Below are 115,343 nucleotides of genomic sequence, written 5' to 3' on the forward strand. Positions count from 1 at the left end.
TCGGTGTGCCGTTCGTCCACGCGGTCAAGGTATCGGGTGACTTCTCGGTCGCGCTGGACGGCGTCTCGGCGCTGCGCGGCGGCGAGGTGGCGGCCGGTTACCTGGTCGGCTGCGCGGTGGACGTCTCCGACGGCATCTCGGTCGCCATCGCGCCCGAAGTGGGGATGAGCGCGTCGATTTCGCCGTCCATCGGCGCCGATTTCGGCGTCGACCTCGGACTCTCGGTGGACGCGCCGCCCGAGGTCGGCATCGGATTCGGTGTCGGTGTCGGGCTGGAGCCCAGCATCGGTGTCGAGGGCGCGGTGGCCGGTGAGCTCTCGCTCAGCCTCGCGCCGGGCACGGTGACCGCGGTGCCGATCGGGGTGGCCGAACTCGACGAGGAGTCGACCTTCCCGTTCACCTTCGCCCACGCCAACACTCCCCTGCATGTCAACGGCTGCCTCTCCCCCGCCTCGGCGATGCCCTTCATCACCGTCCGCGCCGATACGCCGGGCAGCACCCTCCAGACGACCGGGTACGGCGACCCGTTCACGTTCTGAGTCGGGCCGAACGAGTGCCGGGCGGGGCCGCCCTACTGCGGCCCCGCCCGAATCATCACGACACGAACCGTCAGGATGCGACGGCAGCCTCCTCGGGGGTACGGCCGGTCAACGCCCGGGTGCGCAACTCCAGGAACTCCCGTTCGGCCTGCGCGGCGGCCGTACCGCGCGGTGCCGTGCACAGTGCCACCAGGATCGACACCGCGAAGGAGATCGGCGCGACCGCCAGGGCCGGGTTCGAGAACGGCAGCAGCGAGTCCGCGCCCTGCACGACGGGGCTGAGCAGGATCACCGCGGTGGAGAGCACCAGGCCGCTGACGATGCCGGCCAGCACGGCACGGGCGGTCATGTGCCGCCAGTACAGCGTCAACAGGAGAGCGGGCAGGTTGGCGCAGGCCGCGATGGACATGCCGAGCGAGGCGAGGAAGGCCACGTTCTGGCGTTGTGCGGCGAACGCGATGCCGACACCGACCAGGCAGGTCGCCACCGTCGCGATCCGCGCGGCCCGGTGCTGGGCGGCCGCCGAGACCGCACCGTTGCGCAGCACCTGGGCGTAGAGGTCGTGGGCGATGGCGCCGGAGGTGGCGATGACCAGACCCGACAGGGCGGCCAGGATGGTCACGAAGGCCACCGCGGCGACGAACGCCAACAGGATTCCGCCGCCGAGGGTTTCGGCCAGCTGGGCGACGGCGAGGTTGCCGCCCTTGTTCTCGGCCGCGATGGCGCCGGGGCCCACGAGGATCGCCGCGCCGTAGCCGAGCACCGGGATCATCAGGTAGAAGCCGAAGAAGATCCACAGCGAGGTGTAGGCCGAGGTGCGGGCCTGCTGGGCGTCGGGGACGGTGAGGAAGCGGATCATCACGTGCGGCAGGCCCAGCACACCGAGCACCAGGCCGACCGTCTGGGACAGCTGGTCGAAGGAGGCGGCGCCGTCGCCGCGCCGCGGCGCGACGAAATGCTGACCGAACTCGGCCAGCGCGGCGCTGAACGGCCCGAACGGGTTGAAGTCGAAGCGCACCAGCACCAGCAGGAACAACGCGACCGCGCACACCAGCAGCAGGCCGGTCTTGACGATCTGGATCCAGCTGGTGGCCAACATGCCGCCGACGAGGGTGTAGGCAGTGGTGAGCGCGCCGATCACCAGCACCGCGACCACGTAGTCGAGGTCGAACAGCAGGGACACCAGCAGCGCCGCGCCCACCAGCTGCGAGACCAGGTAGACGACGCTGATGACCACCGTGCTGATCGCCATCAGCGACCGGACGTCCTTGCCGGGGAACCGGGTGGCGAGCACGTCGGCGAGGGTGAAGCGGCCCAGGTTGCGCAGCGGCTCGGCGATGAGCAGCAGCGCCAGTACGAACGCGACGGGCACGAACACCGCGAGGTAGAAGCCGTTGAACCCGGTCAGCGCGATCGCGCCGGTGACGCCGAGAAACGAGGCGGCGGAGATGAAGTCACCGGCGATGGCGACGCCGTTCTGCCTGCCGGTGAGGGCGCCGCCGGCGACGTAGTGGTCGGCGGCGGACTTGTTCTGCCGGGCGGCCCACGCGGTGATCGCCAGGGTGACCGCGACCAGCGCGGCGAACAGGGTGGCGGAGACGACGTTCATGCGCGGGCCCCTTCCCCTGCGGTCCGGCTCTCCAGGGCGGCGGCGCGGCTCATGTAGTAGCGGGCGACCACGACGGCGACGACGAATTGCGCCGCGGCATAGATCCACGCGAGGGTGACACCGCTGAAGACCACCGTGTCCAGCAGCGAGGTGAAGCCGCCGAGGACCGGCAACGGGAAGAACAGGACCAGTACGATTGCGCTGAGGCGCAGGATGAGCGCGGCCCGTTCCCGGGCGGCGGCGTCGAGGTCGCTCGGCGGGGCGAGGGCGGGAGTATCTTGCATGGATATCGTCTTCCCTTATCCGGTCAGAACAGTTCGATCACGAGTTTGGGAGTGCGCGCGCGTGATACGCACAGGGCGATCTGATCGCCCGCGGCCTTGTCGGCTACCGACAGGCAATTGTCGCGGTGTTCCGGCTCTCCCTCGAGCACCCCGGAGACACACGACCCGCAGATGCCTTCCTCGCAGGACTTGAAGACCTCGATCCCGTTCTCCTCGAGCACCGACAGGATCGAGCGGTCGGCGGGTATCTCGAAGCTCTCCCCGGTGTCGAGTTCGACGGTGAAGGCGGTGTCGCCGGAGGTGTCGACCGCGGCGGCCTCGAAATGCTCGATGTGCAGGTTCGGCGCGCCGACGACCGGCGTCACCACCTCGGCGACGGTATCCATGAAGCCGGCCGGACCGCAGGTGTAGACCGCGGTGCCGGGAGTGAGGGTGGCCGCCAGGTCGTCGAGTGTGCGGCGTTGATCGGCGCGCGACAGCCCAGTGTGCAGCCGCACCCGGTCACGGAATTCCGCGCGATTCTCCAGCAGGTCGGCGAACGCGGTCTCGGTGCGGGATCGCGTGAAGTACCGCAACTCGAATTCCGCGCCGTTTCCGTGCAATTCGTAGGCCATGCTCAGCAACGGAGTCACACCGATGCCCGCGGCGACGAGCACGTGCCGGGTGGCGCCGGGGTCCACGGCGAGAATGTTGCGTGGTTCCCCGATTTCGATGATGTCGCCCTCGCACACCTCGTGCAGTGCCGCCGAGCCCCCGCGCGAGTCCGGTTCGCGCTTGACCGCGATGGTGAGCGACTGCGCCTCGCTCGGCGGCCCGCACAGCGAGTACTGCCGCAGGATGCCGGTCGGCCCGGTCACGTCGATGTGCGCACCGGCGCGGTAGGGGCCGAGCGGGCGCCCGTCCTCGCGCACGAGGCGCAGCGAGCGGATGCTCGGCGTCTCCGAGACGATCTGCGCCACAGTCACTTTCATAGTCGGCACGGGACTCCTAACGCATGTAGAGGCCGCCGTTGGCGTCCCAGCACGCGCCCGTCACCGAGGCGGCGCCCGGTGTGGCGAGCAGGGCGACCATCTCGGCGATGAACGCCGGGTCGCCCAGGCGCCCGACGGGAATGGTCCGGGCGAAGCCGTCGAGGTTGTCGGCCCCGACGATGCTGCGCACCACGGGTGAGTCCTGCGGCCCGGGCGAGACCGCGTTCACGGTCACCCCGGCGGCGGCGAACTCGCGGGCGAACACCTTGGTCAGCGACAACACCGCACCCTTGGCCGAGGCGTAGTGCCCGCCGGTGGCGGTGCCGCCGTTCTGCCCGGCCAGCGAGGCCATGTTGACGATGCGCCCGTAGCCGTGTTCGGCCATGTGCGCGCCGAACACCTGGCAGGCCAGGAATGTCCCGCGGAAGCCGACCGCCAGCACGGCGTCGAGTTCCTCCGGGGTGATCTCCAGCAGCGGGCGGGCCTGCGTGCGTGCGGCGTTGTTGACCAGCACCTGTACCCCGCCGAAATCCCCGGTCACGGCCGTCAGCAGCCGCTGCAGCGACGCCTTGTCGGCGACGTCGACCTGGTAGCCGCGCACCGGGAGGTCGTCGTTCAGTTCGGCCGCCAGCGCGGTCGCTCCCGGGCCGTCCAGGTCGGCGATCGCGACGCGGTGGCCGCCGGCGTGCAGGCGCCGCACGATGTGTTCGCCCAGGCCGTGCGCGCCGCCGGTGACGACCGCGACCGGCGCGCTCACAGCAGGAACCCCGCGGCGGGCACGGCGTCCTCGCTGTCGACCAGCCGGACCACCTTGCGCGCGATCCGGTCGGCGGCCGCGTCGGCGCCGAGCCGGATCCGGTATTCGACGTCACCGGCCCAGATGTCGTGGCGGCCACGCTTGTAGGCGATGAGGATCTGGGCGGCGCGCAGCACCACCTCGGTGTCGGTGACCGACTCGGGCACGAACCGCGACACGGTGCGGGTCGTCGTCGCCGCGTCGACGGCGGCGATGGCGTACCCCTCGGTCATGCGGACCACGCGCATGCCGCGCATGCGGGCGTCGTCGTAGATCATGTTGAGGGTGTTGTCGAAGTCGTCGGTCGTGCGGTCGATCGGCACCACGTAGTGAGCGTCGTCGGTGTAGAGCTCCTGCCAGGCGTGGTAGTCCTTGCGGTCGAGCAGGTCGGCCTCGCGCCAGATCAGCTCGATCGCGCGGAGCACGCGGGCGTCGGTGAGAGTGGCCGGGGCGGTGAGGGTGTCAGTCATCACTCATCATCTGCTTCCACTGGGCGTAGGCGGCACGCATGCCGGTCTCGTCGGTGACGTGGGCGGTGGGCCAGCCCTCCGGGCTCGGCTTCTCCCTGGCCAGGCCGCGATTGACCAGGATCGGCATGTCCGGGTCGCCCTGGGCGCCGCGCTGGACGCGATCCCAGCCCTCGGCGTCGTCGGGGGTGCCGAACCCGAAGGGGCCCTGGAAGTGCTCGTGCACCCGCAGCCTGGCCCGGTTGACGGGATTCACGATCTCGGCCGGGCCGTCCGGGCCGATGGCGATGTGCTCGATGGTGGTCTCGTCCACCGAGATCGGGCGCAGCACCCGGAAGAACGCCGCCGACATCGACACGTTGGGGAACAGGTTGAGGTTGAACCCGGTGCCGTGCATGGCGCGCACCAGCTTGCGGACCGCGGCGTCGTCGAGGCCGGTGGCCTTCAGCTCGGCGACCAGGTCGTCGAAGCGGGCCTGCAGGGGTTCGCTGCCGTCGTCGGCGTCGAGATCGGAGTGCTCGGGCACCATCTGCATCACCGAATGCCCGTGGCCGAGATCGTGGGTCACCGCCTCGGGGTCGGTCATGAACGACATCATGTCCGCGGTCTCGGCGTCCACCGAGGCCATCCACGAGCGGTGCACGATCGGGAAGTGGTAGCCGTCGGTGGTGTTCTCCAGCTGGATCTTCCAGTTGCCGTGGAAGGTGAACCGGTGGGTGCCCAGCACCTTGATCGGGTAGCCGCCGCCCTGCTTCATGAACCGGTCGATCCAGAGCTTGGCGTCGCCGAGATGGTCGGCCAGCGGCTCGATGTCGGTGGCGAAGGTGGCGAACACCATGCCGCCGTAGGACTCGGTGCGCAGCTTGCGCAGCGACAGATCGCCCTTGGACACGACGCCCTCGTACCCGTCCGGGTAGGGGATGCCGCGCAGTTGCCCGTCCAGGCTGTAGGACCAGGCGTGGTAGGGGCAGGTGAAGCCGTTGGCGACACCGCTGCGCTGCTCGCAGATGCTGGCGCCCCGATGCCGGCAGCGGTTGAGCAGGGTGTTGATCTCGCCCTTGCGGTTACGGGTGACGATCACCGGCTGGCGGCCGACGTAGGTGGATTTGAAGCTGCCCGGCCGGGCGATCTCGGATTCGTGGGCGACCCAGATCCAGGTGCTTTCGAAGATCTTCGTCATCTCCAGCTCGAAGATCTCCGGGTCGGTGTAGATCCGGGCCGCCACCCGGTCGCCGTCGACCAGATCGGCGGGCGCCCGATGCGGCGCTGCGCTGTGCGCGGTCATGATGCCTCCTGGCGTGAAAGGGTCAGGCGTGCAGAGTCAGTACTGTCGAGGGGTCAGCGCGCGACCGATCCGCGCCTCGATCTTCAGGAACTTCCACAGCTTCCAGTCGCTGCTGCCGACCGGGATGGTGCGGACCAGGTTGCAGGCGGCCTTGACGGTGTCGTGGCTGTCGGCGTCGGCGAGCAGATAGCAGGTCCACGGCCATCCGTCCGACGGTCCGACCATGGTCGAGTCGTCGTCCATGTCGCCGAGGAAGTCGATGCCGTCGAGCGCCTTGATGCCGTCGCTGAGAGCGACGAAGCCGGTCCACACGTCCGCGGGGGTGACGCCGCCCTCGGGCAGGTCGAAGAAGTTCTGGTTGATGCCGATGCAGAAGAGCACCCGCAACGGGCTGTCGGTCATGATCGGTTCCTCACGTGTTCGATTGCTGCTCAGTGGAATCCGGGCACCGCCTCAGTGGAATCCGGGCACCGTCGGCGGCTGTCCCATGAGGACGGCGCCCGCGGCGTCCACCAGGCCGGGCCCCAGGAAGGCGTGTTGCTGCGGTACGAGCGCGTCGCCGACCCACTGCTGCAGCGGGTGGTCTTCGAAGATGGCCGCGGTGCCGGAGATCTCGACGATGCGCTGCACGGCCGCGCCCGCCGTGGTGGCGAGGTGGCTGGCCGCCAGGCGCAGGTGCGCGTTCTGTGCGGGGCTCGCCGGGTCGCCGCGCAGCACCGTCTGCCACACCTCGTCGGTGATCTCGTAGAAGTAGGCGCGCGCCGACCGCAGGGCGGCCTCGGTCTCGGCCACGGCGGTCCGGTAGTACGGCCGGTCGGCCAGTTTCGGCGCACCCGTGATACCCGCCCGGCCCGCGCCGGTCTCGATGGCGTAGTCCAGCGCGGCCCGCGCCACCCCGGCGCCGACGACGGCCAGCACCTGCGCTGCGTAGGCGATGGTCGGATACCGGTAGAGCGGCTCGTCGACGGTGGGTTCGCCGCCGCGGATGAACGTCCACTCCCGCGGCACCACCGCGTCGGCGACCACCAGGTCGAACGAACCGGTGCCGCGCATGCCGACGACGTCCCAGTCCTGCTCGATCCGCACCTGGTCGGGGCGCAGCAGGGCGGTGCGTGGCTTGCCGCCGGTGCTCGAATCGCCGGGGATGCCGACGCCGAGCACGTCGGCGGCCATGCAGCCGCTGGCGAACTTCCACCGGCCGGTGACGCGGAACGCGCCGTCGACCTCCTCGGCGGGCTGCACCGGGAACAGTCCGCCGGCGAACACCACGTCGGGCCCGTCGGCGTAGAGCTTGGCCTGCGTCTCCAGCGGCAGCGCCGCCAGGTAGACCAGCGCCGAACCGAAGCTGGCCACCCAGCCGGTGGAGCCGTCCACGGTGGCGATGCGCTCGATGGTGCGCAGGAAATCGGCGGGCGCCTGGGGCTCGCCGCCGAATCGCCGCGGGGTGGCGGCCCGGTAGATCCCGGCCTCTTTCAAGCGCGCGACGAAATCGCGTGGCACGTATTTCCGGTCGCGGAATTCCCGGCGGCGCTCGGCGAGTTCGGCGAGCACGTCGTCGAGGATCGCCGGGCCGGCCGTGCGCGGCACCGTTGCTTCCGGGGTGGACACGATCACCTGCTCCTGTCGTCGAGGGGATGTTCTTCGACGGTAAAGAGATCGGCGCCACACCGACATCGGTAAAGACCGCGCCCGAGACGGTGTCAACCACCATGCGTGTAAGGGATTTCTTCAGTGCCCGCCCGTGCCGGTAACCGCGTGGTCCGGGCGGCGTTACCCTGGCCCGATGTCCGTCGATCCGCGTGCTCCCGAATTGGTCGTCTCGGATTTCGTCACGATGATGAACGCCACCGAGGTCTGTGTGCTCGTCCACGACGCCGAGACCAAGAACATTCTCTGGGCCAACCCGGCCGCGTGCGCGATGCTCGGTTTCGATCTCGACGAGATCCGTCCGCTCAAGGCCAACGACATGAGCAGTTCGGCCCAGCAGTACGACCGGGTGATCGGCCGCGCCTGGCTCCAGGACGCGGTGGAGCACGGCAGCAGCCGCATCGAATGGCACTACCGCGCCAAATCCGGGCGGGTCATTCCCACCGACGCCGTCGCCACCCGCATCGATCTCGCGCAGGGGCCCGCGGTGATGGTGCAGTTCCGCGACATCGAGCGCGAGCAGCGCACCGAACACGCCCTGCGCCTGACCACGACCTACGTCGACGCGCTGGCCAGGCACACCGCGACGATGGCGTTCGTCCTCGACGAGGACGGGGAGATCCGCTTCGCCACCGACACCGCCCTGACCCGCCTCGGCCTGGACCCCGGCACCGAACTACCGGCCGGGCCGCGGCTCACCTCCTACGCCTACCTGCACCGGGCCGGCAGGCGCACCGGATGGGCCGAGGTCGCCGCCGACGCCGACCCGGTGGCCGCGGTGCGGCTCGAGGTCGCCCAGCCCGACGGCACCACCTCCTGGCTCGACGGCAGCCTGGAGCGACTCGACGACACCGACGTGCCCGCCTTCCTCATGCTGGTCCACGACGTGTCCGATCGGGTGCGGGACGAGCGCAAACGCGGACTGGAACTCCAGCGCGAGAACTACCTCGCCCGCTACACCGCGATGGGCGACATGGCGATGGCGATCGCCCACGAGCTGGGCCAGCCGCTGGCGGCCGCGGGCAACTACATCGCGGGCATCCGCTCGCACCTGCCCGGCGGGGAGCAGCTGGACCGCCGGGTCGGCATCGGCCTCGACGCGGCCCGCAAGCAGATCGACCGGGCCGCGACCATCGTGGCCACACTGCGCGCGTTCGTCGGGCACCTGGAACAGGTCGACCAGGTCGCCGACCTCAACGACGTGGTCACCGAATGCCTCTACTTCGTGCGGTTGCGCGCCGAACAGCACGGGGTGGTGATCGAGCTCGACCTGTCCCCCACCCCCGTGGACGTGCGCTGCGAACGGGTGCTGACCGGGCAGGTGATCGTGAACCTGTGCTTCAACGCCATCGACGAGATGGCGCAGTGTCCGCCCGGAGCGCGGCGCATCCTGCTGGCCACCGAGCTGCGGGCGGAGGGCGGCTGTTTCACGGTGCGCGATCACGGGCGCGGTGTGCAGCGTGATCCGTTCCTGGAATCGTTCACCTCGAAATCGCACGGCAGCGGGATCGGATTGGCGTTGAGTTATCGCATCATCACCCGCCAGCACGGCACCATCTGGTGCCGTGCCGCCGAGGGCGGCGGCTCGATCTTCGGATTCGCGCTGCCCACACCCTGAATCGGATAGGGGAAACCTTCAGCGCGAGCGGGGGAACTCTCGATTTCTCGAGGCGTGGATCACTCGTAGCGTCGAGATCATGACCAAGCAATTGACCGCCGAACAGCGTGACTTCCGGGCGGCGATGTCGAATCTCTCGGCCGCAGTCAACGTGGTCACCACCAACGGGCCGGGTGGTCGCGCGGGCATCACCGTCAGTGCCGTGTGTTCGGTCACCGATTCACCGCCCACGGTTCTGGTGTGCGTCAATCAGTCCAGTTACACGCACGCGATCTTCCGCCGGAACGAGCGGTTGTGCGTCAACGTTCTCAGTGCCCGCGACGAGGAATTGGCCGGGCATTTCGCGGGGGCGACCGGGGTGCCGATGGCCGAACGGTTCGAGTGGGCGATGTGGGATCACGACACCGAGGACATCCCGATGCTGCGCACCGCCGCCGCCCGGGTGGTCGGCCGGATCATCAGCGACCACACCCAGGGCTCGCATTCGATCTTCCTGGTGAGTGTGGAGCGAGTCGACGTCCGGGAGAACGCCGACGCCCTCGTCTACTTCCAGCGCCGTTTCCACCACGTCGGCACCGAGCAGGAGAGCACCGCATGGACGACTCGCAGGCCCGCCTGACCCTGATGTGTTACAACGACACCCACGGCTACGGGTGGCGGCACGTCGATCTGTTCCTGCACGACGCGTCCGGCCGGGAGCTGAACTGGGTGCACTGGCAGGCCGACGCCGACGGGCCGGAGGCCGCCGACCGGGTGACCGCCGCGGCCGAGCCCAGCCTGCGCCGCACCTCCGAGTGGCGGCACGGAGTGAGCGCGAGCGGCATGGACTACTGGTGGGCCGATGCGGCTTGGAGCGACCGATGACGCGGTACGCGCCGTGGTCGCTGCGCGAGCTGGTCGACGATCTCGCCGCCGACCGGGTCGGCCTCGAACAGGTGTGGCAGCGTTCGCGGCGCCGGATCGCCGAGACCGAGCAGCGCCTGCACGCCTGGGTGGTTCGCGATCCGCAGCCCTCGCCCGCCGGAATCCCGTTGGGCGTCAAGGACATCATCGACGTGTCCGGCTACCCGACCCGGTGCGGTTCCCGCGTGCGGGCCGACAGCGCCGCGGCGACCACGGACGCCGAGATCGTGCGGCGGTGGCGAGCGGCCGGGTTCGTCCCGGCGGGCAAGACCGTCACCACGGAGTTCGCCTACTTCTCCCCCGGCCCCACCGGCAATCCGGCGGCGCCCGGGCACACACCCGGCGGATCGTCGAGCGGGTCGGCGGCCGCCGTGGCCGCCGGTCAGGTGCCGCTGGCGCTGGGCTCGCAGACCGCGGGCTCGGTCACCCGACCGGCCGCCTACTGCGGGGTGGCGGCGCTGGTGCTCACCCGCGGCCTGCTGCCCACCGACGGGGTCACCGGGCTCGCGCCCAGTCTGGACAGTCACGGGTTCTTCACCGCGGAGGTGGCTGATCTCGCCTGCGCGTGGTCGATGCTGACGGGAGCGCCCGACCCGCTGGACGCGCCGGTCGCCGCACCGCGGGTGGCGGTGTGGGACGGTGGTCCGCCGGTCGAGCCGTCGATGCGCGATGCCGTTGCGGCGCTGCGGGATCGGATGGTCGCCGAGGGCGCCGACGTGGTGGATTTCGCCCACGAGGTCGTCGCACCCGCCGTCGAGGCCCACCGGATGGTCATGGCCTACGAGGCAGCCCGCGAGCGCGCCGCCGAACTCGCCCGGGCCGAGGAACTCAGCCGCCCGCTGGCCGACCTGCTCCGCACCGGTGCCGCGATCAGCGACTCCGACTACACCGCGGCCCGGCGGGCGATCGAGCGCACGCGCGGTGCGGTGTCGGCCGTGCTCGGCGACTACGACGTCGTGCTCGGCCCCGCCGCGCCCGGACCGGCGCCGCACGGACTGCACGCCACCGGCGACCCGGTGCTCAGCCGGCCCTGGCAGGCGCTGGGGCTCCCGGTGGTCACGGTCCCCGGGCTGCGCGACCCGCACGGGCTGCCGCTGGGCATCCAGGTGATCGGCGCCCCGCACTCGGAGGCTGCCCTGCTGCGCGCGGCGGCGTGGATTCACGACATCACCGACACGAGGAGGTCACGGTGACCGAGGCCGACACGATCGCGCGGCTCGTCCGCCGCATCGAGACATTGGAGGGCGAGGCGGAGGTGCGCCGGCTGCAGGCCCGCTACATGTTCCTCTGCGACACGCCGTGCCCGGAGTTCGGCGTGGCCGACGACGCCCGGCGCATCGACCTGATCATGGACCTCTACAGCGAGGACGCGGTCTGGGAGGGCGTCGGTGAGTACTACGACAACCAGTTCGGCCGCCTGGTCGGGCACGCGGCGATCCGTGCGCATTTCGAGCGGTTCTGGAGCCCCGACCGGGAGCCGCGGCTGGTGCTCAACGCCCACTATCCGACCGCCGAGCAGATCCACGTCGACGGCGACACGGCGCAGGGCCAGTGGATCCACATGCAGCCGTGGCTGTTCGCCGACGGCACCGCGCTGCTGCGCTCGAGCCGCCTGAACAACGCCTTCCGCCGCATCGACGGCGTCTGGAAGATCACCCGGACACGCACCGAGAACGTCTTCGTCGCGCCGCTGCCCGCGAACTTCGCCGAGCACTTCCCCACCCGATCGGTGCTGATGACGCCATGACCACCGGGATCGCCGCAGGATTAGGATTGTCCGCCATGAACGCCGAGTCCGCCCCCGTGGTGCACGTCGTCGACGACGACGAAGACCTGCGGCAGTCGCTGGCGTTCCTGCTCCAGAGCGTCGGCATCGAAGCACTCACCTACGCCACGGCCACCTCGTTCCTGGAGGAGGTCGATTTCGACGAGGCGGGCGTCGTCATCGTCGACGTGCGGATGCCCGGGTTGAGCGGATTCCAGTTGCAGGAACAGCTCAACCAGCGCGACTATCCCGCGCCGATCATCTTCTGCTCCGCCCACGGCGACATCCCGATGTCGGTGCGTGCCCTGCGCGCGGGCGCCGTCGATTTCCTGGAGAAGCCGTACGAGCCGCAGCGGATGCTGGAAGTGGTGCAGGAGCAGCTGCCGGTGGCGACGCGGTTGTTCGCCGAGCGGGCCGACCGGTTGCGGGTGCGGGCCCGCCTGGACGGCCTCACCCCGCGCGAACGCGATGTGCTGCGCCTGGTCATCGAGGGCCGCTCCAGTCAACAGATCGCCAGCAGGCTCGGCACCAGCGTGAAAACCGTCGACGTGCACCGGGCCCGGATCAAGGCGAAAACCGAATCGGAGAGCCTCGGCACCCTCGTCCGCGACATCCTCGCCTACCGCGTCGCGGTCTGACCCGGGCCCCCGGTGGCGGTGCGGCAGACTGGGGTGATGGTATCGGCCGCGTATCGACCCACGCCCGCGGATCTGGCGGCCGCCGCCGGGACGACGATTCCCGACGTGGTGGGGCCGGATCTGCGGGTGTTGTTCTGCGGGATCAATCCGGGGCTGTGGTCGGGGGCGACCGGGCATCACTTCGCGCGGCCGGGAAACCGGTTCTGGCCCGCGCTGTTCCGTTCCGGATTCACCCCGCGCCTGTTCCGGCCGGACGAGCAGGCGGAATTGCTCGCCTTGGGGTTGGGCATCACGAACGTGGTGCCGCGGACGACGGCCAAGGCGGACGAGCTGACCACCGCGGAGTTGCGCGAGGGCGGTCGGGCGCTGACCGAACGGGTCCGGCGATACCGCCCGAAGGCGCTGGCCGTGCTCGGGATCGGCGCCTACCGGACCGCGTTCGGCCGTCCGCGCACCACCGTCGGCCGCCAGGACGAGACGATCGCCGACACCGAGATCTGGGTGCTACCCAACCCCAGCGGACTCAACGCGCACTACACCCTCGACGCCCTGGCCGCGGAGTTCCGCGCCCTCCGAGAGGCGACGCGCTAGCGCCTACTTCATCGCGGCGAGTTGGATCAGGTTGCCGCAGGTGTCGTCGAAGACGGCGGTGACGACGGGCCCGAGATCGGTTGCCTCCTGGGTGAATTCGACGCCGAGGCCCTTGAGCCGGTCGACCTCGGCGTACACGTCGTCGACGGCGAACTGGGTGAACGGGATGCCGTCGGCGACCAGCGCGTCCTTGTAGGTGCGGGCCGCCGGGTGCCCGTCGGGTTCCAGCAGCAGTTCGACACCGTCGGGGTCGGCGGGTGAGACGACCGTGAGCCAGCGCGCACCGCCGGCGGGTTCGTCGGTCTTCTTCACGAAACCCAGTTTCCCGGTGTAGAAGTCCAGCGCCTTGGCCTGGTCGTCGACGTAGACGCTGGTGATGTTGATGCGGATCACGGCTTCGGTTCCTCTCGGTCGATGGGCCACCGCTCGACGATCGCGCGCAGCGGGCGGGTGTCGATGTGGTGGAACTTGTACCGGCCCTGCCGGCGGGTGCGCACCAGGCCCGCCTGTTCGAGCACGGCCAGATGCTGGGAGATGGCCTGTCGCGAGGAGGTGAGGCCGTGCTTCATCGTCAGCCGGCCGCACAGCTCGAACAGCGTCTGACCGTCTCGGTCGATCAGTTCGTCCAGGATGGTGCGTCGCGTCGCGTCGCCGATCGCCTTGAACAGGTCGGGGTCTGCGTCCACGACCGCCACGATAGGCAAGCGTGGACTTGCCTGTCAAGGTTCACCAGGAACGGCACAGCCCGATGCGGGTCGCGTAGACGGCCGCGGCGGTCCGGTTGGGCGATCCTGTGCGGCGCAGGATCGCCTCCACGTGGGTGGCGACCGTCGAGGCCCCGATCCGCAGGGTGCGGGCGATCTCGGTGTTGGCCGCACCGTGCGCGAGCAGTTCCAGCACCTCGAGCTCACGCAGGGTCAATCCCGCGGGCGGCGGCACCGGGCGGTGCCGGAGCAGGGTGCCGCCGCGCACCTCGTCGACGCGGACTTCGTGCACCTGCGAGCGGTGGATCACCGTCGCCGACGGCGCCGGAAGCCGACCGACGAGGGCCGCGGCCAGGTCGGTGCACGCGCCCGCCGTCATCGGGCGTGGCGTGCCGTCGCGATCGATGAGCAGGGCCTCCTCCCCCGCGCCGAGGGCGATGGCGGCACCGTTGACCGGGCGCAGCGGGTCGACCGCGGCGGCGAGCGCGTCGGAGACCAGGGTGGTCAGTGCCAGGGTGTGCTCGTCGAGCGGAGTGTAGGTGCTCAGGTTCAGCATGCCGAGGTAGCGGCCGTGCGGCGAGTAGAGGCAGTGGCTGAGCCCGTCGCGGAAGCCGTTGCGTCGGATGGTGTCGAACACGACGCCGCGCCGTCGCCGCCGGTCCACGTCGTGCAACAGCACCGGGAGCCGGGTCTCGCGGAGTTCGTCGTACAACTCCATGTCCGGCATGGCGTCGTTGATCAGGTCCAGCGTCGGGGTGCTGTAGCCGAAGTTGGTGTAGGTGGTGTGCTCGCCGGTCACCGGATCCGGGATCGACAGCGCGGCGTGGTCGTAGGGCACCACCCGGCGCAGGGCGAACAGTAGGCGGGCGGCCTGCTGTCGGAGGGGTTCGCCCACCGGGGACCCGGCCGCCGCGTCCCGGAGTTCCAGCGCGGCGGCGAGACGTGCACGCACCGCCGACTCGCTCATGGGGTCATGGTAAGTGCGCGGCTAGCAACCCGCCCGCGATTGCGCCTCCGTCATTCTGCCGATACGCGCCGTGATGTTCGCTCCTACCCTTCGCCCATCCCGCCCGCGAAGCACGAGGAGAGAATCACATGGATGTCGCCGAATACGCCGCGCACGACGCCACCGGTTTGGCGGAGCTGATCCGCGAGGGCCAGGTCAGCGCGGCCGAGGTCTGGACGGCGGCCGCGACCGCCCTGGACGCGGTCGAGCCCGAACTGGCCGCCGTGGCGGGCGAGCGGTTCGACAAACCGCTCGACTACGACGAGTCCGGCCCGTTCGCCGGGGTGCCGTTCGCGCTGAAGGACCTCATCGCGCACGCGGGCGGGGTGCTCAGCCGCAGCGGCAGCCGGCTGTTCGGCGCCGGTGTCGCCCACCCGGAGGACACCCACCTGGTCGCGCGGTTCCGTCGCGCCGGCCTGGCCATCGGCGCGATCACCCGCAGCCCGGAATTCGGGTTCAACGCCACCACCGAGGCCATCGCCTACGGCGGACCCAGCCGCAACCCGTGGGCCACCGACCGCAGCCCCGGCGGTTCCAGCGGCGCCTCGGCGGCGCTGGTCGCCAGCGGCGCACTGCCGATGGCGCACGCCAACGACGGCGGCGGCTCGATCCGCATCCCCGCCGCGGCCTGCGGTGCGGTCGGCCTCAAGCCGAGCCGTGGCCGGACCACCCCCGGCCCCGACTTCGCCGACCCGCTGCTCGGCCTCGGCATCGAATTCGCCGTCACCCGCACCGTGCGCGACTGCGCGCGGCTGCTCGACGCGGTGCACGGTGCCGAGCCCGGCGACCGTTACCTGCTGCCCGGCCCGGTGCGCAGCTACGCCGAGCACGCCGCCGCGGGTTCCCGGCCGCTGCGGATCGCCGTCACCACCACCCCGATGGACGCCGGTCGCGCGGTCGACCCGGAGTGTGTGGCCGCGGTGAACCGGGTGGCCGAGCGACTGGCGGAGCTGGGGCACGTCGTCGAGGAGGCCGCGCCCGAACTCGATGTGGCGGCCTTCGACAAGGCCAACCTCGACGCGTGGTGCAGCTTCCTCGCCGACGCCGTCCTCGGCGCCTCGGCACAACTGGCCGTGCAGCCCAGCCGGGAGTACCTGGAGGCGACCACGCTGGCGTGTGTCGAATACGGCAAGACCCTGTCGGCGTTCGACATCTTCGCCGCCGACCGCGTGTTCAACCAGACGACCCGCGCGGTCGCGGGCTTCCTCACCCGCTACGACGTGCTGCTGACCCCCACCACCAGCGCACCGCCGATCCCGCTGGGGCATCTCGACGCGGACGACGCCTCGCTGAGCGCGCGCGAATGGTATGACCGGATCTTCGACTACGGCAGCTTCACCGCGCTGTTCAACGTCACCGGCATGCCCGCCATCTCCCTGCCGCTGGCCGAATCCACCGCGGGCCTGCCGATCGGCATCCAGTTCGCCGGCCGCTACGGCGACGAAGCCACGCTGCTGGCGCTGGCCGGCGATCTCGAGCGCGCCATGCCGTGGGCGGACCGTCGCCCGGCCGTGCACGTGGGCCGGTAGCGCACCGTGCGGGTCCGCGCCACGTGCCGGACCCGCACACCGGGGTCTTCGGTAGCCCACACCGGGCAGGCCGTCTTCTCCTGTGGGCTGTCGGCATCCCGCGCACGGGAGTAAACTTCGAGGTCGCGCGTGGTTTCGAGTGGGGGGTCAACGCCAGCACCGGGATTCGATCATGCAAACCCACACCGACGAGATCGCCGACGGCATCTATCGCATCTCCACCTACATCCCCGAGGTCGGACCGACCGGGTTCACCTTCAACCAGTTCTTCCTCGACGCGGAGGAACCGCTGCTGTTCCACACCGGCATGCGGGCCTTGTTCCCGGCGGTGACCGCCGAGATCGCGCGGATCAGACCGGTCGAGGAGCTGCGCTGGATCACCTTCGGCCACGTGGAGGCCGACGAGTGCGGTTCGATGAATCTCTTCCTGGCCGCCGCCCCGCACGCGCAGGTGGCACACGGCGCACTCGGCTGTGCGGTCTCCCTCGACGACATGGCCGACCGGCCGCCGCGACCGCTCGCCGACGGCCAGGTGATCGACCTCGGCGACCGCCGCGTCCAGCACATCGACACCCCGCACGCCCCGCACAACTGGGAGGCGCGCGTGCTCTACGAGCAGACCACCGGGGTGCTGTTCTGTGGCGACCTGATGACCCAGCTCGGCGACGGTCCCGCGCTCACCGACACCGACCTCGTCGAACCGGCGGCGGCCGCCGAAGACGTCTTCCACGCGACATCGATCGGCCCCGCCGTCCCCGCCACCCTGCGCCGCCTGGCCCAACTGGCCCCGACCACCCTGGCGATCATGCACGGCTCCAGCTTCCAGGGCGACGGCGGGACGGCCCTGCGCGATCTGGCGAGCGTCTACGACGACCGGCTGACCGCGTGAATTCGGTTGCGGACGACCGGATCATGGAGACATGACCGCGCCCGGCATCGAGCTGCGCCTGTACGCCGAACTCAACGACTTCCTGCCGCCGCAGGACCGCCAGGACGCACTGTGGCGCCCGGTCCGGCCGCACCAGACCGTCAAGGACATCGTCGAAGCCGCCGGCGTCCCGCACACCGAGATCGACCTGCTGCTGGTGAACGGTGAATCGGTCGGCTTCGAGCATCATCCGCGCCCCGGCGATCGTCTCGCCGCCTATCCGATGTTCGAAAGCCTCGACATCTCCGGGCTGACCCGGGTGCGCCCGCATCCGCTGCGCGAGCCGCGCATGCTGGTCGACGTCAATCTCGGCGGCCTCGCCCGCCTGCTGCGGTTGATGGGCCAGGACGTGCGCTGCGACTTCGACGCCACCGACGCGCGGCTGGCCGAGATCTCGGCCGAGGACCACCGCATCCTGCTCACCCGCGACCGCGGGCTGCTCGCCCGTCGCATCGTCAGCCACGGCGTGTACGTGCGCGCGGACCGTCCGTTCGAACAGATCGTCGAGGTGATCGGCCGCCTCGATCTCGCCGACCAGCTGGCCCCGTTCACCCGCTGTCTGCGCTGCGGCGCGGTGTTGGCCGATGTCGCCAAAGACGAGATAGTCCACGAACTCTCACCCGGCACCCGGGAGAACTACGACACCTTCCGCCGCTGCACCGGATGCGGGCGGATCTACTGGGCGGGCGCGCACCAGCGCAGGCTGGACGATCTCGTCACGCAGATTCTCGCCGCGGTACGGCGTTGACCGGCACCGTCGGCATCGTTGGGCGGAATATCGTGGTGAGGAGCGCCGTTGGCATCGGTGCTCGGCATTTCACCGCCGTCGGCACGGCATCGATACGCATGAATGTCGAGGTACCGGACGAGCGGGTCGACGTGCTCGACGGTCTGGCCGCCCGCGCCCGTGCGGTGAGCAGGGAGTGAGCGGCGGCCGACGCTACTTCCGCGCCGAGCCGACGACCAACGGCACGATCGTGGGCAGGCGGGTCGGCATCCGCATGGCGGTGAGTTCCACCGTCGCGAATCCGCCTGCCCGGACCAGGGATTCGAAATCGCGGTTGGCGTGGCAGCCGTCGGCGAGGCGGCGTTGCAGCGGCGTGAGCGCGTCCTGGAAGACCGCGCGCACGCCGCTGCCGCGCACGTGTTCGTGGAACAGGAACACTCCCCCGGGCCGCAGCACGCGGTGCACCTCGGCGAGGGCACGGGCCGGATCGCGCAGCGAGCAGAAGACCAGCGAGGCGGTCACGGTGTCGAAGGCGGCGTCGAGGAAGTCGAGTGCGTGCGCGTCGCCGTCGATCACGCGCACCGGCACGTCGGGGGTGTCGGTGCGGGCGGCGAGCTGGGCCCGCAGGTCGGGGTTGGGTTCGAGCAGCACCAGCTCCTCGAGCTGGTCGGGATAGTGCGGCACGGACAGGCCGCTGCCCGCGCCGATCTCCAAGGTTCGGCCGCGGGCATGGGCGAGCTGGTCGCGGCGGATGTCCGCCTGCCCGGCGCGCTCGACGCGGTCCATGAAACGGGGATACCAGCGGGCGAAGGAACGCCGGCCGAAGGTCGTTGTGGTCATGGTGGCAGTCTGGCCCGCGCCCGCCCCGCTCGGCATGGCCGGTTCCGGCCATTTCCGAAGGCGGAAACGGGTGATCCGGGCGCGGGGGTCGGCGCGGTTGGCTGGCTGCCATGACGAATTCGACGACAACCACCCTCACCCTGTCCGCCGCCGAGAACGCCCTGCCCGGCATGTCCAACGGCGGCTTCGCCTGCGGCGCCTTCGCCGGTCTGGTCGGCGGCACCGCCACCGTCGTCCTCCGCCACGGGGTGCCGCTCGCGGTGCCGCTCACGGCGACCGGCGACGGCACGAAAGCCGCTGTCACCCACGGCGACACCCTGCTGGCCACAGCGGCGGCGGTCGAGCCGTTCGTGCTGGAACCGCCCGTGCGGGCGAGCATAGACCAGGCCGAGCACGCCCGGCGGTCGCATCCGATGCGCGGGATCGAGCACCCGCTGTCGGACTGTGTGGTCTGTGGACCCGACCGCGACGACGGGCTGCGGGTGACCTCCGGTCCCCTGCCCGGCCACCCGGACGTGCTGGCCAGCCCGTTCGTGCCGACCGAACGCTTCGCCGTGGCAGGCGTCGTGCGCGCGGCCGCGGTGTGGGGTGCGCTCGACTGCCCCAGCTACCCCGCCGCGGCCATGCGGGAGCGGCGGTTCTGCCTGCTCGGGAGTCTCACCGCGCATCAGCGCCGTCCGATCGAGGTCGGCGAGGAACTGATCTGCCTCGGCTGGACCCTCGACGCCGGGAACCGGTCGATACGCACCGCATCCGCCATCATCGATGGGTCGGGCGCGGTCGTCGCCTCCGCGCGGGCGGTGTGGGTGGAACTGCGGCGGCAGCCGTGACGATCGGGAAAGGTGGCATCATGCTGCGCGTCGAGGATCAACTCGTGCGCCACCTGAAGACCTCGGGCGGCGACATCGCGTACTCGGCGGTGGGCAGCGGCCCACCGCTGCTGGTCGGCGGCTGGTGGTGCAGCCACCTCACGCTCAACTGGGAGGATCCGCTGTTCCGGGCGTACCTGTCCCGGCTCGCCGAACGGTTCACCGTGATCCGCTACGACCAGCCGGGCCGCGGCGCCTCCGGCACCGGCGGGAACACCCTCGACCTGGACGGCGAGATCGCGGTCACCACCGAGCTCATCGAGGCACTGGGGTTGGACCGGCTCGCGCTCGTCGGCGCCTCCTCCGGTGCCGCCGTCGCCGCGGGACTGGCCGCCCGGATGCCGGGCCGGGTGCACCGTCTCGTGCTCTACGGCGCGTTCGCCCGCGGCGCCGACATCGCGCCCGAAGCGGCCCGCCGGGCCATGGTCGATGCCATCTCCGCGCACTGGGGTCTGGGTTCGCGGCTGCTCGCCGACATCTTCATCCCCGGCGCCGGCAATGCCGAGCGGGAACGATTCGCCCAGTTCCAGCGGTTGTCCGCGACCGCGGAGCAGGCGGCCCGGTCCCTGGCGGGCGCCTACGCACTCGACGCCACCGACTACCTGGCCGCCCTGACGGTCCCGACCACCGTGCTGCATCGCCGCGACGACCGCGCCGTGCCGTTCGCCCTCGGCGTCGACGTGGCGCGGCGGGTGCGCCGGGCCACGTTCGTGGAACTGCCCGGTGAGGACCACTTCCCGTGGCGCGGGGACGCCGGTGGGGTCGCCGACGCCACCTTGCGCGGTCTCGGGCACCCGATCCGCTCGCACCCCACCCCGCCCGGGCCCGCGGCCGTCACCGAGCGGGAGCGCGAGATCCTGCGGCTGGTCGCCGACGGCCTCACCGACGCCCAGATCGGCGAACGGCTGACGCTGAGCCCGCACACCGTCCACCGGCACATCGCCAACGCCCGCATCAAGCTCGGCGTCCGCTCCCGCGCGGCCGCCGCGGCCGCCATCCGGGATCGGTGACCCACGGTCAGGGACGACGGGGTGCGAGCAGATCGTCCGAGGCCGGGTACGGACGTTCCCGGGGCAGCGGCGTCCAGGCCGCCGTCGCCGACTCGGACAAACGGGATTAATTGGGTTGCCTTATTCTGGGTGGGGTAGGTTGCCATTCGATTGCAGAGAGAGCTGATGAGACGCGCCAAGCGCAAACCTCGAAGACCCTCCCCGCCCCCGTGTGACGCTCCCGCCGTCACCATTTCCCGGAGCCGACCGTGCTGACCGTTCTCGGTATCGCACTCGGCATCCTCGTCGTTCTGGCCATCACCGCCCTCACCGGCTACTTCGTGGCGCAGGAATTCGCGTACATGGCCGTGGACCGGTCTCGGCTCCGGGCTCGGGCCGAGGCCGGTGACGCGGCGGCGGCCCGCGCACTCACCGTCACCCGCCGCACGTCGTTCATGCTCTCCGGTGCCCAGCTGGGGATCACGGTGACCGGCCTGCTGGTCGGCTATGTCGCCGAACCGCTGATCGGCAGCGGGTTCGGGGATCTGCTGGGCGGCGTCGGCGTCCCCACCGCGGTGGGCGTGGCCGTCGGCACGGTGCTCGCGGTGGCGTTCTCCACCGTGGTGCAGATGGTGTTCGGCGAGCTGTTTCCCAAGAACCTCGCCATCGCCCGGCCGGAACCGGTGGCGCGTTGGCTGGCCAGGTCCACCACCCTGTACCTGAGGCTGTTCGGCTGGCTGATCACCCTGTTCGACGCCTCGTCGAACCTGCTGCTGCGCCTGGCGCGGATCGAGCCGGTGCACGACGTCGAGCATTCGGCCACCCCGCGCGATCTGGTGCACATCGTCGCCGAGTCCCGCGACACCGGCGAGTTGCCCGCGGAACTGTCGGCGCTGCTGGACCGGATCCTCGACTTCCCCACCCGCACCGCCGAACACGCGATGATCCCGCGCTCGCGGGTGGACTACGTGGGCGCCGGCGAGCCGGTCGCGCGGGTCCTGGCGAGGATGAGTGCCGGGCACACCCGCTATCCGGTGGTCGGTGACAGCGCCGACGACCTGCGCGGTGTGGTGCACCTGCACGACCTGCTCGACGACCGCGAGACCGGCACGGCGGGATCGCGGTGCCGGCCCGCGGTGTTGGTGCCCACCACGCTGCCGTTGCCGGACGTGCTCGCCCGCCTGGGGTCCGCGGGCGAGGAGATGGCGCTGGTCATCGACGAGTACGGCGGATTCGCCGGGGTCGTCACCATCGAGGACATGGCCGAGGAACTCGTGGGCGAGATCGCCGACGAGCACGACACCGCGATCGAGACCGAGGTCGTCACCGTCGACGGCGACGGCTGGCTGATCCGCGGGGACGTCCACCTCGACGAGGTGCGCCGCACCCTCGGCCACGCGCTGCCCGACGGCGACTACGAGACCCTGGCCGGACTGGTCATCACCGAGTACGGCGGCCTGCCCGAGGTCGGCACCACCGTCGCGATCACGCTCCCGCCGGACCCGGCCGAACTGATCATGGCCGACCCGCCACCGCGGCGGACCCTCCTGGCTGAGGTGCGTGCGGTGGACAAGCACGTGCCCGCGTCGGTGCGAGTGAGCGTCCGCGTCGAGGCTGCCGCGGGGCAGCCGGAAGGGGAGAACCGCGATGGATGACCCGTGGATCGTGCTGGCGGCCACGGTCGGATTGATCGCGGCGAGCGCCTTTTTCGTGGCCGTGGAGTTCGCCCTCATCGCCGCCCGCCGGCACCGCCTGGAAGACGCCGCGCCGCGCAGCCGCTCGGCGCGGGCGGCGCTGCGCAGCGCCTCGGAATTGTCGGTGCTGTTGGCCGGTTCACAGCTCGGTATCACGGTGTGCACGTTGGCATTGGGTGCAATCACCAAGCCCGCGGTGCACCACTGGCTCACCCCGGCCTTCGAGAACTGGGGCGCGCCGCTGTGGCTCGCCGATGTCGCCGGGTTCGTGCTCGCGCTGGTGATCGTGACGTTCCTGCACCTGGTCGTCGGCGAGATGGCGCCCAAATCGTGGGCGATCGCGCATCCGGAGAAATCGGCGACCCTGCTGGCGATTCCGATGCGCGCGTTCATGTGGCTGACCCGGCCGCTCATCGTCCGGCTGAACCAGGTGGCCAACTGGTGCCTGCGCAAGGTCGGCGTGGACCCGGTCGACCAGGTCGGCAGTGGTCAGGACCCGGATGCGTTGCGGCACCTGGTCGAACATTCGGCCACCGTCGGCACCCTCGACGAGCGATACCACGGACACCTGGTGAGCGCGCTGGAGTTGTCCGCGCTCACCGTGGGCGACATCGTGCCGTCCGGCGCCGACCCCAGCGGGGTCTCCCCCGACGCCGACGCCGAGCAGATCGCCGAGACCGCCCGCCGCACGGGGCATCTGCGTCTGCTCGTCGGCGCGGCCGGGCAGGTGGACGGCGTCGTGCACGTGCGCGACGCGTTGCGCGCCGAGCCGGGTGTCATCGCGGCGCGGTTGATGCGCCCGGCGCTGACCCTCGACACCGCGACCGCGGTCTACGAGGCGTTGCGGATCATGCGCGAGACCCGCAACCACCTGGCCGTCGTCACCGACGGCGACCGGGTGGTCGGCCTGATCACCCTGGCCGACCTGCTCGCCCGCCTGCTGCCCACCGCCGACACCGCGGCGTGAATGCCACCGGTGGCCGGTGCGCCGGCCACCGGATCACGCCAGCAGACCGCGGCACAGGAGGGTGAGTTGGGTGGCGGCGGCTGCGCGGTCGCGGCCGTCGGTGGCGGCCACCCGCATGCCCGCTTCGTTGATCGCGCCGAGCAGCAGCTGGGCGGTGAGATGCGGGTCGACGCCCTCGGCGAGCTGTCCGCGTTCGCGCAGCTCGGTGAGCAGGCCCGCGATCAGTGCCAGCGATCGCCCTTCGTCGATTGCCCGCCACCGGGTCCAGCCCAGGGCGGCGGGTGCTTCGAGGAAGACGATGCGCTGTGTGGTCGGATCCTCGGCCAGCACCCGCAACAGCGACGGGCCGAGGGCCAGGAACTTCGCGCCCGGTTCCGGGTGCTCGTCCAGCGCGTGCGCCACGCGCTCGACGAGCGCTCGCTCGGACCGTGCCAGCACCGCCGCCATGACCTCGCCCATGTTGGCGAAGTGGTGATAGAGCGCGCCCCGGGTCATGCCCGCGGCCTCGCTCAAGGTGGTGGTGGTGACGGCCGCGTAGCCGTCCGCCGCGAACAGCCGCGTCGCCACCTCGATCAACCGTTCCCGCGTGGCCTGCGCCTGCGCCTGTCGCAACGTCGTCACGACCGCGATCCTACCCTTGACATACAGAGTGCAGCTCACATTCACTGTGTAGGTGAACAAGGAACAGCTTCAGCAGATGGCGTCCGGTGGCACCGAGCTCATGCGGCTCTTCGTGCCGCAATCCCCTTTCGTGCGCCTGCTCGGCGTCCGGATCGAAGAACTGACCGACGACGAGGCGGCGCTGCGCCTGCCCTGGCGCCCCGAACTGGCCACCGTCGAGGACATGGTGCACGGCGGCGCCATCGCGGCACTCGCCGACATGACCGTGATGGCCGCGGCGTGGTGCGGGCGGGAACTACCCGGCGAATTGCGCGGGGTGACCGCCTCGTTGGCCATGGAATTCCTCCAGCCCGCCCGCGCCGAGGACCTGATCGGCCGCGGCCGGCCCCTGCGCCGCGGCGCGACACTCACCGCCTGCGAGGTCGACATCGTCACCGCGTCCGGCACCCACGTCGCCAAGGCGCTGGCCAACTACAAGGTGGGCTGACCCGTGCTGCGGATGAAGTCACGCTGCGAACTCTGCGGCGCCACGCTGCGACCGGACGGTGAGGCGTGGATCTGCTCCTACGAGTGCACCTACTGCCCCACCTGCCACACGGGCCTGGACAGCTGCCCAAACTGCGCGGGCGAACTCGTGCCCCGGCCGCGCCGGACCACCGGCGCCGCCCAGATCGCGACCCGCCTGCCGGCACGCCTCGCCCGCCGGATCGGTCTCGGGACCACGCGCCCCAGCCCGTGACCCGGTCCGAGTCGGCCCGGATGAGGTCGGGTTGAAATCGTGCGGGCCGGGTAGACCGGGAGTCGAACACCTGTTCTGTCGACTGTGAGGAGTGACCGATGGTGCAGCCGAATCCGGAGAAGGATCCGCAGGAGTGGACCACCGGCGACGAGCCGATGACCGGTCCGCAGGAGTCCTACCTACACACGCTGGCGCAGGAGGCGGGCGAGCAGGTGCCCGAGGGCCTCACGAAGGCACAGGCCTCCCGATTGATCGACGAGTTGCAGCAGCGCACCGGGCGCGGTGAATGAGCCGCACCACCGCGGGAATCCGTGGGCGGTAACGGAAATCGGCTATCCTGGAGCCGGATCAGGGAGGCTGCACATGCCCATCAAGTACCGTCAGCGCAAGTCGTTCGGGCCGTTGAAGCTCAACTTCACCCAATCGGGTCTCTCGTCGTGGAGCATCAAAATCGGTCCGTGGTCGTGGAATTCGCGCACCCGCAGGAACAGCGTGGACCTGCCCGGCCCACTGAGCTGGCGCCAGCGCTGACCCGATCCTCGCCTCACCGCCGGACCCCGGCGATGTCGGGTTCGTCGGACTGAAAACTCAGTGGGGCGGCGATGCTCTCGAGCGACCGCTGCTCGGCCCGCACCCCGAGGACGAGTTCGACCAACCCGGCGAGGATCATCATCGTCGCGCCGATGGCGAAGGCCAGGGCGGTGCGGCCGGGATCGCCGTCACCGGTGAGTTCGGCGAACACCAACGGACCGGCGATCCCGCCGGCCGCGGTGCCGATGGCGTAGAAGAACGCGATCGCCATCGCCCTGGTCTCCATCGGAAAGATCTCGCTCACCGTGAGATAGGCGGAGCTGGCGCCGCAGGAGGCGACGAACAGCACGATCGCCCAGCAGGCGGTGAGGGTGACAGCGGTCAGGTCGCCGCGCACCAGCAGCACCGCGGTCAGCAGCAACAGCAGACCGGACCCGAGGTAGGAGGCGGTGATCATCGGCTTGCGGCCGACGGTGTCGAAGTAGCGGCCCAGCAGCAGCGGGCCGAAGAAGCTGCCCAGGCACATCACCGCGTAGTAGTAGCCGGCCCGGTCGGCGGGCACGTCGAACGAGCGTCCGAGGATCACCGCGAAATTGAAGGTGACGGCGTTGTAGAGGAACGCCTGGCCGATGAACAGGGACAGCCCGAGAGCGCTGCGCCGCGGGTAACGGCGGAACATCACCGAGGCGATTTCCCCGAACCCGGTCGAGCGGCGCTGACGCACCTGCACGATCTCCTCGACCTCCGGCAGCTCCGCGCCGGTGTCGCGGCGCACCTGTTCCTCGATCCCGTCGACGAGTTCCTCGGCCTGCCGGTCGCGGCCGTGGATGAACATCCAGCGCGGGCTTTCCGGTACATGCCTGCGCACCACCAGCACCAACAGCCCGAACACCACTCCGATGCCGAACATCAGACGCCAGCCGATGTTCGGCGCGAACAGTTCCGGGTTCAGCGCCGCCACCGACAGCAACGCGCCGCCGGACGCGCCCAGCCAGTAGGTTCCGTTGATCACGATGTCGACGCGACCGCGGTATTTGCTCGGAATCAACTCGTCCACCGCGGAATTGATGGCCGCGTACTCGCCGCCGATGCCGAGCCCGGTGAAAAACCGGCACAACACGAACCACCAGACCGAGAACGACAGCGCGGTGAGCGCCGTCGCCGCCAGGTATACCGCCAGTGTGATGATGAACAGCCTCTTGCGCCCGTAGCGGTCGGTCAACCAGCCGAACAACAGCGCGCCCACGCACGCACCGGCCACATACATCGCCGCCGCGAGCCCGGACACCTGCGCCGCCGAGATCGGCAGGCCGCTGCCCGGCTCCGACAACCGCCCGGCCACACTGCCGACGACGGTGACCTCGAGCCCGTCGATGATCCAGACCGACCCCAGCCCCACCACGATCATCCAGTGCCATCGCGACCACGGCAGCCGGTCGAGGCGGGCGGGGATCCGGGTGCGCACCGTGGTCATGATGGTGATCTTCCCCGTCGCGGCCGCCGGAAACCGAACCACGCTCGGCCGCAGCCGATATCCGTCCCGCCGCGGTCAGCGGCCCGGGGTGTGGACGATTTCCCAGGTGCGCGAGGTGGTTTCGCCCGGTTCGAGCCAGTGCAGGCCGCGGCCGGAGTTGAGCGCGTCCGGCGGCGCCGTCATCGGTTCGACCGCGATCGCCAGGCCAGGGCCGCCGGGGCGCGGGAACGTGCGCGGGGTGAAGACCTGGAGGTAGCCCCAGTCCCCGCCGTACCGCAGGTCGACGGTGGCGCCGCCGGGGGCGGTGAGCCGGGCGGCCACGCCGTCGCGCGGGGTGACCGCCCCGAACGCGGTGTCGAGGTCGAGGGCATCGACGCGCACGCCTTCGCGCAGGTCGCGGTCGGTGCCGTCGACGGGATGCTCGCCGATCGGGTTCATCCGCTCGTCGACGTCGAACCAGGTGTCGGCGTGGACGGTGAGTACGAGCTCGCCGACGGGCGTGTCGCCCACCCGGAGGTAGGGGTGGGCGCCGACCGCCCACGGCGCGGGCCGGTCGCCGTGGTTGGTGGCGGTGTGGACGACGGTGAGGCCGTCGGATCGCAGCGTGTAGTCGACCGTGGTGTCGAGCAGGAAGGGCCAGCCGTGCTGGGGCGGGATCAACGCCGCCAGGGTGACACTGTCGCCGGTACGCTCGCGCACGCTGTACTCGGTGTTGCGCAGCAGCCCGTGGATCGCGTTGCCGCGGGCGGGTTCGGTGATGTCGAGGTGCTGTGGTGCGCCGTCCAGCGTCCAGCGCGCGTCGCGAACCCGGTTCGGCCACGGCACGAGCACGATGCCGCACCCCAGCGGCGGCGGCGCGGTCGCGGAGATGGGCTCGGTGAGGGCGGTCCCGGCGACGGTCAACGAGCGCAACACGGCCGCGACGGTGCCGATCTCGGCGCGCACGCCGTGCGCGTCCAGCACGATCGACCGGCCGGTGGCGGTGGGGGCGGTGTCTGGCACGCTGTGAGCTTAGGGCGCGCGGGCGCCGGGACCGATCGTCCTAAGGGAGTGTTAGGAAACGTCCGCGAGCCTTCCGTCACCCTTGTGACTGCCGACACACTCCTTTTCCGACAGACGCGACGCTGCGTCCGGAAAAGGAGATTCAGTGACTACGACACAGCCTGGGAGCGAGCGGCGGGTCGTCGCGAACGTGCTGCGGGGATCGATCGGCAACCTCGTCGAGTGGTACGACTGGTACGTCTACGCGGCGTTCAGCGTGTATTTCGCCAAGGCGTTCTTCCCCGAGGGCGATGCGACCGCCCAGTTGTTGTCCACCGCGGCGGTGTTCGCCGTCGGCTTCCTGATGCGTCCGCTCGGCGGCTGGGCGTTGGGCCGCTACGCCGACCGGTTCGGCCGCCGCTCCGCGCTCACCCTGTCGGTGACCGTGATGGCGGCCGGTTCGCTGCTGATCGCGGTGACGCCCGGCTATGCGACGATCGGCATCGCCGCCCCGGTGATCCTGCTGCTGGCGCGGCTGCTGCAGGGTCTGTCGGTGGGTGGCGAGTACGCGACCAGCGCGACCTACCTGTCGGAGGTCGCCTCCAAGGGCAGGCGCGGGTTCTACTCCAGTTTCCAGTACGTCACGCTGGTGGCCGGCCAGCTGACCGCGCTCGGGGTGCAGATCCTGCTGCTGCAGGTGCTCACCGACGACCAGATGCACAGCTGGGGCTGGCGCATCCCGTTCGTGATCGGCGCGACCGGCGCCCTGGTGGTGATGTGGCTGCGGCGCGGCATGGACGAATCCGAGCAGTTCCGCGCCGTCGAGGCCGACGAGTCCGGCGCGGCGCCCGCGGCAGCCCGCGGTTCGCTGCGGATGCTGCTGCGGTATCCGCGGGAGTGCCTGCTGGTGGTGGGCCTGACGCTGGGCGGCACGGTGGCGTTCTACACCTACACGACCTACATGCAGAAGTTCATGATCAACACCTCCGGGCTGGAGAAGGGCACGGTCGCGTGGATCAACTTCGTCGCGCTGCTGGTGTTCGTGGTGCTGCAACCGCTGGCGGGCGGATTGTCCGACCGGATCGGCCGGCGCAAGCTGCTGATCTTCTTCGGCGTGGGCGGCACCGTGCTGACCGTGCCGATCATGATGGTGCTCGCGCAGACCAGCAATCCGCTGGCCGCGTTCGGCCTGATGATGCTGGCGCTGGTGATCGTGACCGGGTACACCTCGATCAACTCGATCGTCAAGGCCGAACTCTTCCCGACCAAGATCCGCGCGCTCGGCGTCGGCCTGCCCTACGCGCTGACCGTCGCCATCTTCGGCGGCACCGCCGAGATGATCGCGCTGGCGTTGAAGAAGGCGGACCTGGAGGCGGTGTACTTCTTCTACGTCGCCGGCTGCGTCGCGATCTCGCTGGTCACCTACTACTTCATGCGGGAGACCTCGGCCGAGTCCACCATCGACGGCGACACCGCGCAGCCGGTGGACGGCGGGCCCGAGCGGGATCTGACCGGCGCGCGCGCCTGAGCGGCCGGCGACCCGGACGGAACTGCTCGGTGTGAAAGGATCGGCACGTGCGACTGGCGGTGGTCGAGGACGACGACGGTGTGGGTGATGCGCTGGTGGAGGCGCTCACCGCCCGCGGCTTCCGTGCCGACCGCAAGCGCCGCGGCGCCGAACTCCTGCTCGATCATCGCGGCTACGACGCGGTGATCCTGGACCTCGGCCTGCCCGACGGCGACGGGCTCCAGGTGCTGCGGCAGCTGCGCGAGGTGAGTTCGGTGCCGGTGCTGATCCTGACCGCGCGCAGCGACGAGCGCTCGGTCGTGCGGGGCCTGCGCGGCGGCGCGGACGACTACCTGGTGAAGCCACCGCGGATCGCGGAGCTGATGGCGCGCCTGGAAACCGTCACCCGGCGTGCCGCGGTGGCCGCGCAACCGCCGCGTCGGGAGGTGGTCACCGGGGACGTGCGGGTGGACCTGGTGGCGCGGGTCGTCGAGGTGGCCGGGTCACCGGTGCCGTTGACGCAGAAGGAGTTCGAGCTGGTCGAGGCGCTGGTGGAGCGGCCGGGCGCGGCGGTGAGCCGCCAGCAGCTGATGGACCGGATCTGGGGCGATGCCTTCGTCGCGGTGTCCCGGTCGCTGGATGTGCACATGACCGGGCTGCGGGCCAAGTTGAACCGGCCGGGGCTGATCACGACGATCCGCGGCTACGGCTACCGGTGGGGGCAGTGAGCCGATGCGGCGCAGGCTGCTGGTCGCGCTGACGGTGTTCGCGGCGATCGCGGTGCTCGCGTTCGCCGTGCCGCTCTCGCTCACCTACGCCACCAGCCGCACCCAGCAGCTGGTGCTCGGCCGCTCCGGCGACGCCGACCGGTTCGCCTCGCTCGCCGACGCGGTGGCCACCGCCGAGGGCGACACCGCCGCGCTGGTCGAGGAGGTCACCGGCTACCACGCCCTCTACGGCGAGAACGTGCTGGTCGTCGACGCGCGCGGCGCGACGACCGTCAACGCCGGGATCGATACCGCCGACCCGGACGTCGCCGCCGCGGTGGCTGCCGCCCGCCGCAATCAACAGCCGCAACCGGCGGTGCGGCTGCTGCCGTGGAGCGCGGCCACGATGCTCATCGCCCGGCCGGTCGGCACCGGCGTGCAGGTCAACGGGGCGGTGGTGATCCAGGCGTCCACCACCGCGGCCCGCGCCGACATCACCCGGGCCTGGACGGTGATCGTGCTGGGCGCGGTGCTGGCCATGCTGGTGTTCATGCTGTTGGCGGTGACGTTGAGCCGGTGGGTGCTGCGGCCGCTGGCGGCACTCTCGGACGCCGTGGCCGAACTCACCGCGACACTGCCGACCCCGCCGCCGGGCACGCCCGACCCGGCCGCACCCACCTCGCTCACCCGCCGCCACGGCGGCCCGCCGGAGATGCGCGCGGTCGCGCAGTCCTTCGACGCGATGGCGCGGGCGGTCGCCGATTCGGCGCACGCGCAACGTCAGCTGGTCGCCGACACCGCGCACGCCATGCGGAATCCGCTGGCCGCGTTGACGATCCGGCTGGATTCCCTCGAACCCGCCGTCCCCGAGAGCGCCGCGCCGACCTTCCGCAAGGCGAGCGCGGAGGTCGAACGACTGACCACGCTGCTCGACGGGCTGCTGACGCTCGCCGTCGCCGAGACACCGGCCGCCTTCCCGGCCGAGGCGGACCGCGACCGCTGCGACGCGGTGCAGGTGGTCGCCGACCGGGTGGACGCCTGGCATTCGGCGTTCCACGCCGCCGAGCAGACCCTGGAGGCCGCGGACGCGATGGGCAGTACCGAGGTGGCCGTGCCCGCCGACACCCTCGCCCAGATCCTCGATGTGCTGCTCAGCAACGCGAACCGGTACGCGGGGGCGGGCACGCGCACCGTGATCGCGGTGACGCGCGAGCCGGACGGTGTGACGGTGACGGTGCGCGACGACGGCGCCGGGGTGCCCGCGCCCGAACTCGACCGGCTCACCACGCGGTTCTATCGCGGCTCGACGGCTCCGGCCGGCGGGTCCGGGCTCGGCCTGCCGATCGCCGCGGCGCTGGCGCAGGCCAGGGGCGGGCGGCTCACCGTCGCCGCGGCCGACCCGCACGGGCTCGCGGTCTCGGTGCACCTGCCCGCGGCGGTGCCGGCATGAGTGTCTCCCCGGTGCGCGGATTATCGCGTCGCGGCTTGCTGATGCTGGCGGGGCTCGCGGCGGCGAGCGCCTGCGCGGGCGGTGATCCGCCCGCGGTGCGGTTGGCGTCGGGCGAGGTCGGCGGCTTCTATTACGCCTTCGCCCGCCTGCTCGCCGAGGCCGCGGCGCGGGCGGGCACGGTCCGGATCGAGACCGTGGTGACCGCGGGGTCGCAGGAGAATCTGGCCCTGCTCGCCGAGGGCCGGGTGGATGCCGCACTGGCACTGGCGGATTCGGCGCGGGAGGCCGGGCCCGGGCTGCTCGCGCTCGGCCGCGTCTACGAGAACTACCTCCAACTGGCCGTGCGCACCGACAGTCCCGTCCACACCGTCGCCGAGCTGCGCGGCGCCCGCGTCAACCTCGGGGCCACCGGCTCGGGGGCGGCCATGACCGGCGAGCGCCTGCTGCTCGCGGCCGGACTGGACCCGGCGACCGACGTCCTCGTCACGCATCAACCGTTGCGCGAGGCGGTGGCCGCCCTGTCGGGCGGCGCGCTCGACGCGTTGCTGTGGGCGGGTGGCGTGCCCACCGCGGCGCTGGCGGTGCCGTCGCGGATGCGGCTGCTGGAGCTGGGGCAACTCGCCGCCCCGCTGCGGGCCCGCTACGGCCCGGTCTACGACCGCGTGCAGATCCCCGCCGACGCCTATCCGGGCGGGCCGACCGTGCACACCGTGGGCGTGGCCAACCTGTTGCTGGCCGCGCCCGCGATGAGCGCGGAGGCAGCCGCCGCGATCGTGGACCTGCTGCTCACCCGCACCGACGAGCTCGTGCCCGCCGAGGCCGCGGGTACCCAATTCCTCGACGCGCGGCCGCTGATCGGCACCGGGACGGTGCCGCTGCACCCGGGTGCGGCCGAGGAGTACCGGCGCCGACACGGGTGAGACCGCACCCCCGGCCCGCCGGGGTGGAAGAGCGGCGGTGATTGAATGCCTAGTCGGCGCGATTCGCGCGATGGTTGCCCGTGGCCCTCCGGGTCCGGGGTGAAGCACGAAGACGGTACGAGGAGAGTATGGACGCGTTCCTGAGCGAAGCCAGCGACTTCATCTGGGGTCCGTGGCTGCTGATCCCGCTGTTGCTGCTGACCGGGCTCTACCTGACCGTGTTGTTGCGCGGTGTGCAGTTCCGCCACTTCGGCCTGGCGTTCTGGCTGGCGTTCGTCAAGCGCCGCGACCACGACGCCGAGGGCGACATCTCGCACTACCAGGCGCTGTCGACGGCGCTGGCCGCGACGGTGGGCGTGGGCAACATCGCCGGTGTCGCGACCGCGATCGCGCTCGGCGGGCCGGGCGCGGTGTTCTGGATGTGGTGCACCGGCCTGGTCGGCATGGCGACCAAGTACTCCGAGGCGTTCCTCGGGGTGCGGTTCCGGCGCACCGACGCCGCCGGTGAACAAGCCGGTGGTCCGATGCACTACCTGCGGCAGGGCATCAAGGGGCCGCTGGGCGTGTTCCTCGGCGGGTTCTTCGCCGTCGCCGGAGTGTTCGCCTCCTTCGGCATCGGCAACATGACCCAGGCGAACACGGTGGCGGCCAACGTCGAATCCGAGTGGGGCCTGCCGACCTGGGCGACCGGCGTGATCATCACCGCACTCACCGCCGCGGTGATCCTCGGCGGCATCAAGAGCATCGGGCGCGTGACCAGCCTGTTCGTGCCGTTCATGATCATCGTCTACATCCTCGGCGCCGCCGCGGTGCTGGCGTTCAACATCGCCGAGGTGCCCGCCGCGATCGGGCTGATCGTCACCGACGCCTTCACCGGCACCGCGGCGACCGGCGGCTTCGTCGGCGCCGGCGTGGCCGCGGCGATCCGATACGGCGTCGCCCGCGGCATCTTCTCCAACGAATCCGGCCTCGGCACCGGCGGCATCGCGGCGGCCGCGGCGCAGACCACCCACCCGGTGCGGCAGGCGCTGGTGTCGATGACCCAGACCTTCATCGACACCCTCGTCGTGGTCAGCTTCACCGCGCTCACCATCGTCGTGACCGGGGTGTGGAAGGGCGAGGGATCGCCCGCGACCTTCACCGCCGAGGCGTTCCGCCAGGGCCTGCCCGGCGACTGGGGCAGCGTCATCGTGACCGTGGGCGTCATCCTGTTCGCGTTCTCGACCGTGCTCGGCTGGTCCTACTACGGCGACCGCTGCGTCGAATACCTCTTCGGCCGCCGGCTGGTGCTGCCCTACCGGATCGTGTTCATCGCCGTGGTCTACGTCGGCGCGACCCGCGAACTGGCCACGGTGTGGACCTTCTCCGATGTCGCCAACGGCCTGATGGCCCTGCCCAACCTCGTCGGCCTGCTGATCCTGTCCCCGCTGGTGTATCGGGAGACCAAGGCCTACTTCGACGGCAGGCAACCCGAAGACGAGCGGACGAAAGTCACCGTCGACTGACCGACCACCACCGTCGAGTAATCTGCATCACACTGTGTCAGGTTTCTCGGGTTCCCGGTGTCTTGTGCTCGAACCCTCGCAACGAAGGAGAGACAGCATGAGCGGGAACATCCAGGTGGTCGTCGTCGGCGGCGGGTACGCCGGGGTGATGGCGGCCGACCGGCTGACCCAGCGCGCGGACGTGCGGGTGACCGTGGTGAATCCGCGACCGCGGTTCGTGCCGCGGCTGCGGTTGCACCAGCTGGTCGGCGGGACGCACGACGCGGTCGTCGACTACACCGACGTGCTCGCCGATGGCGTCGAGTTGGTAGCGGACACCGTCACGCGGATCGACGCGCAGGCCAGCACGGTGGAGCTGGCCGGCGGCGGCACGCTCGGCTACGACTACCTGGTCTACGCGGTGGGCAGCCTCGCCGCGACACCCCCGGTGCCCGGCGTCGCCGAATTCGCCTACCCCCTGGCCACCTTCGAGGCGGCGCAGCGGCTGCGCTCGGCGCTGCTGGATACCCCGCAGTCGGCGGCGGTGACGGTGGTCGGGGGCGGCCCGACCGGCATCGAGACCGCCGCCGAACTGGCCGAGCAGGGCCGCGCGGTGACCCTGGTGTGCGGCGGGACGCTCGCGCCGTACCTGCACGCCAAGGCGCGGCGCACCGCCCGCCGATACCTCACCCGCCTGGGCGTGGAGGTGCTCGAAGGCCCCGAGGCAACGGTCACCGCGGTCACCCGCGACACCGTCGAACTCGGCGGCGGACACGCGGTGCGCAGCGCGATCACCATCTGGGCCGCGGGCTTCGGTGTCCCCGATCTTGCCGCGCGCAGCGGCCTGCGCACCGACGCCGCGGGCCGGTTGCTCACCGACGAGACGCTCACCAGCGTCGACGACGAACGCATCGTCGCGGCGGGCGACTCCTCGGCGCCTTCGGGGCTGCCGTTCCGGATGAGCGCCTACGCCGCGGGTTGCCTCGGTGCCCACGCCGCCGACACCCTGCTGAGCCGGATGGCCGGACGGCAGCCCGCGCCGATCGACCTGTCCTTCTCGGCGATGTGCATCAGCTTCGGCCGCACCGCGGGCATCTTCCAGCTGGCCCACAAGGACGACACCGCGATGCCGATCTACTTCCCCGGTCCGGTCGGCAAGAAGCTGAAGGAAGTGTCGTGCGAGTTCAGCGTCAAGCATCTGGTGACCGAGGCGCGCAAGCCCGGCTCGCACAAGTGGATGAAGGACGGCAAGCACCGGCCCGCCCAGCTGGCGGCCCGGCAGCAGGACGCGGCGACCCCGGTCGCATGAGTACGTCGGCCGCGGCGACGGAAACCTTTCTCGCCCATCGCAATCTGCTGTTCACCGTCGCCTACGAGATGCTCGGCTCGGCGGCCGACGCCGACGACGTCCTGCAGGAGACATGGCTGCGCTGGACCGCCGTCGACACCGCCGAGGTGCGCGAACCGCGCGCCTACCTGGTGCGCATCACCACCCGCCAGGCCCTCAACCGCCTGCGCTCGGTGAAACGCCGCCGCGAGTCCTATGTGGGCTCCTGGCTGCCGGAGCCGCTGCTGACCACCCCCGACGTCGCCGCGGACGCCGAACTGGCCGACAGCGTCTCGATGGCGCTGATGCTCGTGCTCGAGACGCTGTCCCCGACCGAACGCGCGGTGTTCGTGCTGCGCGAGGCGTTCGGATTCGGCTACGACGAGATCGCCGCCGCGGTCGACAAGACCCCGGCCGCCGTGCATCAGATCGCGCACCGCGCCCGCCGCCACGTCGAGGCGCGCCGCCCACGCCGGTCGGTGCCGCCCGGGCAGGCGCAGGCCGCGCTGGCAGCGTTCCAGCGGGCCCTGGAGGACCGCGACATCCAGGGCCTGTTGGACGTGCTCGCCCCCGACGTGGTCGCGATCAGCGACGGCGGCGGGATCAAGCAGGCCAACCCGCGACCGGTGGTCGGCGCCGACAAGGTGGCCCGGTTCGTCGTCGGCGGCCTCGCCAGGCACCGGGTCGCGCTCACCGCCGAGCCGACGCTGGTCAACGCCGCTCCCGCACTGGCACTGCACATCGACGGCGAGCTCGACGGCGTGCTCGCGATGCAGCTCGCGGACGACCGGATCACCGGTCTGTACTACGTGCGCAACCCACAGAAACTGACCCACCTCGACACCGAGGCACCGCTCACCCTCCGATGAAGGCCCGACAGTTCAGGAGCCGACATGAACACCTCGGCATGGCCTGCCACCGCGGCGCGCCGGTGGCAGGTCGTCACATCTGCCGGACATCGCCCGATCCCACAGCTGCCTGCTCACTCGGATCGGCTGCTGCATCCGGAAAGCCGCCCAGCTCGTGACGTTGGATGCGGCCAAGCGACCTCCCGAGACAACGAAGCTTCCGGCAGCAAACCACCGAGGGCTTCGGAACCAAAAGGCCCCAGCCGGTAGAGGCCCCGAAGGGTGCGGCCCACCGGCTTGTCCTTCGGCGCGCACCGCAGCCACGCAAGCCCGGCTGCACCGGAGATCTCGAGATGCCCAGGTGGAACAGCACGATCGGGCCTGTGATGAGGTTGCGGACGAGTCGGCTTCCCGCTCATGCCGACGGCTGGGCGGGTGGAACCGACTGCTGGGCGAGGACGTCTATACTCGTGATCGTTCTGAAAGGGGGGTGGTTCTGTGGCGTTCGAGGTCGATCCAGATTCCTTGCGTCAGGCGGCAGCCGCGTTGGCGTTGTTGCCGCATGAGATCGAGAAGGCCAAGCGGTTGGATGCGGGCGCTGCTGCCCGGGCGTTGCCTGGTTCGGCGGTGGGGGTATCGCTGAGTGCGTCCGATGGGCACAGCACTACGGCGAAGAATGTGCTGAAGGCGCGGTTCAATCACTGGTCGGGGTTGATGGTGGTTGCCGCAGTGGGCGAACGCCACCGCTTATGACGATCTGGCCGTAGCGTGCGTAGGAGCCTACAACGCGATGAACCAGCCGCTGGCGGAGCTGAAGTCGATCTATCGCACCTCCATCACCGGCAGGGTGACGGAAGCCGCGGACAAGGGGTGCTGAAGTGGGTCGAAACCTGGGCTACCTCCAAGGACGGGCAATGGTCGACCGGCTTCAGCAGGCTGGGCATCGTCGGTAACGTGATCGGTACCGTGCCCGCGATCGCCAACGACATCAACGGCGGCATGGATCCCACGAAGGCGATCGTGAGCGAGGGCGCTGGAACGGCCGCGGGAATGGGTTTGGTCTCCAAGAGCATTCAGTGGATCTGGTCATGAGACCGCCGAACTCCGCACCGGTCCTGTCCATTCCGCGGCAGTGGGATGGGCGCCATTCCCGTGCCGCGGCGTGGCTCTCGGCTGCGGCGGCGGTCTTCTTCGCGCTCATCATGCTGTTGTGGTTGGTGATGGCGGCGCGTGGCGTTGGCAACGGTCTCGCGGTCCCGCTCGGCCGTCTCGGTGTGGCGATGCTCAGCGCCGGCGCGGTCGGGCTCTTCGCCGCCCGGGCGTTGTCATTGTTCCCGCGCGCGAGCGCGCGGCTAGGCCCCCCGGTCACAACGCATACGGACCCCGACTGGGGTCTGGGAGTCCGGCTCGAACAGAACTCCCAGGTCCTGCCGCTGATCTTGATCCTGGCCGGCTGCGCCCTCTACGGGGCGATGGCGTGGTGGTCGTGGCAGTCCGGCGCCGGAGCGGAGCTGCTCCCGTTCTCCCGCGACAACAGCGGTGGAGCCGGCGTCGCGCTGGTGATGGCCATCGCCGCCGCCATCTGCGTGCTGTTGATGGTGTTCGTCCGCGTCACCCGCATCTCGTATGAGATGTATCCAGCGGGAATCGTCTGCCGAACCCCCCTGCGCGCCACCACACGCATCGGCTGGGAGGAGATCACAGAGATCCGAGGCCGAGAACGCAGGCTCTCGGCCTACAACACCGAAGCCCCCGTCGTAACCGCGGTACTGGCCGACCGGTCCATGCGGCCGCGGCACCCTCTCTTCGACGACGTCGGAGAATTCGGCATTCCGGCCTGCATCCTCCGCTGCGACTCCAACCTGCTGCTGGGATTGGTGGCCCACCTGCACATCACCCCACCCGACCGCGCGCTGCTGGCCTCGCCGTCTGTGCTGCCTTGGTTCACCGTGCACTACCACCAGCAACCCGCTCGGTGATCCTCACACCTGTCGGCCCCACACCGGAGAACTGCCCCATCAGCGTCTGGAAGCGAGACCCCGTGAGCGAAAGTATCGCCGAATATCTATACAACCGATCCGTGCGATGCGTCCCCGTGCATCCTGACACCATCGGCGCACCCCAGGTTTGGGTCGATCTCCCGGCCGCCTGGGTTCCGATCGGACGAGAAGTCGCCCCGGGGGCGTACCTGGCATGGGCTCACGCACCCACCGGAATCGACAACGCCGAATGGGTCGACAATATCGTCATCATGGTCGGCCGGCTCACCGCCCGCGTGGACACTTGGGAGTTGATGGACCGCGCGTTCGTGGACTCCCGCCGTCTCCCATCCTGGACCGAGACCTCGCACGGATACGACGATTGCTGCGGCTACCGATCAGCCGTCATCACCGGCAGCTACGTCGGCGGAGACCGACAAGTTCACGCCACCACCCGCTACCTACTCGTACGTGGCGACGAATTCGATTTCCTCGTGCAGTACACCGTGACCGTCGAGTCGCACTCACCCCAACACCACCTCATCGACACCCCGCCACCACTCAAAATCGACCCGCCTCTGCACATCACGACAGCCCTCTAGAACCGGTCCACCCGCGAGGACCGTCACGCAGACATCCAGTTCCCGACAGCAGGCTTTGGTCCCGGTGGGGTCACCTGGGTTCGGAAGCCACATGGACCGGGGCGAGGCAGGCAGTCGGAAGTGGCAGCAGAGTCCGGACTCGCCGCGCCGGGCAGGGCCGGGTTTCAGCCACCGGCGGGGCACCGAATGTGGCAGCGACCTCTGGTGCTTCAGTACCGGCGGGGCCGAGGGTTCTGGAATGCACAACGCCGCAGGTCCGTGGACCTGCGGCGTTCCCGCGAACGGGGGTCGGCACCAGGCAAGCGCCTCTCGGCGAGTGGTCGCTCGTAGCGACGAAGGGTGCGGCCCGGGGCTGCCCGAGGCGCCGACAGCATCTACAACGGCGGCCCGCGCGGAGATCTTCCACCCGTCGGGGTGACGTGCGGCACACCGCGTGGCGCGGAGGTGGCGGGGTACGGGTGGTCTGGTCCGGCCCCGGTCAGCTCGGTGCGACGGCGAAGGCGGCCAGCTGGGTCGAGACCGTCTCCGGGCGACCGTCGTTCTGCTCGGCAGCGGCGGTCACCACGTCGAGATGGTTGTAGCCGGGCAGGTCGACGACGCGACCGGGCGTTTCCGGCGGGGGCCGCACGCCCACGCCGTCGGCGGCGACGAAGGTGATCGTCGGCGCGCCGGTGGCGGCGTCGGGGTAGCGGCGGTGTCGATCGATGCCGGGGCCGCCGGGAGTGGCGGTGTCGAGGGTGAGGCGCGTGGGGAAATACCACTCCGTGAAGTCCAGGGGTGGTTCGCACAGATCGCGGGCGAGTTCGTGGACGGAGGTGATCTCGCTGTCCGGTGTGGTGGCGTCGAAGCGGGCCGGGTCGACGGCGTCGTAGTCGCTCCAGCGGTAGACGGTGCCGGGGTCGAACCCGGTGGGGGCGAACTTCTTCGCGGTGCCGAACAGCGCCGGGCCGAGTGGGAGTGCGGCGGCTGCCGCGGTGGGCAGCGGGAAGGACTTCGGGCCCACAGGGGTGCCGGGGGCGAGGAAACCCGTGCTGGCTTGCAGGAAGGCGAACGGTTGGGAGTTGTCGTCGAGGATCGCGCCGAGCACGGCGGTGTTGGTGGCATGCAGAGTGCGGATGTCGGGATGGCCGGTGAACACCGCGCGGTGGTCCTGGGCGAGTAGAACCCGCAGCGTCGCATCGACATTCGGATTGCGCGGCAGGCGCGCGACGATCTGGTCGACCCCCTCGGGCTCGAGATGCGCCGCCAGGCCGGCCAGCGCGAGCAGGTTCATCGTCTCCGGGTTGATCACCGCCGGGGCGGCCAACACCGGTAGCGCGGTGCCCACCCGTCCGGTCCCGGCGGCGAGCACCGCGGCCACGGCGGGCGGCAGATCGGGCAGTTCGGCCTGCGGCATCAGCGCCGCCGGGTCGGCGCTGACGGCGGTGTCGAGGGCGAAGTACCCGGCGCACTGCCGGTGGCCGGCGTCGTCGGTGGTGGCCGGGTCGCCGTCGAAATCCCATTCGGCGAAGTTGCCGGTGATCAGTCCACCGAGGGAGTGCCCGCCGCACAGCACCTTTCGCGCGCGGACCGCCGGGTCGGGCAGCTCGGCGCGCAGCAGGTCGTACTGGTCGCGCAGTGTCTGTGCCAGACCTTGATTCGCCAGCCAGGCCACCGCGGGTCCGTCGACGGGAAATCCGGCGAAGCGCCTGCCATCGATCTCCGCGCCGCCGAAGTAGTAGGCGGTGGCGACGTCGAGCGAGCCCGTCCGCAGGCCCGTGAGGCGTCCGGTGTGGTCTTCGAGGCAGTTGGAACGGCGGTCCAGCGCCCAGAATTCGAGGTGCGCGCCCTGCCGCGCGGCGGCCGCGACGGTGTTGCGGGCCAGGCTCTCGAAAGCGCTCGCCCCCTCGAAGATGCCGGGCTGGGCGACGAGGATGCGATCGGCGCGGGCTGCCTCGTCGGGGCCCGCGGCCGAGCGGAACCGCAGGTAGGACAGTTGATCACACTCGGGGGGACGGGGCCCGGCCGAGGCGGGCAGCGGCAGGTGCCTGCGTACCACCGACGAGATCACCGACGGCACCGACGAAGTGGACGGATAGACCCACTCGATCCGCTCGCTGACGTCCGGGTCCGCCGCCGACAGTGCCGATACCGATACCGCGATCAGGGTGATGCTGCAGGACATGCTCGCGATCCGCGAGAGCAGACGCCAGGGGACACGGATCACGCTGCACTCCTCACCGACCGCGCACGTCCCCGGGTGGTCGCGGGAGTGCGCGACTGTCCGGCGAAGATAGCAGGATCACCCGGGCCCGTACGGCGGTTTCGTCGCGGCTCGGTCTTCGTCCGCCAGCCGCTGGTGCAGTGCGGCCGCGCGGAGGGTGAGGTGGTTGCGCTCGGCCAGATTGTCCGCCTGTTCGGCGGCTTCGACGTAACGGCGGGCCGCGGTGGCGAGTTCGCCTGCCTTCTCGTGGAGGTAGGCGTCCGCGGCGGTGTACCGCGGGAGTCCGGGGTCGAGATCGGCGAGCGCGGCCAATCCGGCGCGCGGGCCGTCCGCTTCGCCGAGGGCGACGGCGCGGTTGAGTCGCACGATCGGGCTGTCGGTGAGCCGCACCAGCTCGTCGTACCACTCGACGATCTGCACCCAGTCGGTCTCGGCCGCGGTCGGCGCGTCCGCGTGCAGGGCGGCGATGGCGGCCTGGGCCTGGTACTCCCCCAGCCGGTCGCGCGCCAGTGCGGTCTGCAACACCGCGATCCCCTGCGCGATCAGGTCGCGCCGCCACCGGGTGCGGTCCTGTTCGGCCAGCGGTACCAGGCTGCCGTCGTCGCGGGTGCGGGCCGGACGGCGGGCATGGTGCAGCAGGAACAGGGCGAGCAGCCCGGCCACCTCCGGATCGTCGGTGGCGGCGGCGAGTTGCCCGGCGAGCCGGATCGCTTCGGCGGCCAGGTCGACATCGCCGCTGTATCCCTCGTTGAACACCAGGTAGAGCGTGCGCAGCACGGTGCGCAGGTCACCCGGCGTATCCAGCCGGATCTCGCTCACGGTGCGCTTGGCGCGGCTGATGCGTTGCGCCATGGTCGCTTCGGGCACCAGGTAGGCCCGCGCGATCTGGCGGGTGGTGAGCCCGCCGACCGCCCGCAGCGTCAACGCGACGGCCGAGGCCGGGGTGAGGCTCGGATGCGCGCACAGGAAATACAGCTGCAGCGTTTCGTCGACCGAGGCGGCCGGCCCGGGCGGCGGTTCGTCGAGCATCCGTTCCTCGCGCCGCCGCCGGGCGGTGTCGGAGCGGGCCAGGTCGAGGAAGCAGCGCCAAGCCGTGGTGATCAGCCAACCCTTCTCGTCGGCGGGGTGCTGCCGCGGCCAGGTCTCGACCGCCCGCACCAGCGCCTCCTGCACCGCGTCCTCGGCCGTCGCGAAATCCGCCCCGCGGTGGACGAGGGCCGCCAGCACCCCGGGGATCAAGGCGCGCAGCCGCGCCGCGTCCATCGCGTCGGCGGCCATCACTCGGTGACGGTCGGCGGGGCGGTGAGGAACGGGCGCACCTCGAGCCACTCGTGGATCGGTGCGCCGCCCGCACCGGGCGCGGCCGACAGCTCGCCCGCGAGCTCGACGGCGCGGTCCTGGGAGTCCACGTCGATGATCATCCAGCCCGCGATCAGATCCTTGGTCTCGGCGAACGGGCCGTCGGTGACGGGTGGCTTACCCTCGCCGTCCGAGCGCACCCACATGCCCTCCGGAGCGAGGGCCTGCCCGTCGACGAATTCGCCGCTGGCCTCCAGCCGCGCCGCGAAGTCGTTCATGTACTGGACGTGCGCGTGGATCTCCTCGGGCGTCCACCGATCCATCGGCACGTCGTTGACCGCCGCCGGAGCGCCGCGGTAGTGCTTGAGAAGCAGGTACTTGGCCATGACGTTCTCCCTTCGGGAATTGCGACCCTAGTTGGTCTCGTACCCCTGGGACGGAACCGCGGACGCGTTCTCGACATCTCCCGGGAAGAATTTTCTCGCCGGTGCCGGCAAGCGGTGTACCGAGTCGGGCGGAATCGACGTAAGTGGGTGTTCCTTCTCAGGATGACCATCCGAGTGCCGATGATGCCGACCGGGTGCGCGCGCGATCGCGATCAGCGCGCGAACCCGCCAGCCGCTCATCGCTACGCCGACATTTCCGCAGTTGGATGCCCGGTCGGCCATCCGTCTTCCCTGCGACCGCGCGACCCGTAGCGGACGCCGATCTCCTCGATTCGCCGCACCATCGGGCCCCTTCGCCCCTACTATGTTAATGACAATTCACGACCAAAGGAGCGCAATGATGCGTACCCCCCTTCGTCTCGCCACCGCTTCGGTGGCCGCGGCGTCCCTCGTCGCCGCCGCCGCGAGCGCCGCGGCCGCGCCTGCCGAGCCGGGCCCGGCCCACGCCATCCCCGTCGCCGTGAGCACCGGTTCGTCGATGGTGGACAGTGGCGCGGCCGCGCTGGAGTCTGCCGGGTACCACCTCGGGCGTGGTGACTTCCTCGGGTTGCTGGTCCTCGTCGGCGTCACCCCGTTCCAGATGCTGACCGGCGCCGTCTGCGATCTGGGCACCGGCTCGGGGCTGCCGGTCCCGTGCACCCGGCCGAAGTACTAGCGGCCACGGTCGGACCCTCCGGTTGCCGTCGGTCGGCGACCGGAGCCGCCTCTACCCCACCGACGACCGCATCGCGGTCGATTCCGCGCTTCCCGCGCGCCGCCGATACGGCAGCGCGAACATGTACAGCCCCGAGACCAGCAGCGCCAGCAGCGGGATCAAGGGCAGATACGACACCCAGACGATCGGCTCCGGCAGCGACAGCGCGACGAAGGTCGCGAGCACCGTCACCGTGAAGGCGACGGCGGACCAGCGGTGCAGCCGCCGCACACCCGCCGCCCGCGCCGGCGGTCCGCCCGCGTCCGCGCTCCGCCGCCCGCGCCACCACAGCGCGTACAGGCCCGCACCGGAGAAGAACAACAGCGCCAGTGGCGGCAGTGGCAGATACGCCAGCCACGCCGGCCCCTGCGCCGCCATCGCCACCACGGTGACGACGACGCTGAGGGTGAAGACGATCGCCAGCACCCGGTGCGTCTGCCGGATTCCCTTGTTCCCGTTCATTGCGCCCTCCTCGAGCGGCGGATCCCTGCGATCCGCCCGTGCCTGCCGATGTCGATCGACGACGATGAGGACGACGCTATGGCGTCCGCGCCGACCTGCGCTTCTCGATTCCTGACCGGTTGCCGGTCCGGGTGATCGGCCGTTGTGATCTGCATCGGCTTCGGGCCGCCGGATTTGCCGCCCGCCGCCGCGAACGTCCAGAATCATCCGATGATTTGCGTGTCCGGTCGGGTGGCGGCCCGTTGAGCGTTCTCACCCTGAGCCTGGTGGCCCTGGCCGGGTTCTTCGCCGGCGTGATCGGGTACGTCACCGGGATCGCCTCGCTGATCTCCTATCCGGCGCTGCTGGCAGCGGGACTGCCCCCGGTCGCGGCCAATGTCACCAACACGGTGGCGATGGTCGCGGTCGGTGTCGGGTCCACCGCCAAGGCGGGTGCCGGGCACGCGGTCGAAGGCCGCACGCTCGCCCGGTACGCGGCGTACTCGGCGCTCGGCGGCACCGCGGGCGCGGCGCTGCTGCTGCTCACCCCCGCCGACGCCTTCGAGGTGGCGGTGCCGTTCCTGCTCGCGGCGGCCTCGCTGAGCCTGCTGGCGCAGCCGAAGCTGCGGGAGCTGGCCGGCGACCGGGAGTTTCCGCGGCTCTACCCGCTCGGCATATTCGCCGTCGCCGTGTACGGCGGCTATTTCGGGGCGGGCGTCGGGGTGATGTTCCTGGCGCTGATCCTGGTCTGCACCTCGGCCACCATGTGGCGGGCCGGGGTGCTCAAGAGCTTCCTCACCGGCATCGCGAATTTCGTGGCCGCCATCGGATTCGCCGTGTTCGGGCCGGTGCACTGGCTCGCGGCGGCGGCCATGGCGGTCGGCGCCTTCGCCGGCGGGTGGTGCGGACCGCCCTTGGTCGCGCGGCTGCCGCCGACGGCGGTCCGCATCGCGGTCGCCGTCTGCGGCACCGGCCTGGCTGCCTATCTGGCCCTGAGCTGACCCCGGGTCAGCTCACCACGAGTCGACATGCACGATCCGCGCCATGTCGACCCGGGCGGCGGGCTTGAAGTCGGTGCCCTTGGTGTAGGCGACGGGGATCAACGCCCCCTGCGACACCTTCTCGAAGGGGATGCCGAGCACCTCGGCCGCCTCCCGCTCGTACTTCAGATGCAGGGTGGTCCACGCCGTGCCGAGCCCACGGGCGCGGGCCGCCAGGCAGAAGCTCCACACCGCCGGGAACAACGACCCCCAGTGCGAGGCGCTGGCCGCACCGGAGACGTTGTCGACGCGCCCCCACAGGCACGGCACCAGCAGCACCGGCACCTCCCCCATCTTCTCGGCCAGGTACTCCGCCGAATCGGCGACCCGGCGACGCGTGGCATCCACCGCCGGATCGCCGGTGGCCTTGGTGCCCAGGTACTCCGGTGCGTCCCGGTATTCGGCGAACCCGCGCCGGTACAGCTCCCCCAACCGCCTGCGCTTCTCGGCATCGGTGACCACCACCCAGTGCCAGCCCTGCCGGTTGGACCCCGACGGCGCCTGCACCGCGAGCTCGAGACATTCGCGCACGACCGCGAGCGGCACCTCGCGCTCCAGGTCCAGCCGCTTGCGCACGGTGCGGGTGGTCGACAACAGCTCGTCGGGGTTCAGGTCCAGCTCGATCGGCATGGTTCCGACCGTACGACAGGGCCGCGATCACGTGTGCGCCGGACTGGCTGCCGCGCGCCAGAAGTCGGCGTACCGACCGCCGCGGGCGAGCAGCTCGTCGTGGGTGCCCGCCTCGACGACGTGCCCGCCGTCGAGGAAGACGATGCGGTCGGCGGTGCGGACCGTGCGCAGCCGGTGCGCCACCATGACGACCGTGCGCCCGGCCATCAGCCGGGTGATGCCCGCGTGCACGGCGGCCTCGTTCACCGGGTCCAGGGCCGAGGTCACCTCGTCGAGCAGCACGATCGGGGCGTCCTTCAGCAGCGCCCGGGCGATCGAGACCCGTTGCCGCTCACCGCCGGACAGCAGGGCCCCGCCCTCGCCGACGTGGCTCGCCCAGCCGTCGGGCAGCCGCTCGATCACCTCGTCCAGGCGGGCGGCCGCCGCCGCGGCCCTGACCTCGGCGTCGGTGGCGTCGGGCCGGCCGAGGCGGACGTTGTCCTCGATGGTTCCGTCGAAGAGGTGCACGTCCTGGAAGACCACCGCGATGCGCGACATGAGCGTGTCGGTGTCGATGGCGCGCACGTCCACCCCGCCGATGCGCACCGCGCCCGCGTCGACGTCGGAGAAGCGCGCGAGCAGGTGCAGCAGGGTGCTCTTGCCCGCACCCGACGGGCCGACGACGGCGAGCCGTTGCCCTTCCGGCACCGTCAGGGTGACCCCGTCGAGCACGGGCCGATCGCCGTGGGCGAAGGTCACCGCGTCGAAGGCGAGGTCGTGCCGCTGCGGCCGGATCGGTTCGGCGGGTTCCGGCAGCGGTTCGTTGCGCAGGACCGCGTCGAGTCGATGCAGTTCGGCGCGGGCGCCGCGCACCTGACTGCCGATGTCGGCCAGCGCGAGCAGCGGATCGGCGCAGCGGGCGGCCAACACCAGAATCGCCAGGACCTCGGCCACGTCGACGGTGCCGCCCAGGGCGAGGTAGGCGGCCAGCGCCAGCAGTGCGGTGAACATCGCCTGCACGGTGAGGGTCGCGCCGACCGCGCCGGTCAGCGCGGTCGCGATCTGCTTGCGGGAGGTGCGTTCGACAGCGCGCAGGGCGTCGTCGAGCAGGGCGAAGCGCTCGGCGGTTCGCCCGCCCGCGCGCAGTACCGGCTGCGCCTGCAAATACTCGACGACGCGGTTCGCGGCCTCGGTGTCGCGCTCGTGGCGTTCGGCGTCGCCCGCGGTGGCGGCCCGCGCGGTGACGGCCTGGGTGGCGGCGACGATCGGCACCGCGACCAGCGCGGCCAGCCCGAGCCGCCACTCGTAGGCGAGCATGACGGCGAGGATGGTCAGGGGCGTGACGGTCGCCGAGACCAGCGGGGCCAGCAGGTGGGCCAGCACGCTCAGCGCGGCGAGGACACCGCGTCCGGCCAGCACCGACACCTCCCCCACCCGCCCTGGGGTGTACCAGCCGACCGGCAACCGGGCCAGATGATCGCCGAGCCGGTGGTAGACCCCGCGCAACAGGGTGGTGCCGACGGTGAAACCGGACAGGTCGCTGCGGTAACGCAGCAGCGCGTACCCCGCCACGGCGGCCCCGAACGCGATCAGCCAGGGCTCGGCCTCGGCCGGGTTGTCGCCGAGCAGCGCCCGCAGCACCGGCACCACCAGGGCGTAGGACAGGCCCTCGGCCACGGCGGTGAGGGTCATCAGGGCGATGGTGCGGCGCACCGGGGGCGCGTAGTCGGGGCCGAGTACGCGCAACAGCGTGCGGATCATCGGGGTGCCTCTTCTCGCGAGGGGCGGTCGGCGACCGCGGTGCGGTGGGTTTCCCAGAGGGCGGCGAAGCGGCCGCCGCGGGCCAGCAGCTCACGGGGGCTGCCGCGTTCGACGATGGTGCCGTTGTCGAGTACCGCGACGGTGTCGGCGTCGGCGATGGTCTCGAGACGGTGCGCGATCACCAGGAGCGTGCGGTCGCCGCCGAGGGCGGACAGGGTCCGGCGCACCGCCTGTTCGGTCTGCGGATCGGCGAAGGCGGTCGCCTCGTCGAGTACCAGCACCGGCGTGGCGGCCAGCAGCGCGCGGGCGAGCGAAAGACGTTGCGCCTCACCGCCGGACAGGACCACATCGACGCCGACCACCGAGTCGTACCCGTTCGGCAGTTCCAGGATGCGGTCGTGGATGGCGGCGCCTCGCGCCGCCTGTTCGATGGCGTCGCGGTCGGCCTGCGGCACCGCGAGCGCGATGTTGTCCGCGATCGAGGCGCGCAGCAGCCGCACATCCTGGAAGACGAACGACACCGTCCGGTACAGCTGCGCGGGGGCGAGGTCACGCAGGTCGACGCCGCCGAGCCGGACCGATCCGTGGGTCGGGTCGAAGAATCGCGGAAGCAGTTGCACCAGGGTCGATTTGCCGCTGCCTGACGGGCCGACCAGGGCCGTGACGGTGCCGGGTTCGAGCACCAGGTCGATGCCGCGCAGCACGTCGCGGCCGGTGTCGTAGCCGAAACGCACGTCGCGCAGTTCGATCCGGTGCCCCCGCGGAACGGCGGGCCGCGCGGGCTCGGGCAGCGGCGGCTCGGCCAGCACCTCCCGGATCCGGCCGATCGCGCGGCGGGCGGCCTGGAGGTCGTCGAAGCCGTGCCCCAGTGCCGCGACGGGCGCGGTGAGTCCGAGGCCGAGCAGCAGGAACGGCAGCAGATCCGCCGGGGGCATGTCGCCGGCGCGGATCAGGACCGTGCCGCCGATCAGCACGGCCAGCAGGACGAACGGCGGCGACAGCGCCACCTGCATCGCGGCCGCCGGTCCGGCCAGGCCACGCACCATCCGCAAGAAGATGTCGGCGAATTCGTCGGCGGCGCGGTGGAACCGGCGATTGGCGCGACCGGCACCGCCGAACGTCTTGACCACCGCGATGCCCTGCACGAACTCCACCACCGAGTCCGCGATCCGGCACATCGCCGCGTCGAACTCCGCTTGTTCGCGTTGCCGCGCGGACGTCGTCATCAGCGGCACCACCGCCACGGCCAGCAGCACCGGAACGAGGGTGAGCAACGTCAGCCGCCAGTCCACGGTGAACAGATAGATCAGCGAGGCCGACGGCACCACGAAGGCGGAGACGAGTTCGCCCGGTGTGTGCGCGATGAACGGGTGCACAGCGCTGACGTCCTCGCCGACCACCTTCGCCAGCTCCCCGGTGCGCCGCCGGGAGAACCAGCCGATCGGCACCGTGCCCAGCCGGGCCGCGAGCTGCCGCCGGAACGCGAGTTGCACCCGGCTGTCGAGCAGATGCGCGAGCCCCGACGCCGCGGCGCCGCACACCAGCCGCACGAACAACCCGGCCGCGCCCGCGAGCACCACCGACCAGACCCGCCCCTCCTGGATCGGTGTCGGCGACAGGAGGATCCGGCCCAGCTCCACCACGGCCAGCAGCGGCACCAGACCCGCCAGCGCGCCGACGACCTGCAGCACGACCACGGCGGCGAAGCCCGGCAGATGCGGGCGCAGCAACCTCATCGCGGTCCGTTCGGGTGCGACCGCGGTGACCGGCCCGTCCTGCTCGCGTGCCTCGGCGAGATCGGTGGCCGTCATGATGCCCGTACCCGGATACCCGGCGTGACGCGCTCGGCGCCGTCGTCCCTGCCCATGCTCACTCCTCGCCGCTCGATGGCGGTACCGCTGTGTCCGATACCGCGCCCAGGTGAAACCGCCAGTTTCGATACCTGACGTATCGAAACCAAGAGTAGCGTAATGCACTAGGGTGTGGGCATGACGCGAGTGAGCAGCGAATCCGCTCGGCCACCGGGGCGGCCACGGTCCGGTCTGCACTCCGTGGTCTTCGCCGCCACCTTGCAGACGGTGCACGAGCTGGGTTATGCGCGCGCGACGGTCGATCGCATCGCGGCCGCGGCGGGCGTGGCGAAGACGACCGTCTACCGCCGCTGGCCGTCCAAGGGCGCGCTGATCATCGATTGCCTGCTCGACGCCTTCGGCCCGGTACCACTGGAGGGCGCGGACCGGGCCGAGATCATGACGGGTGCGATCCGTTGGATCGCGGGGAAGATCGCCGAGCCCGGCGTGGGCGACGCCTTCGCGGGTGTCTTCAGCGACGCGGTCAGCGATCCGGAGCTGCGCACCCTGTTGTCGACCCGCTTCCAGGATCCGTATCGGATCGCCGTTCAGGACGCGCTCGGCGAGTCCGAGCAACGGGTGCTGTTCTACATCGACGTCGTCGTCGGCACCCTGCTGCACCGGATGGGGATGACCGGTGCGCCGATGGTCGAGTCCGATGTCGAGGCATTGATCGAGATGACGCTGCGGTACTTCGGCACCGGCGACGAGGGTAACGGGCGCTAGGCCGACTCGCGGACGGGCGCCCGCCGCACCTGGAGGCACCGGTCCACGCGGAACAGCCGCAGCGTCAGGCGGGTTCCGGGCGAGAGGTGGGCGGCCACGGCGGCGGTCGGCACGAGCGCGGGCTGATCGACCGGCACGGTGGCACCGTCGGTGACCACCGTGGCCGAGCCCGCAGCGAGCACGTTGCGCAGCCAGTCGGCGCGGGTGCCGTAGGGCAGGGCGACGACATAGCCGGTGTCGGTGGGGATCACGTCGACGGGAGTGTCGTAGGTCCGGCCGGAGCGGCGGCCGACGTGCCGGATCAGCGCGCGGGGCGAGCCGGCCGTGCCGGCGTCCCGCAGGACGCGCCGGTTGGTGACCTTCTTGTTGAAGCGGCGCACGGTGTCGACGATCGGCGCGATCCGGTACCGCAGGCCGATCAGCAGGGTCGCCAACGCGAGCAGCGGAATCGCCACGATCAGCACGGCGAGAACAATCAGCACTTTCATCAGGACAACCGCCTTCGGGACCGCCTCGGCACGCCGCGGCTCACTTACGTTGTAAGTACCGTAGACTTACCGTGTAAGTACCGTCAATCCCCGTCCTGCCCACCCCCGGAGCCCCATGCCGCACCGCAACCCCGCTCGGCCACCCCTGACCCGGGATCGGATCCTCTCGGCCGCGGTCGATTTCGCCGACGCCAACGGCATCGATTCGCTCACCATGCGCCGTCTGGGCACCCTGCTCGGCGTGGAGGCGATGTCGCTCTACAACCACGTGCGCGGCAAGGCCGAGCTGCTCGACGGCATGGTCGACCTGGTCTTCGCCGAGATCGAGCTGCCCGATCCCGGCCTCGACTGGCGTGCGGCGATGGGCGCGCGGGCACGCTCGGTGCGCGCGGCGCTGGCACGGCACCGCTGGGCGATCGGACTCATGGAATCGCGCAAGGCGCCCGGTCCGGCCACTCTGCGCCACCACGAGGCGGTGCTCGGCTGCCTGCGCGGCGCCGGCTTCTCGCTGGCACTCACCGCGCACGCCTATGCCCTGATCGACAGCTACATCTACGGATTCGCCCTGCAGGAAGCCACGCTGCCGTTCGCCGCGCCCGCCGAGTCCGAGGAGGTCGCCCGCGAGATCATGGCCGGACTGCCCGCCACGGAGTTCCCGCACTTCACCGAACTGGCCGTCGGGCACGTCCTGCGACCCGGCTACGACTTCCGCGACGAATTCGACTACGGGCTCGACCTCATCCTGGACACCCTCGAGCAGCGCCGCACCGCCCCCTAGGCCAGAACCCGGATATCCGCTAAATTCCAGCCATGACGATCGTGGCGGTCCTCGCCTCCGAAGGCGCGGTGGGTTTCGAGGTGATGCTCCCGGGCGTGGTGTTCGGCGCGGCGAACACGGTCTGCGCGGACGATCGGTACGAGATCCGCATCGTGACGCCCGAGGAGGGGGCCACCACCGGCGCGGTCCACGGGCGGGTCCGGCTCCAGAGCGATTGGGGCATCGACACTCTCGCGACGGCCGACATCGTCGTCGTGCCCGGCCGCGACGACTACCGCACCGAGCCGTCCGCGGCGGTCTGCCAGGCGCTGCGCGCGGCCCTGGCCCGTGGCGCGCGGGTGGCCTCGGTGTGCGTCGGGGCGTTCACCCTCGCCGCGGCCGGGTTGCTGGACGGGCTGCGCGCGACCACCCACTGGGCGCACGCCGCGGAGCTGGCCCGCCGGTACCCACAGGTCGAGGTGGACCCGTCGGTGCTGTTCATCGACAACGGGCAGGTGCTCACCTCGGCGGGTATCGCCGCGGGGCTCGACGTCTGCCTGCACCTGGTGCGCCAGGATCTCGGCGCGCAGGTGGCCGCCGACACCGCCCGCCGGATCGTCATGCCACCGCAGCGCGACGGCGGCCAGGCCCAGTTCATCGCGCACGCCGACCCCGCCGACCCCGACACCTCGCTGCAACCGGTCCTGGATTGGATGCAGGCCAACCTGCACCGCCCGCTCACCCTCGACGACATCGCCGCGCACGGCGCGATGAGTGTGCGCAGCCTCAACCGCCGCTTCCGCGCCGAGATCGGGACCACCCCGTTGCAGTGGCTGCTGCGCGCCCGCGTGCACCGCGCGCAACAACTGCTCGAGACCACCGGCCTGTCGGTCGATCGGGTGGCCGAGGAGTCCGGCTTCGGCTCGGCCACCACCCTGCGCTATCACTTCACCCGGCTGACCCGGACTTCACCGCAGGCCTACCGCACCACCTTCCAGCACGGCGACGCCGGCGACCGAGAGCCGGCGTTGGCCAGATCTTCGCGATAGGTGTCCATCTGGCCACTGGGCGGGCCGATCTTCCGAAAGCACACTGGTGAGCGCACATTTCGGAAGGGAACACCATGACTGTTCGAGAAGCCGACCGCACCGGGTTCGCATTCCCCACTTCGGAGCTCGCCGTCGCCGCCGACGCGCTGGTCGCCGAGGTCTCGTCGCCGCTGGTCTACAACCACGTGGTCCGCGCCTACCTCTACGCCCGCGAGATGGCCGCGGCCACCGGCCTGCGGGCGGGTACCGACTACGACGACGAACTGCTCTATCTCGGCTGCATCCTGCACGATCTCGGCGCCACCGACTACGCCCAGGGCGACCAGCGGTTCGAGGTCGACGGGGCGGACGCGGCCGCGGAGTTCCTGCGCGCCAGGGACGTCGCCGAGGACCGGATCCAGGTGGTGTGGAACGCGATCGCGTTGCACTCCACCGACGGTATCGCCCACCGCTTCGGCACCGAAGTGGCGCTCACGCAGATGGGCACCGGCGCCGACATCATCGGCCGGGGCCGGGAACTGCTGCCCGCGGGCTTCGCCGAGCGTGTGCACGCCGCGTGGCCGCGCCTGGACGTCGGCTACGCCTTCGGCGAGGTGCTCGCCAGGCAGGTGCGCGACAACCCCGCCAAGGGCAGTCCGTTGACCTTCCCCGGCCAGCTCTGCCAGCTCTACTACCCCGATCAACCCGCGGTCACCTGGTTCGACGTGGTCGATGCGGCGGGCTGGCACGACCGGCCGGTGCCGATCGGGGACCGGCCGGTCGGCGCGGCGACGCCCGAGGAACTGGCGACGCTGTTCACCCGCTACTTCAACGCCGGTGATCTCGGCGGTCTGCTGTCGCTGTACGAGCCGGGCGCGGTGCTGTTCCCGATGCCCGGCGAGCGGCGCACCGGCCTCGACGCCATCCGCGAGTCCCTGCGCGGCATGCTCGATTCCGGCGCACGGATCGAGCTGACGGTGCGCGGCGTGCACGTCGCCGGTGAGCTGGCGCTCATCGCCAACGACTCGGTCCTCACCGGGGCCGGACCGGACGGCACGCTGGTGTCCACCACCACCGAGATCGCCCGGCGCGGCAGCGACGGCTCCTGGCGATACGTCCTCGACGACCCGTACTTCACCGCCTGAGCGGCCCGGGTCCCGGCGCGAGCCGTTCGTCGAGCACCCGGGCGATCCGGGCCAGCACGGACGGCTCGGTCATCGCCAGGTGCGCGGCGTCGACGTCGACATTGGTGATCTCACCGGCCACGACCGGCGCCCAGCCCCGGTGACCGCGGGCATCCGGTCGTCGGTCCCGTAGCGCGGTGAAGTACAACAGGTCGCTGTCGAGCACCCCCGGCTCCCAGTCCCCCGCGGCGCGGATCGACCGGTTGTAGGTGTCGGTGAGCCGTTCGATGGCGGCGGCGTCGATGGCGAGGCCGTCGCCGAGCCTGCGGCGGATCAGGGCGGCCGCCTCCTCGGGGGTGGCGTCGGTGGGCACGAAGTCGATACCGATCACGGGGCCGAGGTTGGCGATCAGCTCGCCCGCGGTCACGGTCGTCACGGTCGAGGCGTCGATGCCGTCCACCTCCGCGTCGAGCATCGCCAACAGCGCGACGTCCTCACCGGCGGCACGTATTTCGGCGGCGACCGCGTGGGCGATGAGACCGCCGAGCGACCAGCCGAGCAGGTGGTACGGCCCGCGTGGCTGCACGCCGCGGATCTCGGCGACGTAGCGGCGCGCGGTCTCGACGATGGAGTCGGGGCCCGGCTCCTCGCCGCCGAGCTGTGGCGCCTGCAAGCCGTAGATCGGCCGGTCGCCGGTGAGGAATTCGGCCAGCGGCCGGTAGCACCAGGCCAGACCGGACGCGGGGTGGATGCAGAACAGCGGTGGCTGCTCGCCGCCGGTGCGGATCGGCAGCAGCACGTCGAAGAGCGCGGCGGCTGGTTCGGGGGCGGGCCGGCCCGAGCGCATCCCGGTTTCGATGCGCTTGGCGAGGTCGGCCGGGCGCGGATCGGACAGGAACCAGCTGACCGGTACCTCGTAGTGCAGATCCCGGGACAGCTCGCCGGCCACCTGCACCGAGCGCAGCGAATTGCCGCCCAGGGCGTAGAAGTCGTCGTCGGCGCCGACCCGCTCGACACCGAGCACGTGCTCGAAGACTTCCGCGACCTCGCGTTCCAGCCAGGTCGCCGGTTCCCGGTATGCGCCGTGCGCGACGTCGGGTTCCGGCAGGCGGTTGCGGTCCAGCTTGCCCGACGGGGTGAGCGGCACGCTGTCGAGCACGACCACGGCACCGGGCACCATGTAGTCGGGCAGCTCCGCCGCGGCGTGCGCCAGCACGGCGTCGACATCGAGGGTCGCGCCGGGGGCGGGCACGAGGTAGCCGACCAGCCGGGCCGCCGCGCCGGTGGACCGCACCGCCGCCAGGGCGCGGGCGACGCCGGCATGCTCGGCGAGCACGGCCTCGACTTCGCCGAGTTCGATGCGCAACCCGCGCAGTTTCACCTGGAAGTCGGTGCGGCCCAGATATTCCAGGTCACCGGTGCGGTTGCGGCGCACCAGATCACCGGTTCGGTACAGCCGCTCACCGTGCCCGTAGGGGTCGGGCACGAACCGCTCGGCGGTCAATCCGGGCCGGGCGTGGTATCCGCGCGCCACCTGGGCACCGGCGAGATACAGCTCCCCCACCACGCCGGGCGGGACCGGCCGCAGCCGGGCGTCGAGCACGTAGGCGCGGGCGTTCCACACCGGCGTACCCATCGGGACGGCGCCGGTGTCGCCGGCACGGACCGGGCGCGCGGTCGCGTGCACGGTGAACTCGGTCGGTCCGTAGAGGTTGTGCAGTTCCACCTCGGGCAGCACCCGTCGCACGGCGGCCACCACGTCCGCGCCGAACGCCTCACCGGCCACCAGCAGCGCCCGCAGCGAGCGCAGCGCCGATGCCGGTGCCGACTGCGCGAACGCCGCGAGCATCGACGGCACGAACGAGGTGATCGTCACGCCGTGCGCGGCGATGACCTCCGCGAGGTAGGCCGGGTCGGTGTGGCCGCCGGGGCGGGCGATCACCAGCCGCGCGCCCACCGCCAGACTGCCGAACAGCTCCCACACCGACACGTCGAAGGTGGCGGGTGTCTTCTGCAACACCACATCGCCGGGGCCGAGCGCGTAGGCGTCGGTGAGCCAGCGCACCTGGTTCACCACCGCGCGGTGCGGGATCGCCACCCCCTTCGGCCGGCCGGTGGATCCGGAGGTGAACAGGATGTAGGCCAGGTGGTCGGGCCGTAGCGGGGCGAGCCGCTCGGCGTCGGTGACCTCCGTGGCGTCCAGACCCGCCAGATCGAGGTCGTCGAGCGCGGTGAGCACCACCACGGGAGCGGCGGTGGCCAGCATGTAGTCGATACGGTCGGCGGGCAGATCCGGATCGATCGGCACGTACGCTCCGCCCGCGGCGTGCACGGCGTACATGGCGGTCACCTGGTCCAGGGAGCGGCGCATCCGCAACCCCACCGCCGTCTCCGGGCCGATGCCGCGGGCGATCAGCCAGCGGGCCAGCCGGTTCACCCGCGCCGCGAACTCGGCGTAGGTCAGCGACCGGCCCTCGAACTCCACCGCGGGCTCGTCGGCGTGGGCGCGCACGGCGCGGCCGAACAGCGAGACCAGCGTGTCGCCGGCGGGCAGCGCGTGATCGGTGGCGTTCCACCCCACCAGCACGGCATCGCGTTCGGCGGCGGTCAGCAACTCCACCTCGTGCACGGGCCGGTCCGGATCGGTGACCAGCGCCGCGAGCATCCGCTGCAAGCGGTCGACGAAACCGATCACCGTGGTGGCGTCGAACAGGTCGGTCGCGTAGGAGATTCCGCCGGTGATGCCCGCGGGCGTGCCGTCGGCGTCGTAGCTGTCGGAGACGGTGACGTGCAGGTCGAACAGCGACGTGCCGGTGTCGGCGTCGGCGACCGTGGCCGACAGGCCCGGCAAGGCGAAGTCGGTGGCACCCAGGTTCTGGAACGCCAGCATCACCTGGAACAGCGGGTGGTGCGCGTGCGAGCGGACGGGGTTGAGTTCCTGCACCAGGCGCTCGAACGGCACGTCGGCGTGGCCGAAGGCGGCGAGATCGGTGGCGCGGACGTGCGCGAGCAGCTCGGTGAAAGTCGTGCCCGGCCGCATCCGGGTGCGCAGGACCAGGGTGTTGACGAACATGCCGACCAGATCGTCGAGCTGGGGTTCGCCGCGTCCGGCGTAGGGGGTGCCGACGGCGACGTCGTCGGTGCCCGCCAGCCTGCCGAGCGTGGCCGCGAGCGCCGCGTGGAACACCATGAACAGGGTCGTGTTGTGTTCGCGGGCCACATGTTCCAGGTCGGCGTGCAACTCGGCGCCGATCCGGATCGGCACGCTCGCCCCGGCATAGGACTGCACGGGCGGGCGGGGGCGGTCGGTCGGCAGCTCCAGCCGCGGGGGCAGATCGGCCAGGTGGGTGGTCCAGTAGTCGATCTGCGCGTGCAGCAGTGACGCGGGATCCTCCTCCGCGCCGAGCACCGCGCGCTGCCAGATCGCGTAGTCGGCGTACTGCACCGGCAGCGGCGTCCAGGCCGGCGCCTGACCGAGCAACCGCGCCTCGTAGGCGAGCATCATGTCGCGGGCCAGCGGTGCCAGCGAGGCGCCGTCACCGCCGATGTGGTGCATGGCGGCGGCCAGCACCCACTCGTCCCCACCGAGGTCGAACAGGCGGACCCGGAAGGGCGGCTGGGTGGTCACATCGAACACGCTGGCCAGGAACGCCCGCACCGCCTCGGCCACGTCGTCCCGGTCGACCCGGACGACCTCGGGCGCCGCGGCCGCCTCCGCCACGGGCAGCACGACCTGCACCGGCTCGCCCGCCACCAGCGGGTAGACGGTGCGCAGGATCTCGTGGCGGCCGACCACGTCGTCGAGCGCGGCGCGCAGGGCGTCGCGATCGAGACTGCCGGACAACCGGATCACGACGGGAATGCTGTAGGCGGCCGACTCGGGTTCGAAGCGGTTGAGGAACCACATGCGCTGCTGGGCGTACGACAGCGGCACACGCTCGGGCCGCGGCTGCGCGGTCAGCGCCACCCGGCCGGTGTCGGCGTGCGATTCCGCCCGGGCGGCCAGAGTCGCGACGGTCGGCGCCTCGAAGATCAGCTGTACCGGCACACTCGCGTCGATCGCGGCACCCAGGCGCGCCGCGACCCGGGTCGCGACCAGGCTGTTGCCGCCGAGGGCGAAGAAGTCGTCGTCGGCGCCGACCGGTCCGGTCAGCCCCAGCGTCTCGGCGAACACCCCGGCCACGATCTCCTCGATCGGCGTGGACGGCGCCCGGAATCGCTTGGGCTGCAACACCGGAGCCGGCAACGCGCGGCGATCCAGTTTGCCGTTGGGCGAGAGCGGGATCCGGTCGAGGATCAGCACCGCGGCGGGCACCATGTAGGACGGCAGCACCGCGGTCAGGGCAGCGCGCAGATCGGCTTCGGCCAGCAGCGCCCCGGCCTCGGGCACCACGTACGAGACCAGCATGACGGGTCCGGCGCCGTCGCGGCGCGGGACGGTCACGGCGTACCGGACGTCGGGACGCGCGGTGAGCGCGGCGTCGATCTCACCCAGTTCGACCCGGAAGCCGCGCACCTTGACCTGGAAGTCGTTGCGTCCCATGAACTCCAACGCCCCGGCCCGGTTCCAGCGCACCAGGTCGCCGGTGCGGTACATGCGCTCGCCGGGCCCGGCGTACGGGCAGGCCACGAACCGGCCCGCGCTGGTGCCGGGGCGATCCAGGTAGCCGCGTGCCAGCCCCGGGCCCGCCAGGTACAGCTCGCCCGCCACCCCGACCGGCACCGGCTGCAGGCGGGCGTCGAGCACCAGTGTCCGCATCCCCGGCACCGGCGTGCCGATGCAGGACCGGGCGGTCGGCTGCCCGCGGTCGACCGCGGTCGCGACGATGGTGGCCTCGGTCGGGCCGTAGAGCACCCGGAACTCCCGGACGCCCGCGTCGTCGGTGCCGGTCCAGCGGCGCACCAGGTCCGCGGGCACCTCGTCGCCGCCGGACAGCACCACCCGCAGGTCGTCGAGACCGGCCGGGTCGACGGAGGCCAGTGCCGCCGGGGTCACGAAGGCGTGCGTCACCCGCTGCGCCCGCAGGAACTCGCCCAGTTCCGTACCCCCGTACAGCTCGGTGGGCGCGATCACCAGCGCCGCCGCGCCCCCGACCGCCAACAGGATCTCGAGCAGCGAGGCGTCGAAGGACGGGGAGGCGAAGTGCAGTACCCGCGAATCGGGGCCGACGCCGTATCCGCGCTGCCCGGCCAGGAAATCGGCGATGCCCGCGTGGGTGACCGCGACACCTTTCGGCACGCCGGTGGAGCCGGAGGTGAAGACGACGTACGCGGTGTTCGCCGGCCGCAGCGGGCGCAGCCGTTCGGCGTCGCCGATCCGGCCGCCCGGCAGCGCCGCGAGCCGCGCGGCGGTGTCGTCGGCACGGGCGTCGGCATCGAGCACGACCCACTCGACGACAGCGGGCAACCGGTCGCGCACCGCGGCCACGGTCAGCCCCAGCGTCGCGCCGGAATCCGTCACCATCTGCTCGATCCTGCCCGCGGGATACCCGGGGTCGACCGGGACATAGGCCGCGCCGGTCTTCACCACGGCCCACCACGCCACCACCGACTCCACCGAGCGCGCCACCGCCACCAACACGGTGCGCTCGGGTCCGGCGCCGCGCCGGATCAGGTGGCGCGCCAGCCGATTCGACCGTTCGTCGAGTTCGGCGTAGGTCAGCCGCGTCTGCCCGGACACGACGGCGACACCCGCGCCGGCGCTGCGCGCCGCGGCGTCGAACACCTCCGGCAGCAGCACCGTCGGCGCGGGTGTTCCGCCGGTGCGCGCGAGCAGGTGCGAGCGCTCGTCCGCGTCCAGCCAGTCGATTTCCCCGACCGAGACCGACGGATCGTCGGCGACCGCTTCCAGCACTCGCACCAGCCGTCGTCCGAATCCCGCCACCGTTGCCGGGTCGAACAGCTCACGCGCATACATGAGCATTCCGGAAATGCCCTCTGCCACACCTCCTTTCCCATAGGAATCCGATACGACCCATTGCAGGTCGAACTGGGAGATCCCGGTGTCGGCCTCGGCCAGGGACACCTGCACATCCGGCAGGGTCACCTGCGTGTCGGCCAGGTTCTGCCAGGCCAGCATCACCTGGAACACCGGATGGTGCGGGGCCGAGCGGTCCGGGTTCAGATCCTCGACGACGCGTTCGAACGGCACGTCCGCGTGCTCGAAGGCGCGCAGATCCGTCTCGCGGGTGCGGGCGAGCAGGTCCGCGAACGGCTCACCGCCGTCGAGCGGCGTGCGCAGCGCCAGGGTGTTGACGAACATGCCGACCAGCTCGTCGAGGCCCGGTTCGCCGCGGCCCGCGACCGGGGTGCCGATCACGACGTCGTCGCTGCCGCTGGAGCGTCCGAGCACCACCGCCAGTGCCGCGTGCAGCACCATGAACAGCGAGGTGCCGTGCGATCGGGCCAGTTCCAGCAGGCGGGCGTGCAGGTCGGGGCCGATCTCGACCGGCATCCGCGCGCCCGACAGCGACGCCACCGGCGGGCGGGGCCGGTCGGTGGGCAGCTCGAGACGGTCGGGCGCGCCCGCGAGGGTGGTGCGCCAGAACGCCAGTTGCGCCGACATCAGCGACCCGGGATCCTCGGCCGTGCCGAGCACCGCGCGCTGCCACAGGGCGTAGTCGGCGTACTGCACCGGCAGCGGCGCCCAGGCCGGCGCCTGTCCGGCCGTCCGGGCGGCGTAGGCGGTCATGACGTCGCGGGCCAGCGGGCCCATCGACCGGCCGTCCCCCGCGATGTGGTGCACCACCAGCGCCAGCAGGAACTCTTCGGTCGTGCCCGCGAGTTCGAAGAGGCCGACCCGCAGCGGTACCCGCGTGGTCACGTCGAAGCCGCGGCGCACGAACTCGCCGATCGTGTCATCGACGGCGGCCGGATCGACGCGCACCGATTCCAGGGCGATCTCCGGTTCGTCGAGGATCACCTGCCGCGGTTCCCCGTCGGTCTCGGGATAGACGGTGCGCAACACCTCGTGCCGAGCCATCACATCGCGCAAGGCGGCCGCCAGCGCGGCGGGATCCAATCGGCCCGACAGCCGCAGCAGCACCGGGACGTTGTAGGCCGCCGAGTCCGGCTCGAACCGGTTCAGGAACCACATCCGCTGTTGGGCCAGCGACAACGGCAGCCGCTCCGGGCGGGCCACCGCGGTCAGCGCGACCCGCTGCCCGCCGCCCAGCGACGCGGTATGCGCGGCCAGGGCGGCCACGGTCGGGAAGTCGAACACCGCCCGTACCGGCACGGTCGTGTTCATCGCCGCGCCGATGCGCGCCGCCACCGACGCGGCACTCAGGGAGTCACCGCCGAGGGCGAAGAAGTCGTCGTCGGCGCCCACCCGGTCGAGGCCGAGCACCTCCGCGAACGCGGCCGCGACCGCCGCTTCCGACCACGTCGACGGCGCCCGGTATTCCCGTGCGGCGAAGGCGGGTTCGGGCAGCGCGTCCCGGTCGAGCTTGCCGTTGGCCGTCAGCGGCACCTCGTCGAGCACCACGACCGCCGCCGGGACCATGTAGGCGGGGAGCTCGTCGGCCAGCGCCCCGCGCAGCTGCGTCCCGGAGACGGCGGCACCCGCCGCGGGCACCACGTACGACACCGGCACCACCGCTCCCCCGCCGATCCGGCGCGGGACCGTCACCGCGAACGCCACCGCGTCCTGCGCCGCCAGGGCCGCATCGATCTCGCCCAGCTCCACGCGGGTGCCGCGGATCTTCACCTGGAAATCGTTGCGCCCCACGAATTCGAGGGCGCCGTCCCGGTTGCGCCGGACCAGGTCGCCGGTGCGGTACATGCGGCCGCCGTCGAACGGGCAGGCCACGAATCGGGCCGCGGTCAGCCCGCGCCTGCCCGCGTAGCCGGCCGCGACCCCGGCGCCGAACAGGTACAGCTCACCCACGACACCGATCGGGGCAGGCCGCAGCCAGGTGTCGAGCACGACCGCCGCCACCGGTCCGACCGGGCCGCCGATCGTGATCGGCGCGCCGGGGCGCAGGTCGCCTGCGGTGGCCCAGATGGTGGATTCGCTGGGACCGTAGAGATTGACCATCCTGCGGCCGGGCGCCCACCGCTCGACCAGTTCCACCCCGACCGCCTCCCCGGCCGTCGCCAGCACCCGCAGTTCGTCGAGCCCGTCGGCCGGGACGGTCGCCAGCGCCGAGGGGGTCACCACCGCGTGCGTCACGTGCTCGCCGCGGATCAGATCGGCCAGTTGCGGCCCGCCGTACACCTGCGGCGGTGCGACGATCAGCCGTGCGCCCGCCCCGTGCGCCAGCAGCAGCTCGAAGACCGAGGCGTCGAAACTCGGCGCGGCGACCTGCAACACCGCCGCGTTCCGGTCCACGCCGAGCAGGCGATGTTGCGCGGCGACCAGATCCGCGAGTCCACGGTGCGTGACGAGCACGCCCTTCGGCGTCCCCGTGGAGCCGGAGGTGTAGATCAGGTACGCGACGTCGTCGAGATGCACCGGACCGCCGCGCTCGGCGTCGGTGACCCGCTCCGCGGGCACGGATTCGACGGCGCGGCGGGTGTTCTCGTCGTCGAGCACCAGCGTCGCGACCGCCGCGGGCACCGCGGCACCGGCGGCGCTGTCGGTGACGGCGAGCGCGGCGCCGGAATCGGACAGCAGGAACGCGATTCGCTCGGCGGGCAGGCTGGGGTCGATCGGCAGGAACGCCGCTCCGGCCTTGGCCGCCGCCCACACGGCGGTGACGGCGGCGAGCGAACGCGGCAGCGCGATCGCGACGACACGATCGTGTCCGGCCGTGTGCGCCAGCAGGAGCCGGGCCAGCCGGTCGGACCGCTCGTCGAGTTCCCGGTAGGTCAACGCCTTGTCGGCACAGCGCACGGCGATCGCGTCGGGCGCTGCCGCGGCGGAGGCGGCGAGGATGCCGGGCAGTGTGCGTGGTTCCGCGCCAGGGCCGCTGTTCTCCGGCCGCATCGGCCCGTCCTCGCCGCCCCCGACGGCCGCCGTGGCGGCCTGCGGGTCGGCCGCGATCCGGTGCAGCACCGCGGTGTAGCGGTCGAGGATCTGCCGCGCGGCGGCGGCGTCGAACTCGCCGACCCGGTAGCGCAGGGTGATCCGCAGCGCCGACGTGCCGTCCGCCGCGGGCCGGGTCGGGGCGACGACCAGGCTCAGCGGGTACGGGGTGGCGTCGACACCGGCGAGTTCCTCGACTCGCAGCCCGGCCGAGTCGACCAGTTCCTGCAGGGCCGTCCGGTCGATCGGGAAGGACTGGAAGGCCAGCGCGGTGTCGAAGAGTTCCGGCAGTCCCGCGGCCCGGTGGATCTCGGGCAGGCCGATGTGGTGGTGGTCGAGCATGCGGGCCTGCTGGGCCTGGAGCTCGGCCAGCAGCCGCGCGATCGGCGCCGCCGGATCCAGCTGCGCCCGTACGGGGATGGTGTTGAGGTACATGCCCAGCGCCCGGTCCACGTCCGGCAGCTCGGGCGGTCGGCCCGACACCGCGGTGCCGAACAGCACATCGGTCTCCCCGGCCTGGACGCGCAGGGTCATCGCCCAGGCCGCGGCGAGGGCGGTGTTGACGGTGACCGCGGTGTCGGCGGCGACGCGGCGCAGCGCGTCGACCTCGGTCGCGGTCAGCTCGGCCACTTCCTCGGCGGTCGCGGCGGCGGGCACGCCGCGCGACACCCGGGTCGGTGCGGTGACATCGGAGAGCTCGCGCGCCCAGGCGGTTTTCGCCGCGTCGGCGTCCTGCCGGCGCAGCCACGCCAGGTAGTCGCGATACGACGGGGCGGCACCGGCGGAGTCGATGTGTGCCGGTCGGCCGTAGAAGTCGAGTAGCTCGCGCAACAGCAACGGCATCGACCAGCCGTCGAGGACCACGTGGTGGTTGGTGACGAGCAACCGGAACCGGTCCGGGGCCAGGCGGATCAGGGTGAATCGGATCAGCGGCGGTACCGACAGGTCGAATCCCGCCGCCGCGTCGGCCGCCGCGATCTCGTCGGCGGCCCGCCGCGGCTCGCTCCGGTCCGTCAGGTCGAGGGTGCGGAACGGCACGTCGGCGCGCGCGAGGACGATCTGGCACGGCCCGTTCGCGGTCTCGGCGAAGGCCGCCCGCAGGATGTCGTGCCGAGCCACCACGGCCTGGGCGGCGGCGCGCAGGCGCTCGCCGTCGACCGTCCCGGCGAACCCGATCATCGTCTGCACCGTGTAGTCGTCGCGGTCGCCGCCCAGGCCGGCGTGGAAGTGGATGCCGGCCTGGATCGGCGACAACGGCCACACGTCGGCCAACGCCGGGTAGCGCTGCCGCAACCGGTCGAGGTCGGCCTCGGCGAGCCGTACGAGCGGCGCGCCCGCGTCCGGCGCCTCGGTCGCGCCCTCGGCGCGGGCCAGCGCGGCCAGCGCGGCGACGGTCTTTCCCTCGAACACGTCGCGTGGTGTGAATCGCAGCCCGGCGGACCGGGCCAGCGCCACCAGTCGCAGCGACACGATGCTGTCGCCGCCGAGGGTGAAGAAGTTGCTGTCGGCCGTGACGGTGTCGAGCTGGAGCACCTCGGCGAACAGCCGCGCCACGGTCTGTTCGGCCGGCGTGGCGGGCGGCCGGCCCGACTCCTGCCGGGCTCGGACCGGCCTGGCGCACAACGCTTTCCGATCGACCTTGCCGACCGGAGTGAGCGGCAGGTCGTCGAGTACCACGATCGCGGCGGGGATCATGTAGTGCGCGAGCGCACGTTCCAGATCCGCGCGCAGCGCCGTCACGTCCAGTTCGGCGCCGGCCGCCGGGACGACGTAGGACACCAGCACCGGTTCCCCGGCGGGACCGCGCTGATCCACGGTGGCGACCCGCGCGACGGCGGGTCGGCGGGCCAGGTGGGCGTCGATCTCGCCCGGCTCGATCCGCAGACCGTGGATCTTGACCTGCTGGTCGTTGCGGCCCAGGTAGGCCAGTTCCAGGCCGTCGCGGCCGCGTACCCAGCGGACCGCGTCGCCGGTGCGGTAGAGCCGTTCGCCGGGCCGGTCCGGGTCGGCGACGAAACGTGTCGCGGTCAGGCCCGGCCGCTCGTGGTAGCCGCGGGCCAGGCCCGGCCCGCCGACGTAGAGTTCACCGGTGACGCCTACCGGCACGGGCCGCAGCCAGGCGTCGAGTACCCGCACCGACGTGCCGGGGATCGGCGCGCCGATGGTGACCTGGTCGCCGGGCCGCAGTTCGGTCGAGCCGGTCGCCCAGATCGTGGTCTCGGTGGGTCCGTAGTGGTTCAGCAGGCGACGACCCGCTCCCCAGCGCCGCACGAGGTCGGCGCCGGTCGCCTCGCCCACGACCGCGACCGTGGCCAGCGAGGGCACCCGATCGGGTGCCATCGTGCCGAGTACGGACGGCGTGATGATCGCGTGGGTGATGTGCTCGCGGCCGATCAGGTCCTCGAGCTCCGACCCGCCGTAGACCTGCGGCGGTGCGATCGACAGGCACGCACCGCGGCTGTGCGCCAGCAGCAGCTCCGACACGCACGCGTCGAAACCCGGTGACGCCACTTGCAGCACGACCGACGCGGTGTCCACCGCGAAGGCATCGGCCTGGGCCGCGACGAGATTCGCCAGGCCACGGTGGGAGACCTGCACGGCCTTCGGCGTTCCGGTCGAACCGGAGGTGTAGATCACGTACGCGGTGGTGCCCGGCAACACCGGGCCCGCCGGGCTGGGGACGGTGGCGACGGTTTCCTCGTCGGCGCGCAGCCACTCGACCGTTGTCGGAAGCTGGTGTGCGACAGCGTCGATGGTCACGCCGAGGGCGCAGTGCGCGTCCGCCAGCAGACCGGCGATCCGCTCGGGCGGATTCGCCGGGTCGATGGGCACGAAGGCGGCGCCGGTCATCGCCACCGCCCAGATCGCCACGGGTAGTTCCGCCGATCGCGGCGCCACCACGGCGACGAACGATTCGGGGCGAGCGCCCCGGGCGATGAGCCTGCGTGCGAGGTCGGCCGCCCGCTCGGCCAACGCCCGATAGGTGAGCGAGGTGGTCCCCGCGCGCACGGCGGTGGCATCGGGATGCGCTGCGGCGGTGGCGGTCAGGATGTCGCGCAGGGTGCGCGCCGGCAGTTGCTCGTCGGAGCGTGAAACATCTTCGGGCACACCTGGTTCCGCGGTGATCGCGGCGACACGGCGCTCCGGGTCGGTGACGATCTGGGCGAGGATGCGCTCGAACCGCGCGAGCAACGTACGCGCCTGCTCCCCGTCGAACCGATCGGTGGCGTACCGCAGGATCACGGTGTGGGTTCCGGTCTCGCCCGGCGCCGCCTGCCCGTCCCGCGCGGGACGCGGCGGTGTCACCTGCAGGCTCAGCGGATACGGGGTGGCGTCGTGTGCGTCGACGTCGACCAGGCGCAGACCCGCGTCGTCGAGGTCGCGGGCCAGCTCGTCCCGGCCCAGCGGGTAGGACTCGAGCACGGTCACCGTGTCGAACAGGTCGGCCACACCGGTGGCGCGCTGCAACTCCGCCAGACCGATGTGCCGGTGGTCGAGCATGGCCGCCTGTTCGGATTGCACGCGCACCAGCAGCTCGGCCACCCGCTCGTGCGGATCGAGCCGCACCCGCACCGGCACCGTGTTGATGAACAGTCCGATCATCCGCTCGACACCGGCCACCTGCGGCGGGCGGTGCGACACCGTGTTGCCGAACACCACGTCCGAGCGCCCGGTCAGGACGGTGAGCAGCAGAGCCCACGCGACCTGTACCGAGGTGTTCGCGGTGACGCCGTGCGAGCGGCCCAGATCCAGGATCGCCGCGGACGTGGCGGCGGACAGCTCCACGCCGACCTCGCCGCTGTCGGCGGTCACCGTGCGCTCACCACCGGTGACACGGGTGGGACTCTCGATCCCGGCCAGCATCCGCTGCCAGGCGGCGATCGCGGCGTCGTCGTCCTGCGCGTGCAGCCACTGCAGGTAGTCGCGGTAGGAGTGCGCGGGCGGGAGGTCCGCGCCGGTCTCGTCGGCGTAGCGCGCCAGCAGTTCGTGGATCAGCAGCGGCATCGACCAGCCGTCGAGCACGATGTGGTGGTTGGTGACGATCAGGCGGAACTCGGCGGCCCCGGTGCGCACCAGGTGGAACCGGACCAGGGGCGGGCGGGCCGGATCGAACGGGGCGGCCTCGGCGGCGGCGTGTATACGCAGACCCTCGTCCGGATCGGCCGAATCCGTCAGGTCGCTGGTGCGCCAGGCTGTTTCGGCCTCGCCGAGCACGATCTGCCGCGGCCCGTCCGCGCTCTCCACGAACGCGGTGCGCAGGCTGTCGTGCCGGTCGACGAGTGCCTGGGCGGCGCTGCGCATCCGGTCCGCCAGCACCGGGCCCGCGAGGGTGAGGGTGGCCTGCACGGTGTAGCCGTCCTGACCGTCGGTGTCGTAGACGGCATGGAACAGCAACCCGGCCTGGAGCGCGGTCAACGGCCACACGTCGGTCATCGCCGGATACTCGCGCCGCCACCGGTCGAGGTCGTCCTGCGTCACCGGGACCAGCGGGAAGTCCGACGGGGTGAATCCGCCCGCGTCGGCGGACCGCGCGTGCGCGGCCAGTCCGCGCAGCGCCGCCTCCCACAACCCGGCCAGCTCCGCGACCTCGGCCCGGTCGAGCACCTCGGCGGCGTAGTCCCAGGTGACCTCGAGTTCGTACCCGTCGGGCCCGTGCTCGGCGATCGCGTTCACATCGAGCACGGCAGGCAGCGCCATCCGGGGGTCGACCGTGGCGGTGAGGGCGGTGAATTCGGTGGTGGGCGTCCACGGCCCGGTGTGTTCGCCCGCGCCGACCCGGCCCAGGTAGTTGAAACTGATCTGCGGCTCCGGCGCACCACCCAGCACCGCGGCGCCGAGCGAGTCCAGGTGGCGCAGCATCCCGTAGCCGATGCCGTTGTCCGGCACCGCCCGCAGCTGTTCCTTGACCCGCCGCACGGCCAGACCGGCGGCGTCCCCGCCGGCGAACGCGTCGTCCAGATCGAGGTCGCCCAGATCGAGTCGCAGCGGGAACCGGGTGGTGAACCATCCGACCGTGGCCGCCAGATCGGCGCCGGGCACCGCCTGTTCCTCGCGACCGTGCCCCTCCAGCGCGATCAGCTCCGCGCCGCCGGACCGGCCCCGCGCCCGCCGCCACGCGCGCAACGCCAGGCCAAGGGCGGCCAGCAGGGGGTCGTTCGCGCCGCCGTGGAACCTGGCGGGCACGGTGGTCAGCACGGTCTCGGTGACCTCGGCGGGCACCCGCAGGCGCACCTGCTCCGCCGCGGCCGCGACATCGCGGTCGGGGTCGAGCCTGCGCGCACCGAGCAGGTCGTCCCCGCACTCGAGCTCGTCGCTCCACAGCGCGAGTTCGCCCGCCCGCCGGCGGGGCGCCTGCTCGACCAGACCGTGCACCCACCGCCGCACCGAGGTGGTCGGCGCGTCGAACCGCGGGTCGCCGCCCTCGGCCACCTGCGCCCATGCCTGCGCGAGATCGCCGAGCAGGATCCGCCACGACACCGCGTCGACGGCGAGGTGATGCACCACCAGCCACAGCAGATCCGCGCCCGCGTCGCCGCCGTCGAGCCACACGGCCTGCACGAGCACGCCGTCGTGGGGATTCAGCCGGTCGGCGGCGGCCTGCAGATGCCGGTCGACCTCGGCGGCGTCGCGCCGCGCCAACCGGACGCGGGTGAGCACCGCCGCGGCGTCGATCGTGCCGCGCTCGAGCACGTCGACGAAACGGTCCGCCGAGCCGGCGGCGCGCAGCACCGCGCGCAGCATGTCGTGCCGGTCGAGCACGGCCTGGATCGCCCGAACCAGGTCGTCGCGGCGCAGGTCCGCGGGCAACTGGACCAGCGCCGCCTGGGCGAACCGGTCGTAGTGCCCGCGCGCGAGCATGGCGTGCATGATCGGCGACAGCGGCATCGATCCGATGCCGCCACCGGGAAGTTCGGGCAACCGCTCGGCGCCCGCGTCGGCGGCGATCAGCGCGAGCCCGGCGACGGTCTTGTGGTCGAACACGTCCTGGGTGGAGAAGTTCAGGCCCTTCGCCTTGGCCCGTGCCACCAGCCGGATCGACAGGATGCTGTCGCCACCCAGCGCGAAGAAGCTGTCGTCCGCGCCGACCTCGGGCACGCCGAGCACCTCCGAGAACAGCTCCGCCACGATCCGTTCCCGCGGCGTCTCCGGTCGACGCCCGACCGGCACGGCACCGAAGTCCGGTTCCGGCAGCGCCCGGCGGTCCACCTTGCCGAAGGCGTTGACCGGCAGGCTCTCCAGCGGCATCAGCACCGTCGGCACCATGTGCGGCGGCAGCGTCGCGCGGGCGAACCGCTGGAGTTCGGCGACATCGAGGCGGTAACCGCGCACCGGCACCACGTAGGAGGCCAGTACGGTCGTGCCCGCCTTGTTCGGCACCGGCACGGTCACCGACAGCTCGACGTGCTCGTGCCCGGTCAGTGCGGCGTCGATCTCGCCCGGCTCGATCCGGTACCCGCGGATCTTGACCTGGAAGTCGCTGCGGCCCAACAGTTCCAGCTCGGGCTCGGCGCTGTCGGTGCGCCACCGCGCGAGATCACCGGTGCGGTACATCCGCTCCCCCGGCGCGCCGTACGGGTCGGCGACGAATCGGGCCGCGGTCTCGCCGACCCGGTGTCGGTAGCCGCGCGCCAGGCCCGGCCCGGCCAGATACAGCTCCCCCGGCGTGCCCGGCGGCACCGGTTGCAGGGTCCGGTCGAGCACCATCGCCGCGACCCCGCGGATCGGTCCGCCCACGGTGCGGTCGTGGCCGGGCCGCAGGCGCGCGCACGCGGCGGTCACGGTCGCCTCGGTGGGCCCGTATTCGTTCAACAACGCCCACGGCCCGGTCCAGCGTTCCACGACGTTCGGCGGGCAGACGTCGCCCCCGACCACGACCGCGCACAGTTCCGTCAGCGGTTCGGGATCGACCGTGGCCAGCATGGCGGGGGTGAGGGTCAGGTGGGTGACGCGCGCCTGGGCGAGCAGCCGGGTGAGCCCTTCGCCGCCGATGATCTCCGGGGGCACCACGACCAGCGCGGCGCCGCTGGCGAAGCAGGTCAGGAACTGTTCCAGCGAGGCGTCGAAGCTGGGCGAGAGCGCATAGGACACCCGCGAATCCGCGGCCATGCCGAAGGCGGCGACGCGGTCGGCGATCAGCCCGGCCAGCCCGGCATGGGTCACCTGCACACCCTTCGGCGTCCCGGTGGAGCCGGAGGTGTAGGTCAGATACGCCGTGTCGGCCGGACGCAGCGGGCGGGTCCGCTCGTCGTCGCCGACGGGCCCGTCGGCGGTGCCCGCGAGCGCCGCGCGGGTGGCCGGGTCGTCCAGCACCAGCGCGGCCACGCCGTCGGGCACCCGATCCCGGTGCTCGGCCACCGTGAGCACGGTCCGCGCGCCGCTGTCGGCGATCATGTGCTCGATGCGCGCGGCCGGATACGCCGGGTCGATCTGCACGATCGCCGCCCCGCATCGCGCGACCGCCCACGCCGCGAGGACCGATTCCACCGACCGGCGCAGCACGATCCCCACGGCCGTCTCCGGCCCGCACCCGAGTGCGACGAGCCGCCGGGCCAATCGGGCGGACTCGCGGTCGAGCTCGCCGTAGGTCACCGTCGCGTCGGGGGTGATGATCGCGGTGGCGGCGGGGTCGCGGCGCGCGGCCTCGCCCAGGATGTCGGGTAGCAGCCGCGGCGGCGCGGGGTTCGGTCCGCGCACGGGCAGCAGCGCCGCCCGCTCCGCCGGTTCCAGCAGCGGCAGCGCCGCCACCGGGCAGTCGGCGCCGCGGGCGAGGAAGGCGTGCAGGAAGCGCAGGAACCGCCGGTGATGCCCGGCCAGTTCGGCGCGGGTGTAGATGTTCGGGTTGCCCTGGAAATCGATGTGGGTGCTCTCGCGGCCCGCGCCCGGGTAGATGTTGACGAACAGGTCGGCGGTCGGCCCCGAGGTGAGCACATGCAGCCGCCCGGTCGTCTCCCCGAAGACGACCTCGTTCTCGATCATCATCAGGTTCACCGCCGGACCGAAGGACGCGGCCTCGTCACGGGCGATGCCCATGTCGGCGAAGATGTCCTCCTGGCGGTAGCGCTGGCGGCGCAGCGCACTGGTCAGCTCGCCCTGGGTGGCCTCGATCAACTCACCGACCGCGCGTCCGGCGACCCGCACCCGCAACGGCACCACGTTGGCGACCATGCCACCGGACCGCCGCAGCACCGCCGAGTGCCTGCCCGAGACCGGCAGGCTCAGCAGCACCTCGTCGCTGCCGGTCATCCGTGCCAGATACGCCGCGAAGGCCGCGACCGCGATGGGCGTGACGCTCGTGCCGCGCGCCGCGATCACCTCGTCCAGCAGGCGCGCGGTGTCGTCGGGCAGCGGGGCGCTGATCAGCGTCGGATGGATGGTGGGCTTGCCGACCCGGCCGGCCAGGCTCACCACCGGGGGCGCCCCGGCCAGGTGTTCGGTCCAGTACTTGCGGTCGTTGTCGAAGCGGGTGGAATCCCGGTAGGCCAGGTCCTGTTCTACGATGTCGGCGAGATTCTGGGCGGCGGGCAACGGGGCGTCCTCGCCGCGGACCCACGCGTTGTACAGCTCGGTGATCCGGCGCAACATCGTGACCGCCGCGAACCCGTCCAGCGCGATGTGGTGAGCACGCTGATACCACAGGTAGTGCTGCGGACCCACCTGGTACACATAGCTTTTCATCAACCGGTCGGTGAGCAGGTCGAGCGGGGCCGAATAGTCCTCCACCATCAACCGGTGCGCGGTCGCCACCGGGTCGGTGTGCCCGCGCAGATCCACCACCGACACCGGCGCGTCGAGGCTGAGGTCGACGAACTGGCACGGCTCCCCGTCCACCTCGATCAGACGCACGTGCCCCGACCCGAACTCGCGGCTGGCGGTCCGGCACGCCTCCACCAGCAGATCCGCCCGCAGCTCCCCGACGATCTCCACGTACTGCGCCACGGAGATCGGCGACCCGCCCGCCAGGTGCTGAGCGAACCAGATGCCCCGCTGGGCGGCGGTCAGCCGGAGGACCTCGGGGGGCGAGCTCGCCGCGCTCGCGGAGTCGGCTCGGGAATCGCCGCCGGACACCAGGTGCCGGGTCGCGTCGGGCGAGTGGCGGCGCGGATCACCCGACCACTCGGGGGTGCTGTCGAGGTTGCGCTTGGACTGGGTCACCGGACCTCCATTGATCCGTTGTTGCCGTCCGGCGGGCAGCGTCGGGTGCGCAGGGCTGTGCGCACCATTCGCGACGCATCGAAATGGTGTCTGTGCCCTCGGACGAGGAATTGCTCGTGACGGCACCGAAAAGCACGCCGACACGGGCGCAAGGAACCGTGGCGAACACGACCGGGTGAAATTCCGCCGGACTGCCGACGAATCACATTGTTCGAATTATCGACCGGTGTTTGCCGACGTGACCGTTGCGAGAATTCGCGATTCGGTCATTTCTGGCGATCCTCGCGTTTTCGCGGTCGCCCGGGTGGACCGTGCCGGTGGGGTTCCCAGCCGGCCACGGCCGCGTGCACGCCGTGTTCGTATCGGCGTACGCGCTGGTCAGGGGTAATGCTCGCGCCGCGGCACGGTTCCGCGAGCAGAACGAAGGTAGTGGATTTCATCGGTGGCACCGACTCGCCTCGGGACAATGGCGTACCGCAGTACGCGTCCGTTCGGTCGCAAGTCCATCGACGGCGCTGTCGCGAACTTGTCCTGTTGGCTCTCCGCAACCCCGACTATTGGGAGATTCGTCTGTGTTGCCGACCTGCCTCTCAGGCTTCCGGGTCGACTGTCGCCGGAGCATTTCGGTGGCTCGGCGACGGGCGCGAAAAGCAATCATAATCGAGCCGCGACGAACCTCGCAACGAAATCAGCGGCGAATGCCCATGACCCCGCAGACCGGCGCTGACCAGGTCAATTTGCCGGAAACGGCGACCAGGTCGTCGACCGCCGCGGCGAGGTCTTCGGGCATCGACGCGGCCCGGCGGCGCTCGAGGTCGACGTGCACGAGCATGATCTCGAGGGTGTTCGACAGCCGCTCCCGCTGCGGGTCGACGAGGAAGGTCATCATGTGCACGGCCTTGTCCGCCCGCTCGAGCACCCGCGCGTGCACGGTCAGCGGATCGCCCTCGCGCAGCTCGCTGTAGTAGGCGATGTGATGCTCGGTGGTGAACAGCCCGAGCCTGCGCTCCCGCCGGTACTGCTCGTCGAGCCCGGCGGCCCGCAGCAGGATGTCCGCCGCCCGGATGTTGTGCTCGAGGTAGTACAGCACGTTCATGTGCCCGTTGTCGTCGATCTCCCGGGCACTCACCCGCCCCTCGAGCACGGCCGGAAGCTCACGAATCTGCGCAACACTCGGTAGGTCGATCGCCATACGCCCATCCTGCGACACCACCGCACCGCCCCGGACAGCGGGTGCCCACTCACCGAACACCTCTGTCCGGTGCCACCCACACGCGGGCGACAGACGTTTTGCCGCCCTCGCCCGATCGGTATACGTTGATGCCGGATCGTCCGGCCCAGGTCGTTCCGCAATACAGAAGGGTGGGGGTGTGGATTCCGGGCGTGTCGAGACCGAACTGGATCGACAGATCGCCGCGGTTCGCGGTGAAGCGATCGCCGGCGACAGAAGTGTGGCCATCGAAACCGATCCGGTCGGCCGAATCACGCGGCTGTATTTAGCCGATTACGCGATGGACGACGGCCCCGAACGACTGGCCGCGATCCTGCTCGAACAGCACCGGATCGCACACGGCGGCGCCGTCGCACAAGCCATCGCCGTGCTGGAGTCCCAGGCGTCCGAGGTGCCGGGGCAGCGATGACCGAGGATCTGGAACGACTGGCCGGGCACGTCGCCGAACTCGACGCCGCGGTCCACGCCGTCCGCGGGACCGCCTGTTCACCGGACGGCTCGGTGTACATGGAAGTCGACATCTACGGCGCGATCACCCGCCTGCAGCTGACCGATTTCGCGATGGAGCGGGGGCCGCAACGGCTCGCCCAGCTGGTCACCACCTGCCATGATCGAGCGCACGCCGCCGCCGTCACCGCCGCGCGTGCGGCTCATGATTCCGTTCGCGCACAGCAGGATTCGCGAGGCTTACGATGAACGTCGATCCCGTCGAGATGCGCGAGCTGGCGACGACCCTGCGGTGGCGCGCCGGGATCGTCGAAGGTCACCAGCCGCTGGTCAAGAGCACCCGGGACGCCGCGCGCGACGGCGCGGAGGAATCACAGACCTTCGCCCGGATCCAGGAGACCCTCGAGGCACTGGACACGATCGTGCGATACCACGCGGAGCAGATGCGGGTGGTCGCGACCGAGATCGAGACCGCGGCCACCGCCTTCGAGACACAGGACAACGCCAACGCCACGTCGATCGAACAGGCGGGACCCCGGTGACCGACAAGAACCCGATCACGATCGACGCCGTTCGGAATTGGAATCTCAGTGCGGGCCATCGGCTTGCGATCGAATTGGGCTCGCTGGCCAACACCATCGAAACCGATGTCGAAGTGGCCAACCGCGAGGTCCAGCAGTCACGCGACTACTTCGACAGCGAGGCGGGCGAAGCCATGCGTGCGCGCTACGACGCCGACCGGCGCAACGCACTGGCCGCGGTCGATGCGCTCCAGGCCATGACCACACCCATCTCCGAGGTGGCCACACTGTTCGACAACGCGGCGTTGACGATCAAGGACACCGTTCGCAAGATCCAGGAGTCGGAGTATCAGCTCTTCTACACCGACGACGGGCAGGTGTTCTCGCGGAAGTCGGTGATGGACTGGGTGGACGACAATCCCCTCACCGGACTGACGAGATCACTGTCCGTCGAGAAGGCACGCCGGGACTTCCAGGCCGCGCTCCAGGGCGCCTTGTACGACATCTGGACAGCAGATCTCGAGTACAACGCCCGGATCGGGCAGGTGCTCGAGACGCTGCCCGAATCCGTTCGGCAGGCGCTCGTTCCAGTACCCACCGACCCCGATCTCGCCCGCATCCTCCGTGAGAACCAGGTGGACGCCTCGGACCGCACGGTGATCTTCCCCAGCGGAGAGTTGCTGGCGACTCTGCGGGCGATCATGCCCGATATCCAGCCGAAGGCGATGACCCAGGAGGAGGCAGACGCACTGATCCAGCTCGCCACCTCCGGTCTCGACGGCCCGGCCAAGTTGAAGACCTTCTACGACATCCAAGACGAAGCCAGCACGGCGGCGGCAAACGCCTTTCCCGATCTCTCGGAGAAGGCCAACGAGAAGGCCCTCAGTGACGGCCACGCAGACGCTTTCCGGCACATGTACTGGAACGCCCGGATGACCCAGGAGTTCGGCGCGGACTGGACGAACACCTTTGCCAGCGGCCACGAGATGATCGGCAGCAACCCGGCGGCGCGCGAAGCGATGGATCTCTACAACAACCAACTCGGACGCGCGATCGGTGCGAACAATCCTGATGCAAGTCCCGAGGAACTGCAGCAGAAGGTTCTGGAAGCCATCGACAACAACCAGGCGGTCGTGATCCAGTCGAGTCCCGACGGCGGACAGATCGCGTTCAGCAACTCTGTCGCGCCCGGCCAGAACGTCATCCTGCCGGGTGCGGGGATTCCGATGCCGAAGGGGAACTGACGATGCGTGTCCCGACTGTACTTCTCGCGGCGGCGCTTGCCCTCGCGGCCGTGTGCGGCACGGCTTGCGGCTCGATGAGCACCGAGCCCCCGGCTTGCCCCTCCGAGACTTTCGATCTGCATCGGCACCCCGCCACGCTCGGCGACGAGAAGGCTCTCGTGCGAGCTTTCGACGAAGCCGCCGAGCAGCAGTTGGAATCCACGACCATGGCGGAGATGACCAGCCGCGCAGGGTGGAGCACGGCCTGGGACCGGGTCATCTATCTCGGCCCGCGTACGACCGACGAGCAGCTGAAACTGAAGGCCGCAAGCGACCTCGATCTGCCGTGCTTTTCCAACCTGCCCGCGCTGACCAGCAATTCGGATCAGCCCAGCCCGCACGCGACGGTATTCCTGGCTGACGGTAAACCGGTTCAGGCCGTGTGGTGGGTCGACCGAAACCCGAGCCTTGATTTCGGTGACCGGGAGTTTCTCCTCCCGGATACCGTGCTCCGCTACGACCCGACCGCGCAAACCATGCGCGCGGAGTAGGGGACGCCGTCCTCGGCGCAGATCGTGTTCAGCAAGTCGGTGGTGCCCGGTCAGAACGCGATTCTGCCCGGCGCCGGAATTCCTATGCCGAAAGGGAAGTAGTAGTGATGCGATACCGCTCTGTACTGATCGCCGCTGCCCTCAGTGTGGCGGCGGTGAGCATTACCGCGTGCGGCCCGAAGGACACTTCCGCCGCGTGCAGCGGCGAGACGTTCAACCTGCACAGTCATCCGGAGCTTCTCGGCGCCGAGAACGATCTGGTCCGGGCCTTCGACGAAGCTGCGGAACAGCAACTGGCGTCTGCGACGATGGTGGAGATGACCACCCGCGCCGGCTGGTCCCCGGAGTGGGAACGAGTCGTCTACATCGGCGCACGCACGACCGACGAGGAGCTGAGGAAGGACTCGGCAGCCGACCTCCGACTGGCGTGCTTCGCGGGCCTGCCCACGACGAATTCCGATCCCGACCTCCGCAGCTCGCACGTGACGTTGTTCGTGGCAGATGGGAAGCCATTGCAGGCGGTGTGGTGGGTGGGCCAAACCCCGAGCCTGCGGTTCGGCAAGCGTGACTTCCTCCTCCCGGATACCGTGCTCCGCTACGACCCGGACTCCCGAACCATGCGGGCGGAGTAGGGGCCGCCGTTGCATCGGCCTGGATCCGGGTCTCCTGCGCGAATCCGCGCACTCGCGGTCATGGTGCGGTTCGCGGGGGTCGGGGGCGTGCGGGGGCGTCGCGGCCGAGGACGGTGCGGGGCGCGACGGGTTGGTGGCAATGGCTGCAGGCCAGGTAGGGGACCATGTCGTGGCCGCATTCGGTGTGCTGGAGAATGACCGGCGGGCCGTCGTCGCCCATCAGGTGGGTGTCGCCCCACCGCAGCAGCGCGAGGATGACCGGTAGCAAGTCCTTGCCCGCGGCGGTCAGATGGTATTCGTACCGGGGTGGCCGGTCGCTGTATGGGCGCTGCTCGACGATTCCGTGCTCGATCAGCAGCCCGAGCCGGTCGCTGAGGATGTTCCGTGCGACGCCGAGTTCGGCCCGCAACTCCTCGAACCGGTGTAATCCCTTGAACGCGAACATCGACCGCACGATCATCAGCGTCCAGCGATCGCCGATGATCTCGGCGGTCCGGGCGATCGAACAGTCCATCCGGGCGAGATTCGTCTCCCGCATCCAGCCGGCACCTCCTTGTCGCATCCACACTCGCCACGCCCCAGCCGTGCGCGAGCGTCCGCCTTGTCCACGGCAGAACCGATGGGGTACGTTGCAATTTGCAACTTACCACCGGAGCTGGACCGATTCGGCCGAAACCACCCGATGCCGTGACACCAGGAAGGCACCATGACCGATACCGCGCTGTGGCTCGACGACATCACCATCGGTGACCGATTCCGCACCGACACCTACGACCTCACCGCCGACGCGATCATCGACTTCGCCACCGCGTGGGACCCCCAGCCCTTCCACCTGGGTGACGACACCGCGCAGGACACCTTCTTCCGCGGACTCGCGGCCAGCGGATGGCAGACCGCGTCGATCACCATGCGACTGCTGGTCACGACCGGGCTGCCGTTGGCCACCGGCATCATCGGCGCGTCCATCGACCTGACCTGGCCCACCCCCACCCGTCCCGGGGACCGGCTGCACGTCGAGCTGGAAGTCACCGACGTCCGCACGTCCAGATCCGATCCCTCCCGGGGCTTCATCACCGCGACCTACGACACCCTCAACCAGCACGGCGAAATCCGCCAGCACACCACCGCGCGGCTCCTGGCGTTCGCCAGACCTCGGTGAAGCCCGGGCGCGGCCGGAATCCCGGCTCGGCGCGTGCCGGGGTTCGCACATCCCTCACGTCCGGATGCGGTCGAGGAGGGCTTCGAGGAGTTCGAGTTGGCGGTCGGGGGTGGCGGTGGCCGGGGTGAGGACGCCGGTGATCTGGGCGCCCATGAGCAGCGTGAGGATCTGGTCGGCGACGACGACGGTGTCCACGTCGGTGATCTCGCCCGCGTCGCGGGCCTGGTCGAGGAAATCGATGAGGCGCTCGCGCCAGTCGGCCAGGGCGCGTTCGTTCACCGCGCCGAGGGGTTCGTCGTAGACGGCACGCTGCCACAGGGCGATCGCGATGCGGGCCTCCTGCAACGTCTCCGCCGTCACCGGCAGGACTTCCCGGCAGAACAGCCGGATCGCGGCCAGGCCGGTGGCCTCGCCGAGTGCGGCGGCGACGCGGCGGTTGGTCGCGTCGAAGACGTGCTGATAGGCGAAGCGCAGCAGGTCGTCCTTGCCCTTGAAATAGTGCTTGAGCGAACCGTTGGCGTAACCGGCCTCGGCGGCGATGTCGCGCATGTTGAGGGCTTCGAGGCCGCGGTCGGCGATGAGCCGCCAGACCGCTGCGGTGATCGCCTGCCTGCGCTCGGCGTGGTCGACGAGTTTGGGCATGGTCAGGCCCGGTCGGCGCGGCGTGATGCGGTCATCCGCCCAGCATAGTGAGCCTCACAGCACCATCGGCGTCATGGTGGCGGCCATCGCCAGCGAGGCGAGGAAACCGATCCGGACGCGCCGGCGGCCGGGCCCGGCGTGCGCGGTCGAGCGCGCCGCCAGGTATGCCGCGCCGACCCAGATCACCAGCGGAAGTGCGTCCAGCACAGTGGCATTGCCCGCTCCCCCGCCGTGCCGGTGTCCGCCCGCGGCGAGGTCGGCCGCGCCCGCGGCGGCCGGTGCGGCGGCCAGCACCAACCACGTCATCGCCAGCAGGTCGATGACACAGTGTGCCGCGCCCGGCTCGGAGCGGCAGGCCGGGGTGGCCAGGAGCGCGCAACCGGCCGCCAGCGCGGCGGCGCCCAGTTCCGCCCAGCCGGACCCCGCCCCCACCGCCAGCAGGGCCATGCACGCGGCCATCCCGGTGTGCGCCAACAAGATTCGCGGTGCGGGCGGCCCGTCCCGGACGGTGAGCGCGACGGGGACCAGCGCCACGACCGCACCGAGCCACATCAATGCCGCGTGCAGCGTTCCGGTCACCGTCGCGCCTCCTCAGATGCCGGGCTCGGGTACCGGCTCGCCCACCGGTGCGGGCCGGGCGCGGAGCCGGGCGGCCAGCACGCCGGCCACGAACACCGCCACCACCAGTGTGAGCAGCACCTCCGCGGCTGTCGACCCGCCGACGAGTGTCGTGAAGTTCGCCAGCACCGTGGCGGTCACCGCGAGCAGGCCCACCGTGCCGAGTGCGGGCGCGATCCTGGTGTGCCACACCCGCCGATCGAGCCCGGAGCGGTGGAAGAACACGATCACCGCGATGCTGGTCAACACCATCAGCGACAGCACCGACACCGTAGCCAACCCGGACAACCAGGTGAACAGCTGGAGCACCGGGTCGGCGCCCGCCGCCGCGAACGCGCCGACCACCAGCACGGCCGAGATCGTCTGGGCGATCGAACCCCGGTGCGGGGAACCGTGTTTCGCGTGCGTGCGACCCAGCGCCGGATGTCCGTGTCCGTCGCGGGCGAGCACGTACAGGTAGCGGGAGATCGCGTTGTGGAAGGCCAGCAGCGCGGCGAACAGGCTGGTCACCAACATGACCCGCATGATCTCCACGGCCGCGGTGCCGAGGAACCGCTCGGCGGCGGTGAAGACCAGGCCGGACGGGTCGGCCCCGGCCGCGCCCGCCACCTCGCCGCTGCCGAAGGCGAGCACCATCGCCCAGCTCGCGATCGCGTACACGACACCGATCACCAGCACCGCCGCGTAGGTCGAGAGCGGGACGGCCCGCTTCGGATCGCGGGCCTCCTCGCCGTAGATGGCGGTGGCCTCGAAGCCGACGAAGGAGGCGATGGCGAACATCAACGCGATGCCGGGCGAACCGCCCAGGAACGCCGACGGAGTGAACGACACCGCGTCGACCCCGTGCGCACCGCCACGCAGCAGCACCGCGGCCGAGAACACCAGGATGATCCCGATCTCGACCACCAGCAGCACGCCGAGCACCTTCGCGCCGAGCTCGATGTTGCGGTAACCCAGCAGGGCCACCACCGCGATCAATCCCAGCGCGTACACGAACCACGGCAGGTCGGGCCCGCCGTAGTGCACCACCAGATCGTGCAGGGTGGCCGAGGCCAGCCCGTAGATCGCGGCCTGGATGGCGGTGTAGGCCAGCAGCGCCAGGCCCGCCGCGCCCAGCCCGACGGTGTTGCCGATGCCCTCGCGGACGTAGGCGTAGAACGCGCCCGCGTCCACCATGTGCCTGCTCATCGCCGCGTAGCCGACGCTGAACACCAGCAGTACCGTGGCGGCGACGAGGAAGGCCGTCGGCGAGCCCGCCCCGTTGCCCAGCGCGATCATCACCGGTAGCGCGCCACCGACCGCGGTGAGCGGCGCCGCCGCCGCGACGACGAGGAAGACGACGCCGATGACGCCGACCGACCCGCGCAGCCCCTGGGTGCCGCCCTCACTCATGGCAGCCGCCGGAGCTGTGGCAGTGCGCGGCGGTGGTGACGGGCACGTCGAGCGCGGGGTTGCGGTCGAAGAACCCGTGCGGTTTGAGGACGAAACCCGCGTAGTCGACGGGCATGATGGGCCAGTCCTCCGGCCGCGGGAAATGGGTGAGCCCGAAGGAGTGCCAGACCACCAGGTCCTCGCCGTCCAGCGACCGGTCACCGGCGACGTAACTGGGCAGACCGGCGCCGCCGTGGTGCTGGTTGACGAAATCGCCTGCGGCGTAGAGTTCGTCGGGCGCGTAGCGGGTGACCCACAGGTGCTTGGTGGCGAAGGCCGCGCGGCCGGCGATGGAGGATTCGTCGTCGGCGAGCAACGGTTCGCGTCCCTCCGGGTAGAGCACATAGCCCACCGGATTGCCGAGTGCGTTGGTGACCTCGGGGTTGACGATGTGCCAGGTGCGCCCGGCCCGGTTGTCGGCCGTCCGCTGCGCCTGCGCCTCGCTGGCGAGGGTGGTGCGGCGCAGGGTGAAGGCGTTGCCGTGCGGGTTGCCCGGCCCCATCGGCACGCGCTGGGACTCCACCTCGTCGACGCGGTTGCGGTGCCCGTCGACCATCATGTCCAGGCGGGCGTTGAACAGGTGCTGATGGTAGGGGGCGCCGAGACCGGGCGCGATCTCGCTCGCGTACGGGTGCTCGGGGCCGGGGTAGGCGGAGGTGAACGGGATGCCGGTGGCCTTGGCCTCGAATTCGATGGTGCCGTCGAGGTAGAGGTACCAGAAGAACCCGTAGTCGTAGTTGCCGATGGTGGTGAAGAAGGAGATCACCAGCCGGCGCTGGCGGCGCACCTCGTGCGAGCCGGCCCAGAGGTCGGTGTGCTTCCACAGCACGCCGGAGTCTTCCTCGTGCATGCAGATCGCGTTGCGCAGGGTGCGCGGGTTACCCGCCTCGTCGGCGATCACCGCGTCGAAGTAGGTGATGTCACCGACGCAGTCGCAGCCCAGTTCCAGGGCGTTGGCGTAGCGCCCGACGAGGTACTCGCCGGTGTCGAAGTAGTTCTGCCAGGAGCGGATCGGCGAGGGATCGCCATAGGGCACCACCATCTCCGAGATCGCCGCGCGGTGGATGATCGGACGCACCCGGTCGCCGTCGCGGAAGCCGATCTGGTGCAGCACCAGTCCCTCGCGGGCGTCGAAACCGACCCGCAGCGACCACTTCTCCCACTCGACCAGGTTGCCCGTCACGGTGAAGCTCGGGCCCTGCGGCTGGGTGATCTCGATCGGCTTCTGCGTGGTGCGCAGCGGGCCGACGACCTCGGGATCGGTGTAGTTGCCCGAGGTGGCGGGCACCGGGACGGGCCCCGTGTCGATGACGCGCAACACCTCTCGCGTCATCACGTCGACGAAGGCGACCAAACCGTCGATGGGGTGCGCCCACGCGTGGTCCTTGTCGTGTTCCTGCAGAAATGCCAGCCCGCGCAGGATCCGGCGGCCGTGTTCCCCCTCATAGTCGAACACGCCCGCGGACAGCGGGGCGACGCGCACCTGCGCGACATCCAGGCCGCGGTCGGCGAGTGCCCGCAGCCAGTCCGGGTCGGTGGCCAGGATTTCCTCGACGAGGCCGAATTCCTCGTCGAGAACCGGCAGTTGGCCATCGACCACGGCGTCGAGTGTGCGCTGCGCGAGCACTTCCCGGGTGCCGAGACCGACCAGCAGGTCGACCGCGTTCGGTCGGCGGGTGTCGTGCAGCAGCACGCGGAACCGCCGGTCGAGATCGCCGGGCCGCTCGTAGACGGCGTACTTGTCGGGTTCGGCAAGCCCGACGTAGACGAACCGGGTGTGCTCGGTGACCAGCCCGGCTCCGTCGACGATCGCCCGCACCTCGGCGATTTCGTCGGCGGTCGGCAGCGCCAGGGGATGGTCCACCCGCACGGGAGTGAGGGTCGGCATCGGCAACTCCTTCTTTGGTCCTACAAGTGTTGGAAAATATGGCGACACGGGAGCCCTTGGCTCTACGTCTGTAGGAAGTAACGGTGCCGCCGCCCTGTTTCCGGGCGGTCGGCGTCGCGTTACGGTTCGATGAATCCGGGCCGGTCGAGCCCGAGATCGGCGAGTAGGTACCGCGCGCCGAACTCACCGATCAGCACCGACGGCGCGTTGGTGTTGCCGGTGGTGACGCGCGGCATGATCGAGGCGTCCACGACCCGCAGGCCGTCCACGCCCCTGACGCGCAGCCGCGGATCGACCACGGCCGCCTCGTCGGCGCCCATCCGGCAGGTGCCGACCTGGTGGTGATAGGTGACCACGGTGCGCCGGATGTAGTCGACCAACTCGGCATCGCTGTGCACGGCCGGACCCGGGTAGACCTCCTCGGCGCCCCACTCCTCGGCCAGCGCGGGCTGCGCCGCGATCTCGCGGCACTGGCGCACGGTGAACAGGAAGGCGGCGAGGTCGTCCGGATGCTCGAGGGCACCCAGGTCGATGTTCGCCGGATCGTCGAGCTTCGGACCGGTCAGGGTGACCGAGCCCCGGCTTGCCGGGGTGACGATGCCCGAGTGCAGGGTGAACGCGCTGCCCTCGATCGGCGTCATGCCCTCGCTGTACATCGGCACCGCGAAGAACAGCGGTTGGGTGTCGGGTACGGCCAGATCGGGGCGGCTCCTGGCGAACAGGTGCGTCTGGGTCACCGAGACGCCGGTGCGCGGCGGCGGGATCGGCCGTCGGGTCCGCACGATCACCGGCACCAGCAGGTGGTCGTGCAGGTTCTTGCCCACCTGCGGGGCGTCACGCACCACCTCGATCCCGAGCGCCTCGAGGTCGGCGGCAGGCCCGATTCCGCTGCGCAACAACACCTGCGGGCTGTCGAGCGCGCCCGCGGCCAGCACCACTTCGTCGGCCCACGCCTCGGCGTCCTGACCGTCGTGGCGATAGCGCACGCCGATCGCGCGGCCGTCCTCGATGACCACCGAGTGCACGTGCGCGCCGGTGCGGATGGTCAGCCGGTCGCGCACCGGCGCGAGGTAGGCCTTCCAGGTGTTGACGCGCTCGCCGTCGCGAACGTTGATCTGCTCCTTGGAGATTCCCTCCAGGCTCGCGCCGTTGTAGTCGGGGTTGAACGGAATGCCCGCCTGTACCGCGGCGGCCACGATCGACCGGTGGATCGGGTCGAGCGGGTAGTCGTTGTCCACCGGCAGCGGACCGCCCGCACCGTGGTACTCCGACGCGCCGCCGGAGAAGTCCTCGATGGCCCGGTAGACCGGCAGCACGTTCTCCCACGCCCAGTCCGGGCCCGCGACCTCGGCCCAGTGGTCGTAGTCGGCCGGGGCGCCGCGCACCCAGATGGTGGCGTTGAGGGCGTGCGAGCCGCCGAGCACCTTGCCGCGCGGCAGGTGCAGCCTGCGTCCGGCCGCGCCGCGCTGCGGGACCGTGTAGTAGTCCCAGTCGTCGGGGCTGTGCCACAACTCGCCCATCCGGGACAGGTCGTGGATGGCCGGGTTGGTGTCCTCGCCGCCGGCCTCGAGCAGGGTGACGCGCACGCCCGCGTCCACGAGGCGGCGCGCCACCACGGAGCCGGCCGACCCGGCTCCGACCACGATCACTGACGTCGTTGTCATCGTCCGAACTTCCTCGCCCGACGCCTCAGCCGCTGATCACCCGCGGCTCGGCCACCGACTTCAGGCCCTCGACGCCGAACTCGAGGCCGTAGCCGGAGCTCTTCACGCCGCCGAAGGGCACCTGCGGATGCAGCACGCCGTGCTTGTTGATCCACACCGTGCCCGCGCGCAGCCGTTCGGCGACCGCCAGAGCCGCGGCGCGGTCCGAGGACCACACCGACGCGCCGAGCCCGACGTCGAGCCGGTTGGCGCTGGCGATGGCCTCGTCGAGGTCGCTGTACTTGATGACCGGCAGCGCGGGACCGAACTGCTCCTCGTCCACCAGCGGGACACCGTCGGTGAGATCGGCGATGATCGTGGTGCGGAAGAAGTTGGCGCCCAGTTCCGGTGCGGGCTCGCCGCCGACCACGACCCGGCCGCCGCGCGCCTTCGCGTCGTCGACCAGCCGCTTGACGATCTGGAACTGCTTGGCGTTCTGCAGCGGGCCCAGCACGGTGCCCTCGTCGAGGCCGTAACCCATCGGCATTTGCTCGGCCACCGTGGCCAGCGCGTCGATGACGGCCTCGTACACCGATTCGTGCACGTAGAGACGCTTGAGCGCGGCGCAGGTCTGGCCGGTGTTGATGAACGCGCCCCAGAACAGGCCCTCGGCGATGGCCGCCGGGTCGACGTCGGGCAGCACGATGCCCGCGTCGTTGCCGCCCAGCTCGAGAGTCAGGCGGGCCAGGTTGGCGCCGGTGGCCTCGACGATCTTGCGGCCGGTCGCGGTGGAACCGGTGAACATCACCTTGCCGATGTCGGGGTGGCTCGCCAGCCGGGCGCCGACCTCGCGCTCGCCGGACACCACCGGGATCACCACGTCGGGCGGCAGCACCTCGTTGAGGATGTCGATCAGGGCCAGCACACTCAGCGGCGTGTACTCGCTGGGCTTGACCACGACGGTGTTGCCCATTCGCAGCGACGGCGCGATCTGCCAGATACCGATCATCAGCGGCCAGTTCCACGGGCCGATCGCGCCGACCACGCCGAGCGCGCGATAGGTCAGCACCGCGTGGTCGGTCTCGTCGTCGACGAGCAGCTGCGGCTCGAGCACCGCGGTCGCGGCCTCGCGCAGCCAGGCCGAGCAACCGCCGACCTCGAAGCGGGCGTTCGGGCCGTCGAGGGGCTTGCCCTGCTCGCGGGAGAGCAGGCGAGCCAGTGCCTCGGCGTTGGCGTCGATGGCGTCGGCGGCGGCGAGCATGAGTTTGCTGCGCTCCTCGTGGCCGAGGGCTTCCCACGCGGGCTGCGCGGCCTTCGCCCTGGCGACGGCGGCGTCGACATCGGCGACGGTCTGCTCGGGGGCGTAGCCGATGGTCACGCCGGTGGCGGCGTCGGGAATCGCGCGGCCGGTGGCGGCATCGGCCTGCACCCGGGCGAGCAGGGCATCGTCGGCGGTCTGGACGTCAGGCATCAGGGTCTCCTTCGTTGCGCCCTCCCCCGTGACCGAGGGGGTGTCTGGAGAGCATGCCCTGGGTCACACTCGACCGGATGTGACTATCGCGCACTGGTATATGACGAGAGCGCACGATTGGCGCGCCACTGCCCCGGCGTCATCCCGTAGGCCTGCTTGAACACGCGGCCGAAATAGCCCGGATCGACGAATCCGGACCGGTGCGCCACCTCGGCCACGGCCAGATCGGCGCGGCCGGTGAGTTCGGCGCGAGCGTGCTCGAGCCTGCGCTGTCGGATCCACTGGCCCACGCTCACCCCGGTCGGTTCGAACAGTTTGTGCAGGTAGCGCACCGAGATGTGGTGCGCCTCGGCCAGGCGCGCGGGGTCCAAGTCCGGGTCGGCGAGGTGATCGTCGATGTAGCGCAGGATCGTCATGGTCAGGGTGCCGAGGTCGGCGCGCGCCGAGCCGATCCGCCGGTTCAGCTGCTCACCGAGGAAGGTGGTGACCAGATCGAGGAACACCCTGCTCACCTTGGCCCCCGACGGACCGGCGAGCAACCCGAGGTTCTCGGCGAGGCTGCGCAGATACGACGACACCAGCGGCGCGGTCCCGTCGTCGGCGGCCAGCGGCGCGGCCATCAGGTCGGCGGCCAGCGCGTCCGGCAGGCCGAGCGCGTCCTTGGGGAACAGCGCCACCAGGAACCGGCTGTCGCCGTCGAAGACGAGGTCGTAGGGCTGGGCGAAGTCGTAGATCGCGATCGATCCCGGCGCGAGGCGCGTCTCGTTCCCGGCCTGCCGGACGAAGCCGTGCCCGTCGAGCTGGACGTTGAGCTTGAAGTACTCCCCGTCGGAGGTCCGATGCCCCGCGGGACGCCGGGCGACGTGATGCGCGCTCCCGACGATCTCGGTGACCTGCAATTCCCGGCTGCGCGCACCGCTGATCGAGCCGGTGAATCGGGCACCGAGCGGTTCGATCGCCAGCGGCGGGAAGAAGTCCGTCACCTGGACGCGCCAGGCCAGCAGGGAGTCATCGGGTCCGCAGTCGTGTCGCAGCGGGGCCAGGTCGCCGACGGTCATCCTCCACCTCCTCGGATGAAAGTGCTTGGCGCGCCGCGTGATCGAATAGTGAACTCAGTATTCTACTATCGAGTTCGGCAGCGAGTGCACGATTGCGCGCAACGTAGAGAAAGGTACGGCCCGGGTGCCCGAGAAACCAGGATCCTCCGCCGGATCGCAAACCCTCAGCCGCGGTATCCGGCTGCTCGAGATCCTCGCCGCCGCGGGCCGGGCGATGAGCATCGACGAACTCGCCGAGGCGCTCGGCGTGCACCGCTCGGTCGCCTACCGACTGCTGCGCACCCTGGAAGACCACGGCCTGATCGCCCGCGATCCGGCCGGTCGCCTCGTCCTCGGGGCGGGACTGGCCGCCCTCGCCGCCGGCGTCGACCGGGATCTGCAGGCCGCCGCGCTGCCCGAACTCAAAGCCGTCGCCAACGAACTGGGCATGACCTGCCTGCTCGCCGTACGGCTCGACGGCGACGAGGCGGTGACCCTCACCAGCGCGGCGCCCGAACAGAGCGTCGCGGTCGCCTACCGGCCCGGCCACCGCCATCCGCTCACCCGCGGCGGACCGGGCAAGGCGATCCTGCTGGAGCTGCCGCAGGACACCTGGCCCGACGACCTGCGCGACGAACTCACCGCGAGCCGGGCGCGCGGTTACGCGGTGAGCCACGACGAGGTGGTGCCCTCGCTGCGCTCGGTGGCGGTGCCCCTCATCGCGCCGGGACAGCCCGCCGCCTCGATCGCTGTCATCCATGTGTCACTCCCCCGCCCCGAAGACGAGATCGCCCAGCGTCTGACGACCGCGGCGGCAGCGGTCGTCAGGGCACTGGGAGGGTGAGGCCGCCGCCTACGGGCGCTGACCCGCTCAGACGGTGTCCGATCTTGTCTGAGCGGGGCGCCCTCCGTGGTGACGCTTCGCTGCCGCCTCCGGGCGCTGACCCGCTCAGACGGTGTCCGATCTTGTCTGAGCGGGGCGCCCTCCGTGGTGACGCTTCGCTGCCGCCTCCGGGCGCTGACCCGCTCAGACGGTGCTCAGCCGCTTGACGAACACCCCGTCGAAGAAGGCGGCCAGTTCGTCGGTGGCGTCCAGCGGCAGCACGTCGGCGACGTACTGGTCCGGGCGCACCACCACGATCGCGCCGTCCCGCGAGATGCCGCGCGCGGTGAAGATGTCGTCGGCCGGGTCGGCGGCGTAGACCTTCTCGTAGTCGGTGACCTGGAACGGCCCGACCTTCGGCAGGAACACCGCGGGTACCGCGCCCAGGTCGACGCCGGTGTGGTCCTGCTGGTAGATCACCTTCACGTCGAACCAGGCGTCGAGGTCGGCGCCCTCGGGGGTGTAGGCCACCAGCGGTGAGGTCGGCGCGGTGACCAGCCACTCGGCCAGCTCCGTGGTCTTCGACGGCGCACCCGCGGCGGGCGCGTCGGCAAAAACATAGATGCGCCACCGGCCGTCGGCCCGCGCGTGGTGGCCGAGATGCTTGGGATTGGCATCGCAGACCCGGGTGACCAGGTTCGACTTGAACCGCTTGCCGACCGGGAAACCGGTCGCCAGCGCCTGGTGCCTGGCCTCGGCGACCAGCATGGAGGGCGCGTACTGCGTCATGAACCCGGCGGGAAACTCCGCGGTCTTGACGTAGAACTCCTCGAGCTGGCTCGGGTCGGCCATCTCCTCGGGCCGGGTCGCCATCAGCGTCGACCACTCCCGGTCGAAGTCGATCAGGTTCTGCGCGATCACCTGTCGCTCGGCCGAGTAGGTGTCCAGAATCGTTTCGGGCGCCCGGCCGTCGAGCACGTGCGCGACCTTCCAGGCGATGTTCCACCCGTCCTGCATCGAGACGTTCATGCCCTGCCCGGCCTTGGCCGAGTGGGTGTGGCAGGCGTCGCCGGTGATGAACACCCGCGGCGTGCGGGTGCCGCACTGCTCGGGCGGCACGTCGTCGAACTTGTCGGTCACCCGGTGGCCGACCTCGTAGACACTGCGCCAGGCGACGTGCTTCACCGTCAGCGTGTACGGGTGCAGGATCTTGTTGGCGCGGGCCTCCACCTCCTCCTGGCTGGTCTGGCGGATCCGGCCGTTGTCGCCCTCGGGCACCTCGCCGAGGTCGACGTACATGCGGAACAGGAAGTTGCCCTCGCGCGGGATGTGCAGGATGCTGCCGCCGTCGTGCGACTGGATGGCGCACTTGAGACGGATGTCGGGGAAGTCGGTCTCGGCGAGCACGTCCATCACGCCCCAGGCGTGGTTGGCCTGGTTGCCGATGAACCGGCGGCCGATGGCCTCCCGGACCCGGCTGCGCGCGCCGTCGCAACCGATCACGTACTTGGCCTTGACGATGCGCTCCTGACCGGCGCGCTCCCCCGCGCTGTGCCGCAACGTCACCGTGACGGGACGCTCCCCCTCCTCGGCGACCTCGAGGGTCACGAACTCGTACCCGTAGTCGGGCTCGAGCCGGGCCGGGGCGTTGCGGGCGGCCTCGGCGAAGTAGTCGAGCACGCGCGCCTGGTTGACGATGAGGTGCGGGAACTCGCTGATCCCGGTCTCGTCGTCGGGGGTGCGGGCGGTGCGCACGATATTGCTGGGGTTCTGCGGGTCGGGCTTCCAGAACGCCATCTCGGTGATGCGGTAGGCCTCGGCGGTGATCCGCTCGGCGAACCCGAACGCCTGGAAGGTCTCCACGCTGCGCGCCTGGATGCCGTCGGCCTGCCCGACCTCGAGCCGGCCGGGGCGGCGGTCGATGATGCGGGCGTTGATGGTCGGGAACTGTGCCAGCTGGGCCGCGGCGATCATGCCCGCCGGGCCCGCGCCGACGATCAGCACATCCACCTCGTCGGGGAGGTCGGCGGGGCGGTCGATGCCGACGCCGGCGGCAGGCTGCACGCGCGGGTCACCGGACACGTAGCCGTGGTGATGGAACTGCACGGGGTGCTCCTCACTCCATGTGGGCGAGTGTTCGATAATAGAACAGCGAATTCTTATATAGAGTGACCTGATGGTACGGGGTGACCCGGCTCTCACACAAGCGTCGGGCGCGCCCGGGCTCACTTCTCCCAGGCGTAGATGCCGGTCTGTTGCTGAGCCTCGTTGGACGGGCTCAGGTCGATGCCCTTGCGATCGCGCAGCAGCACCGTGCCCACCAGCCCGACACCGGTCATCGCCAGCAGGTAGTAGGCGACATTGGCCGAGGAGCCGGTCGACTGCTGGATCCACTGGGCGATGGTGGGCGCGAAGGCGCCGCCGACGATCGAGCCGATCGCGTACGAGATCGACACGCCGGAGAACCGCACCGAGGCCGGGAAAAGTTCGGTGTACCAGGCCGATTGGGCGCCGTAGGTGAACCCGAGGCCGAGCGTCAGCAGCACCAGCCCGGCGCCGAGCAGCACCACCTCACCGGTGTTGACCAGCGGGAACAGCGTCAGCACGAACACACCCTGCAGGCACCAGCCGATGATGTAGGTGGCGCGGCGGCCGATGGCGTCGGAGATCCACCCCGCGGCGAAGGTGGCCAGCAGCCAGCTCACCGACGAGGCCGTCACGGCCCACAGCACGGGACCGCGGTCGAGGGCCAGGCCCTCGGCGTTGGTGGCGTAGCCCTGGATGTAGCCGCCGGTGGTCATGTACCCGACGGTGGAGTTGCCCGCGAAGACCAGCGCCGAGAGCAGCACCAGCGGGGTGAAGCGAGCGAACAGGTCGACCACCGGAGCCTTGGTCTGCTCCTTGCGCTCGGCGATCTCGGCGAACACCGGGCTCTCCTCGACCCGCCTGCGCACCCAGGCGCCGACCGCGATCAGCACCACCGAGAACAGGAACGGGATGCGCCAGCCCCAGTCCAGGAACGCCTCACCGGGGAACAGCGCGTCCATGCTCGCCATCATGGCGCTGGCCAGCAGCAGCCCGATGGGGACACCGATCTGGGGCATCGCGCCGAACAGGCCGCGCCGGTGTCGTGGCGCGTGCTCGACGGCCATCAGCACCGCACCGCCCCACTCGCCACCGGCCGAGACGCCCTGCAGCACGCGCAGCAGTACCAGCAGCAGCGGTGCGCCGATACCGATGGCCTCATAGGTGGGCAGCAAGCCGATCAGGGCGGTGGCGGTGCCCATCAGGATCAGCGTGGTGACCAGCACCGGGCGGCGGCCGACCTTGTCGCCGAAGTGCCCGGCGAGGAAGGCCCCCAACGGCCGGAACAGGAAGCTGATGCCGACCGTGAGGAAGGACAGGATGGTGCCGAAGCCGGGACCGGCGGGTTCGAAGAACAACGTGCCGAACACGAGGCCGGCGGCCGCGGCATAGACGAAGTAATCGTACCACTCCACCGCCGTACCGACGACGGTGGCCAGTGCCACCCGCCTGCGGTCGACGTCGGTGGCCTGGGGAAGAACCGAGGACATGCGCACTCCTTTGTGACGTCGCTGTGAGGTGGGTCTCGAAGCGACCTTGCGAAGCCTGAATGATCGTATATGATTTGAGATATGACAACGGGCGAAGGAGCTGAAATGACCGCGCCGAGCGCGAATCACCTGGTCGCAGGGCTGCCGTCGGTGCCGGGCAAGATCATCGCGGTCCACCTCAGCTATGCGTCGCGCGCCACACAGCGCGGCCGCACCCCCGCCGCGCCGTCCTACTTCTTCAAGCCCGCCAGCTCGCTCGCCGAGTCCGGCGCCACGATCGAGCGGCCCGCGGGCACCGAGTTGCTGGCCTTCGAAGGTGAGGTCGCCCTGGTGATCGGCACGCCGGCGCGGCACGTCGCACTGGCCGACGCCTGGTCGCACGTCGCCTGGGTGACCGCCGCCAACGACTGGGGCCTCTACGACCTGCGCGCCGCGGACAAGGGCTCCAATGTGCGCAACAAGGGCCGCGACGGCTACACCCCGCTCGGGCCGCGCCTGATCGACGCCCGCACGGTCGACCCGGCCGCCCTGCGCGTACGGACCTGGCGCAACGGCGAATTGGTGCAGGACGACACCACCGCCGGGATGATCTTCCCGCTCGCGCAGTTCGTCGCCGACCTGTCCCAGCATCTGACCCTCGAACCGGGCGACGTGATCCTGACCGGTACCCCGGCCGGATCGTCGGTCGCCCGGCCCGGCGACGTGATCGAGGTGGAGGTGGACGCCCCGACCACCGCGGGCGCGCCGACGAGCGGACGGCTGGTGACCGAGGTCGTCGAGGGCCGCGGCGATTTCGATCCCGCGCTGGGCTCGCTGCCCGCGGTGGACGATCGCCAGCGCGAGGAGGCGTGGGGATCGCGTGCCGCCGCGGGCCTGCCCGAGCAGACGACCGGCCTGTCCCCCGAACTCCGCGAGAAGCTCATGACCGCACCGGTCGCCGGCCTGTCGCAGGCGCTGCGCAAGCGCGGCCTGAACAACGTCGCCATCGACGGCGTGCACGCCATGCGCCCGGGCACCAAGCTCGTCGGCACCGCGAAAACCCTGCGCTTCGTGCCGAATCGGGAAGACCTGTTCCGCAGTCACGGCGGCGGCTACAACGCGCAGAAGCGTGCCTTCGACGCGGTCGCGCCGGGCGAGGTGATCGTCATCGAGGCGCGCGGCGAACGCGGCTCGGGCACCCTCGGCGACGTGCTCGCCCTGCGCGCCAAGGCACGCGGCGCGGCGGGCATCGTCACCGACGGCGGTGTGCGCGACTACGCGGCCGTCGCCGAGATCGGCGTCCCGGTGTTCAGCCAGGGCCCGCACCCGGCGGTGCTCGGGCGCAAGCACGTCCCGTGGGAGGTCGACGTCGCGGTCGCCTGCGGCGGCGCCACCGTGCTGCCCGGTGACGTGATCGTCGGCGACGACGACGGCGTCATCGTCATCCCGGCCGACATCGCCGAGGAGGTCGCCGACGCGGCGCTGGCGCAGGAGACCGAGGACGCCTGGGTCGCCGAGCAGGTCGCCGCCGGTCATCCCGTCGACGGGCTGTTCCCGATGAACGCGCAGTGGCGCGCCCGCTACGAGGAGGTGCGCCGAGGTGCCGAGCAATGATTCGGTGGTCGCTGTGACCGAGACGCACAGCAAGACCGAGACCCCGAGCAAGACCGAGACCCCGAACAAGACCGAGACGCAGAGCAAATCCCAGCGTGCCTACGAGTGGATCCACGCCCGCATCGCCGACCGCAGGTTCGTCCCGGGTTACCGGCTCGTCCTCGGCTCGATCGCCGAATCCCTCGGCATGAGCGTGGTGCCGGTGCGTGAGGCCATCCGGCGGCTCGAGGCGGAGGGGCTGGTCGAGTTCGAACGCAATGTCGGCGCCCGGGTCGCCCAGATCGATCAGGCCGAATACCTGCACACCATGCAGACTCTCGGCGTGGTGGAGGGGGTGGCCACCGCGTTGGCGGTGCCGCACCTGAGCGAGGCCGATCTCGACCGGGCCGCCGCGGTGAACGCCCGGCTGCGCGCGCTGCTCGACGACTTCGACCCGCACCTGTTCACCCGGATCAACGAACAGTTCCACAGCGTGCTGTTCGAGCCGTGCCCGAACCCGCACATTCGCGACCTGGTGCACCGCGGCTGGACGCGCATGTCCGGGCTGCGGTCCTCGTCCTTCGCCTTCGTCCCGCAGCGGGCGCGCGAATCGGTCGACGAGCACGAGCACATCCTCGACCTCATCCGCCGCCGAGCCGATCCACTCGAGATCGAGATGGCCGCGCGTCAGCACCGCTGGCGCACCATGAACGCCTATCTCGGCCAGTACGAACCCGGTGCCCACCGCACCGGCGACACCGACTGAACCCACTCCCCGACCTCACCCAGGAGGAACCCCATGGCCGACAGCGCAGGGCACCACGTCCCCGCCGAGTTGCCCGACCGCATCCGGCACTACATCGATGGCGCCTTCGTCGACTCCGTCGACGGCGACACCTTCGACGTGCTCGACCCGGTCACCAACGAGACCTATGTGCAGGCCGCGGCGGGCAAGAAGGCCGACATCGATCGCGCTGTCGCCGCCGCCCGCAAGGCCTTCACCGAGGGCCCGTGGCCGAGGTTGCTGCCGCGCGAGCGCTCCCGGGTGCTGCACCGCATCGCCGATCTGGTCGAGTCGCGCGACGCCCGGCTGGCCGAACTGGAGAGCTTCGACTCCGGGCTGCCCATCACCCAGGCGCTGGGCCAGGCCCGCCGCGCCGCGGAGAACTTCCGGTTCTTCGCCGACCTGATCGTGGCCCAGTCCGACGACACCTACAAGGTGCCCGGCCGCCAGATCAACTACGTCAACCGCAAGCCGATCGGCGTCGCGGGCCTGATCACGCCGTGGAACACCCCGTTCATGCTGGAGAGCTGGAAGCTGGCCCCCGCCTTGGCCACCGGCAACACCGTGGTGCTCAAGCCCGCGGAGTTCACCCCGCTGTCGGCCTCGCTGTGGGCGGGCATCTTCGAGGAGGCGGGCCTGCCGCAGGGCGTGTTCAACCTCGTCAACGGCCTCGGCGAGGAGGCGGGCGACGCGCTGGTGAAACACCCCGAGGTGCCGCTGATCTCGTTCACCGGCGAGAGCCGCACCGGCCAGATCATCTTCGCCAACGCCGCGCCCCACCTCAAGGGCCTGTCGATGGAGCTGGGCGGCAAGTCCCCCGCGGTGGTGTTCGCCGACGCGGATCTCGACGCCGCCATCGACGCCACCATCTTCGGCGTCTTCTCCCTCAACGGGGAACGCTGCACCGCGGGCAGCCGCATCCTGGTGCAGCGCGAGATCTACGACGAGTTCGTCGAGCGCTACGCCGCCCAGGCCGAGCGGGTGAAGGTCGGCTACCCGCACGATCCGGCCACCGAGGTCGGCGCGCTGGTGCACCCCGAGCACTACGCCAAGGTCACCGAGTACATCGAGATCGGCAAGAGCGAGGCGCGGCTGGTGGCCGGCGGCGACCGGCCCGCGGAGTTCCCGACCGGCAACTTCGTGCGCCCCACCGTGTTCGCCGACGTCAAGCCCGACGCCAGGATCTTCCAGGAGGAGATCTTCGGCCCGGTCGTGGCCATCACCCCCTTCGACACCGAGGAGGAGGCGCTCGAACTGGCCAACGGCGTGAAATACGGTCTGGCGGCCTACATCTGGACCAACGACCTCAAGCGCGCGCACAACTTCTCGCAGGCGGTGGAGGCGGGCATGGTCTGGCTCAACTCGAACAACGTGCGCGACCTGCGCACCCCGTTCGGCGGCGTGAAGGCCTCCGGCCTCGGCCACGAGGGCGGCTACCGCTCCATCGACTTCTACACCGACCAGCAGGCCGTGCACATCACCCTCGGCAAGGTGCACAACCCCACCTTCGGCAAGTGACCGCACGTCCCGACCACCGCACAGCAAGGCAGCAACGATGAGCGAACGCACTCTCACCTCCTCCGGCTTCTACGTCAGCCAGGAAGCCCCCATCGCCGCGGCGAACCCGGTGCCCACCCCGGCCGCGCCGCCGCCGGACATCCTGCGCGTCGCCTACGCCGAACTCGTCGTCACCGATCTGGCCGCCTCCCGCGAGTTCTACGTCGACGTGCTCGGCCTGACCGTCACCGCCGAGGACGAGGACGCGATCTACCTGCGCACCCTCGAGGAGTTCATCCACCACAACCTGGTGCTGCGGCGCGGCCCGGTCGCGGCGCTGGCCGCGCTGTCCTACCGGGTGCGCAGCCCCGAGGACCTGGACAAGGCGGTGGCCTTCTACACCGAACTCGGCTGCCGGGTGGAGCGCCGCGCGGAGGGCTTCACCAAGGGCATCGGCGATTCGGTGCGGGTGGAGGACCCGCTGGGCTTCCCCTACGAGTTCTTCCACGACACCACCCACGTGGAGCGGCTGGCCTGGCGCTACGACCTCTACACTCCCGGCGCGCTGGTCCGCCTCGACCACTTCAACCAGGTGACCCCCGACGTGCCGCGCGCGGTGAAGCACTACCAGGACCTGGGTTTCCGGGTCACCGAGGACATCCAGGACCAGGAGGGCACCACCTACGCGGCCTGGATGCGGCGCAAGCCGACCGTGCACGACACCGCCGCGACCGGCGGCGACGGCCCGCGCCTGCACCACGTCGCCTTCTCCACCCACGAGAAGCACAACATCCTGGCGATCTGCGACAAGCTCGGTGCGCTGCGCCTGTCGGACCGCATCGAGCGCGGCCCCGGCCGCCACGGCGTCTCCAACGCCTTCTACCTGTACCTGCGCGACCCCGACGGCCACCGCATCGAGATCTACACCCAGGACTACTACACCGGCGACCCCGACAACCCCGTGGTCACCTGGGACGTGCACGACAACCAGCGCCGCGACTGGTGGGGCACCCCCGTGGTGCCGTCCTGGTACACCGACGCCTCGCTGGTGCTCGACCTCGACGGCAACCCGCAGCCGGTGGTGGCGCGCAAGGAATCCAGTGAACTCGAGGTCACCATCGGCGCCGACGGCTTCTCCTACACCCGGGAGCAGGGCCAGGACGACCTGCCCGAGTGGAAGAAGGGCGAATACAAGCTGGGCCACCAGCTCTAGCAGGGGAAAGGACATCCGATGGCGCTGGACGCCGACACCATCACCGCGATCGCCGACGAGCTGGCCGCGGCCGAACGCGACCGCACCACGGTGCCGCTGCTCACCGCACGGCACCCGGGCATGACGATCGAGGATTCCTACGCGGTGCAGAACGAGTGGCGCCGCCGCGGGATCGCCGCGGGCCGAAAACTGGTGGGCCGCAAGATCGGGCTCACCAGCAAGGTGATGCAGGCCGCGACCGGCATCACCGAGCCCGACTACGGCGCCATCTTCGCCGACGCGGTGTTCGACAACGGGTCGGTGATCGAGCACGGCCAGTTCTCCAACGTGCGCATCGAGGTGGAGCTCGCCTTCGTCCTCGCCGAGCCGTTGACCGGCCCGGACGTGACGGTGTTCGACGTCCTGCGCGCCACCGAGTACGTGGTGCCCGCGCTGGAGATCCTGTCCTCGCGCATCGAGCTGGCCGGACGCACCATCGTCGACACCATCAGCGACAACGCCGCGTTCGCCGGGCTGGTCTACGGCGGCAACCCGGTGCGGCCCGGCGAGGTCGATCTGCGCTGGGTCTCGGCGTTGCTCTACCGCAACGAGACCATCGAGGAGTCCGGCGTCGCCGCCGCGGTGCTCAACCATCCGGCCACCGGGGTGGCGTGGCTGGCGAACAAGCTGCACCAGCACGGCGACCGGCTCGAGGCCGGGGAGATCGTGCTGGCCGGCTCCTTCACCCGCCCCATGTGGGTCGAGCCGGGTGACACCGTGCTCGCCGACTACGGACCGTTGGGAACGATCTCATGCCGCTTCGTCTGACCCCGACCTTCCGCGATCGCCTGGCCGCCGCCGACCGCACCCTCTACGGCGGCTGGATCTGCTCGGGCTCCCCCGTCGTCGCCGAGATCATGGCCGGGGCAGGCCTGGACTGGCTGCTCATCGACATGGAGCACGCGCCCAACGGGCTGGAATCGGTACTGGCCCAGCTCTACGCGGTGTCCGGCTACCCGTCGACGCCGGTGGTGCGGGTGCCCGAGGGCGAGACGGTGATCGTCAAACAGGTGCTCGACCTGGGCGCCCAGAACATCCTGGTGCCGATGATCTCGACACCGGAGCAAGCCGCCGACGTCGCCGCGATGACCAGGTATCCCCCGGTCGGCAGGCGCGGGGTCGGCAGCGCCCTGGCCCGCTCGGCCCGCTGGAACCGGGTCGAGGGCTATCTGCGCGACGACGCCGAACATGTGTCGCTGTTCGTGCAGATCGAAACCGCCCAGGGCGTCGAGAACGCCCGCGCCATCGCCGAAACCCCCGGCGTGGACGGGGTTTTCGTGGGCCCGAGCGACCTGGCCGCCTCGATGGGACTGATCGGGCAGCAGACCCATCCCGACGTGGTGGCCGCCGTGAAGCGGGCCTTCGAAGGTATCGCCGCCGCGGGAAAACCCGTCGGCGTCAACGCCTTCGACCCCGCCGCCGCCCGTGAGTACGCGGCGGCGGGTGCCCGCTTCATCCTCGTCGGCGCCGACGTCGCGTTGCTCGCGCGCGGTTCGGAACAGCTGGCGCAGACCTTCATCCCCAGCACGGACGGCTCACCGGGCGCCTCCTACTGAGCCGCCCGGGCCGTTTCCCAGACAACCCACCAGGAGTGATGTCGTGACCGATCGCGAGGGCGCGCTGCTTGCCACCGCGCCGCACCAATTGTTCATCGGCGGCGAATGGGTCGACGCCACCGGCGGCGCCACCTTCGCGGTGCACGATCCCGCCACCGGCGAGATCGTGCGCGAGGTCGCCGACGCCACCGCAGAGGACGCCGTGCGCGCCCTCGACGCCGCCGTCGCCGCCCAGGAGTCGTGGGCGGCCACCGCTCCGCGCACTCGCAGCGAGATCCTGCGCCGCGCCTGGGAACTCGTGCAGGAGCGGGCCGAGGACCTGGCGCTGCTGATGACCCTGGAGATGGGCAAGCCGCTGGCCGAGGCGCGCGGTGAGGTCACCTACGGTGGCGAGTTCCTGCGCTGGTTCAGCGAAGAGGCGGTGCGCATCCACGGCCGCTACGGGCTCAATCCCGAGGGCACCGGGCAGATGATCGTCTCCCAGCGCCCGGTCGGGCCCTGCTACTTCATCACGCCCTGGAACTTCCCGTTCGCGATGGCGACCCGCAAGATCGCCCCCGCCCTGGCCGCGGGCTGCACGGTGGTGGTGAAGCCACCCCAGCTCACCCCGCTGACCACCCTGTTCTTCACCGGTCTGCTCGCCGAGGCCGGGCTGCCCGCGGGCGTGGTGAACGTGGTGACATCCACGTCCTCGCGGCGGGTGTCGGCGCCGATCATCGCCGACTCCCGGCTGCGCAAACTCTCCTTCACCGGCTCGACGGAGGTCGGCAGGCAGCTCATCGCCCAGGCCGCCGACAACGTGCTGCGGGTGTCGATGGAGCTCGGCGGCAACGCGCCGTTCGTGGTGTTCGAGGACGCCGACCTGGACAAGGCCGTCGAGGGCGCGCTGGCGGCCAAGTTCCGCAACATCGGCCAGGCCTGCACGGCCGCCAACCGGTTCATCGTGCACGAACAGGTGGCCGAGGAGTTCGCCGCGCGGGTCACCGAACGGGTCGCGGCCATGAAGATCGGCCGCGGCACCGAGGACGGCGTCACCATCGGTCCGCTCATCGATGACGACGCCGTCGCCAAGGCCCACGAATTGGTCACCGACGCCACCGCCCGCGGCGCGGTGGTGCGCACCGGCGGCGAACGGATCGACGGCCCGGGCAGCTTCTACCGGCCCACCGTGCTCACCGGCGTCACCGAGGGCAGTGCGATCCTGCGCGAGGAGATCTTCGGCCCGGTGCTGGCCATCGCCACCTTCACCACCGAGGACGAGGCGGTGCGCCTGGCCAACAACACCGAATACGGCCTGGTGTCCTACGTCTACACCCGGGACCTGGCCCGCGGCCACCGCATGATCGACAAGCTCGAGACCGGCATGATGGGCCTCAACGCCGGCGTCGTCTCCAACGCCGCCGCCCCCTTCGGCGGCGTCAAACAGTCCGGCGTCGGCCGCGAGGGCGGCTTCGAGGGCATTCACGAATTCCTCTCCACGAAATACACGCTGATCCCCGCCAGCTAGCCGGGCCGCCCGCCGCGCGAGCCACGAGCCGTGTAAGGCCGTCCCACCCGCACCGGCGATCGCGGCGCCGCACCCGTTCCGGGGCGCGGCGCCGATGATCGCCCGCGGTGTGCGACGATGCGGCGAGACCGGGGTGCGAACCGGTGGCCGACCCGAGGAGGACGCGACGATGGACAACCAGGGTGAGCGCATTCCGAGCAAGTGGGAGGAGATCACCGCCGCCGATCCGACCCATTCCCGCCGTTATGTCGAGCGGTTCCGGAATCTGGCCGCCGAGGGACACGACATCGTGGGCGAGGCGCGGTTGATCGATGCGATGCTGCCGCGCGGCGGGCGCGTGCTGGACGCCGGGTGCGGGCCGGGCAGGCTCGGCGGCTACCTCTACGCGGTCGGGCACACCGTGGTCGGCGTCGACGTCGACCCGGAGCTGATCGCCGCCGCCGAGGCGGACCATCCGGGGCCGACCTGGCTGGTCGGCGACCTCGCCGAACTGGATCTGCCGGCGCGCGGTATCGCCGCCGATTTCGATGCCATCGTGTGCGCGGGCAATGTGATGACCTTCGTCGCGCCCGAGACCCGCGGTGCGGTGCTGCGTGGTTTCGCCCGGCACCTCGCGCCGGAGGGCCGGGCGGTCGTGGGTTTCGGTGCGGGCCGCGGCTACGAGTTCGCCGAATTCCTCGCCGACGTCACCCTGCACGGTTTCGCCGTCGACGTGCTGCTGTCCACCTGGGATCTGCGCCCCTTCACCGAGGATTCGGAGTTCCTGGTCGCGGTGCTGTCCCGCGCAGAGTAGTTCGGGGCCGGACACGGCCGTCCCTTGTCGCGGCGTCAGCGGGCGACGGTGCCGCCGTCGACGAGGAAGGTCTGGCCGGTGATGAAACTGCCCGCGTCCGAACACAACAGCAGCGCGGCGCCGACCATCTCGTCGGGTTCGGCGATGCGGCGCAGCAGCGGGGCCTGCGCCATCGCCGCGATGAACTCCGGCGGGTTCTTGCGCACCATGTCGGTGTTCACCGCGCCCGGCGCCATCGCGTTGACGCGGATGCCGTCGGCGGCGAACTCGGCCGCCATCGCCCGGGTGAACGACAGCAGTGCCGCCTTGCCCGCCGCATACATCGACAGTCCGGGCGCGAACTGCAGGGCCGCGACCGAGCCCAGATTGAGCACCGCGGCGTGCTCGCTGGCGCGCAGATGCGGTAGCGCCGCCTGCACCAAAAACAGTGGGCCCTGCACATTGACGCCGAAGGACTTGTCCACGGCTTCCGGCGCCATCGTCGCCAGCGGCTGCGCGAGCGCGTTCGCCGCGTTGTTGACCACGATGTCGATGCCCCCGAAGGCCGACACCGCGGTGTCGACCAGCGCTCGCAGCGAGTCGATCTCGCCCAGGTGGGTCGGCACGCCCACGGCCTGCGCACCGAGCTCGCGCAACCGCGCCGCGGCCTGCTCACACGCCTCCGGCTTGCGGCTGGCGACGACGAGATTCGCACCCGCGCAAGCGAATCCCTCGGCGATGGCCAGGCCGATCCCGCGGGTGCCGCCGGTGACGATCGCGGTCCGCCCGCTCAGGTCGAACAGCTTCCGGAAGGAGTCCTCGTCCACGGACCAGCCTCTCGCTCGGCGGGCGGCAGCGCCCGGCACCGCGGCCGCATAACGCGCTCTACGGCCGCAGCCAGTTCTACCAGGAGGCGCCGCCGGGCGGAATCACCCGCCGCGGCTCGCGCGGGCGACCAGGCGGGCCGAACCGGAGGACAGGTCGATCTCGTCGCGCGGCGGCGCACCGTCGGACTTGTCCTCGCGGTGCATGAGGGTGGTGCGGCGCTGTTCGAACTCGATGTGCTTGGAGCCCTGGAACACCGCGGTGACTTCCTCGAACCCGGCCGCCGCCACCGGCCGCGATGTCCGCCGCTTGGTCCAGGGCAGGATGCGGCTGCCGGTGAGGCGGTTCCAAGCGACTTCGGCGAACGCGAGCAGGACCAGCAGCACGGCCAACCCGGGAATGGTCATGGCGACGAGAAAGCCCATGCCCCGACCGTACCGAAGCCGGTGACGCACGTCACCGACGCCGGCTGTCAGGAGCGCGCTCGGCCGCGCCAGGACGCTCATCCGCTTTTCCGGGAGATCCCCGTGCGGATCGCCTACGCGATCCGCACGGGGTTCCGCGCGTCCCCGGCCAAGCGACGCCTCGTCGGCGGTCCGGTCTCGCTGCATGCCGCGGTGGTCAACGGCTGCCCGGCCCTGCTGTTCGTGGCGGCGGACCGGGTCGTGGGTGCCACCGTCCTGGAGGTTCGCGACGGGCGGATCGCCGGGGTGCGCGGTATCGCGGCCGCGGCGCGGCTCGACCGGCTCAGCCGGGAATGGTATCGGCGTGGGCATCCGGACGCGCTGATCGAAGCGTGGTAATCGCCCTGCCGCCAACAGCTTTCGCGTCTCCGACCGATTCCGCCGACCGCCGGCGCGGATCGGACGCATCGTCGCGCCGACACGGATCGGACGTTCCGTCCGGGTAGCCGTTCGGTCCAGGCCCGGATTTGCGGCCCGGCAGACGACCAGCCGGGGCGCGCTATTGCGTGCGCACGTGCGCACACATAGTCTCCTCATGGGAGGTGGTTCGGTGCGGCACGTGCTCGCTCACCCGGTGTTCCGGCGGTTGTTCGCCGCGCAGGCGGTGGCACTGGCCGGAACGGGGCTGTTGACGGTAGCGCTCGGGCTGCTCGCCTACGACCTGGCCGGTTCCGCCGCGGGCGCGGTGCTCGGCACCGCGCTCGCGATCAAGATGGCCGCGTATGTCGGTGTCGCACCGGTGATCACGGCGCTGACCGAGCGGCTACCGCGCCGCACGATCCTCGTCGCCGCCGACACGGTGCGCGCGACGGTCGCGCTGCTGCTGCTCGCCGTCGACGAGGTCTGGCAGATCTACGCGCTCATCGTCGTCCTCCAAGCGGCCTCGGCCACCTTCACGCCCACCTTCCAGGCGATCATCCCCGCGGTGTTGCCGGACGAGCGCGACTACACCCGCGCCCTGTCGCTGTCGCGGCTGGCCTACGACCTGGAAGCCCTGCTGTCGCCACTGCTCGCCGCGGCCGTCCTCACCGTGGCGGGCTACCACTGGTTGTTCCTCGGCACCGTGGGCGGTTTCGCCGTCTCGGCACTGCTGGTGACGACCACGCCGCTGCCCGCCCCGGCCTGCGTCCGACCGCAACCGCTGACCTCCCGCATCCTCGCGGGCGCCCGGATCCTCACGACGCGGCCGGTGCTGCGCGGACTGCTCGCGATGAACATGACCGTGGCGGCGGGAACCGCGCTCGTGCTGGTCGACACCGTCGTGTACGTCCGCGACGTGCTCGGCGGCACCGACGTCGGTGTCGCGCTCGCGACCGGCTGCTTCGGCGCGGGCTCGATGACGGCCGCACTGCTCGTCCCCCGGCTGCTGCGCACGTGCACGGACCGGGCCCTCATGCTCACCGGCGCCGCCCTGGTGCCCATCGCGCTCACCGTGACCGCGGGATGGCTGGCGATCGGTGCCCGCCCGAGCCTCGGATGGGGCGTACTCGGCGGCTGCTGGTTCGTGCTCGGCGCGGGCACCGCGCTGGTGAACACGCCCGCGGCGCGGCTGCTGCGTGCCCAGGCCGGCGAGTCCGAGCTACCCGCCGTCTTCAGCGCCCAGTTCTCGCTCTCGCACGCGTGTTTCCTGCTCACCTACCCGATCGCCGGATGGCTCGGCGTCCGGGCAGGCCACGCGGTGCCGGCCGGCCTGCTGGCGGTGCTGGCTACACTCGCAACCAGCACCGCCGCCCGACTGTGGCCGGCGGGCCCGCCGATCGGAGCGGTTCCGGCGAGACGATGAGAGTGGTGAGGGCGATGGCCGAGCGCGTGGCAGGCGAGCCGGCGTCCCGCGCCAGCCTGCGCCACCCGGTCTCGCCCGATCACCGTCGCCTCGAAGCCGCCACGGGCATCTTCCAGATGCTGGCCGACCCGACCCGCCTGCACCTGCTGTGGCTGCTCAGCCACGGCGAAGCCGATGTGACCGCGCTGGTGGAGTCCTGCGGGGCGGCGCGCACCGCGGTCAGCCAGCATCTGGCGAAGCTGCGGTTCACCGGCCTGGTCGACACCCGGCGCGAGGGACGGCGCGTCATCTACCGGCTGCGCGGCGGGCACGTCGCGCGCCTGGTGCAGGAGGGCCTCAACCAGGCCGATCACCTCGTCACCGGCGAACCACCGCACGAATGATCCCCGGGGACGAAAGTCCCACGCCGAATGCCCATATCCTGGTTCGACGCGCCCACTGCCCCGTCCTGGTCGTCCACGAGCGGTGAGCCGCCGTTAGAGTCGTCGGTCCCTTCGGGCAGGGCCGGTCGGCCCGCGGCCGGGACGATCCGACCCTGGCCCGACCCGACGCGCACGGACCACACTGGAACACATGACCGACAACGATGCGCGCGCTCCGATTCCGGTGCCCGACCAGCAGACCTTGCTCGCGGTCATGCGCCGCGCGGCCAGGGCGCCGTCGCTGCACAACACCCAGCCGTGGCGGTGGGAGTTCGACGGCCGGGAACTGCGCCTGTTCCGCGACGACGACCGGCTGCTCGACGCCGCCGACCCGAACGGCAGGCAGCTGGTCATCAGCTGCGGCGCGATGCTGCACCACGTGCGCACCGCCTTCGCCGCCGCGGGCTGGCACACCGACACCGAGCGGCTGCCCGCACCCGACCGACCCGATCTCCTGGCCGCCCTCACCTTCCGACCCTGGCCCGACCCGCCGCCCGGCGTGCGAGTCCGGGCGGAGGCGATCGATCACCGCCGCACCGACCGGCTGCCCCTCGATCCGCCACCCGACTTCGGCGGACTCGAACACATCGCCCGCAAACTCGCCGACCCGCACGACGTGACCGTCGGCGTCCTCGACGAAACCGCGCCGGCCCGCTTGGCCGCCGCCTCCGAACACTCCACCGCCCTGCGCCACTACGACATGCCCTACCAGGCCGAGCTGCGCTGGTGGACCGGCCACGAGCACGGTGAACACGGCGTCCCCGCCCACGCCCTCGCCTCGCCGGACGAGGCCGCTCGGGTGCCGGTCGGTCGCCCCTTCCCGCCCGCGGGGCCCTCGGCCCGCCGCGGCGACCAGCCCGACCGCGCCGGACTGCTGGTGCTCAGCACAGGCGGCGACACCGTGTCGTCGTGGCTGCACGCGGGTGAAGCGCTCTCGGCGATCCTGCTGGAGTGCACGGCCGACGGGCTGGCCACCTGCCCGCTGACCCACATCACCGAGCTGGCCACCACCCGGCAGCTGCTGGCGAATCTCGCGGGCCGGGCGGGCGTGCCCCAGGTCGTCGTCCGGGTGGGTGTCGCGCCGGGCAACGAGTACCACGTGCCGACCCCCCGTCGCAGGCCGGACGAATTCCTCACCGTGCTCGGCGGCTGAGCGGCCTTCGGGCTGTTCGATCCCGCCGAACCGGGTATTCCTCCTGCCGATGCGACTGGAACATCTACCCGCTCCGCTGGGCCGAACGCAGAACGACTACGGCGCTGTCGTGTTCGACATGGACGGCGTCGTCACCGACACCGCCGCCGTGCACGCGGCAGCCTGGAAGACGCTCTTCGACGAGGCGTTGGGTCGCGTGCGCGGACCCGACGAACCCGAATTCGACATCGTCGAGGACTACCGCCGCTGGGTGGACGGCCGCAGCCGGGAGGACGGTGTCCGCGAGTTCCTGTCCTCGCGCGGCATCACCCTGCCCGAGGGCGAGCCCGACGACGAAAGGGGCGCGTTGACCGTGTCCGGCCTGTCCCGTCGCAAACAGGACCTGTTCACCGCCGAACTCGACCGCAACGGCGTCCGCGTCTTCCCCGACGCCGCCGAGCTGCTGCGCCGGCTGCGCGCGACGGGCGTGCCGACGGCGCTGGTCACCGCCAGCCGCAACAGTGCGGCCGTGTTGGCGGCCGCGGGCCTGGCTGAGCTTTTCACCGTGCGCGTGGACGGCACCGACGCCGCACGGCTCGGCCTGCCCGGCAAGCCCGATCCGGCGATGTTCCTCGAGGCCGCGTGCCGGCTGGGGGTCGCGCCCATCGACGCCGCGGTGCTCGAGGACGCCACCTCCGGTGTCCGTGCCGCGGCCACGGGTGGGTTCGGCCTCGTCGTCGGCGTGGACCGCACCGGTGCCGCGTCCGGGCTGGCGGAGGCGGGCGCCGACGTCGTCGTCACCGATCTGGCCGACCTGCCGTTCGCCCCGCCCCACGGCAGCACCGCACCCCCGGTCGCGCAACGATGGGGCGGCGGTGCGACCGACGGCAGCCCCGGCGGCTGGAACCTCATCTACGACGACTTCGTGCCCGCCCAGGAAGGCACCCGGGAAGCGTTGTGCACCACCGGAAACGGCTACTGGGCCAGCCGCGGCTCCTATCCCGGCAGCACCGCCGACACCGTCCACTACCCCGGCACCTACCTGGCGGGCGTCTACAACCGGATCACCTCCCACATCGGCGGCCGCGACGTCGAGACCGAGCACATGGTCAACGCACCGGACTGGACCTACCTCACCGTGCGGCCCGCCGACGGCCCGGTGCTGCTGCCGGGCATTCCGGAGATGGTGGCCCACCACCAGGACCTCAACCTGCGGTCCGGCGTGCTGACCACCATCGACCACTACCGGCACGGCCAGGGCAGGCGCACCAAGGTCACCACCCGCCGCTTCCACTCCATGACCGACCCGCACCTGGCGGCACTCGAGGTCACCGTGGTGGCCGAGAACTGGAGCGGGCAGGTGGTGATCGAATCCCGTGTCGACGGCCGGGTCGCCAACCGCAACGTCGCCGCCGACCGGCCACTGGACGGACGACACCTGGGCCCGGGCGCCCATCACCGTCCCGACGAGGAAACCCTGCTGTACGAGACGGTCACCCGGCAGTCGGGGGTGCGCATCGCCACCGCGATACGCACCCGCACCGAGGCCACCGTCCGCGACCGGAGTCCACTGGCCGACGAGCAGTGCCCCGGCGACCGCTTCACCCTCGACATCGACTCCGGGACAGCGGTTTCCATCGAGAAGGTCGCCGCCGTGAGCACCTCCCGCGACCGCGCCGTCAGCACCGCCGCCCTCGACGCCGCCCACCGGATCAGGAACGCCCCCTGCCTCGCCCCGATGCTGGACGCCCACGTCACCGCCTGGGCGCGACTGTGGGACCGCTTCGGCATCCGGCTCGACGACGGCACCACCCACCGACTGGCGTTGAACCTGCACATCTTCCACGTCCTGCAGACCGTCGCCGCCGCCGACCCCGACCTCGACGCCGGGCTTCCGGCCCGCGGCCTGCACGGCGAGGCCTACCGCGGTCACATCTTCTGGGACGAACTGTTCGTCTACCCGATGCTCACCCTGCGCCGCCCCGAACTCACCCGCGCCTTCCTGCTCTACCGCTACCGGCGCTTGCGCCGCGCCTGCGCGGCCGCCACCGCGGCCGGACTCGACGGCGCCCTGTTCCCCTGGCAGAGCGGCAGCGACGGCCGCGACGAAACCCCCGCCGAACTGCTGAACACCCGCAACGGCCAGTGGATGCCGGACAATTCGCGCCGCCAGCACCACGTCGGCCTGGCGCTGGCCTACAGCGTCTGGCAGTACTACCAGAGCACCGACGACGAGCGGTTCCTGTTCGACCACGGCGCCGAGATCGTCATCCAAGTGGCGCGCCTGTTCGCCGCCCTGGCCACCTACGACCCCGCCGACGACCGCTTCGACATCAGCGGTGTGATGGGCCCCGACGAATACCACGACGGCTACCCCGACACCCCCGGCGGCGGACTGCGCAACAACACCTACACCAATGTCCTCACCGCCTGGGTGCTCGCCCGCGCCCGCGACATCGTGCTGCTGCTCGACGGCCGCGACTGCACCCCGCTGCGCGAACGGCTGCGACTGCGCCCCGAAGAACCCGCCCGGTGGGACCGGATCAGCAGACGGTTGCGCGTGCCCTTCCACCGCGACGGCATCATCAGCCAGTTCGAGGGATACGAGGATCTCGCCGAATTCGATTGGGCGGCCTACCGTTCCGAGTACGGCAACATCGAACGGCTCGACCTCATCCTGCAGGCCGAAGGCGACAGCACCAACCGCTACAAACTCTCCAAACAGGCCGACGTGCTGATGCTGTTCTACCTGTTCTCGGCCGAGGAACTACGCGACATCTTCGAGCGCCTCGGCTACGCCCTGCCACCGGAACTCATCCCCCGCACCGTCGCCTACTACCTCGCCAGGACCAGCCACGGCTCCACCCTCAGCCGCCTCGCCCACGCCTGGGTGCTGGCCCGCACCGACCGCACCGCCTCGTGGTCGCTGTTCGAACAAGCCCTCGCCGCCGACCTCGCCGACACCCAGGGCGGCACCACCCGCGAAGGCGTCCACATCGGCGCGATGGCCGGCACCGCCGACATGGTGCTGCGCTGCTACGGCGGCCTAGAAACCCGCCGCGACACCCTCCGCCTGCACCCGGTGCTCCCCACCGAACTCCACGAAGCCGAATTCACCATCTCCTACCGCGGCCAACCCCTCACCGTCACCGTCACCCACACCCACGTGAACCTGCGCCTGCACGCCAGCCGCGCCGCCCCCATCCGCGTCGTCGTCGAAGACGTGGAGCGCACGATCGGCCCCGGCCAGACCTGGCGCGTCCCCCTGACCACCCGCCGCCCCACCCCCGCCCTGATTTGACGCCGCCACCGCCCCGTCGTTTATGATCTTGATCCGCCGGTCCGAGCGACCCGGCGCGACAACAGAACACGGGTCCGGGTGGCGGAATGGCAGACGCGCTAGCTTGAGGTGCTAGTGCCCGTAAAGGGCGTGGGGGTTCAAGTCCCCCTTCGGACACAGCATTCCCGCGAATTCGGTGTGGGGCCTGGTAGCGGGATCGTCATAACTCTCGAGTTCACGCGTACGCCGAATCTCGGTCGGTCGCCACCGAAGGCGCGGAGCAGTATCCGTCCGCCGACGTGTGGCCACGCCTGCTGGATCTCGTCTTTCGGCCGGCGAGCTGGTCGGTCAGGCGCTCGCGCCGACCGACTCGTTGATCGACCGAATCACGCCGAGGAGCCGCTTCGTCTGCTCGGGGGCGAACAGTTGCGTCGGGCCCTGCGGCGCCGCGTCGGTGAACGGCGGCTCGAACAACAGCTTCGGGTCCATCTCGCCGTGCCGGGTGAGGTGGCCGATGACGAGGTTGACGAAGTCGATCTGACTTGCGGTGGCGGTGCGTTCGCCGAGGAACTCGGCGAACGCTTCCTGCACGGCCTGCTGATCGAGGCCGACGAGGGAGCGGATGAAACGTCCGAGTCCGTGCGCGTTGGCGACGGCGCGTTCCATGTCCTCCGGTTCGCCGGCGCCACTGCGGGCCAGCAGTTCCTCGAGTGATTCCAGATCGACCGGTGTCAACGGCTTGCCCGATCGCAGCTTCTGCAGCGCCAGGTTGTCCGGCTGACGGCGCAGATAGTCACGCACCTTCGCCGTGTACCGCTCGATATCGGTACCGGACCGCATCTCGGGCATGTCCCGTTCGACGACCTCGCCGAGGGTGTCGGTGAAGTCGGTGTAGACGACGACGCGCTTCTTCTTGTCGAGCAACCCGACGATGGAACGGAGTTCTCGCCGAGCGTGCTCGAGCATGTCGACGGTGATGTCCTCCCACCACTCGTCGCTCGCGACCTCGCGCAGCAGTTCTTCCTTCGCCTTCACCTTCGGGATGGTGAGTCCCTCGTCGAGAAGGCCGTTCACGACGCTGCGGATCGTGTCGGCGTGCCGCGGCAGGGTACCGTCGGCGACGAGGAGAGCGAGCTGTCCGCGCAGGACGACGAGGTCGAAGCGTTTCGCCATCTCGTCGTTGTCGCGGATGGTGGTGGGCAGGTCCGCGAGATTGTCGATGATCTCCGCGACCTGCTGGTCGGTGAGGGATTCCCAGGCGGCGCGGTCGGCGTACTTCTCCACCTGACGGCGCCGGGTGCGAACGATGAAATTGTCCAGTCGCATCCCGGCGACCTGCCCGTGGAGCAGGTCCGCGGTGTCGCGCCGCAACGCCTGCGATGCGCCGGAGTTGTCGAGAGCGGCGAGCAGTTCGGTTCGGGTGGTGAACAGCCGCTGCGAGAGCGACGGCGCGAGTGCTCCTTCCGAGGCGTCGGGGTGCTGCTCGAAGTAGTCGAAGTTGCCGCAGACGTCGAAGATGAAGAAATCGGTCTTGTCCTGGCCGGGACCGTACAGGTCGGGGCACAGCCGAGTGCCACGACCGACCATCTGCCAGAATTTCGACTTCGACCGCACCGGCTTGAAGAACACGAGATTCACGACCTCGGGGACATCGATACCGGTGTCGAGCATGTCGACGGAGATCGCGATGTGCGGTTCCTGGTCGGGCTGGGCGAACTTGTCGATGAGGTCCTGACTGTAGCTGACCGAGTGGGTGATGACGCGCGCGAACGAGCCCTTGAACTCCGGGTAGCTCACGTCGAATCGGTCGGCGATGAACTTGGCGTGCAGCTCGTTCTTCGCGAAGACGATGGTCTTGCCGAGCCGGTCGCCGCCGGCGACGCGATGGCCGTGGGTCATCAGGGTTTCGAGGACCTTGTCGACGGTGTCGGTGTTGAACAACCACTTGTTGACGGCCTCGGCCTGCACGACGTCGGGGATCTCGTCGTCTGCGACATCGTCGCCCCAGTCGATGGACTCGTACCGCTTCTTCTCCTCCTCGGTGAGGTCGGCATAGCGGATTCCCCGCAACGGGAAGGACAGCGGGACGTCCACCGCGCGCGGCGGGACCAGGTACTCGTCGGCGATGGCCTCATCGAGCGGGTAGTCGTTGGTCGGGACGCCGGTTTCGAGATGGAACAACTGGTAGGTGTTGTAGTCGACTTCGTCCTTCGGGGTCGCGGTGAGCCCGAGGAGCAGCGAGTCGAAGTACCGGAAGATGTGCCGGTACTTCTGGTACACCGATCGGTGCGCCTCGTCGATCACGATGAGATCGAAGTAGCCGGGGCCGAATCGCCTGGTGCCTCCGTCGGTTTCGTCGATCAACCCCATCATCGTGGGATAGGTGGAGACGTAGACCCGCCCCTCGGTGTTCTTGTCGGTCAGCAGGTTCACCGGCGAGGAGTCCGGCAGGTGTGTCTTGAACGCGCCGACGGCCTGCTTGACCAGGGCCTTCCGGTCGGCGAGGAACAGCACCCGCTTGACCCAGTTGGCGCGCATCAGCATGTCGGTGAGCGCCACGACGGTGCGTGTCTTGCCCGAGCCGGTGGCCATGACGAGGAGCGCAGCACGCTGGTTCTCGGCCTCGAACCGCTCGGTGACGGCGCGGATCGCCCTCTCCTGGTACGGCCGACCGGCGATCTCCTGGGGTACGGGCATCTCGCTGAGCGCCTTCCTCGTCGTCCGACGGGCGACGAGGAGCTCGAGTTCGTCACGGGTGTGAAAACCGGCGATCTCCCGCGGCGGATAGCGCAGGTCATCCCAGAAGTGATGTTCGAACCCATTGCTGTAGTAGATGACCGGCCGCCTGCCGAACTGCTGCTCGAGGCAATCGGCATACAGCTTCGCCTGCTGCTGACCGGCAAACGGATCGACGGATGTCTTCTTCGCCTCGACGACCGCCAGCGGCAAACCGTCCGCGCCCCACAGCACGTAGTCGACGAATCCGTTCTTGCCGTCGGGCATTCCGGTGACGGGGAACTCGCGGTCCCGTTTCTGGTCGAGCATCCAGCCGGCCTCACGGAGCATGAGATCGACCAGGTCGCGCCGGGTCTGCGCCTCGTCGTAGTCGTGCGTGTCGGGGGTTGCGGCGCTCGCTTGCTGCGCGGCGTGGATCTGGGCGCGCAACTCCGCGATCAGCTGCTCGTAGCTGGCCTTCTCGAGTTCCGCCGTCTCGGAGGCCTCGTCGCGGGCCTTGAGCTGTGCGATGAGGTCCTGCTTCTCGGCTTCGGACTTCTCGAGCTGCGCGTCCTTGGCGGCCAGCTCGGCCTCGAGCTTGCCGAGCTGCGCGACGGTCTTCGCCACGACCGCACCACCACCCGGCTTGGGCAGCCGACCGGGGTCGAACTGCTGCAGCGGCGACGGCTTGCTCGACGGCTGGGTCGCGTAGGTGCGGGCCAGCCACGACAGAATGTGGAACAGCTCGGCGAGCGCCTTGTGGCCGGCGTCCTTCGACACGGGCTTGGCGTCGTGGACGGCTGTGTTGCCCAGTCGGCGGATGAGGTCCATCTTCGTGACGAGTGCGTGGCCGACGACCCCGACGAACTTGCCGTCGTGGATCCGGGCCGCGAGGTCCGACTTGTACGGCTCGGGCAGGTTCTGCGCGCGATAGATCCACATGACCGTGTGCTCCACGGTGCGGCGCGCGTAGAAGCAGGTGGTGCGCGGGTCGAACAGGGCGTCGCGCTCGGCCTTCTTGGCCTCGGCATACAGCTGCGGCCATTCGGCCTGCAGGAAGTCGAAGTTCCCCACCATGGGCCCCGCGGTCCTCTCCGAACTCGTGTGCGGCGTGCGCAGTGACGTGTTGTTCCGTGCTCGATCTTGGCACAGGCGCCGGAGCTTCCCGGAGCTGATGAACATTACAGGTGGGGTCCGACAGGTTCCCTCATCGGCGATACCGCACGGCTCGCGGTGGACTTGCGGGCCCTCGCCAGGACGGTAGTCGTCACATCCATAAGGCTCGTATCGGCAGATCCGCAGCACAACCACCGGCAGATCCACAGCAGAAGATCCGGCAGATCCACAATCAGTGGTTCGGCAGATCCACAGAATGCGATAGCATGGAACTCATGCGAATGGGAGTCGACTACCTACCGCGGCATGCGGCTGAACTGGTAAAAGAGGCTCTCGAAGATACCCGCGTGGTGATCGTCAACGGCGCCCGCCAAACCGGTAAGAGCACGCTGGCGGAACACTGCGTCAAGGACCACCCGAATGTCGTCAAACGCTACCTGGACGATCCCCGCACCCGGGATGCCGCCGCGGACGATCCCGTCGCCTTCCTGGATGCTCCCGGACTCATGCTCATCGACGAGGTGCAGCGGGTGCCCGACCTCTGGCTGGCCATCAAGCACACCGTCGATCGCGACCCGCGGCCCGGACGATTCCTCCTCACCGGATCGGCCCGCCTACTCGGCCTGAGCTCACTCCCCGACGCCATGCCGGGGCGGTCGGAAACCATTGAACTGTTCCCCCTGTCTCAGGGCGAGATCTCGGGCGCACCGGACGGTTTCATCGACGCCGCGTTCACCTACGGCCGCCATCTCGAGATCCCGGACTCCGGACTCCGGCGCCGTGACTATCTCGCCTTGGCCGCCCGCGGCGGTTATCCCGAATCCGTGCACCGGACCAGCGACCGCCGCCGCGCCCAGTTCGCACGTTCCTACCTCGACGACATCATGACCCGGGATATCCGTCAGGTCGCCGACATCCAGCGAGCCGCGGATATGCGCCGCCTCATCGTCACCCTCGCCGCCCAGAGCGGCGGATTGCTGAACTACGACCGGCTCGCCTCGGCATTGAGCATGCCCGCCTCCACCATCCGCAATTACGTCGCGATCCTCGAACTCATCTACCTCGTCCGCCTTGTTCCCGCATGGTCTGCCAATGCCACCATGCGCGCCGTGGCCACCCCCAAGGTCGTCTTCACCGACTCCGGCCTGGCCGGCCACCTGCTCGCCGGCATCACCAACGACGCCACCACCGGCGGACTCCTCGAAACCTTCGTCATCGGAGAACTCACCCGTCAGCTGACGTGGAGTCACTCCCTGGCCCAGCTCCACCACTACCGGGACCGCGACGGCCACGAGGTCGATGCGCTGCTGGAGAACAACGCAGGCCAAGTCGTCGCTATCGAGGTGAAAGCGGCGGAAACCGTGCGCTCCGAGGATTTCCGCGGCCTGCGGCATCTACAGCGGCGCCTCGGCGACCGATTCCACGCCGGTTTCGTCCTGTACTGCGGTGACCAGCAGCTCCCCTTCGGCGACCAGCTGGCCGCCCTGCCGATCAGCGCCCTGTGGACCGCGGAGAACCCGCACCGCTCGGCGGAATGAACAGCGAGCGGCGCTCCCATCAGGAGCTCCACGCTCACCTTCAGTGGATCATTCGAAGTAGTCCTCGTCGACCTCGACAACGGTGAAGGTCTGCCGAGTCTGGACGGCGACGCCGTAGCGGATCATGAGCTCGGCGAGGCGTCCGCCGTCGATGAGGATGATGCGGGTGCCGATGTTCTTCGCGTACTCGCGTGCGCCCGACGTGAACGCGCTGGTGGTGATGAAGACGCCACGGGCCGCGCCCACACCGTGCAGTGCGCCGACGAACGCCTGGATCTCGGGCCGGCCGACGGTGTTGTCCGCGCCGTAACGCTTGGCCTGCACGTAGATTCGCTCGAGGCCGAGCGGGTCCTGGTCGATCACGCCGTCGACGCCACCGTCTCCGGAGCCCCCGATCCGAGCGGCCCGGCCCTCGGTGCCCCCGTAACCCATCGCGACGAGCACATCGAGCACCGACTGTTCCAGGAACGCCGGGTCCTGACCGCGCAACCGCGCGAGCAGGTCTGCCGCAACCTCGGAGTGCAGGCGCTCGACGCCGTGCTCGATCTGCTCTAGGGGGTCGACATCTTCGTCTGCTTCCGCGGGGTCTATTGCCGGCGCGACATTCGGCGATCCCGATCGGGACGGGGTGTAGTCGCGGTACGCAGGTACTGTTTGCAGAACCTTCTCAGTGATCCCGTCCGGATGAGCTTCGAGCAGCGCGCGGCCCGCCTCCGTGATGACGAACGTCGCGCGGGCCGGCTTGTCCACCAGCTTCGCGCGGTACAGCCCGCTGAGCGCCCAACTGATGCGGTTGTCGGCCCGCCCCTGCCCCGACGGCAGCACCTCGGCCCGCTGCTCGGCTGTCAACCCGACATAATCTTCCACTGCCGTGTGCAGGTCCCGCTTTCGCCAGATCTTGCCATCGGTGAGCACTTTCAGCACCGGGGTGAGGAATCCCGACCATGGCGGAATTGCTGAGACAGGTGCGGTCACAGCTCACCTCGGAAGGCACGGGACTGGAGGGAGGCGAAGAGGGCATCGAGCTCGCCGAGGGCGGTGCGATGGAGGCGGGATATTTCGCCGAGCCGACCGACACGCGACGCGTAATCCTGCTGTCGCTCCAGCGGTGGCAGCCGAAGCTGAAACGACTTTACATCGGTCTGATTGATACTCGATTGATTGACTGCATCCTTTGCCGCAAGGACAATCTGACCACGCAAGTAACTGCTCTGGAGCTGTGCAAGGCAGAACGTTGGGCTGATGAGGTCCTCGTTCAGTGTGATTCTCATCATGTTCGACTCAAAGACCACTACCTGATCGAGCGCTGGAACGATTGCGCTCTTTCCGAGGTGCTCAATGCTGTTGACCCTATTGATAATAATATCGTTCATATGTAGCGCATACTTTTTCTCCTCGGCGCCGTCAACTCGGACCCTCTTGAGCGAGTCGGGCTTGATCGGAACACCGTTGTGAAATCCATCTATACGAAGGATTCTGGCACCGGATCCATATTCGCTAGATGGCTTGTACAGCCCGTTCTGCGGGCCTTCAAGCATTACCGATTCAAACTCTACTGTTGGCCAATCCATATCGTTGGCGCTAAGAGTTCCGAACATGTCGATGAAGATCGACTGGGTCAGCTCGTCGAGGCGGGCGAGGGCTTCGCGGCGCTTGGCGCGGAGGGCGTCGGCGTGGTCGAGGATCGTCGCGATCCGCCGCTGCTCCACTAGTGGCGGCACCGGAACCGGGAGGGCTGCGAGTACCTTCGGACTCAGGCGCGGCAAATTCGCTCCGGCGCTCCGGGAATTCGCCCAGTCAACCAACCGTGGTTGCCGGAGATAGTGAAGCAGGAATCGAGCATCCATGACGTCAGTTACTCGAACCGGAATAATGTCGGTGCTACAGACTCCAGAGAAGTCGGGGATCGCGATCTTCGCCAGGTATGGTCGCAACTTCCCATAGAGAATGTCCCCGGGTTCGAACGCAAACTTAGCGCTCGCAACATCGCCTGCGGTTATCAAATGCGGGTCAAGCAGACGCCCGCCAGGTTCGATGTGCTCAAGACCCAAATACATAGTTCCGTCGGCAATATCACGCGCTTGAAGTTGTATACGGGGAAGCGAAGCAATTGTCGAGAGCTCGACAACGGGCCACCCACTCACGCCACACCACCCGCAAGCATCTCCCGCAGCTGTGCCATGCCGTCGGTGATTTCCTTCTCGAGCCGATCGAGCTCGTCGAGAATCTCAGTAGGTGACCTGTGCTCGACCTCCTCGTGTACGACCTCCTTGTACCGATTCAGCGACAGGTCATACCCCTGCGCAGCGATGTCATCCTTCGGCACGCAGAAGCTCTGCTCCGTCCGAGCCCGCTCCAGCTCGGCCCCGTCGCGTTCGGCCCAGCGCCGCAACACATCCGGAAGGTTGTTCTTCGCGTGCTCGTCATCCGACAGCTCCGCGAGGGCACCGAGCTTGCCGACGTCCAGCAACGGGTTGCGCTTGTCGTCCAGGGACCAACCGTCGGCCTGCACGTCGTAGAACCACACGTTGTCGGTCCCACCGGAATTGGTCTTGGTGAAGAACAGGATCGCCGTCGACACACCCGCATACGGCTTGAACACACCTGACGGCAGCTTCACCACCGCATCGAGCTTCTGCTCCTCGACCAGGATCCGCCGAAGTTCCTTGTGCGCCTTCGAGGACCCGAACAGCACCCCGTCCGGCACGATCACCGCCGCCCGCCCACCGGGCTTGAGCAGGCGCAGGAACAACGCCAGGAACAGCAGTTCGGTCTTCTTCGTCTTCGCGATCTGTTGTAGATCCTTGGCGGTGTTCTCGTAGTCCAACGACCCGGCGAACGGGGGATTCGCCAGGACCAGCGAATACGCTTCGGCGTCACCGGTGTTCGCCTCCGCGAGGGAATCACGGTAGCGGATGTCGGGCTGTTCGATGCCGTGCAGCAGCATGTTCATCGACCCGATTCGCAGCATCGTGTTGTCGAAGTCGAAGCCGTGGAACATTTTGTGGTGGTAGTGGTGCTTACCTGCGCCCGAGTTGATCGCGTCCGCGTGGTGGGCGCGCATGTACTCCGACGCAGCCACCAGGAAGCCACATGTCCCGGACGCCGGGTCG

General features: G+C 70.6%; 100 protein-coding genes and 1 tRNA gene (2 of these 101 only partly in view). 60 read left to right on the forward strand and 41 right to left on the reverse strand.

What is annotated here, in order from left to right:
- Positions 1-539, forward strand: partial view of an MspA family porin gene (locus AMO33_RS06025; protein ID WP_060591106.1) — the 3' portion only. 172 nt of this gene lie to the left of the window's left edge; only the last 539 of its 711 coding nucleotides appear in the window; the start codon falls outside the window, past its left edge; its stop codon occupies positions 537-539.
- Between the two features lie 70 nt (positions 540-609).
- On the opposite strand, the gene AMO33_RS06030 is transcribed toward AMO33_RS06025, so the two are convergent.
- The 8 genes from AMO33_RS06030 to AMO33_RS06065 are packed head-to-tail and all read right to left on the reverse strand — an operon-like array spanning position 610 to position 7,565.
- Positions 610-2,148: a solute symporter family protein gene (locus AMO33_RS06030; protein ID WP_060591108.1), complete on the reverse strand. Its 1,539-nt coding sequence runs from the start codon at positions 2,146-2,148 to the stop codon at positions 610-612.
- Positions 2,145-2,432, reverse strand: a complete 288-nt coding sequence (locus AMO33_RS06035; protein WP_060591111.1) for a DUF485 domain-containing protein — start codon at positions 2,430-2,432, stop codon at positions 2,145-2,147. The genes AMO33_RS06030 and AMO33_RS06035 overlap by 4 nt, the downstream gene beginning before the upstream one ends.
- A 23-nt stretch (positions 2,433-2,455) precedes the next feature.
- Positions 2,456-3,403, reverse strand: a complete 948-nt coding sequence (locus tag AMO33_RS06040; protein WP_060591113.1) for a PDR/VanB family oxidoreductase — start codon at positions 3,401-3,403, stop codon at positions 2,456-2,458.
- 16 nt (positions 3,404-3,419) lie between these two features.
- The gene (locus tag AMO33_RS06045) at positions 3,420-4,160 is read right to left on the reverse strand and encodes an SDR family NAD(P)-dependent oxidoreductase (protein WP_060591115.1); all 741 of its coding nucleotides are present in this window, start codon (positions 4,158-4,160) and stop codon (positions 3,420-3,422) included.
- A complete protein-coding gene (locus AMO33_RS06050; RefSeq protein ID WP_011209378.1) occupies positions 4,157-4,669 on the reverse strand; it encodes an aromatic-ring-hydroxylating dioxygenase subunit beta in 513 nt (170 codons plus the stop codon). Before AMO33_RS06050 ends, AMO33_RS06045 begins: the two co-directional genes overlap by 4 nt.
- On the reverse strand, positions 4,662-5,951 hold the full coding sequence (locus AMO33_RS06055) for an aromatic ring-hydroxylating oxygenase subunit alpha (protein ID WP_060591117.1): 1,290 nt from the start codon (positions 5,949-5,951) through the stop codon (positions 4,662-4,664). The genes AMO33_RS06050 and AMO33_RS06055 overlap by 8 nt, the downstream gene beginning before the upstream one ends.
- 36 nt (positions 5,952-5,987) lie before the next feature.
- On the reverse strand, positions 5,988-6,353 hold the full coding sequence (locus tag AMO33_RS06060) for a hypothetical protein (protein ID WP_011209376.1): 366 nt from the start codon (positions 6,351-6,353) through the stop codon (positions 5,988-5,990).
- A 51-nt stretch (positions 6,354-6,404) separates the two neighbouring features.
- Complete coding sequence (locus tag AMO33_RS06065) at positions 6,405-7,565, reverse strand: acyl-CoA dehydrogenase family protein (protein ID WP_170916107.1); 1,161 nt, start codon at positions 7,563-7,565, stop codon at positions 6,405-6,407.
- Positions 7,566-7,734: 169 nt separating this feature from the next.
- On the opposite strand from AMO33_RS06065, the gene AMO33_RS06070 reads away from it, so the two are divergent.
- From AMO33_RS06070 to mug, 7 genes are all read left to right on the forward strand, one after another.
- A complete protein-coding gene (locus tag AMO33_RS06070; RefSeq protein ID WP_041560143.1) occupies positions 7,735-9,216 on the forward strand; it encodes a PAS domain-containing sensor histidine kinase in 1,482 nt (493 codons plus the stop codon).
- Between the two features lie 79 nt (positions 9,217-9,295).
- The gene (locus tag AMO33_RS06075; protein ID WP_011209373.1) at positions 9,296-9,835 is read left to right on the forward strand and encodes a flavin reductase; all 540 of its coding nucleotides are present in this window, start codon (positions 9,296-9,298) and stop codon (positions 9,833-9,835) included.
- A complete protein-coding gene (locus AMO33_RS06080; RefSeq protein WP_060591120.1) occupies positions 9,811-10,080 on the forward strand; it encodes a hypothetical protein in 270 nt (89 codons plus the stop codon). Before AMO33_RS06075 ends, AMO33_RS06080 begins: the two co-directional genes overlap by 25 nt.
- Positions 10,077-11,312: an amidase gene (locus AMO33_RS06085; protein ID WP_060591122.1), complete on the forward strand. Its 1,236-nt coding sequence runs from the start codon at positions 10,077-10,079 to the stop codon at positions 11,310-11,312. The genes AMO33_RS06080 and AMO33_RS06085 overlap by 4 nt, the downstream gene beginning before the upstream one ends.
- Positions 11,309-11,866 (forward strand): nuclear transport factor 2 family protein, encoded by a 558-nt coding sequence (locus AMO33_RS06090; RefSeq protein WP_011209370.1) that lies wholly within the window; start codon positions 11,309-11,311, stop codon positions 11,864-11,866. Before AMO33_RS06085 ends, AMO33_RS06090 begins: the two co-directional genes overlap by 4 nt.
- Before the next feature lie 35 nt (positions 11,867-11,901).
- The gene (locus AMO33_RS06095) at positions 11,902-12,522 is read left to right on the forward strand and encodes a response regulator transcription factor (RefSeq protein WP_011209369.1); all 621 of its coding nucleotides are present in this window, start codon (positions 11,902-11,904) and stop codon (positions 12,520-12,522) included.
- 36 nt (positions 12,523-12,558) lie between these two features.
- Complete coding sequence (gene mug, locus AMO33_RS06100; RefSeq protein WP_060591123.1) at positions 12,559-13,113, forward strand: G/U mismatch-specific DNA glycosylase; 555 nt, start codon at positions 12,559-12,561, stop codon at positions 13,111-13,113.
- A gap of 3 nt (positions 13,114-13,116) precedes the next feature.
- Here the strand turns inward: mug and AMO33_RS06105 are convergent, their stop codons facing one another.
- From AMO33_RS06105 to AMO33_RS06115, 3 genes are read right to left on the reverse strand one after another with little or no spacing between them, the layout of a single operon-like run.
- Positions 13,117-13,503 carry a VOC family protein gene (locus AMO33_RS06105; protein WP_170916118.1) on the reverse strand — a complete coding sequence of 129 codons (387 nt, stop codon included), beginning with the start codon at positions 13,501-13,503 and terminating at the stop codon, positions 13,117-13,119.
- Complete coding sequence (locus tag AMO33_RS06110) at positions 13,503-13,808, reverse strand: ArsR/SmtB family transcription factor (RefSeq protein ID WP_011209366.1); 306 nt, start codon at positions 13,806-13,808, stop codon at positions 13,503-13,505. Before AMO33_RS06110 ends, AMO33_RS06105 begins: the two co-directional genes overlap by 1 nt.
- A gap of 31 nt (positions 13,809-13,839) precedes the next feature.
- Positions 13,840-14,784, reverse strand: coding sequence for a helix-turn-helix transcriptional regulator (locus tag AMO33_RS06115; RefSeq protein WP_060591126.1), 945 nt, complete (start codon positions 14,782-14,784; stop codon positions 13,840-13,842).
- Positions 14,785-14,912: 128 nt separating this feature from the next.
- Here AMO33_RS06115 and AMO33_RS06120 point away from each other — a divergent pair, with 128 nt between their 5' ends.
- From AMO33_RS06120 to AMO33_RS30160, 4 genes are all read left to right on the forward strand, one after another.
- Positions 14,913-16,352 carry an amidase gene (locus tag AMO33_RS06120; RefSeq protein WP_060591128.1) on the forward strand — a complete coding sequence of 480 codons (1,440 nt, stop codon included), beginning with the start codon at positions 14,913-14,915 and terminating at the stop codon, positions 16,350-16,352.
- Positions 16,353-16,524: 172 nt separating this feature from the next.
- On the forward strand, positions 16,525-17,241 hold the full coding sequence (locus AMO33_RS06125; protein ID WP_060591129.1) for an oxygen-binding di-iron domain-containing protein: 717 nt from the start codon (positions 16,525-16,527) through the stop codon (positions 17,239-17,241).
- A gap of 31 nt (positions 17,242-17,272) precedes the next feature.
- Positions 17,273-18,028 carry a Mut7-C RNAse domain-containing protein gene (locus tag AMO33_RS06130; RefSeq protein ID WP_060591131.1) on the forward strand — a complete coding sequence of 252 codons (756 nt, stop codon included), beginning with the start codon at positions 17,273-17,275 and terminating at the stop codon, positions 18,026-18,028.
- Positions 18,025-18,207: a hypothetical protein gene (locus tag AMO33_RS30160; protein WP_076573441.1), complete on the forward strand. Its 183-nt coding sequence runs from the start codon at positions 18,025-18,027 to the stop codon at positions 18,205-18,207. Before AMO33_RS06130 ends, AMO33_RS30160 begins: the two co-directional genes overlap by 4 nt.
- Before the next feature lie 13 nt (positions 18,208-18,220).
- Here the strand turns inward: AMO33_RS30160 and AMO33_RS06135 are convergent, their stop codons facing one another.
- Entirely contained in the window at positions 18,221-18,847 is a 627-nt protein-coding gene (locus AMO33_RS06135) for a class I SAM-dependent methyltransferase (protein WP_060591133.1), read from the reverse strand.
- A 110-nt stretch (positions 18,848-18,957) separates the two neighbouring features.
- Between AMO33_RS06135 and AMO33_RS06140 the strand changes: the two genes are divergently transcribed.
- The 4 genes from AMO33_RS06140 (at position 18,958) to AMO33_RS06155 (ending at position 23,366) form a co-directional block, all read left to right on the forward strand.
- Complete coding sequence (locus tag AMO33_RS06140; RefSeq protein WP_060591134.1) at positions 18,958-19,677, forward strand: hotdog family protein; 720 nt, start codon at positions 18,958-18,960, stop codon at positions 19,675-19,677.
- 20 nt (positions 19,678-19,697) lie between these two features.
- Positions 19,698-20,726, forward strand: coding sequence for an alpha/beta fold hydrolase (locus AMO33_RS06145; RefSeq protein ID WP_060591136.1), 1,029 nt, complete (start codon positions 19,698-19,700; stop codon positions 20,724-20,726).
- A gap of 248 nt (positions 20,727-20,974) precedes the next feature.
- On the forward strand, positions 20,975-22,360 hold the full coding sequence (locus tag AMO33_RS06150) for a hemolysin family protein (RefSeq protein WP_060591138.1): 1,386 nt from the start codon (positions 20,975-20,977) through the stop codon (positions 22,358-22,360).
- Complete coding sequence (locus AMO33_RS06155) at positions 22,353-23,366, forward strand: hemolysin family protein (protein WP_060591140.1); 1,014 nt, start codon at positions 22,353-22,355, stop codon at positions 23,364-23,366. Before AMO33_RS06150 ends, AMO33_RS06155 begins: the two co-directional genes overlap by 8 nt.
- Before the next feature lie 33 nt (positions 23,367-23,399).
- On the opposite strand, the gene AMO33_RS06160 is transcribed toward AMO33_RS06155, so the two are convergent.
- Positions 23,400-23,987 (reverse strand): TetR family transcriptional regulator, encoded by a 588-nt coding sequence (locus AMO33_RS06160; protein ID WP_060593322.1) that lies wholly within the window; start codon positions 23,985-23,987, stop codon positions 23,400-23,402.
- A 76-nt stretch (positions 23,988-24,063) separates the two neighbouring features.
- Here AMO33_RS06160 and AMO33_RS06165 point away from each other — a divergent pair, with 76 nt between their 5' ends.
- The 4 genes from AMO33_RS06165 (at position 24,064) to AMO33_RS30165 (ending at position 25,257) form a co-directional block, all read left to right on the forward strand.
- Positions 24,064-24,474: a PaaI family thioesterase gene (locus AMO33_RS06165; protein WP_060593323.1), complete on the forward strand. Its 411-nt coding sequence runs from the start codon at positions 24,064-24,066 to the stop codon at positions 24,472-24,474.
- A 12-nt stretch (positions 24,475-24,486) separates the two neighbouring features.
- On the forward strand, positions 24,487-24,726 hold the full coding sequence (locus AMO33_RS06170; protein ID WP_220275465.1) for a DUF1272 domain-containing protein: 240 nt from the start codon (positions 24,487-24,489) through the stop codon (positions 24,724-24,726).
- Between the two features lie 98 nt (positions 24,727-24,824).
- Positions 24,825-25,016 carry a DUF3072 domain-containing protein gene (locus AMO33_RS06175; RefSeq protein ID WP_011209352.1) on the forward strand — a complete coding sequence of 64 codons (192 nt, stop codon included), beginning with the start codon at positions 24,825-24,827 and terminating at the stop codon, positions 25,014-25,016.
- 73 nt (positions 25,017-25,089) lie between these two features.
- Positions 25,090-25,257 (forward strand): DUF4236 domain-containing protein, encoded by a 168-nt coding sequence (locus tag AMO33_RS30165; protein ID WP_011209351.1) that lies wholly within the window; start codon positions 25,090-25,092, stop codon positions 25,255-25,257.
- 13 nt (positions 25,258-25,270) lie between these two features.
- Here the strand turns inward: AMO33_RS30165 and AMO33_RS06180 are convergent, their stop codons facing one another.
- Positions 25,271-26,731 carry an MFS transporter gene (locus AMO33_RS06180; RefSeq protein WP_060593324.1) on the reverse strand — a complete coding sequence of 487 codons (1,461 nt, stop codon included), beginning with the start codon at positions 26,729-26,731 and terminating at the stop codon, positions 25,271-25,273.
- A 75-nt stretch (positions 26,732-26,806) separates the two neighbouring features.
- A complete protein-coding gene (locus AMO33_RS06185) occupies positions 26,807-27,733 on the reverse strand; it encodes an aldose 1-epimerase family protein (RefSeq protein WP_060591143.1) in 927 nt (308 codons plus the stop codon).
- A 145-nt stretch (positions 27,734-27,878) separates the two neighbouring features.
- Between AMO33_RS06185 and AMO33_RS06190 the strand changes: the two genes are divergently transcribed.
- The 11 genes from AMO33_RS06190 (at position 27,879) to AMO33_RS31340 (ending at position 38,536) form a co-directional block, all read left to right on the forward strand.
- Positions 27,879-29,240, forward strand: a complete 1,362-nt coding sequence (locus tag AMO33_RS06190) for an MFS transporter (protein ID WP_011209348.1) — start codon at positions 27,879-27,881, stop codon at positions 29,238-29,240.
- Positions 29,241-29,287: 47 nt separating this feature from the next.
- Entirely contained in the window at positions 29,288-29,947 is a 660-nt protein-coding gene (locus AMO33_RS06195) for a response regulator transcription factor (RefSeq protein ID WP_011209347.1), read from the forward strand.
- 4 nt (positions 29,948-29,951) lie between these two features.
- Positions 29,952-31,376, forward strand: a complete 1,425-nt coding sequence (locus AMO33_RS06200; protein WP_060591145.1) for a sensor histidine kinase — start codon at positions 29,952-29,954, stop codon at positions 31,374-31,376.
- Positions 31,373-32,296 carry a TAXI family TRAP transporter solute-binding subunit gene (locus AMO33_RS06205; protein WP_060591147.1) on the forward strand — a complete coding sequence of 308 codons (924 nt, stop codon included), beginning with the start codon at positions 31,373-31,375 and terminating at the stop codon, positions 32,294-32,296. Before AMO33_RS06200 ends, AMO33_RS06205 begins: the two co-directional genes overlap by 4 nt.
- Before the next feature lie 128 nt (positions 32,297-32,424).
- Positions 32,425-33,801 carry an alanine/glycine:cation symporter family protein gene (locus tag AMO33_RS06210; protein ID WP_060591149.1) on the forward strand — a complete coding sequence of 459 codons (1,377 nt, stop codon included), beginning with the start codon at positions 32,425-32,427 and terminating at the stop codon, positions 33,799-33,801.
- 97 nt (positions 33,802-33,898) lie between these two features.
- On the forward strand, positions 33,899-35,089 hold the full coding sequence (locus AMO33_RS06215; RefSeq protein ID WP_060591151.1) for an NAD(P)/FAD-dependent oxidoreductase: 1,191 nt from the start codon (positions 33,899-33,901) through the stop codon (positions 35,087-35,089).
- A complete protein-coding gene (locus AMO33_RS06220) occupies positions 35,086-35,976 on the forward strand; it encodes an RNA polymerase sigma-70 factor (protein ID WP_060591152.1) in 891 nt (296 codons plus the stop codon). The genes AMO33_RS06215 and AMO33_RS06220 overlap by 4 nt, the downstream gene beginning before the upstream one ends.
- A gap of 477 nt (positions 35,977-36,453) precedes the next feature.
- The gene (locus AMO33_RS31330) at positions 36,454-36,708 is read left to right on the forward strand and encodes a hypothetical protein (protein WP_139337492.1); all 255 of its coding nucleotides are present in this window, start codon (positions 36,454-36,456) and stop codon (positions 36,706-36,708) included.
- A gap of 117 nt (positions 36,709-36,825) precedes the next feature.
- The gene (locus tag AMO33_RS06225) at positions 36,826-37,047 is read left to right on the forward strand and encodes a hypothetical protein (protein WP_060591154.1); all 222 of its coding nucleotides are present in this window, start codon (positions 36,826-36,828) and stop codon (positions 37,045-37,047) included.
- Positions 37,032-37,934: a hypothetical protein gene (locus AMO33_RS31335; RefSeq protein WP_060591156.1), complete on the forward strand. Its 903-nt coding sequence runs from the start codon at positions 37,032-37,034 to the stop codon at positions 37,932-37,934. The genes AMO33_RS06225 and AMO33_RS31335 overlap by 16 nt, the downstream gene beginning before the upstream one ends.
- 62 nt (positions 37,935-37,996) lie before the next feature.
- Positions 37,997-38,536 (forward strand): LpqN/LpqT family lipoprotein, encoded by a 540-nt coding sequence (locus AMO33_RS31340; RefSeq protein WP_076573443.1) that lies wholly within the window; start codon positions 37,997-37,999, stop codon positions 38,534-38,536.
- 478 nt (positions 38,537-39,014) lie between these two features.
- On the opposite strand, the gene AMO33_RS06240 is transcribed toward AMO33_RS31340, so the two are convergent.
- From AMO33_RS06240 to AMO33_RS06250, 3 genes are all read right to left on the reverse strand, one after another.
- A complete protein-coding gene (locus AMO33_RS06240) occupies positions 39,015-40,742 on the reverse strand; it encodes a hypothetical protein (protein WP_240327440.1) in 1,728 nt (575 codons plus the stop codon).
- A 75-nt stretch (positions 40,743-40,817) separates the two neighbouring features.
- A complete protein-coding gene (locus AMO33_RS06245) occupies positions 40,818-42,017 on the reverse strand; it encodes an RNA polymerase sigma factor (RefSeq protein WP_060591160.1) in 1,200 nt (399 codons plus the stop codon).
- Entirely contained in the window at positions 42,017-42,424 is a 408-nt protein-coding gene (locus tag AMO33_RS06250; protein ID WP_011209339.1) for a YciI family protein, read from the reverse strand. Before AMO33_RS06250 ends, AMO33_RS06245 begins: the two co-directional genes overlap by 1 nt.
- 400 nt (positions 42,425-42,824) lie before the next feature.
- Here AMO33_RS06250 and AMO33_RS06255 point away from each other — a divergent pair, with 400 nt between their 5' ends.
- The gene (locus tag AMO33_RS06255; RefSeq protein WP_139337493.1) at positions 42,825-43,139 is read left to right on the forward strand and encodes a hypothetical protein; all 315 of its coding nucleotides are present in this window, start codon (positions 42,825-42,827) and stop codon (positions 43,137-43,139) included.
- 51 nt (positions 43,140-43,190) lie between these two features.
- Here AMO33_RS06255 and AMO33_RS32165 read toward each other — a convergent pair whose 3' ends face one another.
- On the reverse strand, positions 43,191-43,640 hold the full coding sequence (locus AMO33_RS32165) for a hypothetical protein (RefSeq protein WP_170916108.1): 450 nt from the start codon (positions 43,638-43,640) through the stop codon (positions 43,191-43,193).
- Between the two features lie 242 nt (positions 43,641-43,882).
- Here AMO33_RS32165 and AMO33_RS06265 point away from each other — a divergent pair, with 242 nt between their 5' ends.
- Positions 43,883-44,620, forward strand: coding sequence for a sulfite exporter TauE/SafE family protein (locus tag AMO33_RS06265; protein ID WP_060591164.1), 738 nt, complete (start codon positions 43,883-43,885; stop codon positions 44,618-44,620).
- 12 nt (positions 44,621-44,632) lie between these two features.
- Here AMO33_RS06265 and AMO33_RS06270 read toward each other — a convergent pair whose 3' ends face one another.
- Genes AMO33_RS06270 through AMO33_RS06280 form a run of 3 tightly spaced genes read right to left on the reverse strand, consistent with a single transcriptional unit; the run spans position 44,633 to position 48,840 of the window.
- Entirely contained in the window at positions 44,633-45,289 is a 657-nt protein-coding gene (locus AMO33_RS06270) for a nitroreductase family protein (RefSeq protein WP_170916109.1), read from the reverse strand.
- A 27-nt stretch (positions 45,290-45,316) separates the two neighbouring features.
- Positions 45,317-47,029 carry an ABC transporter ATP-binding protein gene (locus AMO33_RS06275; RefSeq protein WP_060591165.1) on the reverse strand — a complete coding sequence of 571 codons (1,713 nt, stop codon included), beginning with the start codon at positions 47,027-47,029 and terminating at the stop codon, positions 45,317-45,319.
- The gene (locus AMO33_RS06280; RefSeq protein ID WP_060591167.1) at positions 47,026-48,840 is read right to left on the reverse strand and encodes an ABC transporter ATP-binding protein; all 1,815 of its coding nucleotides are present in this window, start codon (positions 48,838-48,840) and stop codon (positions 47,026-47,028) included. Before AMO33_RS06280 ends, AMO33_RS06275 begins: the two co-directional genes overlap by 4 nt.
- A gap of 177 nt (positions 48,841-49,017) precedes the next feature.
- Here AMO33_RS06280 and AMO33_RS06285 point away from each other — a divergent pair, with 177 nt between their 5' ends.
- Positions 49,018-49,605 (forward strand): TetR/AcrR family transcriptional regulator, encoded by a 588-nt coding sequence (locus AMO33_RS06285; protein WP_060591168.1) that lies wholly within the window; start codon positions 49,018-49,020, stop codon positions 49,603-49,605.
- Here AMO33_RS06285 and AMO33_RS06290 read toward each other — a convergent pair.
- Positions 49,602-50,093 (reverse strand): nitroreductase family deazaflavin-dependent oxidoreductase, encoded by a 492-nt coding sequence (locus tag AMO33_RS06290; RefSeq protein WP_060591169.1) that lies wholly within the window; start codon positions 50,091-50,093, stop codon positions 49,602-49,604. The genes AMO33_RS06285 and AMO33_RS06290 overlap by 4 nt on opposite strands.
- Positions 50,094-50,208: 115 nt before the next feature.
- On the opposite strand from AMO33_RS06290, the gene AMO33_RS06295 reads away from it, so the two are divergent.
- From AMO33_RS06295 to AMO33_RS31345, 3 genes are all read left to right on the forward strand, one after another.
- Positions 50,209-50,871, forward strand: a complete 663-nt coding sequence (locus AMO33_RS06295; protein WP_011209330.1) for a TetR/AcrR family transcriptional regulator — start codon at positions 50,209-50,211, stop codon at positions 50,869-50,871.
- A 32-nt stretch (positions 50,872-50,903) separates the two neighbouring features.
- On the forward strand, positions 50,904-51,899 hold the full coding sequence (locus AMO33_RS06300; RefSeq protein ID WP_060591170.1) for a GlxA family transcriptional regulator: 996 nt from the start codon (positions 50,904-50,906) through the stop codon (positions 51,897-51,899).
- A 74-nt stretch (positions 51,900-51,973) separates the two neighbouring features.
- Entirely contained in the window at positions 51,974-53,023 is a 1,050-nt protein-coding gene (locus AMO33_RS31345; RefSeq protein ID WP_060591172.1) for an HD domain-containing protein, read from the forward strand.
- Here AMO33_RS31345 and AMO33_RS06310 read toward each other — a convergent pair.
- Both AMO33_RS06310 and AMO33_RS06315 read right to left on the reverse strand, forming a co-directional pair.
- A complete protein-coding gene (locus tag AMO33_RS06310) occupies positions 53,013-71,123 on the reverse strand; it encodes an amino acid adenylation domain-containing protein (protein WP_060591173.1) in 18,111 nt (6,036 codons plus the stop codon). The genes AMO33_RS31345 and AMO33_RS06310 overlap by 11 nt on opposite strands.
- 688 nt (positions 71,124-71,811) lie before the next feature.
- Positions 71,812-72,315: a thioesterase family protein gene (locus AMO33_RS06315; RefSeq protein WP_011209326.1), complete on the reverse strand. Its 504-nt coding sequence runs from the start codon at positions 72,313-72,315 to the stop codon at positions 71,812-71,814.
- A 178-nt stretch (positions 72,316-72,493) separates the two neighbouring features.
- On the opposite strand from AMO33_RS06315, the gene AMO33_RS06320 reads away from it, so the two are divergent.
- The 6 genes from AMO33_RS06320 to AMO33_RS06345 all read left to right on the forward strand — a co-directional run bounded on the left by AMO33_RS06320 (position 72,494) and on the right by AMO33_RS06345 (position 75,728).
- Positions 72,494-72,763: a hypothetical protein gene (locus tag AMO33_RS06320; RefSeq protein WP_060591175.1), complete on the forward strand. Its 270-nt coding sequence runs from the start codon at positions 72,494-72,496 to the stop codon at positions 72,761-72,763.
- Positions 72,760-73,050, forward strand: a complete 291-nt coding sequence (locus AMO33_RS06325) for a hypothetical protein (RefSeq protein WP_011209325.1) — start codon at positions 72,760-72,762, stop codon at positions 73,048-73,050. Before AMO33_RS06320 ends, AMO33_RS06325 begins: the two co-directional genes overlap by 4 nt.
- The gene (locus AMO33_RS06330; RefSeq protein WP_060591177.1) at positions 73,047-73,343 is read left to right on the forward strand and encodes a type VII secretion target; all 297 of its coding nucleotides are present in this window, start codon (positions 73,047-73,049) and stop codon (positions 73,341-73,343) included. The genes AMO33_RS06325 and AMO33_RS06330 overlap by 4 nt, the downstream gene beginning before the upstream one ends.
- Positions 73,340-74,566 carry a DUF6973 domain-containing protein gene (locus AMO33_RS06335; RefSeq protein ID WP_060591179.1) on the forward strand — a complete coding sequence of 409 codons (1,227 nt, stop codon included), beginning with the start codon at positions 73,340-73,342 and terminating at the stop codon, positions 74,564-74,566. Before AMO33_RS06330 ends, AMO33_RS06335 begins: the two co-directional genes overlap by 4 nt.
- 2 nt (positions 74,567-74,568) lie before the next feature.
- The gene (locus AMO33_RS06340; RefSeq protein WP_060591181.1) at positions 74,569-75,096 is read left to right on the forward strand and encodes a hypothetical protein; all 528 of its coding nucleotides are present in this window, start codon (positions 74,569-74,571) and stop codon (positions 75,094-75,096) included.
- A gap of 155 nt (positions 75,097-75,251) precedes the next feature.
- Positions 75,252-75,728, forward strand: a complete 477-nt coding sequence (locus tag AMO33_RS06345; protein WP_139337494.1) for a hypothetical protein — start codon at positions 75,252-75,254, stop codon at positions 75,726-75,728.
- 58 nt (positions 75,729-75,786) lie between these two features.
- On the opposite strand, the gene AMO33_RS06350 is transcribed toward AMO33_RS06345, so the two are convergent.
- Positions 75,787-76,266, reverse strand: a complete 480-nt coding sequence (locus AMO33_RS06350; RefSeq protein WP_060591185.1) for a winged helix-turn-helix transcriptional regulator — start codon at positions 76,264-76,266, stop codon at positions 75,787-75,789.
- A gap of 168 nt (positions 76,267-76,434) precedes the next feature.
- Here AMO33_RS06350 and AMO33_RS06355 point away from each other — a divergent pair, with 168 nt between their 5' ends.
- Positions 76,435-76,887, forward strand: a complete 453-nt coding sequence (locus AMO33_RS06355; RefSeq protein ID WP_060591186.1) for a MaoC family dehydratase — start codon at positions 76,435-76,437, stop codon at positions 76,885-76,887.
- 54 nt (positions 76,888-76,941) lie between these two features.
- On the opposite strand, the gene AMO33_RS06360 is transcribed toward AMO33_RS06355, so the two are convergent.
- The 7 genes from AMO33_RS06360 to AMO33_RS06390 form a co-directional block, all read right to left on the reverse strand.
- Entirely contained in the window at positions 76,942-77,529 is a 588-nt protein-coding gene (locus tag AMO33_RS06360) for a TetR/AcrR family transcriptional regulator (RefSeq protein WP_011209321.1), read from the reverse strand.
- Between the two features lie 54 nt (positions 77,530-77,583).
- A complete protein-coding gene (locus AMO33_RS30955) occupies positions 77,584-78,108 on the reverse strand; it encodes a hypothetical protein (protein ID WP_086843027.1) in 525 nt (174 codons plus the stop codon).
- A gap of 12 nt (positions 78,109-78,120) precedes the next feature.
- Positions 78,121-79,539: an APC family permease gene (locus AMO33_RS06370; RefSeq protein ID WP_060591190.1), complete on the reverse strand. Its 1,419-nt coding sequence runs from the start codon at positions 79,537-79,539 to the stop codon at positions 78,121-78,123.
- Positions 79,532-81,466: a primary-amine oxidase gene (locus AMO33_RS06375; RefSeq protein ID WP_060591193.1), complete on the reverse strand. Its 1,935-nt coding sequence runs from the start codon at positions 81,464-81,466 to the stop codon at positions 79,532-79,534. The genes AMO33_RS06370 and AMO33_RS06375 overlap by 8 nt, the downstream gene beginning before the upstream one ends.
- A gap of 119 nt (positions 81,467-81,585) precedes the next feature.
- A complete protein-coding gene (locus tag AMO33_RS06380; RefSeq protein ID WP_060591200.1) occupies positions 81,586-83,130 on the reverse strand; it encodes a GMC family oxidoreductase in 1,545 nt (514 codons plus the stop codon).
- 25 nt (positions 83,131-83,155) lie between these two features.
- On the reverse strand, positions 83,156-84,580 hold the full coding sequence (locus tag AMO33_RS06385; RefSeq protein WP_060591202.1) for an aldehyde dehydrogenase family protein: 1,425 nt from the start codon (positions 84,578-84,580) through the stop codon (positions 83,156-83,158).
- Between the two features lie 83 nt (positions 84,581-84,663).
- Entirely contained in the window at positions 84,664-85,638 is a 975-nt protein-coding gene (locus tag AMO33_RS06390) for an AraC-like ligand-binding domain-containing protein (RefSeq protein WP_011209315.1), read from the reverse strand.
- A 124-nt stretch (positions 85,639-85,762) separates the two neighbouring features.
- Between AMO33_RS06390 and AMO33_RS06395 the strand changes: the two genes are divergently transcribed.
- Positions 85,763-86,461 carry an IclR family transcriptional regulator gene (locus AMO33_RS06395; RefSeq protein WP_060591204.1) on the forward strand — a complete coding sequence of 233 codons (699 nt, stop codon included), beginning with the start codon at positions 85,763-85,765 and terminating at the stop codon, positions 86,459-86,461.
- A 183-nt stretch (positions 86,462-86,644) separates the two neighbouring features.
- Here AMO33_RS06395 and AMO33_RS06400 read toward each other — a convergent pair whose 3' ends face one another.
- On the reverse strand, positions 86,645-88,546 hold the full coding sequence (locus AMO33_RS06400; RefSeq protein WP_060591206.1) for an FAD-binding monooxygenase: 1,902 nt from the start codon (positions 88,544-88,546) through the stop codon (positions 86,645-86,647).
- 119 nt (positions 88,547-88,665) lie between these two features.
- Positions 88,666-90,015 (reverse strand): MFS transporter, encoded by a 1,350-nt coding sequence (locus tag AMO33_RS06405; protein ID WP_060591208.1) that lies wholly within the window; start codon positions 90,013-90,015, stop codon positions 88,666-88,668.
- A 105-nt stretch (positions 90,016-90,120) separates the two neighbouring features.
- Here AMO33_RS06405 and AMO33_RS06410 point away from each other — a divergent pair, with 105 nt between their 5' ends.
- From AMO33_RS06410 to AMO33_RS06445, 8 genes are all read left to right on the forward strand, one after another.
- Positions 90,121-91,608: a fumarylacetoacetate hydrolase family protein gene (locus tag AMO33_RS06410; RefSeq protein ID WP_107103089.1), complete on the forward strand. Its 1,488-nt coding sequence runs from the start codon at positions 90,121-90,123 to the stop codon at positions 91,606-91,608.
- A 13-nt stretch (positions 91,609-91,621) separates the two neighbouring features.
- Positions 91,622-92,353: a GntR family transcriptional regulator gene (locus AMO33_RS06415; protein WP_060591211.1), complete on the forward strand. Its 732-nt coding sequence runs from the start codon at positions 91,622-91,624 to the stop codon at positions 92,351-92,353.
- 33 nt (positions 92,354-92,386) lie between these two features.
- Complete coding sequence (gene hpaE, locus AMO33_RS06420) at positions 92,387-93,889, forward strand: 5-carboxymethyl-2-hydroxymuconate semialdehyde dehydrogenase (protein ID WP_060591213.1); 1,503 nt, start codon at positions 92,387-92,389, stop codon at positions 93,887-93,889.
- Between the two features lie 37 nt (positions 93,890-93,926).
- On the forward strand, positions 93,927-95,081 hold the full coding sequence (gene hpaD, locus AMO33_RS06425; RefSeq protein ID WP_011209308.1) for a 3,4-dihydroxyphenylacetate 2,3-dioxygenase: 1,155 nt from the start codon (positions 93,927-93,929) through the stop codon (positions 95,079-95,081).
- Between the two features lie 18 nt (positions 95,082-95,099).
- Complete coding sequence (gene hpaH / locus AMO33_RS06430; protein WP_011209307.1) at positions 95,100-95,888, forward strand: 2-oxo-hept-4-ene-1,7-dioate hydratase; 789 nt, start codon at positions 95,100-95,102, stop codon at positions 95,886-95,888.
- Positions 95,873-96,676: an HpcH/HpaI aldolase family protein gene (locus tag AMO33_RS06435; protein WP_060591215.1), complete on the forward strand. Its 804-nt coding sequence runs from the start codon at positions 95,873-95,875 to the stop codon at positions 96,674-96,676. Before hpaH ends, AMO33_RS06435 begins: the two co-directional genes overlap by 16 nt.
- Before the next feature lie 43 nt (positions 96,677-96,719).
- On the forward strand, positions 96,720-98,183 hold the full coding sequence (locus AMO33_RS06440) for an NAD-dependent succinate-semialdehyde dehydrogenase (protein WP_060591217.1): 1,464 nt from the start codon (positions 96,720-96,722) through the stop codon (positions 98,181-98,183).
- Between the two features lie 169 nt (positions 98,184-98,352).
- Complete coding sequence (locus tag AMO33_RS06445) at positions 98,353-98,976, forward strand: class I SAM-dependent methyltransferase (RefSeq protein ID WP_060593327.1); 624 nt, start codon at positions 98,353-98,355, stop codon at positions 98,974-98,976.
- A 35-nt stretch (positions 98,977-99,011) separates the two neighbouring features.
- Here the strand turns inward: AMO33_RS06445 and AMO33_RS06450 are convergent, their stop codons facing one another.
- Positions 99,012-99,782 (reverse strand): SDR family NAD(P)-dependent oxidoreductase, encoded by a 771-nt coding sequence (locus AMO33_RS06450; protein WP_060591219.1) that lies wholly within the window; start codon positions 99,780-99,782, stop codon positions 99,012-99,014.
- A gap of 102 nt (positions 99,783-99,884) precedes the next feature.
- Positions 99,885-100,205 (reverse strand): DUF6191 domain-containing protein, encoded by a 321-nt coding sequence (locus tag AMO33_RS06455; protein ID WP_060591221.1) that lies wholly within the window; start codon positions 100,203-100,205, stop codon positions 99,885-99,887.
- 102 nt (positions 100,206-100,307) lie between these two features.
- Here AMO33_RS06455 and AMO33_RS06460 point away from each other — a divergent pair, with 102 nt between their 5' ends.
- From AMO33_RS06460 to AMO33_RS06485, 6 genes are all read left to right on the forward strand, one after another.
- On the forward strand, positions 100,308-100,583 hold the full coding sequence (locus tag AMO33_RS06460) for a hypothetical protein (protein WP_139337495.1): 276 nt from the start codon (positions 100,308-100,310) through the stop codon (positions 100,581-100,583).
- Positions 100,584-100,779: 196 nt separating this feature from the next.
- Positions 100,780-102,027, forward strand: a complete 1,248-nt coding sequence (locus tag AMO33_RS06465; RefSeq protein WP_060591224.1) for an MFS transporter — start codon at positions 100,780-100,782, stop codon at positions 102,025-102,027.
- Positions 102,028-102,041: 14 nt separating this feature from the next.
- The gene (locus AMO33_RS06470) at positions 102,042-102,410 is read left to right on the forward strand and encodes an ArsR/SmtB family transcription factor (protein ID WP_106427525.1); all 369 of its coding nucleotides are present in this window, start codon (positions 102,042-102,044) and stop codon (positions 102,408-102,410) included.
- Positions 102,411-102,600: 190 nt separating this feature from the next.
- Positions 102,601-103,602: an Acg family FMN-binding oxidoreductase gene (locus AMO33_RS06475; RefSeq protein WP_060591226.1), complete on the forward strand. Its 1,002-nt coding sequence runs from the start codon at positions 102,601-102,603 to the stop codon at positions 103,600-103,602.
- Positions 103,603-103,651: 49 nt separating this feature from the next.
- Positions 103,652-106,882 carry a beta-phosphoglucomutase family hydrolase gene (locus AMO33_RS06480; protein WP_060591227.1) on the forward strand — a complete coding sequence of 1,077 codons (3,231 nt, stop codon included), beginning with the start codon at positions 103,652-103,654 and terminating at the stop codon, positions 106,880-106,882.
- Positions 106,883-106,954: 72 nt separating this feature from the next.
- Positions 106,955-107,038 (forward strand) — tRNA-Leu (locus tag AMO33_RS06485).
- A gap of 171 nt (positions 107,039-107,209) precedes the next feature.
- On the opposite strand, the gene AMO33_RS06490 is transcribed toward AMO33_RS06485, so the two are convergent.
- On the reverse strand, positions 107,210-110,653 hold the full coding sequence (locus tag AMO33_RS06490; protein WP_060591229.1) for a DEAD/DEAH box helicase family protein: 3,444 nt from the start codon (positions 110,651-110,653) through the stop codon (positions 107,210-107,212).
- A gap of 314 nt (positions 110,654-110,967) precedes the next feature.
- On the opposite strand from AMO33_RS06490, the gene AMO33_RS06495 reads away from it, so the two are divergent.
- On the forward strand, positions 110,968-112,230 hold the full coding sequence (locus AMO33_RS06495) for an ATP-binding protein (RefSeq protein WP_174520483.1): 1,263 nt from the start codon (positions 110,968-110,970) through the stop codon (positions 112,228-112,230).
- Between the two features lie 48 nt (positions 112,231-112,278).
- Here AMO33_RS06495 and AMO33_RS06500 read toward each other — a convergent pair whose 3' ends face one another.
- From AMO33_RS06500 to AMO33_RS06510, 3 genes are all read right to left on the reverse strand, one after another.
- Positions 112,279-113,205, reverse strand: coding sequence for a restriction endonuclease (locus tag AMO33_RS06500; protein WP_060591231.1), 927 nt, complete (start codon positions 113,203-113,205; stop codon positions 112,279-112,281).
- Entirely contained in the window at positions 113,202-114,287 is a 1,086-nt protein-coding gene (locus tag AMO33_RS06505) for a restriction endonuclease subunit S (protein ID WP_082668601.1), read from the reverse strand. Before AMO33_RS06505 ends, AMO33_RS06500 begins: the two co-directional genes overlap by 4 nt.
- 83 nt (positions 114,288-114,370) lie before the next feature.
- Positions 114,371-115,343, reverse strand: partial view of a type I restriction-modification system subunit M gene (locus AMO33_RS06510; protein WP_060591236.1) — the 3' portion only. Its footprint extends 572 nt past the window's final position; only the last 973 of its 1,545 coding nucleotides appear in the window; its start codon lies beyond the right edge, outside the window; the stop codon is at positions 114,371-114,373.

It is taken from the genome of Nocardia farcinica (assembly GCF_001182745.1).
GTDB classification, from domain to species: domain Bacteria; phylum Actinomycetota; class Actinomycetes; order Mycobacteriales; family Mycobacteriaceae; genus Nocardia; species Nocardia farcinica.

What these genes read in the sequence shown, in the direction of transcription:
- AMO33_RS06410 (WP_107103089.1), top strand. Translation starts at nt 90,121, where the DNA reads ATGACCGCGCCGAGCGCGAATCACCTGGTCGCAGGGCTGCCGTCGGTG.
- AMO33_RS06350 (WP_060591185.1), bottom strand. Translation starts at nt 76,266, where the DNA reads ATGCGGGAGACGAATCTCGCCCGGATGGACTGTTCGATCGCCCGGACC.
- AMO33_RS06205 (WP_060591147.1), top strand. Translation starts at nt 31,373, where the DNA reads ATGAGTGTCTCCCCGGTGCGCGGATTATCGCGTCGCGGCTTGCTGATG.
- AMO33_RS32165 (WP_170916108.1), bottom strand. Translation starts at nt 43,640, where the DNA reads ATGAACGGGAACAAGGGAATCCGGCAGACGCACCGGGTGCTGGCGATC.
- AMO33_RS06390 (WP_011209315.1), bottom strand. Translation starts at nt 85,638, where the DNA reads ATGACCGTCGGCGACCTGGCCCCGCTGCGACACGACTGCGGACCCGAT.
- AMO33_RS06095 (WP_011209369.1), top strand. Translation starts at nt 11,902, where the DNA reads ATGAACGCCGAGTCCGCCCCCGTGGTGCACGTCGTCGACGACGACGAA.
- AMO33_RS06125 (WP_060591129.1), top strand. Translation starts at nt 16,525, where the DNA reads ATGCAAACCCACACCGACGAGATCGCCGACGGCATCTATCGCATCTCC.
- AMO33_RS06285 (WP_060591168.1), top strand. Translation starts at nt 49,018, where the DNA reads ATGACGCGAGTGAGCAGCGAATCCGCTCGGCCACCGGGGCGGCCACGG.
- AMO33_RS06380 (WP_060591200.1), bottom strand. Translation starts at nt 83,130, where the DNA reads ATGACAACGACGTCAGTGATCGTGGTCGGAGCCGGGTCGGCCGGCTCC.
- AMO33_RS06435 (WP_060591215.1), top strand. Translation starts at nt 95,873, where the DNA reads ATGCCGCTTCGTCTGACCCCGACCTTCCGCGATCGCCTGGCCGCCGCC.
- AMO33_RS06295 (WP_011209330.1), top strand. Translation starts at nt 50,209, where the DNA reads ATGCCGCACCGCAACCCCGCTCGGCCACCCCTGACCCGGGATCGGATC.
- AMO33_RS06135 (WP_060591133.1), bottom strand. Translation starts at nt 18,847, where the DNA reads ATGACCACAACGACCTTCGGCCGGCGTTCCTTCGCCCGCTGGTATCCC.
- hpaE (WP_060591213.1), top strand. Translation starts at nt 92,387, where the DNA reads ATGGCCGACAGCGCAGGGCACCACGTCCCCGCCGAGTTGCCCGACCGC.
- hpaD (WP_011209308.1), top strand. Translation starts at nt 93,927, where the DNA reads ATGAGCGAACGCACTCTCACCTCCTCCGGCTTCTACGTCAGCCAGGAA.
- AMO33_RS06405 (WP_060591208.1), bottom strand. Translation starts at nt 90,015, where the DNA reads ATGTCCTCGGTTCTTCCCCAGGCCACCGACGTCGACCGCAGGCGGGTG.
- AMO33_RS06280 (WP_060591167.1), bottom strand. Translation starts at nt 48,840, where the DNA reads ATGACGGCCACCGATCTCGCCGAGGCACGCGAGCAGGACGGGCCGGTC.
- AMO33_RS06050 (WP_011209378.1), bottom strand. Translation starts at nt 4,669, where the DNA reads ATGACTGACACCCTCACCGCCCCGGCCACTCTCACCGACGCCCGCGTG.
- AMO33_RS06030 (WP_060591108.1), bottom strand. Translation starts at nt 2,148, where the DNA reads ATGAACGTCGTCTCCGCCACCCTGTTCGCCGCGCTGGTCGCGGTCACC.
- AMO33_RS06505 (WP_082668601.1), bottom strand. Translation starts at nt 114,287, where the DNA reads ATGTATTTGGGTCTTGAGCACATCGAACCTGGCGGGCGTCTGCTTGAC.
- AMO33_RS06200 (WP_060591145.1), top strand. Translation starts at nt 29,952, where the DNA reads ATGCGGCGCAGGCTGCTGGTCGCGCTGACGGTGTTCGCGGCGATCGCG.
- AMO33_RS06070 (WP_041560143.1), top strand. Translation starts at nt 7,735, where the DNA reads ATGTCCGTCGATCCGCGTGCTCCCGAATTGGTCGTCTCGGATTTCGTC.
- AMO33_RS06210 (WP_060591149.1), top strand. Translation starts at nt 32,425, where the DNA reads ATGGACGCGTTCCTGAGCGAAGCCAGCGACTTCATCTGGGGTCCGTGG.
- AMO33_RS06130 (WP_060591131.1), top strand. Translation starts at nt 17,273, where the DNA reads ATGACCGCGCCCGGCATCGAGCTGCGCCTGTACGCCGAACTCAACGAC.
- AMO33_RS06325 (WP_011209325.1), top strand. Translation starts at nt 72,760, where the DNA reads ATGACCGAGGATCTGGAACGACTGGCCGGGCACGTCGCCGAACTCGAC.
- AMO33_RS06075 (WP_011209373.1), top strand. Translation starts at nt 9,296, where the DNA reads ATGACCAAGCAATTGACCGCCGAACAGCGTGACTTCCGGGCGGCGATG.
- AMO33_RS06330 (WP_060591177.1), top strand. Translation starts at nt 73,047, where the DNA reads ATGAACGTCGATCCCGTCGAGATGCGCGAGCTGGCGACGACCCTGCGG.
- hpaH (WP_011209307.1), top strand. Translation starts at nt 95,100, where the DNA reads ATGGCGCTGGACGCCGACACCATCACCGCGATCGCCGACGAGCTGGCC.
- AMO33_RS06315 (WP_011209326.1), bottom strand. Translation starts at nt 72,315, where the DNA reads ATGGCGATCGACCTACCGAGTGTTGCGCAGATTCGTGAGCTTCCGGCC.
- AMO33_RS06085 (WP_060591122.1), top strand. Translation starts at nt 10,077, where the DNA reads ATGACGCGGTACGCGCCGTGGTCGCTGCGCGAGCTGGTCGACGATCTC.
- AMO33_RS06300 (WP_060591170.1), top strand. Translation starts at nt 50,904, where the DNA reads ATGACGATCGTGGCGGTCCTCGCCTCCGAAGGCGCGGTGGGTTTCGAG.
- AMO33_RS06145 (WP_060591136.1), top strand. Translation starts at nt 19,698, where the DNA reads ATGCTGCGCGTCGAGGATCAACTCGTGCGCCACCTGAAGACCTCGGGC.
- AMO33_RS06465 (WP_060591224.1), top strand. Translation starts at nt 100,780, where the DNA reads ATGGGAGGTGGTTCGGTGCGGCACGTGCTCGCTCACCCGGTGTTCCGG.
- AMO33_RS06270 (WP_170916109.1), bottom strand. Translation starts at nt 45,289, where the DNA reads ATGCCGATCGAGCTGGACCTGAACCCCGACGAGCTGTTGTCGACCACC.
- AMO33_RS06040 (WP_060591113.1), bottom strand. Translation starts at nt 3,403, where the DNA reads ATGAAAGTGACTGTGGCGCAGATCGTCTCGGAGACGCCGAGCATCCGC.
- AMO33_RS06055 (WP_060591117.1), bottom strand. Translation starts at nt 5,951, where the DNA reads ATGACCGCGCACAGCGCAGCGCCGCATCGGGCGCCCGCCGATCTGGTC.
- AMO33_RS06475 (WP_060591226.1), top strand. Translation starts at nt 102,601, where the DNA reads ATGACCGACAACGATGCGCGCGCTCCGATTCCGGTGCCCGACCAGCAG.
- AMO33_RS06375 (WP_060591193.1), bottom strand. Translation starts at nt 81,466, where the DNA reads ATGCCGACCCTCACTCCCGTGCGGGTGGACCATCCCCTGGCGCTGCCG.
- AMO33_RS06120 (WP_060591128.1), top strand. Translation starts at nt 14,913, where the DNA reads ATGGATGTCGCCGAATACGCCGCGCACGACGCCACCGGTTTGGCGGAG.
- AMO33_RS30165 (WP_011209351.1), top strand. Translation starts at nt 25,090, where the DNA reads ATGCCCATCAAGTACCGTCAGCGCAAGTCGTTCGGGCCGTTGAAGCTC.
- AMO33_RS06180 (WP_060593324.1), bottom strand. Translation starts at nt 26,731, where the DNA reads ATGACCACGGTGCGCACCCGGATCCCCGCCCGCCTCGACCGGCTGCCG.
- AMO33_RS06495 (WP_174520483.1), top strand. Translation starts at nt 110,968, where the DNA reads ATGCGAATGGGAGTCGACTACCTACCGCGGCATGCGGCTGAACTGGTA.
- AMO33_RS06340 (WP_060591181.1), top strand. Translation starts at nt 74,569, where the DNA reads ATGCGTGTCCCGACTGTACTTCTCGCGGCGGCGCTTGCCCTCGCGGCC.
- AMO33_RS06140 (WP_060591134.1), top strand. Translation starts at nt 18,958, where the DNA reads ATGACGAATTCGACGACAACCACCCTCACCCTGTCCGCCGCCGAGAAC.
- AMO33_RS06175 (WP_011209352.1), top strand. Translation starts at nt 24,825, where the DNA reads ATGGTGCAGCCGAATCCGGAGAAGGATCCGCAGGAGTGGACCACCGGC.
- AMO33_RS06470 (WP_106427525.1), top strand. Translation starts at nt 102,042, where the DNA reads ATGGCCGAGCGCGTGGCAGGCGAGCCGGCGTCCCGCGCCAGCCTGCGC.
- AMO33_RS06165 (WP_060593323.1), top strand. Translation starts at nt 24,064, where the DNA reads ATGGCGTCCGGTGGCACCGAGCTCATGCGGCTCTTCGTGCCGCAATCC.
- AMO33_RS06445 (WP_060593327.1), top strand. Translation starts at nt 98,353, where the DNA reads ATGGACAACCAGGGTGAGCGCATTCCGAGCAAGTGGGAGGAGATCACC.
- AMO33_RS06155 (WP_060591140.1), top strand. Translation starts at nt 22,353, where the DNA reads ATGGATGACCCGTGGATCGTGCTGGCGGCCACGGTCGGATTGATCGCG.
- AMO33_RS06480 (WP_060591227.1), top strand. Translation starts at nt 103,652, where the DNA reads ATGCGACTGGAACATCTACCCGCTCCGCTGGGCCGAACGCAGAACGAC.
- AMO33_RS06255 (WP_139337493.1), top strand. Translation starts at nt 42,825, where the DNA reads ATGCGTACCCCCCTTCGTCTCGCCACCGCTTCGGTGGCCGCGGCGTCC.
- AMO33_RS06035 (WP_060591111.1), bottom strand. Translation starts at nt 2,432, where the DNA reads ATGCAAGATACTCCCGCCCTCGCCCCGCCGAGCGACCTCGACGCCGCC.
- AMO33_RS31345 (WP_060591172.1), top strand. Translation starts at nt 51,974, where the DNA reads ATGACTGTTCGAGAAGCCGACCGCACCGGGTTCGCATTCCCCACTTCG.
- AMO33_RS06170 (WP_220275465.1), top strand. Translation starts at nt 24,487, where the DNA reads ATGAAGTCACGCTGCGAACTCTGCGGCGCCACGCTGCGACCGGACGGT.
- AMO33_RS06355 (WP_060591186.1), top strand. Translation starts at nt 76,435, where the DNA reads ATGACCGATACCGCGCTGTGGCTCGACGACATCACCATCGGTGACCGA.
- AMO33_RS06220 (WP_060591152.1), top strand. Translation starts at nt 35,086, where the DNA reads ATGAGTACGTCGGCCGCGGCGACGGAAACCTTTCTCGCCCATCGCAAT.
- AMO33_RS06370 (WP_060591190.1), bottom strand. Translation starts at nt 79,539, where the DNA reads ATGAGTGAGGGCGGCACCCAGGGGCTGCGCGGGTCGGTCGGCGTCATC.
- AMO33_RS06360 (WP_011209321.1), bottom strand. Translation starts at nt 77,529, where the DNA reads ATGCCCAAACTCGTCGACCACGCCGAGCGCAGGCAGGCGATCACCGCA.
- AMO33_RS06115 (WP_060591126.1), bottom strand. Translation starts at nt 14,784, where the DNA reads ATGAGCGAGTCGGCGGTGCGTGCACGTCTCGCCGCCGCGCTGGAACTC.
- AMO33_RS06060 (WP_011209376.1), bottom strand. Translation starts at nt 6,353, where the DNA reads ATGACCGACAGCCCGTTGCGGGTGCTCTTCTGCATCGGCATCAACCAG.
- AMO33_RS06385 (WP_060591202.1), bottom strand. Translation starts at nt 84,580, where the DNA reads ATGCCTGACGTCCAGACCGCCGACGATGCCCTGCTCGCCCGGGTGCAG.
- AMO33_RS06245 (WP_060591160.1), bottom strand. Translation starts at nt 42,017, where the DNA reads ATGGCCGCCGACGCGATGGACGCGGCGCGGCTGCGCGCCTTGATCCCC.
- AMO33_RS06455 (WP_060591221.1), bottom strand. Translation starts at nt 100,205, where the DNA reads ATGGGCTTTCTCGTCGCCATGACCATTCCCGGGTTGGCCGTGCTGCTG.
- mug (WP_060591123.1), top strand. Translation starts at nt 12,559, where the DNA reads ATGGTATCGGCCGCGTATCGACCCACGCCCGCGGATCTGGCGGCCGCC.
- AMO33_RS06215 (WP_060591151.1), top strand. Translation starts at nt 33,899, where the DNA reads ATGAGCGGGAACATCCAGGTGGTCGTCGTCGGCGGCGGGTACGCCGGG.
- AMO33_RS06080 (WP_060591120.1), top strand. Translation starts at nt 9,811, where the DNA reads ATGGACGACTCGCAGGCCCGCCTGACCCTGATGTGTTACAACGACACC.
- AMO33_RS06250 (WP_011209339.1), bottom strand. Translation starts at nt 42,424, where the DNA reads ATGGCCAAGTACCTGCTTCTCAAGCACTACCGCGGCGCTCCGGCGGCG.
- AMO33_RS06290 (WP_060591169.1), bottom strand. Translation starts at nt 50,093, where the DNA reads ATGAAAGTGCTGATTGTTCTCGCCGTGCTGATCGTGGCGATTCCGCTG.
- AMO33_RS06275 (WP_060591165.1), bottom strand. Translation starts at nt 47,029, where the DNA reads ATGATCCGCACGCTGTTGCGCGTACTCGGCCCCGACTACGCGCCCCCG.
- AMO33_RS06490 (WP_060591229.1), bottom strand. Translation starts at nt 110,653, where the DNA reads ATGGTGGGGAACTTCGACTTCCTGCAGGCCGAATGGCCGCAGCTGTAT.